The following is a 114710-nucleotide window of genomic DNA, read 5'->3' on the forward strand; positions in this document are numbered from 1 at the left end:
CCGTGACGCTCCGCGTCACCCTTCAGTTGCGACGGGACGCGGAGCGTCCTGGGAGGCGTTACCACGCAGAGCGTGGGAACGAGCAGATCAGAACTCGATGCGTACATCACCCTTCGGCACACTGCAGCACGACAGGATATAGCCTTCGGCTTCGTCCTCTTCGGTAATCCCGCCGTTGTGCTCCATCTCTACTTCGCCGCCCAGCTTCATGACCTTGCACGTACCGCAGATGCCCATGCCGCAGGCCTTGGGGATCAGCAGGCCGAGCTTGGCCGCCGCAGCATGCACCGTTTCCCCCGGCGCCACGCGAATGCTCTTGCCGGACGCGATAAATTCCACTTGATGCAGGTCTGCCAGGTCGATCTCCGGCGCATCCGCCGCTTGCTCGGCCTGCTCCACCGCATCGGCACGGGCTTCGGGCGGTGTCGCGCCAAAGGATTCTTCGTGATAACGCGTCATGTCGAAACCGGCAACTTCCAGCAAACGCTTCACCGCGTTCATGTACGGCGTAGGGCCGCAGCAGAACACTTCGCGCTCCAGGAAGTCCGGCACCATCAGCTCCAGCATCTTGTGGTTCAGATAGCCGCGATACCCGGCCCAAGGCTCGCCCAGGCCGTGTTTTTCGCAAATCAGGTGCAGGCTGAAGTTGTCGATCCGCGACGCCATGTGCTCCAGCTCGCGGTGATAGATGATGTCCTTGGGCGAGCGGGCGCTGTGGATAAAGGTCATGTCGACGTTCGCATTGGTGTCGTAGAACCAGCGCGCCATGGACATCACCGGCGTGATCCCAACGCCGCCGCTGAGGTAAAGCACTTTCGGGCTCGGGAAGTCGATGGCATTGAACAGCCCGACCGGCCCGTGCACCGCCAGCTCCTGGCCTTCGTGCAAAGTGTCGTGCAGCCAATTGGAAACCCGACCGCCCGGCACACGCTTGATGGTCACCGAAAAGCTGTAAGGCACCGACGGTGAGCTGGAAATCGTGTACGAACGCATGATCGGCTGGCCTTCGATTTCCAGCTCCAGGGTGACGAATTGCCCTGGCTTGAAAAAGAACAGGATCGGCTGATCGGCCATGAAGCAGAAGGTGCGCACATCCCAGGTTTCCTGGATGACTTTGACGCAGCGGACGATGTGCCGACCATTGGCCCAGGTCTGGGTGGTTACCGGATTCAGGAAATTATTGGACATGTTGTTCTCCACCGCCGACGTCGGCCTTATGGTGGCGATTCTGCGTAACGCGAGAACCACCCATTTACCTATCTGCGACATTCACATACTTACGGCGACCAGCCCCCAAAGACAGGGGCTTGCGCGTCGGGATCAGATTGGGCCATGTCGCCCATGGATAAGGTTCGACGTTACGCCGGGCCCACACTCGCTCCCAACAAAGACGCGTTCTTTACGCCTTGCACAGCACCAACCGTAGCCACTATTCGCCGGCCACACAGAATGGCCATGAGGACACACACGATGGACGTCACCGCAACCTTAAGCTTGGGCGATCCGCTGGAACCCGCACGCAAGGCCACCGCGCAAATGCTGCAAGAGCGCGAGCGCACTTTTTCGCTGCCGCAGCCGTTCTACTCTGATGAGCGGTTGTTTGATATCGACATGCAGGAGATCTTCCAGAAAGAGTGGTTGATCGCCGGCATGACCTGCGAAATCCCCACCAAGGGCAACTACCTGACCCTGCAAGTGGGCAAGAACCCAATCATCGTGATCCGGGGTGCCGACGGCGTGGTGCATGCGTTCCACAACGTCTGCCGCCACCGTGGCTCGCGCTTGTGCACCAGCGACAAGGGCAAGGTTGCCAAATTGGTGTGCCACTACCACCAGTGGACCTACGAGCTGGACGGCCGCCTGCTGTTCGCCGGCACCGAGATGGGCGCCGATTTCGACATGAAGCAGTACGGCCTCAAACCAGTGAACGTGAAGACCGCTGGCGGCTACATCTTTATCAGCCTGGCCGAAAACCCACCGGCCATCGATGACTTCCTGTCCACGCTCAGCCATTACATGGAGCCCTACGACATGGAGAACACCAAGGTGGCGATCCAGACCACCTTGTTCGAAAAAGCCAACTGGAAGCTGGTGCTGGAAAACAACCGCGAGTGCTACCACTGCAACGCCTCGCACCCGGAACTGCTGAAAACCCTGCTGGAATGGGACGACGTTACCGACCCGCGCGCCGACCAGGCGTTCAAGGATCACGTGGCTGCTTCTGCTGCCGCCTGGGACGCCGAGAAGATCCCTTACGCCCACGCCAGCTTCGGCCTGCGTAACCGCATCGTGCGCATGCCACTGCTCAAGGGCACTGTGTCGATGACCCTGGACGGCAAGCAGGGCTGCGCCAAACTGATGGGCCGCATCAAGAACCCGGACCTGGGCTCGATGCGCATCCTGCACCTGCCGCACTCCTGGAACCACTGCATGGGCGACCACATCATTGTGTTCACCGTGTGGCCCATCAGCGCCCAGGAAACCATGGTCACCACCAAGTGGATCGTGCACAAGGACGCGGTGGAAGGCGTGGACTACGACGTGGAGCGCATGCGCCAGGTATGGGATGCCACCAACGACCAGGATCGCCGCCTGGCCGAAGAGAACCAGCGCGGCATCAACTCCACCGCCTACCAGCCAGGCCCTTACTCCAAGACCTATGAGTTTGGCGTGGTGAATTTTGTGGATTGGTACAGCGAGCGCATGTTGAGCAACCTGGGCGCTGCTCCCGCGCCGTACCTAAAAGGTGTGGCCGCACACGAATAACTGCCCCCCATAGATCACAATGTAGGAGCGAGCTTGCTCGCGAAAAACTCACAGGCACCGCGTTCATCCAGGGAACACGCGTTATCGTTGACGTTTTTCGCGAGCAAGCTCGCTCCTACATCAGTTCTCGCGCAAGCCCCTAGCGCCCTGCCCTCCAGCCTTTACCCAACAACTTATCCACAAAACCACCCACAGCAATTGTGGGCAAGTGCGCCGTGCTCGCAAATTAAATCAAGAAAATCCGTGACTTATTCAAATTTGCGGGTTTTATCTTGAGCTGCTCATTTATTGATCAATCCTCCAAGAGCCTTGATTAGCGTGGCTTGTAGCGGTAAGCGAACACCTTATCCACAGATGCACCAACAGACTTTGGGGGCAACTTTGTTCGGGTTGTGGAAAAGCCCTTGAAACCCTCATGAATCGGGGATATCCAGCCGTTTGAACGGCGAATATGTGAGATTTGATCAATTATTGACCAACCCCTCTAAAGCCACGCTTTATAGGGCTTGTAGCGGATAGCGAACATCTTATCCACAAAAGCGCCAACAGACTTTGGGGGCAAGTCGAGGCCTCAACCCGGTGAAAACCCGAGTAAAAACCGCAAGTTAGGTTGGTTGTTTTTCGTACAGAGGGCTGCAGAGCTTGATACACCGGGCTTGTGGACACCCGCGAACAGGTTATCCACAGGCGGATCAACAGGCATTGTGGGTAAGCCCAACATAAAGCAGGGAAGTGCGGGAGCGGGCTTGCCCGCGATTGCAATACGTCAACGGATGCATGGGTTGCTGACCCACCGCTATCGCAGGCAAGCCAGCTCCCACAAGGTTTGGTGGTGGTCAGGGTTCAGCGTACGACGCCCTCTTCTACCAGAAGCTTGAGAATCGCTTGCGCGCCCTCTTCAGCGCTCACGCCCTTGAGCACCTGCCCACCGCCGCCACTGGCCTTGGCCGTTGCGGCTTTCATACGGTCGGCACCACTCTTGGCCTTGATCACCTTGAGGCGCTTTGGCCGTGGCTTGGCCGGTTGCAACAGTGCGCCTGTGAATAACTCGTCGTGCTCAATCTCAACGTCATGGGCGGCCAGTTCACCCCGTTGCGCCGGGCCGTAGGCGCTCTGACGTGGCTTGGGCGCGGCGTTATCCACAGTGGCGAGAAACGGCAGGCGCACCTTCAAGCGCCGTCGCTGGCCGCGAGGCAGCGCCTGCAGCACCAGGGCTACGCCGGCGTCGATGGACTCCACCTGGGCCAGCCCCACAATCAGCGGCCAGCCCAGTTGCTCGGCCAAGAGGAACGGCAGCATTCCCGAACCTTCGCCGGTTTCTGCCTGGCTCCCGGTCAGTACCACCTGAGCACCGGCGTCGCGCAGATACTCACTGAGCACCGGCAAGGCATCCGAGCCGGCCGGTTGTTCCAGTACCTGCAGTTGCGGCAGGCCCATGCCCAGGTAGCTGCGCAGGGTCGGCTCGCTGACATCACCAGCGTGCAGCACCTGCAACTTATCCCCAGCCAGTTGCAGCCCCAGCTCAACCGCGCGCGCATCCTGCTCGGCGCGGCGTGGACGCCCGGAGGTGGGGTGAGCACCGATGGACACCAGGCTGAATACAGTGTTCGTCATGGTCATATCCTCAGGCTGCATCGCGCTTGGCGCCGTTGCGGTAGGTCTCGACCGCCGCGATCAAGGCGTGCAGTATCGCGGCGCTTTCGCCGATCACCGACAGGTCGGCACGCTTGATCATGTCGCACCCTGGGTCGAGGTTGATCGCCACCACCTTGTCGCAGGCACCGATGCCTTGCAGGTGCTGGATCGCCCCGGAAATTCCCACCGCCACGTACACCCGCGCAGTCACCCAGGTGCCGCTGGCGCCGACCTGGCGATCACGCGCCATGAAGCCATCGTCCACTGCCACCCGCGAGGCGCCTTCAGTAGCGCCCAGGGCCGCGGCGGTCTGGTGGAACAGCGCCCAATCCTTCACGCCGTTGCCACCGGAGAAAATGAACTCTGCCTCGGCCATCGGAATCGCTGCCGGATCGACCGCCACCGCGCCGAGGTCTTCGATACGAGGCAAACTGCGCGCCAGGCTTGTGGATAACTCCACGGGCAAGACTTCGTGGCGGGTCTCGCTGACCGGGTCGGCACATTCGGCGGCAGCGAGGATCAGACGGGGCAACGGCCGCGCCAGGTCTTCCTGGCCGGCACCGGCACGGCCGATGCATTCCTCGCCCTTGATCTGCCACACCCGCGTCGCCGGGCGCTCCTTAAGGCTGGCGGCAAAGCGCCGCCCCAGCTCACCACCACCGCTGCGGCTGTCTGGCAGCAACCAGTGGCGCGGGCTGAATTGGTTATCCACAGCGCGCAGGCCCTGCACGCGTTGCTCCGGTGCATAACCCTCGAACTCATGCCCCTCCAGCACCAGCAGTCGGTCGACGCCGGCCGTGGCAAAGGCGCTTTCCTTGTGTTCACCGAACACCACCGCCAACACCGCGCCGTCATTGCCGGCCAGTTGGCGCGCCAGGCCAAGCAGGTCACGGTCGTGGCTGCTCAGGCGGCCACCGACCATGTCCGGCACCACGTTGATGTAGAACGCCGGGGTCGGCACTTGATGCAGCGGCAATTGCACTTCCACTGCCGCGGTGCGCTTGGCCGCGCCGCCCTGCTGGGCACCGCTGCGGTCGATACGCTTGATGCCGTTGGGCCCGATAAAACCGACACCATGCACGTTTTTGCGAATGATGCCGTTGGGCCCCATCCAGCTGTGTTGCACCGGCTGCATCGCCGCGTGCAACGGGTGCAGGCGGTTACGGGCGATCCATTCGGCCCGGGGGTCGCGGCGGATAATATCGCTCATTAGTGCACCTCCGCAGGTTCACGCTTGACGGGGGCTTTGGCCGGCGCGGCGTCTTCAAGCAACGCGTCGGCTACCAGTTCGGCGATGTCCTTGATCAACGGGCGCGGTTCGACCACGCCTTCAAGCATCGCCGTGCATTGCGGGCAACCCACGGCCACCAGTTCGGCGCCGGTCTCGCGGATGTCGTCCATGCGCATATCGGGGATACGTTGCTTGCCGGGGATGTCGGTGATCGGCGCACCGCCACCGCCACCGCAGCAGCGTGAACGGAAGCCCGAGCGTTGCATTTCCTTGACCTCGATACCCAACGCCTTTAGCACTTGGCGCGGCGCCTCGTATTCACCGTTGTAGCGGCCCAGGTAGCAAGGGTCATGGTAGGTCACGCTGTTGCCTTTGTGCTGGCCCAGATTCAGCGCGCCCTCGCCGATCAGCTCGGCCATGAAGGTGCTGTGGTGCTGCACGCGGTAGTTGCCGTTGAAGGCGCCGTATTCGTTTTTCAGCACATGGAAGCTGTGCGGATCGCAGGTGACGATGCGCTTGAAGCTGTACTTGGCCAGGGTCTGGATATTGCGCGTGGCCAGCAACTGGAATGTCGCTTCGTCACCGAGGCGCCGCGCCACGTCACCGCTGTCGCGTTCTTCCAGGCCGAGCACGGCGAAATCGACCTTGGCGGCCTTGAGCACTTTGACGAAAGCGCGCAGGGTACGCTGGTTACGCATGTCGAAGGCGCCATCGCCGACCCAGAACAGCACATCGCAACTGCCTTTGTCGCTGAGCAACGGCAGGTTCAGGTCTGCCGCCCAGTTCAGGCGCCCACCAGGGGCAAACCCGCCGGGGTTGTCGGTAGCGATCAGGTTTTCCAGGACTTCAGCGCCCTTGTTCGGCGTGGCGCCTTTTTCCAGGGTGAGGTGGCGGCGCATGTCGACGATAGCGTCCACATGCTCGATCATCATCGGGCACTCTTCCACGCAAGCGCGGCAGGTGGTGCACGACCACAGGGTCTCGGCGTCCACCAGGCCGTTGACGATCGGCTGGTGCGGGTTGCCGCCGTGTTCGCCCACCGGTTTGCCGGGGTACGGGCTGCCGGCGAACTTGGCATCGGTGCCACCGGCCAAACCGACCACCATGTCCTGAATGAGTTTTTTCGGGTTCAGTGGCTGGCCCGCGGCAAACGCCGGGCACGCCGCTTCGCACTTGCCGCACTGCACGCAGGCGTCGAAGCCGAGCAGTTGGTTCCAGGTGAAGTCCTTGGGTTTTTCCACGCCCAGCGGTGCGGTTTTATCGCTCAGGTCCAAGGGTTTCAAACCGGTGGAGCGGCCGCCGCCAAAGCGTTCGGCGCGACGGTGCCAGGCCAGGTGCAGGGCTCCGGCAAACGCGTGTTTCATTGGCCCGCCCCAAGTCATGCCGAAGAACATTTCGGACACGCCCCACAGCACGCCCACGCTCAGCAATGCCGCGAGCAGCCAGCCGCCGAAGTCGACGGGCAGAATCCCGGCCACCGGCAAGGTCACCAGGAAGAAGCTCACCGAGAAGGCCATCAGGCTTTTCGGCAGGCGCATCCACGGGCCTTTGGACAGGCGGGCAGGCGGATTGCGGCGGCGCAGGTACATGAAGATCGCGCCGACAAACATCAATGTCGACGCCAGCAGCAGGGCATAACCAAGAATGCGGCTCTGCAGGCCGAAACCGTGCACCACAATCGCCAGCAGCGCCGACAGCACAAAGCCCAGCGCCGTCGCTACGTGGGTGTTGGCGATGTATTTGTCACGGGCGACTACGTGGTGCAGGTCGACCATGTAGCGCTTGGGCATGGCCAAGAGGCCACCCAGCAGGTCGACTTTGGACGCACGGCCACGGCGCCACATGTTCACCCGGCGCAAGGCGCCGAGGACGGCGAGGCCCAGGGCGGCAAAAAGCAGGATGGGAAGAAGGGTATTCAGCATGGTGAAGCTCCCACTAAGATCGTTCCCACGCTCTGCGTGGGCATGCATCCTGTGACGCTCTGCGTCACGACCTTAAAAGCAGACGCGGAGCGTCCAGGGCGGCATTCCCACGCAGAGCGTGGGAACGATCAGGTGCGTCAGAAATCCTTGCACAAGCGCAGGGCGTCATAGATGGCGGCGTGGGTATTGCGCTGGGCCACACAGTCACCAATGCGGAACAGCAAGTACCCCTCGCCCGCCTCGCTCAGGCATGGCTGCGGCTTGATCGCAAACAGCGCTTCAACGTCGATCTGGCCCTTGTTGCGCGAACCTTCCTTGAGCCCGTAGTAAATGGCCTCGTCCGGACGCACGCCGTTTTCCACCACGACCTGGTCGACCACCCGCTCCTCTTTGGCGCCGGTGTATTCGTTCTCCAGCACGGCCACCAGCTTGTCGCCCTCGCGGTAGACCTTTTCCAGCATCATGTCGCCGGTCATGATCACTTCCTTGGGGTACATGCTGCGGTAGTACGTGGGGAACGACGTACCGCCGATTGCCACGCCTGGCTTGATGTCGTCGGTGACGATCTCCACCTGGCTGCCTTTGTCGGCCAGGAAGTCGGCCACCGACATCCCGGTGAATTCACAGATGGTGTCGTACACCAGCACGTTCTTGCCAGGCAGCACCTTGCCGTCGAGCACGTCCCAACTGCTCACTACCAAGCCTTCGGCAGCGCCCCAGTGTTCGTTCTGCTCGATGAACGGGTGCCCGCCCACCGCCAGCACCACCACGTCCGGACGCACGTCCAGGATGGTCTCGGCATCGGCTGCAACACCCAGGCGCAGGTCGACTTTCAAACGCGCCAGCTCCAGTTGATACCAACGGGTGATACCGGCGATCTGGTCACGTTGCGGCGCTTTCGATGCCGTGGTGATTTGCCCGCCGATAAACTCCTTTTTCTCGAACAGCGTCACGTCGTGGCCACGTTCAGCCGCCACGCGAGCGGCTTCCATCCCGGCCGGGCCGGCCCCCACCACAACCACCTTGCGCTTGGGCCCGGTGGACTTCTCGATGATGTGCGGCACGCCCATGTATTCACGGGAGGTCGCAGCGTTCTGGATGCACAGCACATCCAGGCCCTGGTACTGGCGGTCGATGCAGTAGTTGGCGCCCACGCACTGCTTGATCTGGTCGATCTGGCCCATCTTGATCTTGGCGATCAGGTGCGGGTCGGCGATGTGCGCACGGGTCATGCCGACCATGTCCACATAGCCGCCTTCCAGAATGCGCGTGGCCTGGTTCGGGTCCTTGATGTTCTGCGCGTGCAGCACCGGAACCTTGACCACTTCCTTGATGCCGGCCGCCAGGTGCAGGAACGGCTCCGGCGGGTAGCTCATGTTCGGGATGACGTTGGCCAGGGTGTTGTGGGTGTCGCAACCCGAGCCCACCACGCCGATGAAATCGAGCATGCCGGTGTCATCGTAGTACTTGGCGATTTGCTTCATGTCCTCGTGGGACAAGCCGTCCGGGTGGAACTCGTCACCGCACAGGCGCATGCCCACGCAGAAGTCGTCACCCACTTCGGCACGTACGGCCTTCAACACTTCCAGGCCGAACTTCATGCGGCCCTCGAAAGTGCCGCCCCATTCGTCGGTACGCTTGTTGACCCGCGGGCTCCAGAACTGGTCGATCATGTGCTGGTGCACGGCCGACAATTCCACCCCGTCCAGGCCACCGGCCTTGGCCCGACGCGCAGCCTGGGCGTAGTTGCCGATCACACGCCAGATTTCTTCTGGCTCGATGGTCTTGCAGGTGGCACGGTGCACCGGCTCACGCACGCCGGACGGCGACATCAGGGTCGGCCAGTTGAAGCCGTCCCAACGCGAGCGCCGGCCCATGTGGGTAATCTGGATCATGATCTTGGCGCCATGCTTGTGCATGGCATCGGCCAGATTCTGGAAGTGCGGGATGATGCGGTCGGTGGACAGGTTCACCGACGCCCACCATTCCTGCGGGCTGTCGATGGCCACCACGGAGGAACCACCGCAGATCGCCAGGCCAATACCGCCCTTGGCTTTCTCTTCGTAGTACTTCACATAGCGGTCGGTGGTCATGCCGCCGTCGGTGGCATACACCTCGGCATGCGCAGTGCTGAGCACCCGGTTGCGGATGGTCAGTTTGCCGATCTGGATCGGCTGGAACATTGCTTCGAAAGCCATGGCACGGTCCTCGGCTTACAACGGTTTGACGGTGAACAAACCATCATCGTGGCCCTCTTCGGAGCCTCCGTAGACTTGTTCGGCGACAGTGCGGATCTTGCTGCCACGCGCTTGAAGGATCTGGTCCATGGCGCCGGCAAACCAGCCGGTGAACATGTAGTCCACTTTGCGTCCGACCTTGCCGTAGACATACACAAAAGCTGAATGCTCAAGCTTGACGCTGGCGGTGCCTTTATCGAGGTCGATGTCCTGGATCTTGAACAGGCCCCAGCCGCGTTGCGACAGGCGCTTCATGTAGTGCTCGAACACCGCGACGCCTTCCAGGCCGTGGCATTCAGCTTCTTTTTCACACCAGTGCCAGGCGGATTTGTAGCCGGCCTTGTAGAGGATCTCGGCGTAGGCGTCGGCCCCCAGTACTTCTTCGATACCCATGTGGTTGTTGACGAAGAAATGACGCGGCACGTACAGCATCGGCAGGGCGTCGGAGGTCCAGACACCGGTTTCGCTGTCGACTTCAATTGGCAATTGCGGGGCGATCTTGGCCATGGAAACTCAACTCCAGAAAATTCGTTTTGATGCCCGCCGCGCGGATGGCGGCGGGTGAAGGATTAAGCGAGCAGTGGCTTATTCGCCCCAGACGTCCTTGAGCACGTTGACCCAGTTCTCGCCCATGATCTTGCGCACCACGCGCTCGCTGTGGCCGCGCTTGAGCAGGGTCTCGGTGAGGTTGGGGAACTCACCCACGGTGCGGATGCCCAGCGGGTTGATGATCTTGCCGAAGCTGGTCAGGCGGCGGGCGTAGCCCTTGTCATGGGTGAGCATTTCGAAGAAATCCTGACCATGGCCCTGGGTGAAGTCGGTGCCGATGCCGATGGCGTCTTCGCCGACGATGTTCATGGTGTATTCGATGGCTTCGGCGTAGTCGTCGATAGTCGAGTCGATGCCCTTGGCCAGGAACGGCGCGAACATGGTCACGCCGACAAAACCGCCATGGTCGGCGATGAACTTCAGCTCTTCATCGGACTTGTTGCGCGGGTGCTCTTTAAGCCCGGACGGTAGGCAGTGGGAGTAGCACACCGGCTTTTTCGATTCGAGGATGACCTCTTCGCTGGTCTTGGAGCCCACGTGGGACAGGTCGCACATAATGCCGACGCGGTTCATCTCGGCGACGATCTCACGCCCGAAACCCGACAGGCCGCCATCACGCTCATAGCAACCGGTGCCCACCAGGTTCTGGGTGTTGTAACACATCTGCACCACCCCCACGCCGAGCTGCTTGAAGATCTCGACATAGCCGAGCTGGTCCTCAAAGGCATGGGCATTCTGGAAGCCGAAGATGATGCCGGTCTTGCCCTGCTCCTTGGCGCGGCGGATGTCGGCGGTGGTTTTCACCGGGATCACCAGGTCGCTGTTCTCACGGATCAGGGTCTGGCTGGCGACAATGTTATTGATCGTGGCCTGGAAGCCTTCCCACACCGACACCGTGCAGTTGGCGGCGGTGAGGCCACCTTTGCGCATGTCTTCGAACAGGTCGCGGTTCCACTTGGCAATAATCAGACCGTCGATAACGATGCTGTCGGCGTGCAACTCGGCTGGGCTCATCAGGCGTCCCCTTATTGGCGATTCATGCGCCGAATCGTCTGCCGGCGCTTTGGGGCCAGCATATGCCCAGGGACCGACGGAGCCGGGTGCAAAAACGACAGGGGAATTGCCGAAAGCGTCAATCCGCGACAAAGCCTGTGAAGACAGGCCCCACGGTCGGCTGTTCTTTGTCTTACGCTTGAGCCAGAATTGCGCATCACGTGATATGAGACGGCGCAATGAAATCGATTTTCCTGGCTTTGGCACTCATCGCAACCACCGCCCACGCGGCCGAAGACACCGACAGCACGCCGTGCGACGGTATCGAGAACGACCAGCAAACCTTGGAATGCGCCACCTACAACAAGACCACCGCCGAGCAATTGCTCAAAGATAACTATCAGGGGTTGCTGGAGCGCATGGGTTCGACCTACGGCAGCGACAAGACCAAACTGGCGGACATTACCGCCCGTCTGAAGGACGCGCAGCAGAAGTGGGAAAAACTGCGCGACGCCGATTGTGCAGTGGACACCTTCCCGGCAGTGACCGGCACCAAGGCCTATGCGATTGCGCACAACGACTGCCTGGCGCGCATGAGTGATGAGCGGTCGGAGTTTTTGGAGTCGATTGGCCAAGAACAGTAACTATATTCCTACAATAGAAGCGTCCCACTGTCGCTTTTCGCTACCTGACGCTGATTTAAGGAATTTTCGGCATGCAATGGCTTCCATCCCCACCCACCGACAATATTTATAAGTTGCTTGCTGTATTTGGTTTATGGCTAATTGCAGGTGCGCTGACACTGGTGTCTATTTTTTCTTATCTGGACTACAGGTTCCAAAAAGAAACACGCGAGGAAAGCCACCATTCGCAAACGGAGCAAATGGTAAACGATTTCACTAAACGCATTGAAGCACTTGAGAAAGGCACACCGGAGCTGCATAAAATCGCAGATCTGCCGGAGTCATTCAACAACGACGTCACCTTCCTGAAGAACAGCCTCGCTATACAAGAAAGAAAACTTTCTACATACAAAGAACGAGAGAAAGATAACCTCGACACGTTCATGGACTATCTGCTCGTCCACGAAAAAGAGTTTTATATTTTCATCGGTCTGTACGCGACGCTCACGTCACTGTGCACGGTGATAGGTTTTAGCCGCTGGTTTCAGAAAATACAAAAGCCCGGCGAAGTACTGAATGAGCTAGATATTAAAATCAAAGAAGCAAGCTTATTGAAACTTAAGATAGAAATTTCCCAACTTCAACCAATGAGCAAGACAATAGAGCAGCTCTTTGAATTGCATTTCAATAAGCCCTTTCCTGAAGCCTCTCCCTCGCAAAGGACCCGCTCATGACCATCTGCGGCATCGAAATCAAAGGCAGCGAAGCCATCATCGCCGTCGCCTCCCTGGACAACCAGACGCTGACCCACGTCGCCCTGGCCACCAAGAAAATCGCCCTCGACGATGACGACGAAGCGGCCAACGTAAAAGCTTTCGCCGCCCAGGTGAAGGCGTTCGTTCAAGCCAACGGCATCACGCGCATTGCCATCAAGAAACGCAGTAAAAAAGGCGAGTTCGCCGGTGGCCCGACGACGTTCAAGATCGAAGGGGTGTTTCAGTTGCTGGATGGGGTGGAGGTGACGCTGCTGTCGCCGCAGACCATCAATGCGCAAAACAAGAAGCACAGCTTTGATCTGCCGACGACGTTGAACAAGTATCAGCATGAAGCTTATAAAACAGCCTGCTCAACCCTGATGAAAAAGTAATTACCCATCAGCTTTTGACGCAGTGTTCCAAGCCGTGACCACCGCCTTCGTATTCAGGCGTGTAGTAGTACTTAACGAAAGACACTTTGCCCTCCGGGGTTGACGTCATTTGTGCGACCCCCACGCCGAAGTCTTTCAAGACAGGGTCGGTGTGAGCAAAATAAACGCCCAGCGCGTCCGAAGTCCCGGCGGCCATTCCGTCATAACGGGACTTGTCTTCCAAGGTCAAGGTGAAGGTGTAGGCGGCGTACTTGCCAGTACTTTGCTTGGCGTCGAGTGCCATATCAACAACACCCTTATAGCTGCCTATATGTTTATCCTGGCCGGTACATTCATAGCGCCCGCTGTAGTCGGCTCCGGTGAAAGGTGCAGACGCCTGGGCTGCCCACGCCGGGGTGGTCGCGAACGCGATGACAGTAACTAGTTTTCTAAGCATGCCAACCTCTTCTGGTTAAGTAGTGACTTCCTGGCCTGCGTGCTTCATTTCAAAAGCATTTGGTCAAGAGCCACTTCTAAGACCCATAGGACGTTAGCAGTCCTTGGCTATAAGTCTCCGTTAGCGATGAAAAAAAGAAACTTCCTACACCTTCCATGATTCCCTTATAAACCGCGCTACATCGGGTTTCACTCGTTAGTCGGTATGCGGGTTTTGTGCAGCAGCCAATCCCCGAACGACTTGTCTTCCAGGGCATACCCTCCCCGGCTCGACTTCCATACCAATTCCTTGTCGCGCAGGGCATCGATACAGGCCTGAATGGTCTGGGTCCCGGGCACCACATCGCTGCGCATAACCTCCAATGCCTTGCTGACTGCGGTAATCGTGCTGTCGGTAAACGGCGCAAATGGCTCATTGCTTTGCGAACGCACCACCATCACCTGCAACACCGCACGCTGCGGGATGGTCAAGGCGTTCCAGGCGCTTTCGAACTCGGTCCATACACCCGCGCGCAGCAGTTCTGCGCGACTGTGCAGCAGTTGGCCAAGATTGCTCGCCTCGCCCAGCTCCAATGCGACTTCACCGATGATCGTGCGCAACATCTCGGGACGCCGACCTACCAGCTCAAACGCCTCATCAATGTCAGCCGCGTTGAATTGGTTGTTCTTGGCCAGGTGCGCGTTGAGGTGCACGGTGTAGGCCTGGGTGAACGCTTTGCCCAGCAGCGGAAACGGCGTGATGCTGGAACCGAAGAATGGCTGGCTTTTACCCAATACCAAATGGGCGAGTTTGTCGCGATTGGAGCCGGTAAACACCAGGCGCAAACCGCTGCCCTCCTCGTCACGGCCTTGGTTGAGCTGATCCCGGGCAGCCTTCAACGCGAACATCGCATTGATACCTGACTCGGTGGTTAATGCGTGCTGTGCTTCGTCAATCACCAGTACAACGGGTTTTTCTGCAGCCCTATGGAGCAATTCCAACGCTTGGGTCAGCGTCGCACCGACCGGCAATTGTGGCTTGGTAAAGTCCCAGGAAAGCGTACGCAGAAAGCTTAGTTTCTCGATGCCAATGCTCTTTGCCAGTTTGCGAATGCCCTTTTCAAACGGCACCAACGCCCCCGCAATGGCACCTGCGATCAGCTCGGCGGGGTCTTTTTCCTTGTCGGCCCACAGGTCGACATACACCGCCAGCCAGCCCCGCAGCTGACATTCCGGAATCAGGTCTTCGCGCAAAAAAGTGCTTTTGCCCGTGCGTCGGGGCGCCGCGAGAAACAGGCCGGAGGTGAAATCCTGAATACCGGCCCCCACCAGGCCATCGGCAATACTGCTTGCCAGGGTGGGGCGGCGAAACACAAAGCCGCTGTGCTTGGACATGGTTTTATACTCAATTATGGAAAGGACTATAAATTATAGTAAAGAGTATAATTGACTATAATTGTCCGTCAAACCACCTCCCGCCGCCGATCCTCCCGCGGGCATTTGGCAAACCTTGCGCGATAGCTCCTGGTGAAATACGACGGTGACTCAAACCCGCACGCAATACTCACTTCCAGTACGCTCATGTCGCTCTGGCGCAGCAGTTTGCGGGCTTTTTCCAGGCGCAGGCCCAGGTAGAAATTGCTCGGCGTATCGTTCAGGTGCAGGCGAAACAGCCGCTCCAGTTGGCGCCGGGTGACCTTGATCGTTTCGGCCAGGGCCAAGGTGCTCAGGGGCGGTTCGGTGTGCTGTTCCATTTCGCCGATCACGTGCACCAGTTTCTTGTTATTGATGCCGTAGCGCGTGGCGATCTGCATGCGCTGGTGGTCCTTGCGGGGGCGGATGCGGCCGAGTACGAATTGCTCGGAAACCTGGATCGCCAGTTCCGGGCCGTGGGCCTGGGCGATGAGATCGAGCATCAAGTCGATGGACGCGGTGCCGCCGGCGCAGGTGATGCGGCGCCGGTCGATTTCGAACAGTTCCTGGGTCACGCTTAGGTGCGGATAGGCCTCCTTGAAGGCGTCGATGGCTTCCCAGTGCAAGGTCAGGCGGTGGCCGTCAAGCAGGCCCGCCTCGGCCAGCACGCAGGCGCCGGTGTCGATGGCACCGAGGGTCACACCCTCATGGTCGAGGCGGCGCAGCCAATGCTCCAGGGCGGGCGTGGCGAACTGCAGGGGTTCGAAGCCGGCCACCACCAGTAAGGTCGCGCCTTTTTTCAACGGTTCCAGCGCGGCATCGGCGTTGACCGACATGCCGTTGCTCGCCAGTACCGCGCCGCCATCGGCACTCAAGATGTGCCAGCGGTACAGCTCGCCGCGAAAGCGATTGGCCACGCGTAACGGTTCCAGCGCGGAGATAAAACCGAGGGCCGAGAACCCCGGCATCAGCAAGAAATAGACATCCTGGGACATGGTGGCGCTCTCGTCATACGGGCAGCGTGATCACTGTGATACGCCAGTTCAACCGGCCATTCAAGAGCCCAGGTCGCTGCAGTGCAAGAGTGGGTCGCCGCCGTGCGCTTTGCGGGGCGCCAAGCTGCGTAACGTGATCCCACGGCGCACAAAGACGCCGGCACCCACAATAACGACTGCCGAGGGCTCCACCCATGAACCGACTGATCAGCCGCTGCGTACTTGCACTCAGCGCCAGCGCCATTTTGAGCACTAACGCCCTGGCAGCGGATGCCGCTTCATGCCAGAACGTACGCATGGGCGTGGTCAACTGGACCGACGTCATCGCCACCAGCGCCATGGCCCAGGTGCTGCTCGATGGCCTCGGCTACAAGACCAAACAAACCAGCGCCTCGCAGCAAATCATCTTTGCCGGCATCCGCGACCAGCGCCTGGACCTGTTTCTGGGTTACTGGAACCCGCTGATGACCCAGACCATCACGCCGTTCGTCGACGCCAAGCAAGTCAAGGTCCTCGAAAAACCCAGCCTGGAAGACGCCCGCGCCACCCTGGCGGTGCCGACTTATCTGGCCGACAAGGGCCTGAAAACCTTTGCTGACATCGCCAGGTTCGAAAAAGAGCTGGGCGGCAAGATTTATGGCATCGAGCCGGGCTCGGGGGCCAATACGCAGATCAAGGCGATGATCGCCAAAAACCAGTTCGGCCTGGGCAAGTTCCAGTTGGTGGAGTCCAGCGAAGCCGGCATGTTGGCGGCCGTAGACCGTGCCGTGCGCCGCAAGGAAGCCGTGGTGTTCTTTGGTTGGGCACCGCACCCGATGAACGTCAATGTGGCGATGACTTACCTCACCGGCAGCGAAGGCGCCCTGGGCCCGAACGAAGGCATGGCCACCGTGTGGACCGTGACCGCGCCGGCCTACGCCGAGCAGTGCCCCAACGTGCATAAGCTGCTGACCAACCTGACGTTCACCGCCGCCGACGAGAGCCGCATGATGCAACCGCTGCTGGACCACAAGGATGCCATCGAATCCGCCAAGCAGTGGCTCAAGGATCACCCGCAAGACCAGGCGCGCTGGCTGGAGGGTGTGACCACCTTCGACGGCAAACCGGCTGCCGCCAACCTGCAATTGACCACGAAATAACCCATCCAGATCACCGCTTCGCAACCCCTGAAGGTTGCGAACGGCGCCCTGCGCCTTGAAATCACCCGCCTGTAAGGAACCGCCCCATGAACCACGACGTCATCATCACCTGCGCACTCACCGGTGCTGGCGACACGACCGCCAGAAGCCCCCACGTGCCGGTCACTCCCAAGCAAATCGCCGCCGCTGCCGTGGAAGCCGCCAAGGCCGGCGCCACGGTCGTGCATTGCCACGTACGCGACCCCGAGACCGGCAAGTTCAGTCGCGACGTTGCGCTGTACCGCGAAGTGATGGAGCGCATCCGCGAGGCCGACATCGACATCATCGTCAACCTCACCGCCGGCATGGGTGGCGACCTGGAGATCGGTGGCGGCGAGAATCCCATGGAGTTCGGGCCCAATACCGACCTGGTGGGCCCGCTGACCCGCCTGGCCCACGTCGAAGAACTGCTGCCGGAAATCTGCACCCTGGACTGCGGCACGCTGAACTTCGGCGATGGCGACACCATTTACGTGTCCACCCCGGCGCAACTGCGTGCCGGCGCCAAACGTATCCAGGAATTGGGCGTAAAGGCCGAGCTGGAAATTTTCGACACCGGCCACCTGTGGTTCGCCAAGCAGATGATCAAGGAAGGGCTGCTGGATAACCCGCTGTTCCAACTGTGCCTGGGCATTCCCTGGGGGGCACCGGCCGACACCACCACCATGAAAGCCATGGTCGATAACCTGCCCGCCGACGCGGTGTGGGCCGGCTTCGGCATTGGCCGCATGCAAATGCCAATGGCCGCGCAGGCGGTGCTGCTGGGCGGCAACGTACGGGTGGGCCTGGAAGACAACCTGTGGCTGGACAAAGGCGTGCTCGCCACCAATGGGCAGTTGGTGGAGCGCGCCAGTGAAATTCTCAGCCGGTTAGGCGCAAGGGTCCTGACCCCAGCCGAAGGCCGCATCAAGATGGGCCTGACCCAACGCGGCTAACACAGACACCACCACTCCTGTGGGAGCCGGGCTTGCCCGCGATGAGGCCAGTAAATCTGCCACATCTTTGTAGCCTGCAATGCCGCCATCGCGGGCAAGCCCGGCTCCCACAAAGGATCATCGAACACTTTAGGAATATGCCATGCGCTTTATCACCGAAATCAAAACCTTCGCCGCGTTGGGCAGCGGTGTCATCGGCAGCGGTTGGGTGTCCCGTGCCCTTGCCCATGGTCTGGATGTGGTGGCCTGGGACCCCGCGCCCGGTGCCGAGGCGGCCTTGCGCAAACGCGTCGCAAACGCCTGGCCCGCCCTTGAACAACAGGGCCTGGCGGCAGGTGCCTCCCAGGACCGCCTGCGCTTTGTCACTACCATCGAAGACTGCGTAAAAGACGCCGACTTCATCCAGGAAAGCGCCCCGGAACGCCTGGAGCTGAAGCTGCAATTGCACAGCCAGATCAGCGCCGCGGCCAAGCCGAACGCATTGATCGGCTCCAGCACCTCAGGGCTATTGCCCAGCGAATTCTATGAAAGCTCTACACACCCGGAACGCTGCGTGGTCGGCCACCCCTTCAACCCGGTCTACCTGTTGCCACTGGTAGAAGTGGTGGGCGGCAAAAACACCGCGCCAGAGGCAATCCAGGCGGCGATCTCGGTGTATGAATCCCTGGGCATGCGTCCTTTGCATGTGCGCAAGGAAGTGCCGGGGTTTATTGCCGACCGCCTACTGGAAGCGCTGTGGCGTGAGGCGCTGCACCTGGTCAATGACGGGGTGGCGACCACCGGCGAAATCGACGACGCCATTCGTTTTGGTGCCGGGTTGCGCTGGTCGTTCATGGGCACTTTCCTCACTTACACACTGGCGGGCGGCGACGCCGGCATGCGCCACTTCATGGCACAGTTCGGCCCGGCGTTGCAGCTGCCGTGGACTTATCTACCGGCGCCTGAATTGACTGAAAAGCTGATTGATGATGTGGTCGATGGCACCGCTGAGCAGTTGGGTAACCACAGCATCTCGGCGCTGGAGCGCTATCGTGATGACTGCCTGCTGGCGGTGCTGGAAGCCGTAAAAACAACCAAGGCCAAGCACGGCATGAACTTCGCCGAATAACCCTGTGGGAGCTGGCTTGCCTGCGATGGCGGTGTTGGCCTCACCATTGCTATCGCAGGCCGGCCAGCACATTTGACCGCACACTGAATTGGATTCATGCCATGCCCGCACTGACCACCTACACCACGAAAATCCTGCCCGACTGGGTCGACTACAACGGCCATCTGCGTGACGCGTTCTATCTGCTGATCTTCAGCTACGCCACCGATGCGCTGATGGACGCGCTGGGGCTGGACAGCGAAAACCGCGAAGCCAGTGGCCACTCGCTGTTCACCCTGGAGCTGCACCTGAACTACCTGCATGAGGTGAAGCTCGGGGCCGAGGTTGAGGTGCATACCCAACTGATCGCCCATGACGCCAAGCGCCTGCACCTTTATCACAGCCTGCACCGGGTGGGAGACGACGAGGAACTGGCCGGCAATGAACAGATGCTGTTGCACGTCGACCTGGCCGGGCCGCAGGCCACGCTGTTCACCGAGGCCACGCTGCAACGGCTTGCCGCGATCGGCGCTGCCCAGGCCGAGCTGCCAAGGCCTGCCCTGCTTGGCCGTGTCATCGGTTTACCGGCAAAAAAAGCCCCGAGCCAGCCGTGACTGGATCGGGGCAGAGGGGCCTTGTGTGAGCTGTGCATCTGGAGGGTGACCAAACCGTCAAGCTGCGTGCCTGGGTTCAGTGTGCCTATTAACCGTATTGCCAAGTGACCCGAAAACGACCTGTTCATAGCCATCCAAGCCATCGCTCGATTCTGCTCTTGCCCACCCAGCAAGGGCCTACCAGAATCCAGGTCAATCCCTGTTCCCTACACCAGGATAAACGTCATGATGCACGCGGATTTGATTGATCAGGATGACCTGCTGAGCCAACTGCGCTCACTGGGTTTTGAAGTGTCCAGCGGCGCCAGCGCCGAGCAGGCGTGTGAATGTGCAGTGCGCGGTTTGAGCGAAGCGCGGGCCAAGGCGCTCAAGGGAATGGTGGAGCAAATGTACACCGGCAAGGCGACCATTTTGCCGGCCGTGCGCCAGGCGATCGACAAGCAGTTGTTGCCGGCGCTGATGCAATTCAAACAGAACTCCGGCGCCTGAAAATACCGCTATCGCAGGCAAGCCAGCTCCCACAGGAGAACGCATTCCAAGGTGGCAGCTGGCTTGCCTGCGATGCAGACGACTCGGTTTAGAGCCTTACACTGGCAAACGTCGACTCGTTCCTGGCCTGGCTCAACGCCGACATCGGCCCCGACAACGGTGACAACACCAGTGCCGGCGGAATCGGCATCATCGCCACTTGCTGGGTGGTGTTGGAGCCGACACGTTCATCCCGTGGCGGAATGCCGAAATATTCGCGGTAGCACTTGGAGAAGTGCGGCGTAGACACAAACCCGCACACCGAGGCGACTTCGATGATCGACATCGGCGTTTGCTTGAGCAACTGCCGCGCACGAATCAGGCGCAGCTTGAGGTAGTAGCGCGACGGCGAGCAATGCAGGTATTTCTGGAACAGCCGCTCCAACTGCCGGCGCGACACGGCGACATACACCGCCAGTTCGTCCAGGTCGATTGGCTCTTCGAGGTTGGCTTCCATCAGCGCGACGATTTCCTGCAGCTTCGGCTGGTTGGTGCCAAGCATGTGCTTGAGCGGCACACGCTGGTGATCCTGTTCGTTGCGGATGCGTTCGTACACGAACATCTCGGAGATGGCGGCCGACAATTCACGGCCGTGGTCGCGGCTGATCAGGTGCAACATCATGTCCAGGGGCGCGGTACCACCGGAGCTGGTGAAGCGGTTGCGGTCGAGGGTGAACAGGCGCGTGCTCATGGCCACCCGCGGGAAGGCTTCCTGCATCGACGCCAGGCATTCCCAGTGCACGCTGCAATCAAAGCCGTCGAGCAAGCCGGCGCAGGCCAGGGCCCAACTGCCGGTGCACACTGCGCCGAGGCGACGAGACTGGCGTGCCTGGCTTTGCAGCCACGACACATGTTCACGGGTGACGGTGCGCTGGATACCCACGCCGCCGCACACGATGACCGTGTCCAGCACGGGTGCTTTGTGCATGGAGGCATCGGGTGTGATTTGCAGGCCATCGCTGGCCCACACCTGGTTGCCGTCGACACTCAGGGTTGTCCAGCGATACAGCTCGCGGCCGGACAGCTGGTTGGCCATGCGCAGTGGCTCCACGGCTGACGCCAGGGAAATCAGCGTGAAATTGTCCAGCAGCAAAAAGCCGATGGATTGAGGCGCACGGTTCTGGGGTTGGGCCCCGGAGTTGGTCGACGTCATCGCGGTATCTCCTCACATCACACAAAGCGGGTGGCGGCCTCAGGCGAGGCTCTTGTTATTGCGCTCGTCCTGAAAAGGAGAGGCTTTGTAATTGATAGAGCAAATGCCATGCCTAAAATTGAATGGCTATTCAAGAACTCCTGAAAACGACCTGTTTATGCGTCTATATGAGCCCACGCGTGAAGTGCGGGATATGACGCATAACGGGCGGGGTTCAAGGGGGGTGAGCAGATCGGTAGCACTTGTGGGAAGGCGCTTTGCGGGCGTAGGAGGAGTCTGTCACCCAAAGCACATCAGGCGTGTGATCGTGTAGGAATTCGTTCGGAAGCTACTTATCTATTTGCGACGCGCTAAAAGGTGGCGATTTTGGCTGGGGTGTTCACTTTGTGAGCAATGATGCTCCTCTTCAGCTCGTTCCCACGCTCTGCGTGGGCATGCATCCTGTCACGCTCTGCGTCACCCATGGGCGGAGCGTCCGGGGCGGCATTCCCACGCGGAGCGTGGGAACGATCATGTCACTGACTCAACATTCAACCGCACTCACCGCCAACCCACCGCGTGATGTCTCTTTGTACTTGTCATGCATATCGGCCCCGGTATCACGCATGGTGCGGATCACCCGGTCCAACGAGATGAAGTGCTGGCCATCGCCACGCAACGCCATTTGCGCCGCGTTGATCGCCTTCACCGCCGCAATTGCATTGCGCTCGATACACGGCACTTGCACCAGGCCGCCCACCGGGTCGCAGGTCAGGCCGAGGTTGTGTTCCAAGCCGATTTCGGCAGCGTTGCACAGTTGCTCCGGCGTGGCACCAAGGATCTCCGCCAGCCCGGCTGCGGCCATGGCACACGCGGAACCGACCTCGCCCTGGCAACCGACTTCGGCACCGGAGATCGAGGCGTTCTTTTTACACAGGATGCCCACCGCCGCCGCGCCCAACAGGTAGTCAACCACGTTGGCTTCGGTGACTTCTTCACTGAACTTCATGAAGTAGTGCAACACCGCCGGGATGATTCCCGCCGCGCCGTTGGTGGGCGCCGTGACCATGCGCCCACCGGCGGCGTTTTCTTCGTTGACCGCCAGGGCGAACAGGTTGACCCATTCCATGGCGCTCAAGGTCGAGCCGATCACATTGGGCTTGTTCAGCTCCTGCAAGCTGCGGTGCAACTTGGCAGCGCGACGGCGCACGTTCAAGCCGCCGGGCAGGATGCCTTCGTGCTTGAGGCCCTGCTCCACGCAATCTTGCATGGCGCGCCAGAGCTTCATCAGGCCGCTGCGGATTTCTTCTTCGCTGCGCCAGGTTTTTTCATTCGCCAGCATCAGTTCGGCAACGCGCAGGTTGTGGGTCTTGCACAACTGCAACAGCTCCACGGCACTGGAAAAGTCATAAGGCAGCTCGGTGCGGTCCATGTCCGCCACACCGCTTTGGGCCTGGGCTTCATCCACCACAAAACCGCCGCCCACCGAGTAATAGGTGTCGCGGTGCAACTCGCCGTTTTCGCCAAACACCACCAGGGTCATGGCATTGGGATGGAACGGCAGGTTCTCATCGAGCAGGCGCATATCCCGCGCCCACACAAAGGGCACCGGCAAACGCCCATCCAGCAGCAGCGTGTCGGTTTCGCGCAGGGTGTGGATACGGGCGCCGATTTGCGTGGGGTCGATTGCGTCTGGCCACTCGCCCATCAGGCCCATGATGGTGGCGGTGTCGCTGCCGTGGCCGATGCCGGTGGCCGACAACGAGCCGTACAGTTGCACTTCGACACGCTGCACCTGTTCCAGCCACCCACGCTCACGCAACCCTTGAACGAACAACGCCGCGGCGCGCATGGGCCCCACGGTGTGGGAACTCGAAGGCCCGATGCCGATCTTGAACAGGTCGAAAACGCTGATAGCCATTAACGTGGAACTCCTCGATAAGCACGGGCCGGGCTTGAACGAGGTGCTACGCTCAGATCGCCCAGATGGCGGCATCATCAAGCTTTTATTCGTCATCACGGCGTCTCACACCGACGCACTCATGCTCACCAGCGGCGCTCGCGTGCGAACGCCAGTTTTGGCCGTTTTTTGCGGTGCAGAAGGGTAAAAACAGCAGTTTTACCTTCGGAAAAACCTGTAAGCGACGTCATCGGTACTGGATGCGACCCTCCCTGTACTGGATACGACGCCCCCTGTAGGCGTCAGATTTTCACTGGTACATGATCAGTCTCGACTCGTTTGCAAGGCACCGCGCCAGAGCTGTTGTCGCACGCTCCAACCGCAACACTTATAAAGCGCGGCGAATGCCGCCAGAAAAGACACAGGAGTCTACCCACATGAAAGGTTCACCCTCGTTGTTGTTGGCCGCCATGCTGAGTCTGCCAGTCGTGGCATACGCCGCAGAACCGGAACAGTGCAAGACCGTCAACTTCTCCGATGTCGGCTGGACCGACATCACCGTCACCACCGCGACCACCAGCGAGATCCTCAAGGGCCTGGGCTACAAGCCGCGCACCACGATGATTTCGGTACCTGTGACTTACAAGTCCCTGGCCGACGGCAAGAACATGGACATTTTCCTCGGCAACTGGATGCCGACCATGGAAAACGACATCAAGCAGTACCGTGATGCCGGCACCGTGGAAACCGTGCGCGCCAACCTGGAGAACGCCAAGTACACCCTGGCGGTCCCAGAGGCGCTGTATGAGAAGGGCCTGAAAGACTTCGCCGACATCGCCAAATTCAAGGATGAGCTGGGCGGCAAGATCTACGGCATCGAGCCGGGCAACGATGGCAACCGCACCATCCAGACGCTGATCGACAAAGATGCCTTCGGCCTGAAAACCGCCGGTTTCAAGGTGGTCGAATCCAGCGAAGCCGGCATGCTCTCCCAGGTTGAACGCGCCTCCAAGCGCAACCAGGCCATCGTGTTCCTCGGCTGGGAACCGCACCCGATGAACACTCGCTTCAAGATGAAGTACCTGACCGGTGGTGACGACTCGTTCGGCCCCAACTACGGCCAGGCCACCATCTACACCAACACCCGCAAAGGCTACACCCAGGAATGCAGCAACGTTGGTCAGTTGCTGAAAAACCTGGTGTTCACCCTCGACATGGAAAGCACCCTGATGGGTAACGTCCTGGACGACAAGATGAAGGCCGATGCTGCCGCCAAGGCCTGGCTGCAGAAGAACCCGCAAGTGCTCGACACCTGGCTCGCCGGTGTCACCACCGTTGATGGCAAACCAGGGCTCGATGCCGTTAAAGCTTACCTCGCCAAATAGCACCCGCTGACCCCAGGCCGGTGCGCTGGCCTGGGATGTTTTCCCCTTCGCATGTGGACATTCACTACCATGCTGACTGAACAGAAAATCCCACTAGGCCAGTACATCGCTGCCTTCGTCGACTGGTTGACCCAACACGGTGCCAACTACTTCGACGCAATCGCATCGACACTGGAAACGATGATCCACGGCGTGACGTTTGCGCTGACCTGGTTCAATCCACTGGCATTGATCGGTCTGATTGCGCTGCTGGCTCACTTTATTCAACGTAAATGGGGACTGACTGTTTTTGTCATCGCCTCCTTCCTGCTGATCCTCAACCTGGGGTACTGGCAGGAAACCATGGAAACCCTCGCGCAGGTGCTGTTCGCCACCCTGGTCTGCGTGGTCATCGGTGTGCCGCTGGGCATTGTTGCCGCGCATAAGCCGATGTTCTACACCATGATGCGGCCGGTACTCGATCTGATGCAGACCGTGCCGACCTTCGTCTACCTCATCCCTACCCTGACCCTCTTCGGGCTGGGTGTGGTGCCTGGGCTGATTTCCACGGTGGTGTTCGCGATTGCCGCGCCGATCCGCCTGACCTACCTGGGTATCCGCGATGTGCCGCAAGAGCTGATGGACGCCGGCAAGGCCTTTGGCTGCTCGCGCCGCCAGTTGCTCTCGCGCATTGAACTGCCCCACGCCATGCCGAGCATCGCCGCCGGCATTACCCAATGCATCATGCTGTCGTTGTCGATGGTGGTGATCGCCGCCCTGGTAGGCGCCGACGGCCTCGGCAAGCCAGTGGTCAACGCACTCAACACTGCCGATATTGCGCTGGGCTTTGAAGCGGGCCTGGCCATTGTGTTGCTCGCCATCATGCTCGACCGTATCTGCAAACAACCCGACGCTAAAGTAGGGGGTGATGCATGAGCATTATCCGATTCGACAAAGTCGACGTGATCTTTTCCAAAGACCCACGCGAAGCGCTCAAGCTGCTGGACCAGGGCATGAGCCGTAACGAAATCCTGAAGAAGACCGGGCAGATCGTCGGCGTCGAGAACGCCAGCCTGGATATCGAGAAAGGCGAGATCTGTGTGCTGATGGGCCTCTCGGGCTCAGGCAAATCCAGCTTGCTGCGCTGCATCAACGGCCTCAATACCGTCAGCCGTGGCCAGCTGTTTGTGGAGCATGAAGGGCGTCAGATCGACATCGCCTCCTGCACCCCCGCCGAGCTGAAAATGATGCGCACCAAACGCATCGCCATGGTGTTCCAGAAGTTCGCCCTGATGCCTTGGCTGACGGTGCGCGAGAACATCAGCTTCGGCCTGGAGATGCAGGGCCGCCCAGAGAAAGAACGACGCACACTGGTGGACGAGAAACTCGAACTGGTGGGCCTGAGCCAATGGCGCAACAAGAAGCCCGACGAGTTGTCCGGCGGTATGCAGCAGCGCGTCGGCCTGGCTCGCGCCCTGGCGATGGACGCCGATATCCTGCTGATGGACGAACCCTTCTCTGCCCTCGACCCGCTGATCCGCCAAGGCTTGCAAGATGAGCTGCTGGAACTGCAACGCAAATTGAGCAAGACCATCGTGTTCGTCAGCCACGACCTGGATGAAGCACTCAAACTCGGCAGCCGTATCGCGATCATGAAAGACGGCAAGATCATCCAGTACAGCGTGCCGGAAGAGATCGTGCTGAACCCGGCGGACGACTATGTGCGCACCTTCGTCGCCCATACCAACCCGTTGAACGTGCTGTGCGGGCGCAGCCTGATGCGCACCCTGGATAACTGCACGCGTGTGAATGGTTCGGTGTGCCTTGATCCGGGTGGCGACTCTTGGCTGGACCTGGCTGAAGGCAACACCATCCAGGGCGCACGCCAGAATGGCGTGACGATGAACCTGCAGAACTGGGCGCCAGGACAAGCCGTGGAAGGCTTGGGCCGCGTACCGACGTTGGTGGACTCGAACATCGGCATGCGCGATGCGTTGCAGATTCGCTACCAGACAGGCAATAAGCTGGTGCTGCATGACAACAACAAGGTGGTGGGGATACTGGGGGACAGTGAGCTCTACCATGCCCTGCTGGGCAAGAACCTGGGCTAGAACCCTGTGGATCGTTCCCACGCTCTGCGTGGGAATGCACCCTGTGACGCTCCGCGTCACGACTTCAAGAGCGGGACGCGGAGCGTCCATGGCGGTGTTCCCACGCAGAGCGTGGGAACGATCATGTCAGGGAAGACACCACCAGGCTTCAATTATCAGCTATAGACCCGGCCAAGGAGCTGCCGATGGCTTTCAAACTGATCGAGCACATCCCGGGTGATCTGCTCCTGGGTGAAGCCCATCAGGTCATACTCCTGCGGCCCGTTGTGCAGGTACACCTCGGCACGGTAGTAACGGGTGCGCTCTTCTTCAGGCAGGTCAGCCGGTGCCGCCGAGTAGCCATCCAGGCTCACTTCGTAGACAAACGGGTTGCCCTCGTCCATCTCGATCCGCACGCCGATGCAGCGCTTGGATTTGCCCAGCAGGGTCTGCACTTCCAGGCCCTGATCACGCAACGCACTCGCGGCTTCTTCCAACGCCGGCGTTACGTGCTTGTCCATAAAGCGCTGCACGGTGGCCTGGCTCGGTTGCAGGTCCAGCGCCGTCAAGCGCTCGCTGAAACCACGACGCCCGCGTTCAGCCAATTGCGCTTGCTCCTGTTCGGTGGCCACGTCCTGGCGCATGGCCTTGTGCAAACCGAACATAAAGAACACCAGCACCACAGAGAACGGCAGCCCCGCCAGCACCACCATGGTTTGCATGGCTTCGAAGTTGCCGGCAAACAGCAGGCCGATGGTCACCAGGGTGATCACCGCCGACCAGAAGATACGCAACCAGTGCGGCGCATCTTCATCCACATTGCCGCCTTTGCAGGAAAGGTTGGCCATCATCACCGCGCCGGAATCCGCAGGCGTCAGGAACAGCACGAAGCCCACGAAGATCGACACGCCGATCACCACTTTCGACGCTGGGTAATGCTCAAGCAGCTGGTAGATGGCCATGGACGGTTGCTCCAGCGCCGTCTTGCCCAACTCCACCGCCCCATGGTTCAACACCAGGTCCAGGGCCGAGTTGCCGAAGATCGACAGCCACGCCAGGGTAAAGCCCAGCGGGATCAGCAATACGCCAGCCACCAGTTCGCGCACGGTGCGACCACGGGAAATACGCGCGATGAACATGCCCACAAATGGCGCCCAGGAAATCCACCAGGCCCAGTAGAACAGAGTCCACAGGCCCATCCAGCGTTCGGTCTTGGCACCGTCGCCTTCGTACACATACAGGTCGAAGGTTTTCAGCACGATACCGTTGAGGTAATCACCGGTGTTCTGCACCAGGCCATTGAGCAGGTGCAAGGTGGGGCCGAACAACAGCACGAAGATCAGCAAACCGCTGAACAGCACGATGTTGAGGTTGGACAGACGACGAATACCGTTTTCCACACCCGACACGGCGGCAATGGTCGCCACGGTGCTCATCACGATGATCACGATCAGCAAATTGGTATTGCTGTGCTCCATGCCGAACAGGTTTTCCAGCCCCGACGACACTTGCATCGAGCCGATCCCCAGGTTGGTCACCAGGCCCAGCAGGGTCACGAACATGCCGAAACCGTCTACCGCATGGCCAGCCGCGCCCTTCACCCAACGCTCGCCCACCAGCGGGTACAGCGCCGAACGCAGGGCCAGCGGTTGGTTGTGGCGGTACGCAAAGTACGCCACGGCCAGGCCGACCAGCGCATAGATCGCCCAGCCGTGCAGGCCCCAGTGCAGGAAGGTCAGCTGCAGCGCCTGGCGTGCCGCGCCATTGCTGGCGGCAGCGCCTTCGGGCGGGTTGAAGTAATGGTCCAACGGCTCGGACGCACCGAAATACAACAGCGAGATGCCGATACCCGACGAGAACAACATGCCGGCCCAGGCGCCGTAGCTGAAGTCTGGGGTATCGTCCTTCGCACCCAGCTTAAGTTTCCCATAGGACGAAAACGCCAGGCCGACCACAAACACCAGGTAGGCAGCGATGACCACCATGTAGTACCAGCCAAAGCTTTTCGACAGCCAGGCCTGTGCGACACCGAGCAGGCGCCCGGCCTCCTGCGGGGCGACGATCAGAATGGCGGTCAACAATAAAATCAGCGCGGTGGAGGTGTAGAACACCCAACCGTTGACCCGGACCTTTTCCGGTGGGGTCTTTATAAGAGAGGCAGAACTCATGGCGCAGATGCTCCAGGCAGTGCGAGAGAGAAACACAAGGCAACGGTTATCCCGGGACATCGATTTTTCGGCAGTCGACGGACGGGTGTTATAAAGACACCCCAAAATTCTTGAGCCCGCCGAAGCGGTGATCAGGCTCTGAAAAGTGGCCTGTTTCAAGGGTTTTTGCAGGTGTCGAAGGTTGCAGCTCGCAGGTAGGAAACATCTGTAGGCAGCGACCATTTGTCGCAGATCTTATTCTTTGTTGATTGAACGTTCAATCAAAACAAAATAGACTGGCCCTCAAGCCGACGGACGTGGATCGCCCATCGGCAGGCCTAAGGAGAGGTGCTACATGCCCAAGGTCGGTATGCAACCCATACGCCGCCAGCAGTTGATCGAAGCCACGTTGACGGCCATCGATCGGGTCGGGATGGGAGATGCCAGCATTGCGCTGATCGCCCGTCTGGCCGGCGTCTCGAACGGCATCATCAGCCACTACTTTCAGGACAAGAACGGCCTGATCGCAGCGACGATGCGCTACCTGATGAATGCGCTGATCGAGAACGTGCAAGAACGCAGGCGTGCCTTGAAGGATGACAGCCCACGGGCGCACCTTCAGGTGATCATCGAAGGCAACTTCGACGCCAGCCAGGTCAACGGCCCGGCAATGAAAACCTGGCTGGCCTTCTGGGCCACCAGCATGCACCACCCGTCATTGCACAGGTTGCAGCGGATCAACGATCACCGTCTGTATTCCAACCTGTGTTGCCAGTTCCGCCGTGCGATGCCGTTACCCGAGGCACGCAGCGCAGCCCGCGGGCTGGCGGCTTTGATCGACGGTTTGTGGTTGCGCGGCGCCCTGTCGGGAGACGCTTTCGACACGGAGCAGGCGCAACGGATCGCTTACGAATACATGGATTTCCAATTGGCCAAGCAGGTGAGTTAGAGCCCTTATAAATGCTCAACCCCTGAACGTCCGCCGCTCAGTGTTGCCACACCCCCATGGCCCACTGTTCGGCGGGTAACGCCAACCACTTATGCACTTGCGAGGACTTTATGGCCCGTTTCGACCTGCAAAAACTCTACATTGACGGCGGCTACAGCGACGCTGGCAGCGATGCCACCTTCGAAGCCATCAACCCGGCTAACGGTGAAGTTCTCGCCCAAGTGCAACGCGCCACCAAAGACGACGTTGAACGTGCCGTGGCCAGCGCTGAAAAAGGCCAGAAAATCTGGGCCGCCATGACCGCCATGGAACGTTCGCGCATCCTGCGCCGTGCCGTGGACATCCTGCGCGAGCGCAACGATGAACTGGCCGCCCTGGAAACCCTGGACACCGGTAAAGCCTTCTCCGAAACCAAGTACGTCGACATCGTCACCGGCGCTGACGTGCTGGAATACTACGCCGGCCTGGTACCTGCCATCGAAGGCGAGCAGATCCCACTGCGCGACACCTCGTTTGTCTACACCCGCCGCGAGCCGCTGGGCGTGGTTGCCGGTATCGGCGCGTGGAACTACCCGATCCAGATCGCCCTGTGGAAATCCGCACCGGCCCTGGCTGCCGGTAACGCGATGATCTTCAAGCCAAGCGAAGTCACCTCGCTGACCACCCTGAAACTGGCCGAGATCTACACCGAGGCTGGCGTTCCAGCGGGCGTGTTCAACGTACTGACCGGCAGCGGCCGTGAAGTCGGCACCTGGCTGACCGAGCACCCGCGCATTGAGAAAGTCTCCTTCACCGGCGGCACCGACACCGGCAAGAAAGTCATGGCCAGCGCGTCGAGCTCCTCGCTCAAGGACGTGACCATGGAGCTGGGCGGCAAGTCCCCGCTGATCATTTTCGATGACGCCGACCTCGACCGCGCCGCCGACACCGCCATGATGGCCAACTTCTACAGCTCCGGTCAGGTCTGCACCAACGGCACCCGCGTGTTCGTGCCCAAGCACCTGCAAGCCGCGTTCGAAGCCAAGATCGTCGAGCGTGTGGCGCGTATTCGCATCGGCAACCCGGAAGACGAAAACACCAACTTCGGCCCGCTGGTCAGCTTTGCCCACATGGAAAGCGTGCTGGGCTACATCGCCAAAGGCAAAGAGCAAGGCGCCCGCCTGCTGTGCGGCGGCGACCGCCTGACCGAGGGTGACTTCGCCAAAGGCGCCTTCGTGGCCCCGACCGTGTTCACCGACTGCACCGATGACATGGTGATCGTGCGTGAAGAAATCTTCGGCCCGGTGATGAGCATCCTCACCTACGAGACCGAAGAAGAAGTGATCCGCCGTGCCAACGACACCGACTTCGGCCTGGCCGCTGGCCTGGTGACCAAGGACCTGAACCGCGCCCACCGCGTGATTCATCAGTTGGAAGCCGGTATCTGCTGGATCAACGCCTGGGGCGAGTCCGACGCGAAGATGCCGGTTGGCGGCTACAAGCAGTCGGGTGTGGGCCGTGAGAACGGGATCAGCTCGCTGAACAACTTCACGCGCATCAAATCGGTACAGGTTGAGTTGGGCGATTACGCCTCGGTGTTCTAACACCTTATGGGCCTGGAATGCTCCTCTGTGGCGAGGGAGCTTGCTCCCGCTGGGCTGCGAAGCAGCCCCATCCCAGACCCAGTAGTTCTTTCAGACAGAACTCGAGCGCTGATTTTGCGACTGCTGCGCAGTCGAACGGGAGCAAGCTCCCTCGCCACAAAAGCAGCCTGAACCCATTTTTACGAGGGTACATTCATGTCCCAAGAATACGATTACATCATTGTGGGTGCCGGCTCTGCCGGTAACACCCTGGCGACCCGTCTGACCGAAGACGAAGGCGTCACTGTTTTGCTGCTGGAGGCCGGTGGCCCGGACTACCGCCTCGACTTCCGCACCCAGATGCCAGCCGCCCTGGCTTTCCCGCTGCAAGGCCGCCGCTACAACTGGGCCTACGAAACCGATCCAGAGCCACACATGGACGGCCGCCGGATGGAATGCGGGCGCGGCAAGGGCCTGGGTGGTTCTTCCCTGATCAACGGCATGTGCTACATCCGCGGCAACGCCATGGACTACGACAACTGGTCGAAGCTGCCGGGCCTGGAAGACTGGACCTATCTGGACTGCCTGCCGTATTTCCGCAAAGCCGAAACCCGCGACATCGGCCCCAACGATTGGCACGGTGGCGACGGCCCGGTCAGCGTGACCACGCCGAAAGCGGGCAACAACCCGCTGTTCCACGCCATGGTTGAAGCGGGCGTACAGGCCGGTTACCCACGTACCGAAGATTTGAACGGCTACCAGCAAGAAGGCTTCGGCCCGATGGACCGTACCGTCACGCCGAACGGCCGTCGCGCCAGCACCGCACGCGGTTACCTGGACACGGCTAAAAAGCGTTCGACCCTGACCATCGTCACCCATGCCCTCACCGACAAAGTGCTGTTCGAAGGCAAGCGTGCAGTGGGCGTGCGTTACCTGATCGGCGCCGCCGAAGAGCGCGTTGAAGCTCGTGCGCGCAAAGAAGTGCTGGTGTGCAGTGGCGCAATCGCTTCGCCGCAACTGCTGCAACGCTCCGGTGTCGGCCCGGCCAAACTGCTGGAAAGCCTCGACATCCCGGTGGTCCACGACCTGCCTGGCGTGGGTGAAAACCTGCAGGACCACCTTGAGCTGTACCTGCAATACGCGTGCACCCAGCCAGTGTCGCTGTACCCCTCGCTGCTCTGGTACAACCAGCCGGCCATTGGTGCCGAATGGCTGTTCAACGGCACCGGCATCGGCGCCAGCAACCAGTTCGAAGCGGGCGGTTTTATCCGTACCCGTGAAGAGTTCGAGTGGCCAAACATCCAGTACCACTTCCTGCCGGTGGCGATTAACTACAACGGCAGCAACGGTGTGAAAGAGCACGGTTTCCAGGCGCACATGGGCTCCATGCGTTCGCCAAGCCGTGGCCGTATCCAGCTGAAGTCGAAGAACCCACGGGACTACCCGAGCATCCTCTTCAACTACATGGCCACCGAGCAGGACTGGCAGGAGTTCCGCGATGGCATCCGCCTGACCCGTGAAATCATGCAGCAGCCGGCACTGGACCCGTACCGTGGCCGCGAAATCAGCCCCGGCATTGAAGTGCAAACCGATGAACAGTTGGACAAGTTCATCCGCGAGCACGCCGAGACCGCGTTCCACCCGTCCTGCTCGTGCAAGATGGGCACCGACGAGATGGCCGTAGTCGATGGCGAAGGCCGCGTGCATGGCATGCAGGGCTTGCGTGTGGTCGATGCCTCGATCATGCCGATCATCACCACCGGCAACCTGAACGCGCCAACGATCATGATCGCCGAGAAAATCGCCGACAAGATCCGTGGCCGCAAGCCACTGCCGCGCAGCACCGCTGACTACTACGTAGCAGGCGATGCGCCGGTGCGTGGCAAGCCTATGCGTGAAGTAGGGCCATTGGCGCAGTAACCGAAACACCCCAGTGATTGATCGTTCCCACGCTCCGCGTGGGAACGCATCCTGTGATGCTCTGCGTCACGCCGTTCAAGAGCGGACGCAGAGCGTCCAGGGTGGCATTCCCACGCAGAGCGTGGGAACGATCACACAACAAAACCTCCCTTGATCAGCTCCCCGCCCAGGCCTACTCTGTTCGCCTGCCCGCGCCGAGCCGCCCACAAGGAAGGCCCCATGTTCGAACACCACGCCACGCTCAAGAAACACTTCGGTGCCCTGCGCACCACCGCCGAATTTTTCTCCCTGCGCTACGTGCGCGAATCCGGTCAGTACCTGTCAGTACGCAAGAACGTCGCCGAGCCGCCTCACCTGGGCCATGACGAAGGCGCCATGCTTACCGTGCGTCTCAACGGCGTGGAAGCCTACGCCGCGACCAACGATATTTCCCTTGCCGGCCTGCAAGCCGCCCTTGAGCGCGCTGAACAGCAAGCCCGGTTGATCAAGCCCCACGCCCTGCTCGACCTGCACCAGCAGCCAGTGTCCAGCGACGTCGCCGACTACCTGTCGCCCGACCTCGACCAGCCCTTCCCATCCCTGAGCGACTGCTACCAATTGCTCGGCGATGAGTCCGCCGCCGTGCCCAAGGATGAGCGCCTGGTGAGCTGGGAGGTCAGCCTGGGGACCACGCGGGTTGAACAGATCTATCTCAACAGCGCTGGCGCGCAATTGCGTCAGGCCCAGCGCTTTGTCTTTCCGGGCCTGAGTGTGACCGCCTTCGACGGCAACGACAGCCAGACCCGTACCCTGGGCGGTACCAACTTCGGCCAGCAAGGCAGTGCCGGGGTGATCCAGCGTTTTGGCCTGGTGGGCGCCGCCCGCAAGGTGGCCGACGAAGCCCTGCAATTGCTGCTCGCACCGAATACGCCCCACGGCCCGCGTGACCTGCTGCTGATGCCCGACCAAATGATCCTGCAGATCCACGAGTCGATCGGCCATCCGCTGGAACTGGATCGCATCCTTGGGGACGAGCGCAATTACGCCGGCACCAGTTTTGTGAAAGCCAGCGACTTCGGCCACCTGCAATATGGCTCACCGCTGCTCAACGTCACCTTCGACCCGGACATCCCCGAACAGCTTGCCAGTTACGCTCATGACGACGACGGCACGCCTGCCAGCAAGCAATTTCTGATTCGCGAAGGCCTGCTGCTCAAGCCCTTGGGCGGGGCCTTATCGCAATTTCGCGCCAACCTGCCAGGCGTCGCCAACAGCCGCGCTTGCGGCTGGAACCGTGCGCCCATCGACCGCATGGCCAACCTGAATATCGAGCCTGGGGATAAAAGCCTCGCGCAATTGGTGGGCGGCATTGAGAGCGGCATCCTGATGTCGACCAACCGTTCGTGGTCCATCGACGATGCGCGCAACAAGTTCCAGTTCGGCTGCGAGTGGGGCCAGTTGATCGAAAACGGCGAACTCAAGGGCGTGGTGAAGAACCCCAACTACCGGGCGATTTCCGCGCAGTTCTGGCGCAAGCTCAGCGCGGTGGGCGACGCCAGCACCTTCAAGGTCTTGGGTACGCCGAACTGCGGCAAGGGCGAACCCAACCAGGTGATCCGTGTCGGCCATGCGTCGCCGGCCTGTGTATTCAGCAATGTCGATGTATTTGGGGGAGATGCCTGATGAACCACTTCAAGGCTCTGGTGGATTGGCTCAAGCAGGCGGTCACCGCTCAAGAACACTTTCAACTCGGCTACGCGGATGAAGCGTCCGAGTTCGTGCGCTTCAACCACGCGCAGGTACGCCAGGCGGGCCAGGTACAGCAGGCCAGCCTGAACCTCAAGCTGATCAACGATGGGCGCCACGCCGACCTGGGTATCACCCTGTCCGGCGAGGCGCAGTTGGATCGCCAGCGCCTGGCGAATGGCCTGCAACAACTGCGCGAGACCTTGCCGCTGTTGCCGCCTGACCCGTACCTGCTGCTGAACCCCGACGCCTGGCACAGCCATAACGAACAGCTGCGCCCGCTGCCGGAACTGGCCCAAGTGCTGGACAACATCAGCCAGGCCGCCGATGGCGTGGACCTGGTTGGCTTCTACGCCGCCGGCCCGATCAGCCGTGGTTTCGCCAGCTCATCGGGGGCGTTCGGCTGGCACCGGGCTAACAGCTTCAATTTCGACTTCAGCCTGTTCCACGCCAATGGCGAAGCGGTAAAAGCCAGCTACGCCGGGCACACCTGGAACAGCGCCGAATTCGCCGCCCGTTTCCAACAGGCCCGTGAGCAACTGGCGTTTCTCGGTCGCCCGCTGCACAACCTGGCGCCAGGCCAGTACCGCGCCTACCTGGCGCCGGCAGCGCTGGAAGAAATCATCAGCATCATCACCTGGGGTGGTTTTTCGGCCCAGGCCATCGCGAGCAAAGGCAGTTCGTTGCAACGCCTGTACGCGGGTGATCAGTCATTGAGCCCGCTGGTGACGGTGGATGAGCAGATCAGCGGCTCCCTGAGCCAGGCGTTTTCCACTGAAGGCTACCCGCGTGAGGATGTCACCCTGATCAACGCAGGCAAAGCCGAGGGCCAGTTGGTCAACTCGCGCAGCGCCGCCGAATACGGCTTGAGCACCAACGGCGCCAGCAGCGACGAGTCGCCCAGCGCCCTGCAAATGGCGGCCGGCAGCCTGGCCCAGGCCGATATTCTCAAGCAGTTGGGCACCGGTCTGTATATCAGCAACCTCTGGTACCTGAACTACTCCGACCTGCCGGCAGCGCGCCTGACCGGCATGACGCGCTTTGCGACCTTCTGGGTGGAAAACGGCGAGATCAAGGCGCCGGTCAGCACCATGCGCTTTGATGACAGTGTCTATCAGTTGCTCGGTTCGCAATTGGAAGCGCTGACCGCTGATCGGGAGCTGCTGTTGTCGGCCAGTACCTATGACCAGCGCAACACCGCTTCCAACCTGTTGCCAGGCGCTTTGGTAAACCGTTTGACGCTGACTTTATAAACTGTAGGAGCGAGCTTGCTCGCGAAGAACGTACAGACACCGCGGGCTGGCTGTCAGCGCTGCGTTATCGTTGTCGTTTTTCGCGAGCAAGCTCGCTCCTACAGTTCAATAACCTGCGCTGCGACGAAACTTCTATCCCGCCTACTTTGGCCGTTCGGCATGTTGTCGCTCTGCTTATTCCTCGTTATAACGGTTAATGGCTTCTCGCCACCCCTGCCCACGAGAGCATAACCTTGCCCGGGAAAGGCAAGCTGGAGCGTTGACATGAACCATGGAAGTTTCGTCATAGAAAAACTGTACAAGCACTACAACGTTCACGTAGAGCAACTGGGTAACGACCCGCATAGAAAAACCGTACTGATGGTCAATGGCGCGTTGTCCACCACGCGCTCCTTTGCCCGCACCAGCAAATGCCTGGCCGAGCACTTCAATGTGCTGCTGTTCGACTTGCCCTTCTCTGGCTTGTCACGCGAGCACAACACCGAACTCGACCTGGTCACCAAGGACGACGAGGTGCAAATCCTGCGTGCCTTGGTAGCGCGCTTTGCGGTCAGCCATCTGGTTTCGGCCTCATGGGGCGGCATCTCCACGCTGTTGACCCTGGCGCACAACCCGCCCTCCATCGAAAGCTCGGTGGTGATGGCCCTGGCGCCCAACCTCAACCAGGCGATGCTGGAATATGTCGAGCACGTGCGTGTGCTGATCGAGGCCGATGACAAGTCGGCGGTCGGCCATCTGCTCAACGAAACGGTTGGCAAATACCTGTCGCCGCGCCTCAAGCGCAATAACCATCGACACCTGTCGACCATGGCCACCACCGAATACCGCCAGGCGCGCTTTCATATCCATCAGGTGCTGGGCTTGGGCGATGGCAACTACTTGCCGGCGCTGCGGCAGATTGAAACACCGGTGCACTTTCTCAACGGCGCGCTGGACGAATACACGCCGGCCGACGAAGCCCAGCTGTTCAAACACTACGTAGGCCGCAGCAGCTTTGCGGTGGCCGAACACACCGGCCATCTGCTGGACCTGGAGTCCCGCGAAGCCGCGCTGGCAGTGCATCGGGCGTTGCTGGATTTCCTGGTGGGCGAGCATGTGACATTGTCAGATATAGACGAACCGCCAGTGGGAAAAGCGGCGACGGATGGCGCATAATCGCCAACACATAGCCTGCTAATTAAAAGGGATCCCATGCCGAATCGTGCCCCTCTCGATGCCAAGACCGCCCGCTGGCTCCCCTGGGTGGTAGCGATTGCCTTCTTCATGCAGTCGCTGGACGGGACGATTCTCAACACCGCGCTACCGGCCATGGCGCAGGACCTCGCGGAAAACCCGCTGCGCATGCAAGGCGTGGTGATCGCCTACATGCTCACCGTTGCCTTGCTGATTCCGGCGTCGGGCTGGATCGCTGACCGCTTTGGCACCAAGAAGATTTTCTTTGGCGCGATCATGCTGTTCAGCATCGGGTCGCTGCTGTGTGCGCTGTCCAGTAGCTTGAGCATGCTGGTGGGCGCACGGGTGATCCAGGGCCTGGGCGGTGCGCTGATGCTGCCGGTCGGGCGCCTAGTGGTACTACGGGCTTATCCACGCTCCGAGCTTGTGCGGATCATGGGCTTCATCACTATTCCAGGCCTGCTCGGCCCCTTGCTTGGCCCGACAATGGGCGGCTGGATGGTGCAATACCTGACCTGGCACTGGATCTTCCTGATCAACCTGCCGGTGGGCATGATCGGCTGCTACGCCGTGTGGAAATTCATCCCCGACCTGCGCGGCAGCGAGCGCACGCGCTTCGACGGCCTGGGCTTTCTGCTGTTCGGCGCGGCGATGGTGCTGATCACCATCGCCATGGAAGGCCTGGGCGAACTGCACCTGCCGCATCTGCGCGTGATATTGCTGCTGTTCGGCGGGTTTGCCTGCCTGGCGGCGTACTGGCTGCGCGCCGGGCATATCGATAACCCGCTGTTCTCGCCGGTGCTGTTCAAGACGCGCACCTTTGCCGTGGGGATTCTGGGCAATCTGTTTGCGCGCCTGGGCAGCGGCGCATTGCCGTTCCTGGTACCGCTGCTGCTGCAGGTGGCGCTGGGCTATTCGCCGTCGGAAGCCGGCATGAGCATGTTGCCACTGGCGGCGGCGGCGATGTTCGCCAAGTCCATCGCACGCCCGCTTATCGAGCGCCTCGGCTACCGCATCGTCCTGACCGGCAACACCCTGGCCCTGGGCCTGATGCTGGCGAGCATGGGCCTGGTCAGCGAACAAACGCCCTACCCGCTGCTGTTGGCCATGCTGGCGGTACTGGGGGCCATCAACTCCCTGCAATTTACCGCCATGAACACTGTCACCCTGATCGACCTCGACGACGCCCAGGCCAGCAGTGGCAACAGTTTGCTGTCGGTGGTGGCGCAATTGTCCCTGAGCCTGGGCGTGGCCTGTGCCGGTGCATTGCTCGGCGGCTTTACCGCCGAAGCCGGCAATGACGGGGTCAATACCGTGCTGGGCGCCTTCCAACTGACCTTCCTCACCGTGGGCCTCATGGCGATGCTGGCGGCGGCGATCTTCCTGCAACTGTCGCCCAAGGACGGCAAACGGGTGGTCAGCCGCGAGCACGATATCGAGCACTAACGGGCGTCTCGTCGAGAACTTGCGGGGAAAATCCCACGAGGCTGGTACACTGCGCGACATTTTGTTTTGCAGAGCCAGTCCCGTGACTACCATCGCCACCGCTTTTAATACTTTGCCCCTGTCCGCCGCCATGCTGGCTAACCTCGACTCGCTGGGTTACGTCGAGATGACGCAGATCCAGGCGCAAAGCTTGCCGGTGATCCTCAAAGGGCTGGACCTCATTGCCCAGGCCAAGACCGGCAGCGGCAAGACTGCCGCATTCGGCATCGGCCTGCTGAACCCGATCAACCCGCGCTACTTCGGGTGCCAGGCGCTGGTGATGTGCCCGACCCGCGAACTGGCCGACCAGGTCGCCAAGGAAATCCGTCGCCTGGCCCGTGCCGAAGACAACATCAAGGTGCTGACCCTGTGCGGCGGCGTGTCCCTCGGCCCACAGATTGCTTCCCTGGAGCACGGCGCCCACGTCATCGTCGGTACCCCGGGCCGCATCCAGCAGCACCTGCGTAAAGGTTCGCTGGTGCTGGACGGCTTGAACACCCTGATCCTCGACGAAGCCGACCGCATGCTCGACATGGGCTTCTACGACGCCATCGAAGACATCATCAGCAAGACCCCACCGCGCCGCCAGACCCTGCTGTTCTCGGCCACTTACCCGGTGAGCATCAAGCAACTGGCCTCCAAGTTCATGCGTGCGCCTCAGCAAGTGAAAGCCGAAGCGTTCCACTCCGACGACCAGATCGAACAACGCTTCTACGAGATCTCCCCGGAAGAGCGCATGGACGCCGTGACCAAGGTGCTGGCGCACTTCCGCCCGGCCTCCTGCGTGGCGTTCTGCTTTACCAAGCAGCAAGTGCAGGAAACCGTCGACCACCTGACCTCCAAAGGCATTTCCGCCGTTGGCCTGCATGGTGACCTGGAACAGCGCGACCGTGACCAGGTACTGGCGATGTTTGCCAACCGCAGCACCTCGGTGCTGGTGGCCACCGACGTCGCCGCCCGAGGCCTGGACATCGACGCCCTGGACATGGTGATCAACGTCGAACTGGCCCGCGACTCGGAAATTCACATCCACCGTGTAGGCCGTACCGGCCGTGCCGGTGAGACCGGCATCGCCATCAGCCTGGTGGCGCCGTCCGAAGCCCACCGCGCCCAGGCCATCGAGCAACTGCAGAAGTCGCCGCTGAATTGGGACCAACTGGACAACCTCAAGCCGCAAAGCGGTGGCCCGTTGCTGCCGCAGATGAGCACCCTGTGCATCGCCGCCGGGCGTAAAGACAAGGTTCGCCCAGGCGACATCCTCGGTGCATTGACCGGTGAAGCCGGCATTCCGGGTGCCCAGGTCGGCAAGATCGCGATCTTTGACTTCCAGGCTTTCGTGGCCGTGGAACGCGGCATCGCCAAGCAGGCGTTGCAGCGTTTGAATGACGGCAAGATCAAAGGTCGTTCGCTGCGCGTGCGGATCCTGTAACAACATAGTGACTGCAAGGACCGAATCACTGTGGGAGCTGGCTTGCCTGCGATAGCGACGGTGAATCCACTACCGCCATCGCAGGCAAGCCAGCTCCCACAGTGTTGATTGCATTTCAAATCAATAGTTTTGTGAGGACATGGCTGTGCGCTCGACCGAAGTTGTGATCATTGGCGCCGGCGCCGCAGGCTTGATGTGCGCGCTGACCGCCGCCGGGCGTGGGCGCAAGGTGATGTTGATCGACCACGCCAACAAGGCCGGCAAGAAAATCCTGATGTCCGGTGGCGGCCGCTGCAACTTCACCAACATGTACACCGAGCCGGCCAACTTCCTCTCGCACAACGCGCACTTCTGCAAATCCGCCCTGGCCCGCTATACCCAGTGGGATTTCATCGGGCTGGTGGCCAAGCACGGCGTGCCGTACCACGAGAAGAAACTCGGCCAGCTGTTCTGCGACAACAAGTCCAGCGACATCCTCGGCATGCTGCTCGACGAGTGCATCCAGACCGGCGTGAGCCTGCACCTGGACACTTCCATCGAGGCAATCGCCAAGCTCGAAAGCGGCTATCAACTGCAAACCACCTTGGGTGAGCTGCGCTGTGAATCCCTGGTGATCGCCACGGGCGGTTTGTCGATCCCGACGCTGGGCGCCACCGGTTTCGGCTACCAAGTGGCCAGGCAATTCGGCCATGAACTGCTGCCGACCCGCGCCGGGCTGGTGCCGTTCACCATCACCGACCAGCTCAAGGAGTTGTGCGGCGAGTTGTCCGGCACCTCGGTCGACTGCCTGGTGAGCTGCAACGGCCAGAGCTTTCGCGAGAATATCCTGTTCACCCATCGCGGCCTGAGCGGGCCGGCGATTTTGCAGATTTCCTCGTATTGGCACTCCGGCGACACGGTAGAAATCAACCTGCTGCCCGACCACGACGCCCATGCCTGGCTGCAACAGCAACAGGCCGAACACCCCAACAGCGAATTGAAAACCCTGTTGGGTGAGATCTTCACCAAGAAGATGGCCAACCTGCTGGCCCAAAGCTGGTTCGAATCCAAGCCTATGAAGCAGTACACCCACGCTGAAATTGCCGATATCGCGCAAAAGCTGGGGAGCTGGCAACTGGTACCGGCCGGCACCGAGGGTTATCGCACCGCCGAGGTAACATTGGGCGGGGTGGATACGCGGGAAGTGTCCTCCAAGACCATGGAATCGCTGAAAAGCCCCGGCCTGTACTTTATCGGCGAAGTGCTGGACGTGACCGGCCACCTGGGCGGGTTCAACTTCCAGTGGGCGTGGGCCTCGGGCTACGCGGCCGCGCAATACGCCTGACGTGCACCTTGAGATGCAATCCCCTGTGGGAGCTGGCTTGCCTGCGATAGCGGCAGTGAATCCCACATCGTTATCGCAGGCATGCCCGCTCCCACATTGGTTTTGCAGTGATACTGAAAATTTTGCTGTCCGATGTGATCGCTACGCTTGCCGTGGCGTCATTACTGGCTCAATTTAGCGACAACGTCCCGGAAGACTCCAGACTTCATGTCATCGACCTCGTTCAAGCAGTCCATGCGGCGCCTGTGGGCGCTGGATAAATTCAGCTACAGCGTACGGGTGTTCATCGCCCTCACCGGCAGCATGGCGTTGTGTTGGTACCAGGATGAAATGACGCTGCTGATCCCGCTCTTCCTGGGGATTATCGCCAGCGCCCTGGCCGAGACGGATGACAGCTGGCAAGGCCGCCTCAACGCGCTGGCGGTGACACTGGTGTGTTTCAGCATTGCCGCGCTGTCGGTGGAGCTGCTGTTCCCTTACCCCTGGATATTTGCCATCGCCCTGGCCCTGGCCAGTTTCGGCCTGACCATGCTCGGCGCACTGGGCGAACGCTATGGCGCGATTGCTTCGGCCACCTTGATTCTGTCGGTCTACACCATGATCGGCGTGGACCAGCGCGGTGGCGCCGTCACGGATTTCTGGCATGAGCCGCTGCTGCTGGTGGCCGGTGCCGCCTGGTACGGTGTGTTGTCCGTACTATGGCAGGCGCTGTTTTCCAACCAGCCGGTGCAGCAGAGCCTGGCGCGATTGTTCCGCGAGCTGGGGCGTTACCTCAAGCTCAAGTCATCGTTGTTCGAACCGATCCGGCAGCTGGACGTGGAAGCGCGGCGCCTGGAATTGGCCCAGCAAAATGGCCGGGTAGTGGCTGCGCTGAATGCCGCGAAGGAAATCATCCTGCACCGCGTCGGCAATGGGCGACCGGGGTCGAAGGTCAGCCGCTACCTGAAACTGTACTTCCTGGCCCAGGACATCCACGAGCGCGCCAGTTCCTCCCACTACCCCTACAACGCCCTCACTGAAGCCTTCTTCCATAGCGATGTGCTGTTTCGCTGCCAGCGCTTGCTGCGCCAGCAAGGCAAGGCCTGCCAGACCCTGGCCGAGTCGATCCAACTGCGCCAACCGTTCATCTATGACGACAGTTTTGCCCAGGCCCTGGGCGACCTCAACGCGTCCCTGGAGCATCTGCGCATCCAGAGCAACCCGGCCTGGCGCGGCCTGCTGCGTTCATTGCGCGCCTTGGCGGCCAACCTGTCCACACTCGACCGCCTGCTGGGCGACGCCAGCAATCCCGATGCCCTGGCGGACGCCACCGACAGTAACCTGTTGGACCGCGCCCCGCGCAACCTCAAGGAAATGTGGACGCGCCTGCGCACCCAACTCACACCCACCTCGCTGCTGTTTCGCCACGCCCTGCGCCTGTCCCTGGCGTTGACCGTCGGCTACGCCACCCTGCACGCTATCCACGCGTCCCAGGGTTACTGGATCATCCTCACCACCCTGTTCGTCTGCCAACCGAGCTACGGCGCTACCCGGCGCAAGCTCGGCCAGCGGATTATCGGCACCGCCATCGGCCTCACCGTGGCCTGGGCGCTGTTCGATCTGTTCCCCAACCCGGTGGTGCAGTCGATGTTCGCTATCGCCGCGGGCCTGGTGTTCTTTATCAACCGCACCACCCGCTACACCCTGGCGACGGCGGCGATCACGCTGATGGTGCTGTTCTGCTTCAACCAGGTGGGTGATGGCTACGGGCTGTTCCTGCCACGCCTGTTCGATACCTTGCTCGGCAGCCTGATCGCTGGCCTGGCGGTATTCCTGTTCCTGCCGGACTGGCAAGGCCGGCGCTTGAACAAAGTGCTGGCCAACACCCTGACCTGCAACAGCATCTACCTGCGCCAGATCATGCAGCAATACGCCGCCGGCAAGAGCGACGACCTGGCTTACCGCCTGGCCCGCCGCAACGCGCACAACGCCGACGCCGCGTTGTCCACCACCCTGGCCAATATGCTGATGGAGCCGGGGCACTTTCGTAAGGAAGCCGACGTGGGTTTTCGGTTCCTGGTGCTGTCTCACACCTTGCTCAGCTATTTGTCGGGGTTGGGTGCGCACCGCGATACTCAGTTACCGGCCGACGTGCGCGAGCACTTGATCGAAGGCGCGGGCAACAGCCTGGCGGCGAGCATCGATGAGATTGCCACGGGCCTGGCCAACAAACAGTCGATTGCGATCCAGAGTGATGCCGAGGAAGGGTTGGCGGCAGAGCTGGAGCAAATGCCCGATGAGATCGATGAGGCGCAGCGGTTGGTGCAGACGCAGTTGGCGTTGATCTGCCGGCAGTTGGGGCCGTTGCGTACGTTGGCGGCGCATCTGATCAAGGATACCGGTGCGGCTTAGACCGCTATCGCAGGCAAGCCAGCTCCCACATTTGACCGAGTTCCAACATAAGAATGCGGGCAAAATGTGGGAGCCGGACTTGCCCGCTATGAGGCCCACAAGCACGCTACATCCCATGCGCCTTCATCAAGCGCGCATAACTGCCATCAGCCTTCATCCTGGCAATCTCCCGATCAAAGCTGGCGACAATCTGCGCGTGCTCGGGGTTCTTCAAACTGACCAGAATGTGCAGGCTGTTCTCGCTCAACGGCTTGCCCACAAACGCCACCGCATTGCGCACCCGCGGCGACTCCCGAGCCAGGTAATAACGCGCTACGTATTCGTCCTCCAGCGTCAACCGCACACGCCGCGCAGCGAGCATGCGCACCGCCATGGCGAAGTTGTGCACGGGTACTTTCTGTAGCTGGGAGTCTTGATCGAACGCCGCCGAGTAAGCGTAACCGCGTACCACGGCGATGGTCTCGTCGTGCAGTCGGGCCAGGCTGTGATAAACAATGTCATCGTCGCTGCGCTTGAGAAAGCGCACACGGTTAAGCAGGTACTCAGCAGAAAACTGGCCAAACTGCGTGCGGGCTTCGTCGTACCAGGCGTTGATCAGCACATCGTAGCGCCCATCGCCCACGCCCTTGAGCGCACGGGCCCAGGGCACCTGCTCAAAGTCACTGGCGTACCCCGCACGGGCCAGGGCCGTGCTGACGATATCCGTGGCCAAACCGCCATTGATCAAGGTGGCATCGGTGAAGGGCGGCCAGCCATCCGCCACCAGACGCAGACGCTGTGCCAGCACCGGCTGGGCCAGCAGCAGCACTGCGATCAAAGCAACGGCACGAGTCAATCTCGGCATGCTCAAAGTCCTTGGCGGGCAGGCGGTGGCCTGATAACAGTAGCTCATCAATGAGCCTGCATTGCAGATTACACAAAGCAGCCAGCAGCGCACGCACTCAATGATGGCAAATTGACGCCATTCACACATTTGCCAATTTTAGACAGCAGCGCCCGCCGCGCTTACTATCCAGGCACGTCTTTACAAGAGCACACATCATGACGGTTGATTGGATTTGCAAACATCACGACGACTTGGGCAAGGACCAGCTGTATGCCGTCCTGCGCTTGCGCAGCGAGGTATTCGTCGTCGAGCAGAAATGCGCGTATCAGGACATCGACGGGCAGGACCTGGCGGGTGACACCCATCACCTGATGGCCTGGCAAGATAATGAGCTATTGGCTTACCTGCGCCTGCTGGACCCGGAGTCCCAGGGCGGCGATGTGGTAATTGGTCGCGTCATCGTTTCGCCAGCGGCACGGGGCACCGGGCTGGGGCATCACATGATGGAGGAGGCGCTTGAGCGCATTGAGGATATCTGGCCGCAAACGCCGATTTTTCTCTCGGCCCAGGCGCATTTGCAGGGGTATTACGGGCGATATGGGTTTGTGGTGGCGGGTGAGGAATACCTGGAAGATGATATTCCACATATTGGTATGCGGCGCATCTGAGGGCGCCATCGCAGGCAAGCCAGCTCCCACATTGGACTGTGGGAGCCGGGCTTGCCCGCGATAGCGTCAGTCCTGCCTAAGCCGACCTTCAGGGATAGCCCAACACCTGCTTGATCGACGCCAGATTAGCCTCGATCCACCCCCGATCAATCGCCCCCCAGTCCCGAATCCGATAGCGCCCGGCATGGTGACGCGCACCGTCCTCCTGCTCGAACTCACACACAATATCCAGGTCGGCCAACGCCGCAATGGTGTCCTGGGCGGTACGCCGAGGCATACCGGTGGCCTCGGTCAGCGCCGGGACGCTGCTGGCCAGTTGGCTGTCGATCAAGTACGCCACGTACAGGCGGCGGTAGAAGCTGCTTTTGGTCTTGCTCACATCCATGGTCAGTCGCCTTGGGGTTAGGGCTTACCCTGCAAATCGCGCCAGGTGAGGTACACACGCAGGTCGAATTCCACCTGATGGTAGCCCGGCATCATGTATTGGCAGAGTTTATAGAACGCCTTGTTGTGGTCCGATTCCTTGAAGTGCGCCAGCTCGTGCACCACGATCATGCGCAGAAACTCCGGGGCCGCCTCCTTGAACAGCGAAGCGATGCGGATCTCTTTCTTGGATTTGAGATTACCGCCCTGCACCCGGGAAATCGTGGTGTGTAAACCCAAGGCACGATGGGTCAGGTCCAGGCGGTTGTCGAACAGCACTTTGTCGATAGACGGCGCGTTGCGCAGGTGCTCCTGCTTCAAGGCCAGGGCATAGGCGTACAGGGCCTTGTCGCTCTGCACCGCATGGCGTTCGGGGTAACGCTGGTCCAGGTAAGCCCCCAACTGGTCCTTGGCGATCAGTTGGCGCACTTGCTCCTGGAGCGCGGCGGGGTATGCCTGGAGGTATTTCAACGCGGTCATGGGCTCTGCAACGCAATTGGGACGGGCGCCAGTGTAGCGAATTCAAAGCGCGCGAGGGTACGACCAGCCGGCAACGTCCTCGGCCATCAACGGCAGCGCAGCCCACGGCCCCTGGATATGGGCGCAGCCATTGGCCTTGAGCCACTGGGTTTGCTCAAGGGTCTCCACGCCTTCGGCGATCACCAGCACACCAAAATGCTCACACAGTTGGATGATGCTGCGCGCCATCGCCGCATCCCGCACCGAGCCAGGCAGGCGGGCCACCAGTTGAGGGTCGAGCTTGAGGGTGTCGAACGCCAAGTCGCGCAAATGGGCCAGGGAGCACTGGCCGCAGCCAAAATCGTCCAGGGCAATCCGCACCCCTATCCGGCGCAGTAACTGGAGTTGCTTGGTGGACTCGGCGAGATTGCTCATCAAGCAGTCTTCGCCGATTTCCACCTCCAGTTGTCGCGCCTGTAACCCATGTCGCTCCAGCATCTGCTGCAGTTGGTTGGCCAGGTTGGGCATGTTGAACTGGCTGCTGCTCAGGCTCACGCTCAACACCAGTTCGGGGTCGAAGGTGGCTTGCCAGGCCTGGCGCTGGGCGGCGACTTGCTGGTAGATCCAGGCACTCAACTGGTTGATCAACCGCGCCTCTTCCAGCAGTGGCAAGAACAGGCCAGGCGGCACATCGCCGACGCTGGGATGCTGCCAGCGCAACAGCGCTTCGACGCCGCGCAAACGCCCGTCTTCCAGAGAGACCTGAGGCTGGTACACCAAGGTGAAATCCTTGTTGGCGATGGCGGTACGTACACTGTCTTCCAGCATCAACCGCGAGCGGGCGCGGCCGTTCATTTCCTGGTCGTAGTAACGATACTGCTGACGGCCGGCGCGCTTGGCTTCGTACATGGCAATGTCCGCGGCCCGTAGCAGGCCGCTCAAGTCCGAGCCGCAATCCGGGAACGTCGCGATGCCAATACTGACCCCAAGCATCACCTCCAGACCATCGACCTGCTGGCACACCGATACCCGCTCGATGAGCTTTTCCGCGATCTTCGCGGCCTGCTCGGGAAACTCCAGCTCCAGCAACGCGGTGAATTCATCCCCACCCATGCGCCCGAGAATGTCGTAGGAACGCAGGCATGCTTGCATCTGCTCCGAAACCCAACGCAGCACGCGATCCCCGGCGTCATGGCCCAACGTATCGTTGACCCGCTTGAAGCCATCCAGGTCCAGGTACAGCAATACCAGCGCCTGCTCGCTACGTTCGCTGCGCAGCAACGTATTCTCCATCGCCTGATGGAAACCGCGCCGGTTCAGCAGCCCGGTCAGCGGGTCGGTCACGGCCTGGAATTCCAGTTGCTGATGCAGGTGACGCACTTCAGACATGTCCAGCACCGTCACCACCATTGCCTTCTGCTCCGCAGGCAAAGGCGCGCAGGACAACGCTACCGGCACTTGCTGGCCCCGACCGGTGCGCAAAATGGCATCGTGTTGGCGCCACGTCTCGCCCCGGCGATACGCCTCGTACATGGGAAAGCCCAACCAGGCTGGCACATGGGGCTTTTGCAGGAAACTGAGGAAACTTTCGCCTTGCAACTCAGCCATCGTTGCATTCAACAGCCGGGAAATGGCCGGGTTGGCGTACTCGATCACACTGTTTTCGCTCACCACCAGAATGCCCTCGGCGGCGTTATCCAGCACCGAGGCATTAAAAGCGCGGGCCAATTCCAGGTCATGGCTCAGGCGCTGCAAGGCACGGCGATTGCGCTGGTGCTCGAGCAACGCCTGCACCTTGGGCTTGAGGATGTGCGGGTCAAAGGGCTTGAACAGGTAGTCGATCGCCCCACTGGCGTAGCCTTCCAGCACCGCGTCGGGCGAATGGGCGGTGGCCGTCAGAAAGATAATCGGCGTCATGCGCGTACGCTGGCTGCCACGCATCAGGCGCGCCACCTCGAAACCGTCCATGCCCGGCATGCGCACGTCCAGCAGCACCAGGTCGACGTCATGGGCCAGCAGTAACTCCAAGGCTTCCAGGCCAGACGCGGCGGTTATCACCCGCCAGTCGTCACGCTGCAACAGCGCACGCATGCTGACGAGGTTTTCCGGGTAGTCATCGACCACCAACAGAACCGAAATTGCATCGTCGTGTTGTGGAGCGCCATCCATGCTACGTCTCTTCCTTAGGGAGCTGCACCGGTCACTTTTGCTACCAAGGCCGGATAAACACTGAGGGCTCACTCTAGCCGCGCGGCCAAAAAAGCAGAAGTGACGTGGGTGCCCTCATTGTGCCAAAGGCCAGGAAGCCGACTAACGGTAAGGCCCTGTAGCCCGCGGTTCACGGGCGACATGGCTTTTTGACATTTAGCTGACGCCAATAAATTGCCAGCAATTGTTTAACAATCTCACCAGCACGGCCTATAAAGAACCTGGAAGGCCCTTTGGGCCAATGCCTACACCCTCTGTAAAAAGGCCAACACCATGATCGACCTTTCCACCTGGAACCTGAGCATTCCGGTCGGCTCCCCACCCACGACCATTGAAACGCCAAGGCTGCTGAGCGGCTTCAACGATCAATACTTCCAGGCCGAAGGCAGCGACGTGCAGTTCTGGACACCTGTGACGGGCTCGCGCACCGAAAACGCCATCTACCCACGCAGCGAACTGCGCGAAACCTACGCCGACGGCCGCCTGCGTAACTGGACCTACCCCGAGGCCGACAACTTCCTGCGCGCCACCCTCACCGTCAACCAGGTGCCCTCCTCCGGCAAGATCGTGATCGGCCAGATCCATGCCTACGACAGCCAGAAACCGCTGATCAAGCTGGAGTACCAATTCAAGGAGAAAACCCAGACCGGCAACATCGTCGCCAAAGTGCGCATGCGCCCGGACGAGGCCGAAAGCCAGGTGATCATCGTCGCCTCCAATGTGCCACTGCAGAAGAGCTTCACCTACGTGATCAACCTCAACAAAGCCGGGCTGCTGAGCGTGTATGCCGCTGACAGTGAGTGGAATGAACGGATTGGCGCGGCATGGGGCGACAAGCCGTTGTACTTCAAGGCGGGGGTGTATGTGCAGGACAATACGGGCGACACCAATGAGGGTGCGCGGGTGACGTTTGCGAAATTGGATATTGATCACGAATGAATCGTCCCGTGAGACACAGGATTTTTCCCAGATAAACCCAAAGTCTTAAACACACCGTTGCACCCTGTGGGAGCCGGGCTTGCCCGCGATGGCGGCGTATCAGCCAATATCCTCGGCGCCTGACACACTGCCATCGCGGGCAAGCCCGGCTCCCACATTGACCGTGCGTCGGCTCAAGGTCCGGTGTGGGTGCTCAGCACCGTTGCGACAAGCCAAAGAAGGCCGTGGTTTCGGCGCTTCATCTGCAAGTTGATTAAATGGTGTCCATAAAAAAGCCCGCATCGCTGCGGGCTTTTATTAACACTTGAGGCTTAGTTCACCTTAGCGTTCAACTCACCTTTCAAATACCGCTGGTACATTGCTTCCAACGAGATCGGTTTGATCTTCGAAGCATTACCCGCAGTACCAAACGCTTCATAACGTGCGATACACACATCACGCATCGCCGTCACAGTGGCGCCGAAGAATTTACGTGGGTCGAACTCGCTCGGGTTGGTAGCCATCAGGCGACGCATCGCACCGGTGGATGCCAGGCGCAGGTCGGTGTCGATGTTGACCTTGCGCACGCCGTACTTGATGCCTTCGACAATTTCTTCAACCGGTACGCCGTAGGTTTCTTTGATGTCGCCGCCGTACTGGTTGATGATCGCCAGCCACTCTTGCGGTACCGAGGAAGAACCGTGCATCACCAGGTGGGTGTTAGGGATGCGCTTGTGGATTTCCTTGATGCGGTCGATGGCCAGCACGTCGCCAGTAGGTGGCTTGGTGAACTTGTAGGCGCCGTGGCTGGTGCCAATGGCGATGGCCAGGGCGTCGACCTGGGTCTTCTTGACGAAGTCGGCGGCTTCTTCCGGGTCGGTCAGCATCTGGCTATGGTCCAGCACGCCTTCGGCGCCGATGCCGTCTTCTTCGCCGGCCATGCCAGTTTCAAGCGAACCCAGGCAGCCCAGCTCGCCTTCAACCGAAACGCCGCAGGCGTGCGCCATGGCCACGGTTTGTTGGGTGACGCGTACGTTGTACTCGTAGTCGGTTGGAGTCTTGCCGTCTTCGCCGAGAGAGCCGTCCATCATCACCGAGCTGAAGCCCAGTTGGATCGAGCGCTGGCACACGTCAGGGCTGGTGCCGTGGTCCTGGTGCATGCACACCGGGATGTGCGGGAATTCTTCGATGGCGGCGAGGATCAGGTGACGCAGGAACGGGGCGCCAGCGTATTTGCGCGCACCGGCCGAAGCCTGGACGATCACTGGGGAGTCGGTCTTGTCAGCGGCTTCCATGATGGCGCGCATCTGCTCAAGGTTGTTGACGTTAAAGGCTGGGACGCCGTAGCCGAACTCGGCTGCGTGGTCCAGCATTTGACGCATGCTGATAAGTGCCATTGTGTTGTCTCTCCCGGTCGAGGGTCGTTAATCGTGCAAGCCTGCCGTAGCGGCGGCTGCTATTCAAGTTATTGCAGATCAAGGGGTTGAGCTTGAGCTGCTGAATCGTTATTGCTGGTGCGGCTTAGCGCTAGTGCCACTGTGAAGCAGGTCAATGTGGGAGCTGGCTTGCCTGCGATGGCGGAGAACCAGTCGATATTGGCTTTGCTGACCCACCGCAATCGCAGGCAAGCCAGCTCCCACATTTTGATCTCATTGGACTTCAGATCGTATTCTCAGTTGGCTTTGCAGCCGCGCCCAATCAAATCATCCGTCGCTACCCAGTAAACCAGGCCTTCCTCACCTTTGGTGTGAAACGCTAACTGGCCGTCGCTGTACAGCACGCCCGAAGCGGCTACCTCTTGCTTGAGACGGTAAACCTGGTCCGAACCGCCGAGGCGTACATCCACTTCGGAGCGGGCCTGGTTGGCAAAGCGCCAGTTGACCTCGGCTTTGCTGTCGCAGGTCCAGGTGGTCCATTTGTCGGCTGGCTCTGCCTTGTCGAACAGGTTCATGCTGCTGCAGCCGGCCAACAGGGCCAGGGCTGCCAGGGCGAAAACGCCTTTCATTGCCAATCCTCGCAGGGCGACCTGGGGCCACCGTTGCTATCGGTTAGTGGATCAGACCCGTCATGGGCAACCCTGTTCCTGACCGTTGGGCGCGGAGTCGTATTTCTCCAGCCGTTCGTTGCCGATGCGCTTGTTGATCACCGGCATGGTCTCGGCTTGCCAGTCAGCCTGGTAACAGCTTTTTCTCAACGGTGCCTTGGCGTTATCCGCCTCCGGCGCCGCGCTGGGTGTGCTGCCGCAGCCGGCCAACAGGCCCGCTGCGATCACCAGTGCCAACGACTTGATCATGGGAACGCTCCTTTTCCTGATCACGCGAGCCTTAACCTTTGGCTCGGGTTTCCAGCACTTCCACGGCTGGCAACACCTTGCCCTCGACGAACTCAAGGAAAGCGCCGCCACCGGTAGAAATGTAGGAGATCTGATCAGCCACACCATATTTATCGATAGCCGCCAGGGTATCGCCACCGCCAGCGATGGAGAACGCCGAGCTTTCAGCGATCGCTTTAGCCAGCACTTTGGTGCCGTTGCCGAATTGGTCGAACTCGAATACGCCCACCGGGCCATTCCACAGGATAGTCTGGGATGCCTTGAGCAGCTCGGCGAAGTTGGCCGCCGTTTGTGGGCCGATGTCCAGGATCATGTCGTCGTCGGCCACGTCAGCGATAAGCTTGACGGTCGCCGCGGCGCTTTCCGCGAATTCCTTGGCAACCACCACGTCCACCGGCAACGGCACGCTGACCTTGGCGGCGATGGCGCGGGCGGTGTCGAGCAGGTCTGGCTCGTACAGGGACTTGCCCACCGGGTGGCCGGCAGCGGCCAGGAAGGTATTGGCAATGCCGCCGCCGACGATCAGTTGGTTGCAGATCTGGCTCAGGCTGTTGAGCACGTCCAGCTTGGTGGATACCTTGGAGCCGGCAACAATGGCCGCCATCGGTTGGGCCGGAGCGCCCAGGGCCTTGCCCAGCGCATCCAGCTCGGCAGCCAGCAACGGGCCCGCCGCGGCGACCTTGGCGAACTTGGCCACGCCGTGAGTCGAACCTTCGGCGCGGTGGGCGGTGCCGAACGCGTCCATCACAAACACGTCGCACAGGGCGGCGTATTGCTGGGCCAGTTCGTCGCTGTTCTTTTTCTCGCCCTTGTTGAAGCGCACGTTTTCGAACAACACGATATCGCCGGCTTTCACGTCCACGCCGCCCAGGTAGTCTGCGACCAATGGCACGTCACGGCCCAGGGCCTTGCTCAGGTACTCGGCGACCGGCTTGAGGCTGTTTTCGGCGGAGAACTCACCTTCGGTCGGGCGACCCAGGTGGGAGCAGACCATCACGGCCGCGCCTTTTTCCAGGGCCAGCTTGATGGTCGGCAGCGAGGCCAGGATTCGCGCATCGCTGGTGACAACACCGTCCTTGACGGGGACGTTGAGGTCTTCGCGGATCAGTACGCGCTTACCTTGCAGATCGAGGTCGGTCATCTTCAACACGGTCATGGGTCGCAGTTCCTGAATTACTGTTGAGGTTGTTTAGAAGCGATGTGCAGATAGTGTTCGGCAACATCCAGCATGCGGTTGGCAAAGCCCCATTCGTTGTCGAACCAGGCCAGGATGTTCACCAGCCTGGGGCCGGAAACGCGGGTCTGGCTGGCATCGACAATCGCCGAATGCGGGTCATGGTTGAAATCGCAACTGGCGTGGGGCAACTCGGTGTAGGCCAACAGACCTTTGAGCGGGCCGCTGGTGGCGGCGTCGCGCAGGATTCGGTTGACCTCGGCCGCGTCAGTGTCACTGACGGTTTGCATGGTGATATCCAGGCAAGACACATTCACCGTCGGCACCCGTACGGCTTTGGCCTGGATTCGCCCGGCAAGTTCCGGCAGCAGTCGCTCGATGCCGCGCGCCAGGCCGGTGGACACCGGAATCACTGACTGAAACGCCGAACGCGTGCGGCGCAGGTCTTCGTGGTGATAGGCGTCGATGACCGGCTGGTCGTTCATCGCCGAGTGAATCGTGGTGATCGACACGTAATCCAGGCCGATCGCCTGGTCCAGCAGGCGCAACAACGGCACGCTGCAGTTGGTGGTACACGACGCGTTGGACACCAGCAGCTCATCGCCGGTCAGGCAATCCTGGTTGATGCCGTAGACGATGGTCGCGTCGACATCCGCCTCGCTGGCCATCGGCTGGGAAAACAGCACACGCGGGGCGCCGGCGTCGAGAAAGCGCTGGCCATCGGCACGGGTGTGATAGACACCGGAGCATTCCAGCACCAGGTCGACGCCCAGTGCTTTCCAGTCGATGCCTTCGGGGGTGGCACTGCGCAACACTTGCACGCAGTTGCCATTGATATGCAGACAATCGCCTTCAACCCGCACTTCTCCAGGGAAGCGGCCGTGGGTGGAGTCAAAGCGTGTCAGGTATTCGATGCTGGCCATGTCGGCCAAATCATTGATCGCGACAATTTCAAACCCGGCCGCCGCCCCTCGCTCGAACAGAGCACGCAAGACGCAACGACCAATGCGGCCGTAGCCGTTGAGTGCAACTTTGTAGGGACGCGGTTGGGGCATGGGGTTCTCGATCAAGGTTAGTTCAGTGATGAATGTACTGGCGCCATCGCGGGCAAGCCCGCTCCCACAGTGGACCGTGATCCAAATGTGGGAGCGGGCTTGCCCGCGATGGCGCCAGTACAGACAACGCAGACTGACTTAGTCTTCCAGCAACTCTTCAGCCTGACCCAGGATGTTTTCCAGGGTGAAACCGAACTCTTCGAACAACGCTGGCGCCGGCGCCGACTCACCGTAGGTGGTCATGCCGATCACACGGCCTTCCAGGCCCACGTACTTGTACCAGTAGTCGGCGTGAGCCGCCTCGATGGCGATACGCGCACTGACCTGCAACGGCAACACCGATTGCTTGTAGCCGGCGTCCTGGGCTTCGAACACGCTGGTGCACGGCATGGACACAACGCGAACGTTGCGGCCTTGCTCGGTCAGCTTGTCGTACGCCTGAACGGTCAGGCCCACTTCGGAACCGGTGGAGATCAGGATCAGCTCCGGCTCGCCGATGCAGTCCTTGAGCACATAACCGCCACGGCTGATGTCGGCGATCTGCGCGTCGGTACGCACCTGGTGCTGCAGGTTCTGACGCGAGAAGATCAGCGCCGAAGGGCCGTCCTTGCGCTCGATAGCGTGCTTCCAGGCCACGGCGGATTCCACCGCGTCGGCTGGGCGCCAGCAATCCAGGTTCGGCGTGGTGCGCAGGCTGGTCAACTGCTCGACCGGCTGGTGCGTCGGGCCGTCTTCGCCCAGGCCGATGGAGTCGTGGGTGTAGACATGGATCACGCGCTTCTTCATCAGCGCGGCCATACGTACGGCGTTACGTGCGTATTCCATGAACATCAGGAAGGTCGCGCCGTATGGCACCAGGCCGCCGTGCAGGGACACGCCGTTCATGATGGCGCTCATGCCGAACTCGCGCACGCCGTAGTACATGTAATTGCCGCTGGCGTCTTCGGCCGAGACACCTTTGCAACCCTTCCACAGGGTCAGGTTGGAACCGGCCAGGTCAGCCGAACCGCCGAGGAACTCAGGCAGCAACGGGCCAAAGGCGTTCAGGGTGTTCTGGCTGGCTTTACGGCTGGCGATAGTCTCGCCCTTGGCCGCGACTTCAGCGATGTAGGCCGAGGCCTTTTCCGAGAAGTCGGCAGGCAGGTCACCGGCCAGGCGGCGTACCAGCTCGTTGGCCAATTCAGGGAATTCGGCGGAGTACGCAGCGAAACGCTGGTCCCACTCGGATTCAGCCGCCAGGCCTTTTTCCTTGGCATCCCATTCGGCGTAGATGTCTGCCGGGATTTCGAACGGGCCGTGGTTCCACTTCAGTGCTTCGCGGGTCAGGGCGATTTCCGCGTCACCCAGCGGGGCGCCGTGGCAATCTTCTTTACCTTGCTTGTTCGGCGAGCCGAAACCGATGGTGGTCTTGCAGCAGATCAGGGTTGGCTGCGCGCTCTTGCGAGCGGTGTCGATGGCGATCTTGATTTCTTCCGGATCGTGGCCGTCGACGTTGCGGATCACCTGCCAGTTGTAGGCTTCGAAACGCTTTGGCGTGTCGTCGGTGAACCAGCCTTCGACTTCACCGTCGATGGAGATGCCGTTGTCATCGTAGAACGCAATCAGCTTGCCCAGGCCCAGGGTACCGGCCAGGGAAGCGACTTCGTGGGAGATGCCTTCCATCATGCAGCCATCACCCAGGAATACGTAGGTGTGGTGGTCAACGATGTCGTGGCCAGGACGGTTGAACTGCGCGCCCAGGACTTTTTCCGCCAGGGCGAAACCAACCGCATTGGCCAGGCCTTGGCCCAGGGGACCGGTGGTGGTCTCGACGCCCGGGGTGTAGCCGAATTCCGGGTGGCCCGGGGTGCGGCTGTGCAGCTGACGGAAGCTCTTGAGGTCGTCGATGGTGACATCGTAGCCGGTCAGGTGCAGCAGCGAATAAATCAGCATCGAGCCGTGGCCGTTGGACAGCACGAAGCGGTCACGGTCGGCGAAAGACGGGTTGCTCGGGTTGTGTTTCAGGTAGTCACGCCAAAGTACCTCGGCGATATCCGCCATGCCCATCGGGGCACCGGGATGGCCGCTGTTGGCTTTTTGCACGGCATCCATGCTGAGGGCACGAATGGCGTTGGCACGCTCACGACGGCTGGGCATCGCTGATCTCCTGGAGTTTGCTGAAAAGAAACGGAAAAAAGGACCGGCATTTTCCCTCAGCCACCGCCTGCGGGCAATGACAGATAGTCACTTGAGGGCGTTTTTCCTGTGCTTTGGGCATCAATCCCTTGCAGAAACCTTTAACCGGTTCGTCTAAAGGTTATAGCGACAGCTTATAACCGCCACTTATCGTTCAATATCAAAACTTTTTGATATTGGCCTTGCGAGGATCTACACCCGTCACTAGACTGCTGGCCTTATGAACCTACCCGTGCCCTCCCTGCGTCCTGACGACGGCGATGAACTGGCTGCCTTGTGCAAGGCCGCTGGCGATCCGTTGCGCTTGAACGTACTGCGCGCACTGGCCAACGATTCTTTCGGGGTACTGGAGCTGGCGCAGATCTTTGCCATCGGCCAGTCCGGCATGAGCCACCATTTGAAGGTGCTGGCCCAGGCCGACCTGGTGGCCACCCGTCGCGAAGGTAATGCGATTTTCTACCGGCGTGCACTGCCCCATACCGAACTGCTTGGCGGCAAATTGCACGCTGCCCTGCTCGAAGAAGTGGATAACTTGTGCCTGCCCGGCGATGTGCAATCGCGTATCGGCCAGGTGCACGGGCAACGCGCCGCCGCCAGCCAGGATTTTTTCTCACGGGTGGCCGATAAGTTTCGCGCCCAGCAGGATCTGATCGCCGGCTTGGCCCAGTATCGCGAAAGCGTACTGGCGCTGCTGGACAAGCTGAGCTTCAGTGAAGAGGCCACGGCCTTGGAAGTCGGCCCTGGCGACGGCGGTTTCCTGCCCGAACTGGCGCGTCGCTTCGAGCAGGTCACCGCGCTGGATAACAGCCCGGCGATGCTTGAACTGGCGCGTCAACTCTGTGAGCGCGAAGCCTTGGGCAATGTGCGCCTGCAGCTGGCCGACGCCCTGAGTGACACCGGCCTGCGAGCCGATTGCGTGGTGCTGAACATGGTCTTGCACCATTTCGCCGCACCGGCAGAAGCTCTCAAGCAAATGGCCGGGTTGCTGCACCCCGGCGGTAGCCTGCTGGTTACGGATTTATGCAGCCACAACCAGAATTGGGCCAAGGAGGCCTGCGGTGATCTCTGGCTGGGTTTTGAACAGGACGATCTGGCCCGTTGGGCCACCGCTGCGGGACTCGTTCCCGGGGAAAGCCTCTATGTAGGTTTACGTAATGGTTTCCAGATTCAGGTCCGCCATTTTCAGCGACCGGCTGGCGACACTCACCATCGGTAAATATCAGGAAAACATCGAGATGAGCGAATACTCCCTTTTCACCTCCGAGTCCGTGTCTGAAGGGCATCCGGACAAAATCGCCGACCAGATTTCTGACGCGGTGCTGGACGCTATCATCGCTGAAGACAAGTTCGCCCGTGTGGCGTGCGAGACGCTGGTGAAAACGGGCGTGGCGATCATCGCCGGCGAAGTTACCACCACTGCCTGGGTCGACCTCGAGCAGATCGTGCGTGACGTGATCACCGACATTGGCTACAACAGCTCCGACGTCGGCTTTGACGGCGCAACCTGCGGTGTGATGAACATCATCGGCAAGCAGTCCCCGGACATCAACCAGGGCGTTGACCGGGCCAAGCCTGAAGACCAGGGCGCCGGCGACCAAGGCCTGATGTTCGGCTACGCCAGCAACGAAACCGACGTACTGATGCCCGCGCCGATCACCTTCTCGCACCAGCTGGTACAACGCCAGGCCGAGGCGCGTAAATCCGGCGTACTGCCATGGCTGCGCCCTGACGCCAAGTCCCAGGTGACCTGCCGCTACGAAGGCGGCAAAGTCGTGGGCATCGACGCCGTCGTACTGTCGACCCAGCACAACCCAGACGTGTCCTACGCCGACCTGCGTGAAGGCGTGATGGAACTGATCGTCAAGCACGTGTTGCCTGCCGAACTGCTGACCAAGGACACCCAGTTCCACATCAACCCGACCGGCCAGTTCATCATCGGTGGCCCCGTGGGCGACTGCGGCCTGACCGGCCGCAAGATCATCGTCGACAGCTACGGCGGCATGGCCCGTCACGGCGGTGGTGCATTCTCCGGCAAGGACCCTTCCAAGGTTGACCGTTCTGCGGCTTACGCCGGTCGTTATGTGGCCAAGAACATCGTGGCTGCCGGCCTGGCCGAGCGCTGCGAAATCCAGGTTTCCTACGCCATTGGCGTGGCCCAGCCTACGTCGATCTCGCTGAACACCTTCGGCACCGGCAAGATCAGCGATGACAAGATCGTCAAGCTGGTGCGTGAGATCTTCGACCTGCGCCCTTACGCAATCACCACCATGCTCGACCTGCTGCACCCGATGTACCAGGAAACCGCAGCCTACGGCCACTTCGGCCGCACCCCTGCGCAGAAGACTGTGGGTGATGACACCTTCAGCACCTTCACTTGGGAAAAAACCGACCGCGCCAACGACCTGCGTACCGCCGCCGGCCTGTAATCGTTCGCGGTAAATAGAGCCCCGCCAGGTCTGCCTGGCGGGGCTTTTTGTTGCCTGCAGGACCACTTCAGGCTTTTTTGGATCCAAGGCTTGCAGGCCAAATGATGGCCCACTAGAATCCGCGCCCTCTCGGGCCCTTCACCTTATTTGGATATTGCACTGCGCCCGCCCGGGATGGATAAGCGCGCAGGCAATCGAACATTGAGGTTTTCATGCGCATTTCCACGCTCGCCCCTGCCGCCCTTCTGCTCAGCCTGTTCACCCTGTCGGCCCAGGCCGCTGACCTGAACGCTCTGAGCGGCGCCCTGAGTGCCCAGCTCGGTGGCGGCAATGCCGGCGACTGCCAGCAGCAACCCAAAGACCTGCAAGCCAAGATCGACGCGGCCAATGCCAAGAACGATCTGCTGAAAGTGCGGGCGTATGAGGCTGCGCTGGAGCAGGTCAACAAAGCTTGCAACAAACTCGCCGACAGCCAGGCAAAAGTCGACGCCAAGCAGCAGAAGCAGCAGGCCAAGGCTGAAAACAATGATGCTGTGAAGGCCTTGGGCGGCCTGTTCAAGTAAACAGAAATACCCGGTAAAAAGCCCCGCTCGGTCGGGGCTTTTTTGTGGGCGCGCGGATCACTTAGGCTGGCCCCCCTTTTCGAGCAAGGATGCTCATGATGCACGTATTACTGGCTGTTCTCATAAGCGCCGTACCAGCCTGGGCCTGGGCCGAAACCTGCCCCGATGACGTTCACTCACAGCTGGAAACCCTGTCCAGGCAAATCCAGCAGTGGGACGACAGCTACCATCGACAGGGCCAAGCCCTGATCAGCGATGAGCTCTACGACCAGGCCCGCAGACGCCTGGCGCATTGGCAAGAATGCACTCGCGAGCAGACACCCAAGCCTGATAACCCGCTGGCCAGTGCGCGCGGTACCTTACCTCACCCGGTCGCACACACTGGCCTGCAAAAGCTGCCGAGCGAGCCCGCCGTCAGTGACTGGCTCAGCACTCGACGGAATGTCTGGGTTCAACCCAAGGTCGATGGCGTTGCGGTGACACTGGTGTATCGCAAGGGCCGCTTGCATCAGCTCATCAGTCGGGGCGACGGCCTGCTTGGCCACGATTGGTCAGCCTCCGCCGCCAAGATCCCCGGCATTGTCCAACAGTTGCCCGACGCCGTTGATGTGGTGCTGCAAGGCGAACTCTATTGGCGCCTCAACCACCATGTGCAATCGCTCAAGGGCGGGCTCAATGCACGCAGCAAAGTGGCTGGCCTGATGAACCGTCGTCGGTTGAGCGATGCCGAGGCTGCCGGGATCGGCCTGTTCGTCTGGGCGTGGCCAGACGGCCCGACGGATTTCACCGAACACCTGGCCACCTTGGCGCGCTGGGGCTTCACCGATAGCCAACAGTACAGCCAACCCGTCAGCACCATCAGCGAAGCTGCGCATTGGCGCACGCATTGGTACAACGCGCCATTACCCTTCGCCAGCGACGGCGTGGTGCTGCACCAGGCTGCGCGAGCGCCCGCCGAGCGCTGGCAAGCCAGTGCGCCCTACTGGTCGGTTGCCTGGAAGTACCCGGCTATCAAGGCACTGGCCCTGGTGCGCAAGGTCGAGTTCAGGGTGGGACGTACCGGGCGTATTACACCTATCCTCGAATTGGAGCCCGTACGGCTGGATGATCGGCAGATCAGCCGAGTGAGCGTCGGCTCCCTGAAACGCTGGCAAGCCCTGGATATCCGCCCCGGCGATCACGTGTCGATCAGCCTGGCGGGCCAGGTCATACCGCGACTGGACGAGGTGATCCTGCGCAACGAGACACGCGTGGACGTGCAGGTACCCAACGCTCAAGACTTCCACGCCTTGAGCTGCTGGCAACTGGACCCTGGCTGCGAAGACCAACTGCTCGCCCGCCTCACCTGGCTGAGCGGTAAACACGGCCTGGCCTTGCCCCACATGGGGCGCGAAACCTGGAACGTATTGATCCAGGCCGGTCTAATCGCAGGCTTTCTCGATTGGTTGACACTTGATGCGGCCGAGCTTGCTACCATTGAGGGCTTAGGCGAGCGTACCCGTGCGCGGGTGCTCGACAGTATTCAAAGCGCCCGGCAACGCCCTTTTTCACTATGGCTCAAGGCCTTGGGCGTGCCGCCGGCGGCGCGCAACAACCTGGAAGGAGACTGGCAGACGCTGGTCGCCAAAGACACTCAAGCCTGGCTGGCCTCAGATGGCATCGGCCCGGGACGCGCGGCGCAACTCAGCGCTTTTTTTCGCGACCCGCAGGTACAAGCCTTGGCTGAAACATTACGCGGAGCCGGGATAGATGGGTTTTGATCCCCTCCGCCACCTGATTGCGAACCTGGAGTCTTATATGAAATTTCTCGCCCCCTTTGCCTTGCTGACCTTCGCGAGCTTCATGGCCACGCCGCTGTTGGCCGCCGAAGACGCACAACCCCTCACCGGCTGCGCCGCCAAGCGCCAGGCCATCAGCAGCCAGATCGAACAAGCCAAGGCCCACGGCAACAGCGCGCAACAGGCTGGCCTGGAAAAAGCCCTGGCCGAAGTTACCGCCCACTGCACCGATGCCGGCTTGAAGAAAGAACGTGAAAACAAGGTGCTCGACGCCAAGCACGAAGTCAGCCGCCGTCAGGCCGACCTCGACAAAGCCATGAAAAAAGGCGACCCGGACAAGATCAACAAGCGTAAGGAGAAACTGGCCGACTCGCGTAAAGAGCTGCAGGACGCAGTGGAAGAACTCGACCAGTAAAACCGATCAATGATCGCGGAACTGTTTATGGCAGGCGCTACAGGCATCTTCAACTTTTTGCACCGCAGGTTGAAGGCTACTGGCTTTATAAGGTTGCACCTGGCTGGCGATCACCAATTCACCGGTGGCCGCCTCAAGTTCGCGGGCCAGTTGCTGGAACTGCGCCTGTTTTTGCCACACATCATCTTTGGCACTGGTGTGGTCTTCTTCGCGTACGCTCGGGAAATGTTTCCACGGTTCATGGGACAACGCATCCAGCTTGACCGCACCCTCGGCGAACTTGGCGCCATCAAATGGGATACGTCCGCGCAGCATGCCGCCCAGGTCTTCACCGGTCTTGAGCATCTGCTTGAAGATCGCCTTGCGCTGGCCCAGGGGGGAATTGGGATCAACACCGCCACAGGCAGACAAAGCCAGGCAGGCCAGCGATACAACGGTCAGTTTTTTTAACATCATCATGGCTTCAAGGTCACGGGAAACGGCGGCCAGTATCCTCGCACCGCCCACAAAGACCAATAGCCCTATTAATAATAAGGTTGCCCGGATGCAGTGAAGCGCGGGCAATCTTTTCAGGAATTGCTTGCATGAATGTCACCTTCAAACCCTGGGGCCGCAGCCTGGCTTGGGCTCTGCCAATGTTTGCGCTACTGGCCGGCTGCGATGCCGGTAAAGACACCGATAAAGAAGTTGCCCAGGAGCCAACCAAACCTCACGCCGTTGCCACCTATGTGAGCGCACCATGGGAAGCCCTGCCGAGCGTTTCCGACAGCGACTTGCTCGCCGGGTTTGAATCCTGGCGCAGCGCGTGCCAGCGTCTCAAGGCCGACCCGATCTGGGGCCCGACCTGCGCGACAGCGGCCAGCGTACCGGGCGATGCCGTAGCGGTTCGTAGCTTTCTCAAGGAACACCTGGATGTCTTCGGCCTGCGTTCGGCCAACAACACGCCAAACGGCTTGATCACGGGTTATTACGAGCCGGTCTACCCCGGCAGCCTGACCAAGACCGCCACCGCCCACGTGCCGGTATACGGCGTGCCGGACGACCTGATTGTCGTCAACCTCGACAGCATCTACCCGGAGCTCAAGGGCAAGCGCCTGCGCGGGCGCCTGGAAGGCCGTGTGCTCAAGCCGTATGACGACGCCAGCACCCTAAACAGCCAAGGCTCTACCGCCAAGCCGATCGCCTGGCTGACCGACCCGATGGACCTGCAGTTCCTGCAAATCCAGGGCTCGGGGCGTATTCAACTGGCCGGCGGGCGTCAACTGCGTGTGGGTTACGGCGACCAGAACGGCTACCCGTACCGCCCTATTGGCCGTTGGTTGGTGGAACAAGGCGAACTGAAAAAAGAAGACGTGACCATGGGCGCCATCAGCGCCTGGGCCAAGGCCCATCCGCAGCGCATTCCAGAACTGTTGGCGAGCAACCCCAGCTACGTATTCTTCAGCGCCCGCCCCGACAGCAACGAAGGCCCGCGCGGTTCGCTGAACGTGCCATTGACCGCTGGCTACAGTGTGGCAGTGGATCGCAAGGTGATTCCGCTGGGCAGCCTGTTGTGGTTGTCGACCACCAAACCAGACGGCACGCCACTGGCACGCCCCGTCGCCGCGCAGGATACCGGCGGCGCAATCACCGGAGAAGTGCGCGCAGATCTGTTCTGGGGCACAGGCAATGCCGCAGGCGAGTTGGCGGGGAATATGAAACAGCAAGGGCAGATCTGGATGCTGTGGCCCAAAGGCGCGGCGTTGCCCCAGGTGCCGGATGCGCCTGCCGGAACCTGACAATCACTGGCGCTTTTTTTAGGAGCGAGCTTGCTCGCGAAAAACGCACAGGCGCCGCGCTTACTCAGGAAGCACGCGTTATCGTTGACGTTCTTCGCGAGCAAGCTCGCTCCTACAACACCCCTTACATCGAAACGAAGAAGAAACTCGCAATCAACGCCATACCCACGGCCCACACCAGCGAACGCAAGATCGCCCAGTCCGCCAGGTAGCAAATGATGTACAGCAGGCGGCTGGTGATAAACAGCACTGCCAGCACGTTGATCGTCACCAGTTCGGCGTTGCCGGCCAGGTGCGCAATGATGACTGCAGCGGCAAACGCCGGGGTCACTTCGAAACTGTTGAGTTGCGCGCTATGAGCACGCTTGGCGACGCCTTCCAGGCTATCGAGGAAGGCACGCGGGTCGTGGTTATCCCGTGGCCCGAACTTGCCTGTGCTGAACTTGGCCACACCGGTGCAAATGTACGGCAGAAAGATTGCGATCAATACACACCATAAAGCGACTGTCATCACCGATTCCTTTTAGTTTTATCCGACGGTTAGAGTTTCATCACCAACATGCCAATCAACACCAACCCACAGGCTATGAGCCGTGGACGGCCAAAAGGTTCTTTCAAGTAACGCATGCCGAACAGCACCACCAGAATCACACTGACTTCGCGCAGCGCGGCGGCTTCGGCAATCGAGCCCAACTGCATGGCCCAAAGTACCAAAGCGTAGCTCAACAACACGCACAGCCCCACGCTCAAGCCCAACCGCCACTGGGTGCGCCAGAACAGGCTGAAGGCCGCACGCTTGCGCACCAGCGCCAGCAACGGAAACGGCCAGGCGCTGATCAGCGTCAGCCACACCAGATAATCCAGCGGATGCGACCAGCGCCGCAGCGCCTGCCCGTCCAGAAAGGTGTAGCAGCCGATGCACAGACCAATCAATACCACCACCGGTAGCATCGACCAGGGCAACCGGTCACCGCCGCCGCCCTGCCACAGCAGGCACACCATGCCGAACGGAATCAGCAGAATCCCCAGAATCTGCTGGGTATTCAATACTTCGCCGGCAAACACCAGGGTCAGCACCAGCACCACCAGCGGCGACAAACCGCGCATCAACGGATACACCAGGCCCAGGTCACCCACCCGATAGGCCTGGATCAACAAATAGCGATAGAGCAACTCAAACAACGCAGAAGCAATGATCCACGGCCAGATGTCCAGCGGCGGCCAGGACACGAAGCCCACCGCGAATACCACGAACAGCAGTGCCACACTGTCCATGCAGGCAATGACTAAAAGGCGCTCGCCACTGAACTTGATCAAGGTGTTCCACGTCGCATGCAACAGCGCCGCTACCAGCACCAGGGCTGTCGCTACCACCAGAACCTCCTTAATTGATACGTCATGTAACAGCACCTGTTTATACTAACTACCGATTCGACGCACCCCGTGCGCCTATATTTCCCTGCTCCAAGGACCCCGGATGCTTGAACTTGTCGCCGCCTTCATCTGCCTCACCACCCTGCTCACTTATGTGAACTTCCGCTTCATCGGCCTGCCGCCCACCATTGGCGTGATGGTCACCGCACTGTTGTTCTCGCTGATCCTGCAAGGCCTGAGCGTGCTCGGCTACCCAGGCCTGGAAGAACGTATCCAGCAGTTGATCGGCCAGATCGACTTCGGCGATTTGCTGATGAACTGGATGCTGTCGTTCCTGCTGTTCGCCGGCGCCTTGCACGTCAACTTGAACGACTTGCGCAGCTACCGCTGGCCCATCGGCCTGCTGGCAACCTTTGGCGTATTGATCGCCACCGTGGTCATCGGCAGCCTGGCGTACTACATCTTCGCCCTGTTTGGCTGGCACGTGAGTTTCCTTTACTGCCTGCTGTTCGGTGCCCTGATATCCCCTACCGATCCCATTGCGGTGCTCGGCGTGCTACGGACCGCCAATGCCTCCAAACCGCTGAAAACCACCATCGTCGGCGAATCGCTGTTCAATGACGGCACCGCCGTGGTGGTGTTTACCGTACTGCTGGGTATCGCGCAGTTGGGTGAGACGCCCACCGTGAGCGCCACGGCCATGCTGTTTGCCCACGAAGCCATTGGCGGCGTGCTGTTTGGCGGGCTGATCGGCTATCTCGTGTACCTGATGATCAAGAGCATCGAACAGCACCAGATCGAAGTCATGCTGACCCTCGCCCTGGTGATCGGCGGCTCGGCCATGGCCTCGGAGCTGCATGTGTCCGCACCGATTGCGATGGTGGTCGCGGGGCTGATCATCGGCAACCTGGGGCGCAAACTGGCGATGAACGACATGACGCGTCGCTACCTGGATGGTTTCTGGGAACTGCTCGATGACATGCTCAATGCCTTGCTGTTTGCGCTGATCGGCATGGAGCTGCTGCTATTGCCATTCAACTGGCTGCACGTGTTCGCGGCCAGCCTGCTGGCAGTGGCGATCCTGCTCTCGCGCCTGCTGACCGTGGCCCCGGCGATCCTGTTGCTGCGCCGTTGGCGCACGGTACCGCGCGGCACTATCCGTATCCTTACCTGGGGTGGCTTGCGCGGCGGGGTTTCGGTGGCACTGGCCTTGGCCCTGCCTCTGGGCCCGGAGCGTGACTTGTTGCTGAGCATCACCTACATCGTGGTGCTGTCTTCGATCCTGTTGCAGGGGTTGAGCATCGGCAAGCTGGTCAAGCACGTGACCCGGGACGAACCCCAGGCCACGCCTGAGCATCACTGATCCTTGTTGATCTGCTGCGGATGCCTCGGGTCCGCAGCCTTTTTACCTGGCAGGCTGCTTTCGCTGCGAACCTGCGCATGGCTGATCAACGCGAAGATGAAACTGCCGCCGATGATGTTGCCGGCCAGGGTCGGCCCGGCGAAGACCAGCCAGAAATCCTTCCATGGCAACTCGCCGGCAAATACCAGGTAGGACACTTCGGCTGAACCGACGACGATATGGGTGAAGTCACCCAGAGCCATGAAGTAGGTGATCAGAATGATGATCCACAGCTTGGCACTCTCCATCGACGGGATCATCCAGACCATGGTGGCGATCATCCAACCGGAGACGATGCCCTTGGCGAACATCTGCGCGGGGTCGTTCTCCATGACCTTGCGCCCGATCTCGAGGAAGGCCAGGTCGGTCTTGGTATCGAAGATCGGCAGGTGCAGCATCACGTATGCCACCAGCAAGGTGCCACACAGGTTGCCCACCAGCACCACTGACCACAGCCGCAACAGACGCCCGGCATTCGCCAGGGTTGGCTTGCTCATCACCGGTAGCACGGCGGTCAGGGTGTTTTCGGTAAACAGTTGCTGGCGTGCCAGGATCACCGCGAGGAAGCCCGCGCAGTAGCCGAAGCTGGCAATTACCTTGAAGGCTTCGCCCTCAGGCAGGCGTGAATTGAGCAGCCCCATGGCCATCAGTGACAAGCCCATGGTCAGCCCGGCTGCCAAGGCCGACCACCACAACGCGGCGACACTGCGCTCCAGCTCCTGGTCGCCCTGGGTACGAATGATTTCGTGCAATACCGCTGCGCGGGGCGGCTGGTTCTTGTCGACGTCCTGCTGCTCTTCCTGGGACAGGTTGGGGGTCTTGCCGTCTTCTTGCGTAGCCATGGTGATACCTGAACGGGGGGCGATGTTCAGGTACGACCTATGGTTGATGAAGAGCGTTCACTGGTCCTGCGCGGGATTACTCGCTGAGGCCGTCTTCCTGGAACTGATCCTTGACGTACTTGATCTCTGTACGGCCGTGAGGCGCGGGCAAACCGTCTTCGCCGAGGTTGACGAAGACCATTTTTTCTACCGTCAGGATGCTTTTGCGCGTGATCTTGTTACGCACTTCACAGGTCAGGGTAATAGAGGTACGACCAAACTCGGTGGCCGTGATCCCCAGCTCGATGATGTCGCCCTGGCGCGAGGCGCTGACAAAGTTGATTTCCGAGATGTACTTGGTGACCACGCGCTGGTTGCCGAGTTGGACAATGGCGTAGATGGCCGCTTCTTCGTCGATCCAGCGCAACAGACTGCCGCCGAACAGTGTGCCGTTGGGGTTGAGGTCTTCGGGTTTTACCCATTTGCGGGTGTGGAAGTTCATGGTCACTCCAAAGCGTCTTGCCAAATGATAGGCAACATCATGGCAGAGCAAGGACCCAAGCTCTATGAACCATTAGCTATCAAGCCCATGAACGATCTTCATGCCGCCGACAGAAAGGCTTGGGAAGTGCCGCTTACACGGCTATAATCGCCTCCGCTTCAAAACGGTCATCTTCGATTGATACCGTTCTCCCGCCACCTGTCCGAGGGGCGCTGCAGCAGGTTCAACCTGTCAGGCTCGGATGGGGCGTTGTCCGGCCTGGTTGCCCTGGCCTGATACTAAACGCACAACGGCGCCCATTCGCACACTACGAATGGAGGCTCTCTATGAGCGCTGTAATGACGCCTGCAGATTTCAACGACTACAAAGTCGCCGACATGTCCCTTGCTGCCTGGGGCCGTCGCGAAACCTTTATCGCCGAATCCGAAATGCCAGCCCTGATGGGCCTGCGCCGCAAGTACGCCGCTGAGCAGCCGCTCAAGGGCGCCAAGATTCTCGGCTGCATCCACATGACCATCCAGACTGCCGTGCTGATCGAAACCCTGGTTGCTCTGGGTGCCGAAGTGCGTTGGTCGTCCTGCAATATCTTCTCGACTCAAGACCAGGCCGCTGCCGCTATCGCTGCTGCCGGTATCCCGGTATTCGCCTGGAAAGGCGAGACCGAAGAAGAGTACGAGTGGTGCCTGGAGCAAACCATCCTCAAAGATGGCGCGCCTTGGGATGCCAACATGATCCTTGACGACGGCGGCGACCTCACCGAGTTGCTGCACAAGAAATACCCGCAGATCCTCGACCGCGTCCACGGCGTGACCGAAGAGACCACCACCGGCGTACACCGCCTGCTGGACATGCTGGCCAAGGGCGAGCTGAAAATCCCGGCCATCAACGTCAACGACTCGGTGACCAAGAGCAAGAACGACAACAAGTACGGCTGCCGTCACAGCCTGAACGATGCGATCAAGCGCGGCACCGACCACCTGCTGTCGGGCAAGCAAGCCCTGGTGATCGGCTACGGTGACGTGGGCAAGGGCTCGTCCCAGTCCCTGCGTCAGGAAGGCATGATCGTCAAGGTCTCCGAAGTCGACCCGATCTGCGCCATGCAAGCCTGCATGGACGGTTTCGAAGTGGTTTCGCCGTTCATCAACGGCCAGAACGACGGCACCGAAGCCAGCATCGACAAAGCCCTGCTGGGCAAGATCGACCTGATCGTCACCACCACCGGTAACGTGAATGTGTGCGATGCGAACATGCTCAAGGCCCTGAAGAAGCGCGCCGTTGTCTGCAACATCGGTCACTTCGACAATGAGATCGACACCGCTTTCATGCGCAAGAACTGGGCATGGGAAGAAGTGAAGCCGCAGGTACACAAGGTTCACCGTACCGGCGCTGGTGATTTCGACCCACAGAACGATGACTACCTGATCCTGCTGGCCGAAGGCCGCCTGGTGAACCTGGGCAACGCCACTGGTCACCCAAGCCGCATCATGGATGGCTCGTTCGCCAACCAGGTGCTGGCGCAGATCTTCCTGTTCGAACAGAAGTACGCCGACCTGTCGCCAGCCCAGAAAGCCGAGCGCCTGACTGTGGAAGTACTGCCGAAGAAACTCGACGAAGAAGTGGCCCTGGAAATGGTCCGCGGCTTCGGCGGCGTGGTGACTCAACTGACCAAGACCCAGGCCGACTACATCGGCGTGACGGTTGAAGGCCCGTTCAAGCCGCACGCTTACCGCTACTGATCGGCCTTGCTGGCGCCGGCTCTTCTGTGGGAGCCGGGCTTGCCCGCGATGCAGACGCCTCGGTGTTCCAGTAACACCGAGCGGATGCTATCGCAGGCAAGCCAGCTCCCACAGAAAGCCAGGCACCCGCATCGATTGTGTATGCCTTCCAGGCTTTCGAGTTTCCAAGGGTATGACCATGTCCCAAGACCGTCGCTACAGCTTCGAGTTCTTCCCGACCAAGACCGATGCTGGGCATGAAAAACTGATGGCAACTGCCAAGCAGTTGGCCAGCTTCAGCCCTGACTTCTTCTCCTGCACCTACGGCGCTGGCGGTTCGACCCGTGATCGCACGATCAACACCGTGTTGCAGCTTGAAAGTGAAGTCAAAGTTCCCGCCGCTCCGCATTTGTCCTGCGTGGGCGACAGCAAGGCCGACCTGCGTAGCCTGCTGACCCAATACAAAGCCGCCGGCATCAAGCGCATCGTTGCCCTGCGTGGCGACCTGCCATCGGGTATGGGCATGGCCAGCGGTGAGCTGCGCTACGCCAACGATCTGGTGAGCTTCATCCGCGAAGAAAGTGGCGATCACTTCCATGTCGAAGTAGCCGCTTACCCGGAGATGCACCCCCAGGCGCGCAATTTCGAAGACGATTTGCAGAACTTCGTGCGCAAGGCCAATGCCGGCGCCGACAGTGCGATCACCCAGTATTTCTTCAACGCCGACAGCTACTTCTACTTCGTCGAGCGTGTACGGGCGATGGGCGTGAACATCCCGATCGTGCCGGGCATCATGCCGATCACCAATTACAGCAAGCTGGCGCGCTTCTCCGACGCCTGCGGTGCCGAGATCCCGCGCTGGGTGCGCAAGCAACTGGAAGCCTATGGCGATGACGTCAAAAGCATCCAGGCGTTCGGCGAGCAGGTCATCACCGAGATGTGTGAGCAATTGTTGCAAGGTGGTGCACCAGGGTTGCATTTCTATACCCTGAACCAGGCTGAACCCAGCCTTGCCATCTGGAACAACCTCAAGCTGCCACGTTAACGCTTGACCGGTTGTACCAAGGCCCTCGTTCTGACGAGGGCCTTTGTCGTTTTACGTTACCCACGGAACCCCGCAGTCCATGAATACAGTGCCCTCGACGTCCCGCCCGCAACTGGTCTACCTGGTCTTCGGCGCCGACACCTACCATCAGGAAGCCGTATTCAGCATCGCCAGCGCACTGGCATTCCTGCAGGACACGCCGGACGCGAACATCGACATTCAGGTATTCAGCGACAACCCCGAACCCTATCGCTTGCTGCCGGTGCGCGTCCGCCCGCTGGACGAGGCCACCCGCAAACGCTGGAGCGAGCCCCACGGCTATCACTTTCGCACCAAACACGTGGTGCTGCGCCAGGTGCTGCAAGAATCCCCGGTAGCATTGCTCATCGACACCGACACCTTCTTCCATCATTCGCCCATGGCCCTGTTCGAACGCGTACAGCCCGGCACCCTGCTGTGCAACGCTTTCTACACCAAGTACGGCGACAATCACGAAAGCATCCTCTACACCGCCCTGCGCCAGCGCCTGCTGGACATGGGCGTGGCCGACGATGACATGATGACCCTCAACTCCGGCGTCATGGGCCTGACCCAACAGGATGCGCACATCCTCGACCACTCCATCGAGTTGATGGATGAACTGTTCCCCCACGCCCAGGGCGCCTACACCCTGGAAGAGTTCTGCCTGTCCATCGCCGCCTACCGTACCCTCAAGGTGCGCGAGTGCCCGGACCTGATCCACCACTACTGGAGCCGCAAACAGCTGTTCCGGGCCAAGGTCAAGGCGTGGATCGCCAAGCACGCCAGCGCGCCCACCAGTGTGCAAGCCCTGGCCGATACGCGCCAAGTCTCCTCGCACCTGCCGCGCCCGCCGCGTTTGCAGCGTTTGATGTACAAGCTGATCACCCTGCTGCTGCCCAAGCATCAGCAACAGTTCATCCGCGAGATTCTCTACGGCTGCTACGAACACGAAAACGAGTTCGACCAGGCGTGCGGCCCGGTTTGGTGGGACAAGGCCCGACAAAACCAGGAAGAACGCCAGAAGCGCCCGATTGATGCCCACCAGTTGGAACACTGGTTCGCCAACCCCGTGGTGCGTTTGATTCTGGGTGAGCGCCGGGCCGCGATCCACGAACACCTGCTGAACGCTCCCGCGAAGTAAGACCGCCCGCCAATGCGCGTGCCAGAGCTTCTCTTTCTTCGGGGAGCGTCGTAACCTCAGGGTATGCCCGTCCTCTTCAAGCTGTTGACCGCTGTGCTGTTTTCTTGCCTGAGCCTGGCCGCTCATGGCGAGAAACTGCGCATTGTCACCGAACCCTGGGCGCCCTATGTCTACGAAGACAACGGCACCATGGCCGGCCTGGATTATGAAACCACCCTGATCGTGTTCCAGCGCCTGGGGGTGGAGGTGCAATGGCAGTTCCTGCCCTGGAAGCGCTGCTTGGCGATGCTCGAGCAGGGCCACGCCGACGGCGCGCTGGATATCTTTCACAGCCAGGAGCGCGACGCGTTGCTGCTCTATCCCAGCGAGCCGTTGTCGGAAGTCGAATTTGTCTTGTTCTATGCCAACGAACGCCCTCACCCCGCCGCCACGCTCGACGACCTGCGCGGCCTGACCGTTGGCGTTTCCCCTGGCTACCTTTATGGCGACGCGTTCAGTAAGTCCAACACCTTCCAGCGCGAACCCGCCCCCAGCCATGAAGCCAACTTTGGCAAACTCATGCTGGGGCGCGTCGATATGGTGGTGACTGACCGGCGCGTGGGGCACCACGTGCTCAAGGCCCTGGGCCTGGAAGGTAAAGTCAGCCAGGCATCGGTGGTGGTCAGCCGCCAGCAGCAATTTCTTGCGGTACGCCGTGGCGCAGGCATGGACCTGCTGGTGCAACGCTTTGCCGCCGAGCTCAAGCGCTTCAAGCAAGAGCCCGCCTATGCCACATTGAGCGCCAAATATGGCCGGATGCACGAGCAAACGGCACCCATACCAGCCCCCGAACACGCCGTTGAGCAGCAGGAAAGCAGCGCGCAGTGATTGCTCTGTTATACTGCGGCCTTTCCGCCAGGCTTACGCCCGGCCGCTCGGGTCTTGAAAACGGCACCCAACCCAGCTACTGCGCAGCTTTGCAGCCCGCGCGAGCCGGTGGAGTGCCCGCCAGACGCAGCAGGACCGGACGGGGTTGCGCTCCCCTAAGCGCCATTCACGCCCGGCAAGATTATCCCTTTGGGCCAAGCCCTAACTAAAACAGGATTACTCATGTCCTTTGCTTCCCTCGGTCTCTCCGAGGCTTTAGTCCGCGCCATCGAGGCAGCGGGCTATACCGAGCCTACTCCGGTGCAACAGCGGGCCATTCCCGCCGTGTTGCAAGGTCGCGACCTGATGGTCGCGGCTCAGACAGGTACTGGTAAAACCGGCGGTTTCGCCCTCCCGATCCTAGAGCGGTTGTTTCCCAACGGTCACCCGGACAAATCCCAACGTCACGGCCCGCGCCAACCGCGTGTACTGGTCCTGACCCCAACCCGCGAACTCGCCGCTCAGGTGCACGACAGCTTCAAGCTGTATGCCCGCGACTTGAAGTTCGTCAGCGCCTGCATCTTCGGCGGCGTCGGCATGAACCCTCAGGTTCAGGCCATGTCCCGTGGCGTCGATGTACTGGTGGCCTGCCCGGGTCGCTTGCTCGACCTGTGCGGCCAAGGCAGCGTCGATTTGTCCCACGTGGAAATCCTCGTGCTGGACGAAGCCGACCGCATGCTCGACATGGGCTTTGTCCATGACGTGAAAAAGGTCCTCGCCCGCCTGCCGGCCAAACGTCAGAACCTGCTGTTCTCGGCAACGTTCTCCAACGACATCACCGCCCTGGCCGGCAAGCTGCTGCACAACCCGGAGCGCATCGAAGTCACGCCGCCCAACACCACGGTCGAGCGTATCGAGCAACGCGTGTTCCGCCTTGCCGCCAGCCACAAGCGCTCGCTGCTGGCGCACCTGATCACCCAGGGTGCCTGGGAACAGGTGCTGGTGTTCACCCGCACCAAGCACGGCGCCAACCGCCTGGCCGAGTACCTGGACAAGCACGGCCTCACCGCCGTCGCCATCCACGGCAACAAGAGCCAGAACGCGCGCACCAAAGCCCTGGCCGACTTCAAGGCCGGCAGCGTGCGTATCCTGGTGGCCACCGATATCGCCGCACGCGGCCTGGATATCGACCAGTTACCACACGTGGTCAACTTCGAGCTGCCAAACGTCGATGAAGACTATGTGCACCGTATCGGCCGTACGGGCCGTGCCGGTCGTTCGGGCGAGGCCATTTCGCTGGTCGCGCCGGACGAAGAAAAACTGCTGAAAAGCATCGAGCGCATGACCAAGCAGAAAATCGCCGATGGCGACCTGATGGGCTTCGATGCCAGCGCCGTGGAGGCCGAGAAGCCAGAAGCGCGCGAGCGTCCGGATGTGCGCAACCCGCGCAACCCACGTGGTCCAAAGGGCGATGGCCCGAACGGCGGCGGTGGTGGCGGTGGTCGTCGCGACAAAGGCAAGGACAAGGGCAAGGAAAAATCCGCGACCAGCAGCCGTGGCGAACGCCCGGCCCGTGAGCAGAAGCCCCGTGAAGGCACCCCGGCCCGCGAACAGCGCCAGCCGAGCCAGCCGCCACGCGCCGCGGCCGACCGCGCCCCGGACGAGTTCCTTGACGACGATATCGATAACTTCGGTAACCGCGTCGACTACGTGCCCCAGGCCAAGCCGGCCCAGGGCCGTGGCCGTCGTCCAGGGGCTCCTGCCCAGGGCGCAGGCGCTCCACGTAGCGGCCAGCCACAGGGCGGTCGCCAGAACGCCCCGCGTAACAGCAGCGGCGGCACCACCGGTACCCCGCCTGCCAAGCGCAGCGGCCCGCGCAATGGCGCACCGCGTGACGGCCAGGCCCGTCGCGAAGATTCACGCAGCAACAACCGCCGCCCTGCCCGTGACGATCAGCCTCGCTCGTCCGAGCCTGCAGTACAAAACCCACGGGGTGGCCCGGCGCCGAAGATCATCCACAAGGAGTCGAAAGCGGATCGCTTCCCGACACCTGAGCAGTTGGATCAACTGCCAGGCCGCCCTCGTGGTGAGAAACCAGCGCTGCTGACTCGCAACCGCGAAGCATAAAAAAAACCCGTATCGTGAGATACGGGTTTTTTTTGCCTGTAGGAGCTAGCTCGCGAAGGTCGTCAACGATAACGCGGGCATCCTGGTTTAACGCGGTGTCCTTGCGGCCTTCGCGAGCAAGCTCGCTCCTACATACGAAGCATTACTTCGCTTTCACACCTTCAAACGTGATGTACAACTGCACGTTGTCAGACTGTGGACCTACGTCCATGCCGTCCTTGTTGAATTCCTTGCGGCTGATGTTGGTGGTGCCTTCGAAGCCGGCACGGTAGCCGCCCCATGGATCCTTGCCTTCGCCCAGGAACGTGGCTTTGACCAGGATCGGCTTGGTCACGCCGTGGAAGGTCAGGTCCCCGGTCACATCAGCAGTCAGCTTGCCATCAGCATTTTTGCCAGTTGGCTTGACGCTGGTGGAAACGAACTTGGCATCAGGGAATTTGCCCGACTCCAGGAAGTCCTTGCTGTTGACGTGCTTGTCGCGCTCGGCGTGGTTGGAGAACACGCTGGCAGTACGCACGTTGACTTCAATCTTGGCGTCTTCGGGCTTGGCGGCGTCAAAGCTGAACTTGCCATCCAGGTCCTTGAAGGTACCGGTGATGTAGCTGTAACCCAGGTGGCTGATTTTGAAATCGACGAAGGCGTGCTGGCCTTCCTTGTCGATCACGTAGTCAGCGGCCATCGCCGAACCTGCGGACAGCAGGGCAGAACCGATTGCCAGCGCAGCGAGTGTTTTTTTCAACATGCTTTCTATTCCTTGTGAGTCGAGGTTGAACATCAGGCTTTGCGTCCCAGCATTCGCGCAAGGGTCGCATCACGATCGATAAAATGGTGTTTCAGTGCCGCCACGCCGTGCAAGCCAGCGAAGACCACCAACACCCAGGCGAGGTACAGGTGCACCCAACCGGCGGTATCTGCCTGGTCCGGTAGACCGGAAACCACGGCAGGAATTTCAAACAGGCCAAACACCGGGATACCGACACCGTCTGCGGTGGAAATCAGGTAACCGGCAATCATCACGGCAAACAGCCCAACATAAAGAAATGCGTGCCCAAATGCGGCACCGATCCGCGTCATGCGGCTATAGCTGGCCAGCGGCGGAGGCGGCGGACTGACCAGGCGCCAGACGATCCGTACCAGCATGATGGCGAACAGCGTGATGCCAATGCTCTTGTGCAAGTCGGGCGCATCTTTGCGCCAGGCGCTGTAGTAATCGAGTCCGACCATCCACAAGCCCAAGGCAAATAAACCGAACACCACCAGGGCTACACCCCAGTGCAGAACCATGCTGACCCAACCATAGCGGGCCGGCGAATTACGTAGCTGCATGTACTTAATCCCGTAAGAACTGTGCCCAAGACTAGCGCTTTACCTATCGAATTAAAGCGGAAAATTTTGCTTTGAAATATCGAAAAATACGATAACGAGGCTAGGCATCATAAATTAACAAGGGATTAAGACTATCCCTGGGAAACGTGACAGACCGTCCTGCATTTACCGCGAATTTCCCCACAATGGCTTGTGACCCAAGCCACCATTGCATAGGCTTGCGCGATTGTTTCGCCTGCGCCCGCCGCAGGACCGCTTCGAGGAGATCACCGATGGGCTTGAATAACCAGTGGATGCAACGCGACCTCGCGGTGCTGTGGCATCCCTGCACCCAGATGAAAGACCACCAGCAATTGCCCCTGGTGCCCATCAAGCGCGGTGAAGGCGTATGGCTGGAAGACTTCGAAGGCAAGCGCTACCTCGATGCCGTCAGTTCCTGGTGGGTCAACGTATTCGGCCACGCCAACCCGCGGATCAACCAGCGTATCAAGGATCAGGTCGATCAGCTGGAGCACGTGATCCTCGCCGGTTTCAGCCATCAACCGGTGATCGAGCTGTCCGAACGCCTGGTCGCGATGACGCCCGAAGGGCTGACCCGCTGCTTCTACGCCGATAACGGTTCGTCCTGCATCGAAGTGGCGCTGAAGATGAGCTTCCACTACTGGCTCAACCGCGGCCAGCCGAACAAAAAGCGCTTCGTCACCCTCACCAACAGCTACCACGGCGAAACCATCGCCGCGATGTCGGTGGGCGACGTGCCGCTGTTTACCGAGACCTACAAGGCGTTGCTGCTCGACACTATCAAGGTGCCGAGCCCGGACTGCTACCTGCGCCCCGAAGGCATGAGCTGGGAAGAACACTCGCGCAACATGTTCCTGGCGATGGAGCAGACCCTGGCCGAGCATCACGACACCGTCGCTGCCGTGATCGTCGAGCCGCTGATCCAGGGTGCCGGTGGCATGCGCATGTACCACCCCGTGTACCTCAAGCTGCTGCGCGAAGCCTGCGACCGCTATGGCGTGCACTTGATCCACGACGAGATCGCCGTGGGCTTTGGCCGCACCGGCAGCATGTTCGCCTGTGAACAGGCCGGCATCCGCCCGGACTTCCTGTGCCTGTCCAAGGCGCTCACCGGCGGTTACCTGCCACTGGCCGCCGTGGTCACCACCGAAGAGGTCTACAGCGCCTTCTACGACGACTACCCGACCCTGCGTGCCTTCCTGCACTCCCACAGCTACACAGGCAACCCGCTGGCCTGTGCGGCAGCGTTGGCGACGCTGGATATCTTTGAAGAAGACAACGTCATCGAAAACAACAAGGCCCTGGCCCAGCGCATGGCGACCGCCACCGCGCACTTGGTCGACCATCCTCACGTGTCCGAAGTGCGCCAGACCGGCATGGTGCTGGCCATCGAGATGGTGCAGGACAAAGCCACCAAGGCCGCCTACCCGTGGCAGGAGCGCCGTGGCCTGAAGGTCTTCGAGCACGCGCTGGAGCGCGGGGCGCTGTTGCGGCCACTGGGCAGCGTGGTGTATTTCCTGCCGCCGTATGTGATTACCCCGGAGCAGATCGACTTTCTGGCCGAGGTGGCCAGCGAGGGGATAGATATCGCCACCAACAGCAAGGTCAGTGTGGCGGTGCCCAAAGATTTTCACCCGGGCTTCCGTGATCCGGGTTGATTGCCGAAATCCTTGTAGGAGCGAGCTTGCTCGCGAAGGCATTCCAGGCGCACCGCTGCGTCGGATGTACATTTTTCGCGAGCAAGAACTAGGCGTCCCCCTCGCTCCTACATAAACAACCTCTTCAGAGAACAGACATGAGACTGTCCCGCTTTTTCACCGACACCCCGCTGAGTCTCGGTGACCACGAACTGCCCGAAGCCCAGGCGCATTACATCAGCCGTGTGCTGCGCATGAGTGAAGGCGATGCCGTGCAATTGTTCGACGGCTCCGGCCAGGAGTTTCGTGGCACCTTGCTGGAAGTCGGTAAAAAACGCGTCACCGTGCAACTCACGGATAGCTTTGCCGGCCAGGCCGAATCGCCCCTGCATATTCACCTCGGCCAGGGCCTGTCCCGGGGCGAGCGCATGGATTGGGCGATCCAGAAGGCCACTGAACTGGGCGTCAATGCCATCACACCGATCTTCAGCGAGCGCTGCGAAGTGCGCCTCAAAGACGAACGCGCCGACAAGCGCTTGCTGCACTGGCGCCAGGTGGCAATCAGTGCGTGTGAGCAATGTGGGCGTTCGACGGTGCCGGTGATTCACCCCCCGCTCTTGCTGGCAGACTGGCTCAAGCAAACCGAGGCGGATTTGAAGCTGGTGCTGCACCCGGTGGCAGAACCGATGATCAGCCACGCCAAGCCATCGAGCCTGGCGTTCTTGATCGGCCCCGAGGGTGGGCTCACCGACAATGAAGTCGAGACCGCCCAGGGCGCCGGCTACCACGCCGCTCGCCTCGGCCCGCGGGTGTTGCGTACCGAGACCGCGCCCGTCGTCGCACTCTCCGTCGCCCAACAACTCTGGGGCGACTTCTAACCTCACCCTGTAAACCCAATCAACTGTAGGAGCTGGCTTGCCTGCTCCCACAGTTTTATCGGGTTACCCCAGGCTTACTCCACTGGGTCACTCACCGGCTTGGCGATGATCGCTTTCAACTCGCTGGTCATCGGGAACTCCAGGTTCAAGCCCTTGGGCGGAATCGGCTGCTCGAACCAGCGCTGGTAAATCCCGTTGATCTCTCCCGAGCGGTACAGCTCGCCCAGGGTTTCGTTGACCACCGCGAGAAACTGCGGGTCATCCTTGCGCACCATGCAGCTGTAGATCTCCCGCGACTGCTCCTCGCCGACGACCACCCAGTGATGCGGGTCCTTGGCCTTGGCGCGCTCGCCGTAGAGCAACGCGTCGTCCATATAGAACGCTACGGCCCGGCCAGTCTCGAGCATCTTGAACGCTTCGCCATGGTCCTTGGCGCTGATCACGAACATATTGGCTTTGTGTTCAGCGTTATAACTTTTGAGAAAGCGCTCATTGGTGGTGCCGGCAGTGGTCACCACATTCTTGCCCGCAAGGTCGGCAAAGCCTTTGATCCCGCTGTCCTTGGCCGTGAGCAACTGGCCCTTTACGTAGATAAACCCGTAGGAGAATGCCACCTGCTTCTGGCGCTCAGCCGTCACGCCGGTGGACCCGCACTCCAGGTCGACAGTGCCGTTCTGCACCAGCGGGATGCGGGTTTGGGACGTCACCAGGTTGTACTTCACCTTGAGGTCGCCCACTGCGGTTTTCTGCTGAATACGCTCGACAATCCTGTTTGCCAGGTCCACCGAGTAGCCCATCGGTTTACCACTGTTATCCCCCACGTAGGAAAACGGCACCGACGCATCGCGGTAGCCAAGGGTGATGGACTTGGCGCTGGCGATCTTGCTCAAAGTGCCCTCCAGTGGCGCTTCGGTTGCATGGGCCTGTGCGCTCAACAAAAGCCCCAGCGCGCAGCCGGTCAACAGGATTGTTTTCATTGTTATTCTCCGTGGGTCTTTGAGGTTATTTACGGACTGCAATCACGCTGATTTCCACCAGCACACTCGGCCGCGCCAGCTCTGCTTGCAAGGTAGTGCGCGTGGGCGCCATGCCTGGCGAGAGCCATGCGGACCAGACTTCATTCATCGGCGTAAAACCGGCAGCGATGTCCTTCAGGTAGATCGTCGCGTTGAGCAAGTGGTCCTTATCGCTGCCCGCCTCGGCCAACAGCGTGTCGATTCTGGCAAGCACTTCCCGGGTCTGGGTAGCCACATCCAGGCCGTCGCCCGGCACCTGGCCCGACAGGAACACCAGTTCCTTGAACGTCACGGCACCGCTGAGTCGTTCGTTGCTGTTGATTCGGGTAATGGTCATGGCTGCATCCTCAAGCGGCGCGGGGCGTCAGGCCCTGCATATCAATGGAAGGGGTGCGCTGGTCGATCAATTCGGCCAGCAATTGGCCGCTGCCGCAGGCCAGGGTAAAGCCAAGCGCGCCGTGGCCCAGGTTCAGCCACAGGTTGCGATAGCGACTGGCGCCAATCAGCGGCACGCCCGTTGGCGTGGCCGGGCGCATGCCAGCCCATTCGAGCGCGTGTACGTAGTCAGCTGCATGGGGAAATGTCTCTACTGCCTGGCGCTTTATCAACGCCAGGCGCGAAGGCTCAAGGCCGGCATCGAATCCCACAATATCCACCATGGCCGCGACCCGTAGTTGCTCGCCGAGGCGCGCGTAGACGATCTTGCGGTCGTAGTCGGTGATGCTCACATTCGGCGCCTTGTGTTGCGGGCCAATCGGCGCGCTCAAGCTGTAGCCCTTGAGCGGGTATAAGGGCAGTGACAGCCCCGGCAGTGCCAACTCAGCGCTGCGATAACCGGCCGCCAGGACCAGTTGCTCGACTGGCATCACCTCATCACCCAGTTCGATGGCCTGCACCGCACCGCCAGCATGGCGCAGCCCGGTGACCTTGCGCCCGAGCAAGAACCTGCAACGCCCCGACGCCTCAAGCCGGGCCGCCAATTGCCGGCAAAAAGCGTGGCAATCCCCCACTTCCTCGTTCGGCGTGTAGATGCCGCCGACAAAGCCACCGGCCGCCAGTGCGGGCTCCAGGCGAGCGCACTCAACAGACGACAACACCTGTTGCTGCAGGAAATTTGTGACCTTGGCGCGGGCATGTTCAAAGGTGCTGGCGCTGCGAAACATCACCAGCTTGCCGTTGCGCCGCCAGTCGAAGCCGCCCAGGCGATCATCCTCGCGCCACTGCTGTAACGTGCTCTGGCTCAGGGTAGCCAGGCGCAGAAGATGGGCACCGTTACGCCTGTTGACCGAACCCCGGCAAGCGCCGATAAAGGCCGCCATCCAACGCCATTGCTGTGGGTCGAGGCGAGGTCGCAACTTCAAGGGCGAGTCGCCACGCAACAACCACCCGATTGCCTGCAAGGGCACGCCCGCGTCAGCCAGTGGCGCAACATAGCGATAGGACAGTTGCCCACCGTTGGCAAAACTGGTTTCGCTGCCCAAGGTGCCACGGGCATCGATCAGCGTGACCTCATGGCCAGCCCGCACCAACGCATAAGCGCTGGCCAAGCCGATAACCCCACCGCCGATGATGCAAACCTGCCTGGCCATCCCAGCCCCCAACCGTTGATTAAGAGCGCTCAGCGTAGAGCCAGGTGACAGGTCACCGACAATGAATAAAGATGGCTCACCTATAAACAAAGGTTATGGGACTCGCCATGCGCTTGCGTCATATCGAAATCTTCCAGGCCATCCGTCAGACCGGCTCCATCAGTGCCGCCGCGCAGTTGCTGCACGTCTCGCAACCGGCGGTGACCAAAGTGCTGCAGCACGCCGAGTTGCAGTTGGGCTTTGCGTTATTCCTGCGGGTACGGGGTAAATTGCAACCCACCCCGGAAGCCCTGGCGCTGGAACGCGAAGTCGAGAAAGTCAGCGCAAGCCTGCAAGGCGTGCGGCGCCTGGCGAAAAGTTTGCGCCGCGAACCGGGACAAAGCATTCGCATCGGCGCAATCCCGGCGCTGGCGCTGGCGCTGCTACCGCCGGCGGTCCTGGAATGGAAGCGCGATTACCCGGACATTGCCTGTGAACTGTCCAGTGACCATAGCCACGAGCTGGTGCAAAAGCTGTTGATGCGCGAGATCGACCTGGCGCTGACGCTCAACTTTTCCGGGCATCCGGGGCTTACCACTCAAGTATTGGCCAACGGGGTGTTGGTGGCATTGGCGTCCAAAGGCTATTGGCCCGATGCCGAACGGCATCAGCCCCTGCCGTTGGCCGAACTGGCCGGCGCGCCCTTGATCGGCCTCTCCAGCGCTGACCCGCTGGCCGCCAAGCTGGAGAGTTATCTGGAAAGCGTCGACCCGCCACCACGCGTGACGATTTCGGTGCAGACCTACTCACTGGCCCGCGCGATGGTCGAATCCGGCGCGGGCCTGACCGTGATCGATCCGTTCACAGCATTGGGTGCTTCAACGGCCACCACCCATATCCGAACGCTCACCCCGCCGCTGCCAATCACTCTCTACGCGCTGACCCGTGCCAACGAACCTCCACCGCATATGCTGGCCAAGTTGCTAGAGATTTTTGGTCGCCGCGCCCAGGTGCTACTGGAACGCCTTTAAGTGTGGGAGCCGGGCTTGCCCCCTCCCACAATCAGAGCACGTAATGCATGATCGCCACGAAATGCAGCAGGCTGCCGCCAATCACAAACAAATGCCAGATGCCGTGGGAATGGCGCAAGCGATCCTCCAGGGCAAAAAAGATAATGCCTACGGTGTACAGCACCCCACCGGACGCCAACCAGATAAACCCTGCCGTACCCAACGCCGCCATCAGCGGCTTGACCGCTACCAGTACGATCCAGCCCATCACGGCGTAGATCACGATGGACAAAATCCGCGCCTCCGAACGCGGCTTGATCTCCTGCAGGATGCCGATCACCGCCAGCCCCCACACAATCCCGAACAACGTCCAGCCCCACGGCCCGCGCAGGGTCACCAGGCAGAAGGGCGTATAACTGCCGGCTATCAACAGGTAAATGGAAAAGTGATCGACCTTCTGCATGATCTCTTTTCGCCGCCCCCGCACGCTGTGATACACCGTCGACGCGCTGTACAGCACCATCAGGGTAAAGCCATAAATCGCCACGCTGACGATCTTCCAGGGGCTGCCGTCCAGGCTCGCCACTACCAACATCCACACGGCGCCAATACAGGCCGCGACTGCACCGAGCAAATGGCTCCAGGCGTTGAATCGTTCCCCGTGGTACATCTGTCACTGACCTCCCGTAACCCTCAAGAACAGGCGGACAAGCGTCCAGCCTTGCGCATCAGAGTGCAAGCGGCACGTGACGTTCCGGCGACGACAGCCGCGTTTACGGGCACAATCGAGTGCAATCGAACAAGAGCCCAAGGCCATGCTGATCGACGAAGAATTCACCCTCAAGAAGCTGGAGATCTTCCTGGCGTTCATGCGCACCGGCAACCTGGCCCGCGCCGCCGCCGAGTTGCAAACCAGCAATGTCAGCGTGCACCGCGCCATTCACTCCCTGGAAAGTGCCCTGCGCTGCCCGCTGTTCAAACACGAGGGTCGCAACCTCACTCCGCTGGAAAGCGCCTACGTGCTCGAAGAGCGTGCGCAGAAACTGGTGGCTGATGTGGTCGACAGCGTGCGCCTGACCCGCGAAGCCGCTGGGTTCTCGGCCGAACGTTTCAAGCTCGGCTCGCTGTATTCGCTGACGGTCAAGACCGTGCCACAGTTGATCATGGGCCTGAAAATCCGGCGCAGCGAACTGAATATCGACCTGATCCTGGGCTCCAACTTCGACCTGCTCTATAAGCTCAAGAACATGGAAGTGGACGCGATTCTCATCTCCCTCGACGAACACGCCCACGACCCCGACTGCGAGCAGATCGCGCTGTTCAGCGATGACATCTTCCTCGCCACCCCGGCCGATTCGCCCCTGGACCGCGATCAGGAAATCGACCTGGCCGACGTGCGCGATGCCACCTTCATCACCCTCACGCAGGGATTCGCCACGCATCAGGACGGCAACCGGGTGTTCCATCAGGCCGGGTTCGAGCCGAAGGTGGCGATGCAGGTGAACGATATCTTCACCTTGCTGAGCATGGTCAGTTCAGGGGTGGGTTATGCGCTGCTGCCAGGACGTATCGCAGCGGTGTATGAGAACCGCGTGAAGCTGATACCGTTGCAGCCCAGGTATCGCTTGCAACAGCAGATCGGTGTGGTGTTCCTGAAAGCCAAGGAGCGCGATCCGAACTTGCTGGCGTTGTTGGCGGAGTGTCGGATGTACGCCAATCGCCAAAGCTGAGGACGATCGCTCCCACGCTCTGCGTGGGAGCGCAGCTTAGGACGCTCCGCGTCCGCTTTTTGACCGTGACGCAGAGCGTCACAAGAGGCGTTCCCACGCGGAGCGTGGGAACGATCATCCCCTATCAGCCCACCAACCCACGCATCAGCAAAAACAACAACGACGGCCCCAGCAAACACCCCAAGGCCGTATAGAACGCCGCCGTCAAACACCCATAAGGCACCAGCTTCGGATCAGTCGCCGCCAGGCCGCCCGCCACACCGCTGGAGGTGCCCATCAAGCCACCGAAGATCACCGCGCTGCGGGGGTTGTTCAGCCCGATCAGCGGCGCCACGAACGGCGTCATCACCATCACCAGAATGGCCTTGATCAACCCCGCGGCAATGGACAGCGCCATCACCTCGGAGCTGGCCCCAATCGCCGCGCCGGTCACCGGGCCGACGATATAGGTCACGGCCCCGGCGCCGATGGTGGTGAGGCTCACCGCATCGGTGTACCCGAACGCCATCGCCACCCCTACCCCGGCAACGAACGACGAGCCCACGCCGACAAACAGCGCCAGTACACCCACGTAGCCGGCGCGCTTGAGCTCATCGACACTCACGCCAAACGCCGTGGCGACAATGGCAAAGTCCCGCAACATCGCACCACCGAGCAGGCCGATGCCCGACAACAGTGGAATATCCACCACGCCCTTGGAACCACCGGTAAACGCACCGCCCACATACGACAGCGCCAACCCCAGCAGAATGGCAATGGCCGAACCATGCAGGCGGCCCTTGGTGAAGGTATCGGAGATCCAATAAGACACCCACATGGTCAGGCCGATCACGGCGAAACCACTGATCAAGCCGTAGCCGGTGATCACTTTCATCATCGATTCGTACATGGCGATCACCCGGCTTCTTTGGTGGGAACAGGAGCAACCGGCTCGCGGTTACCGATACGCACCAGCACGGGCACCAGGGCAAAGCCGAGCACCACGGCGAGGGTCCCGGCCAGAATCGCCATAGGCCCACCGCTGATGGCGCCATACACGTTTTGCTGGGCAGCCATCGCCACCACAATCGGGATATACACCGCTGCCCAGAAACTCACGCCTTGCTCAGACTTGCCGGTAAACAGGCCGCGTTTGCTCAAGTAGCTGCCCAGGCCGATCAACAGCAGCATGGCAATACCCACCCCGCCGACGTTGGCCGGAATACCCAACAGCTTGCCCAGCAGTTCACCCACAAACAGCCCTGCCAGCGTGCAGAACGCCAAAAAAGCCACACCGTAGATAATCATGGTTGTTGTCCTCAAAGTGCTCGTTCGAAATTGTTGTTTTTGTGCTTCGAAAGCCTTGGGTACTGCGTTATCGGTGGCGGCGTTCCTCCTCTTGCAGCAGGGCCTGCAAGGTGTCCAGGCGGGCGCCTTCGCAGGCGATCACCGTGCCTTGTTCGAAAACACGGCGTGACAGACCGGTGAGCACCGCGCCCGGAGGCAGTTCGATTTGCAGGCGCACACCGCGCTCGTAGGCGCTTTGCACAGTGCCGCGCCAATCGACGACGCGGCACATATTGAAGGCCAGGTCGTCACGCAGTTGTTCGGGGTTGTGGATAGGTCGCGCGCGGGTGCTGCTCAGGTAAGTAATGCGCGGCGCCTTGAGTGGGACGAAGGCTTGGAACAGTGCCTGGGCGGGTTGCTCCAGCAACGGGCAGTGAGACGGCACGCTGACGGCCAGGCGCTTGGCGACACCGTTGCCTGTGATGCGCTCGGCAACTCGCTTCATCGCCTCGTTGCTGCCGGCGATGACGGTCTGGTTGTCGGCATTGATATTGGCCAGATACACCGGCGTATGCGGGCTGTGGATATCCGCCAGCAAGGCCTCGACGCTGGAAAGATCAGGGCCGATCAGCGCCGTCATGCCATAGCCATGTGGATAAGCCTGCTGCATCAGTTCACCACGCAGGCTGACCAGTTTTATCGCATCAGCGAAGTCCAGGGCCCCGGCCATCACCGCGGCTGGGTAGGCGCCGATGGACAGGCCCGCCACATAATCCGGCGTGCACTCTAATTGCCGGGCATGGGCCACGCCGGCGATCAACAGGCACAGTTGCACAGCCCGCGTCGATTCAAGCGCCTGCGCCGAGTCGAGCCGACGAACGTCTTCACCCAGGGCATCGCTGGCCTCTTGCAGAATGTCGGCCGGCAACACCTGGAGCATGCCGCTGCGTTGGGCGCCCTGCCCCGGAAACACCAGAAGGCTGCTCATGCCACGGCCTGCCAAGGGTCGAGCACAAGGTGCGCACCGCTGACGGTCTTGAGCAGTACACGGCGTGAGGGGCCGGCCCATTCGCGCAACGCGACGGCGCCGAAAGGGGTTTGCAGTTGCAGGTCGACGGCACAAGGCGCGGTGTCCAGGATCGCCAACAGCGCTCGCGCCTCGCTACGATCCAGGGGCTTGGGCGTGCACAGGATCAAATCCAGATCACTGTTGGCATGCAGCGCTTCAATGCCACTGGCCAATTCAAACCCGGCACTGCCGCTGACGCCCCAATCTTGCGGCGCCAGCACCGGCCGCAGTTGATCGAGGGCCCGCAGCGCCGGTAAATCCCGTGGTGAGACCGCCGCTCGCAAAGCTTGCGGCGCCACCCGCCGTTGCACCGCCGCCACGGGCATCTGGGCGGCAAAACGCTGCTCACGCAAACGCCCACGCACACCGACCGCCACATGGCCCGGCTCGGCGATGGCACGCCGCACCACTACCGGATGCCCGGCACGGATCGCGTCCCGCACCCAGGCCGGGGCATCGGCAGGCAGATGCGCCACGGTCATGCCCCAGAGTAAGTCGTGGGCGTTCACCATTGCTCCCGCAACAGCTGGCGCACTCGGCTGGAGGCGGCTCGGTTGGTGGCGCCGAGGCGTGAGCTCAAGTCGGTACTGCCGATATCCTTGACTGCCTGCACCAGGCAATCGCTGACTCGCGCCACGTCATCCGTCGTAGGTTGTTCAATCCGGGTGACTGACAACGTCTCCCACAGCAATCCCAGGCTGGCATAGCTGTCGATGTCATAGGCCATCGGCGGCACGCTGGCGGCCAGGGTTTCCAATTCCTCGACGCTGCGCAAGGTCACCCGGGCGGCCGAGGCTTTGCCCATGGCATGCACCATCACGCCAGGGTCGCGCAGGGCGATCAGGCGATTGGCCTGGTAGCCGTGGGCGAGGAACGCCCCCGACATGGCCTTGCCCACCAACAGGGCGATCACCGGGTGGCCGGCGAGCCGAGCGCGAGCGTAGCTGTCAGCGGCGGCGGCCAAGGCCTGATGAATGCCAAGAACTTCTTCGCGACGGCCATAAGCTTGGCTGGGTACGTCGACGATAGCGATGATGGGGCGCTTGTCACCCCGGGCGATGGCTTCGTCCACCGCCTTGGCCAAGCCCCAGCCTTCCAGTAGGCCGACTTCGCCATTGCGGGCGCGGGGGAAGCGGTTGTGCGGGTCGGGGACCACGGCGATATAGCGCACCGCCTGTTCACCCAACACACCATCCGCCACTTTCAATGAGCCCGGCAAACCTTCGACCGGCGTTGCGTTGGCGCTCAATGCGTTGAACCACTGCAAGCCTCTCATGGGCGTTCTCCCTGATACAGCGCGCGAACAGTCGCCGGCTCGATTTGCGCGCTCGCGTCCAGTTCGGCCAGGCGCGCCAGGTAAAAATCAGCGCGCCGGCTGCGCGGTTGTGTGGGCACGCCCTGCTGCAACAGTGCGCTGACAGTCTGCTGGATCTGCGCCACATCGTCCGTCACATAACGGTCGGCCAAGCCACTGTTGAAGCGCTGCTCGCCACCGGTAAGGCTCCAGATAAACGGGCGGTCGCGGGAGTCGTATTCCTCCAGGCCAGCCTCCTGCTCGATCACTTGCGGGCCATTCAAGCCCAGACGTGCTTCGCGAGTCACCACCAGGTAGCTGCACAAGCCAGCCGCGATGGACATGCCCCCAAAGCAACCGACACTGCCGGCCACCACGCCGATCACCGGCTGGTACTGGCGCAGGTCGACAATCGCCGCGTGAATGTCGGCAATGGCAGCCAGGCCCAGGTTGGCTTCCTGCAAGCGCACGCCGCCCGTTTCCAGCAGTAGTACCGCGCAGGTGGGGACGCCGTTGCGGTTGTCTTCGGCCGCCAGCTCCAAGGCGCCCGCGATTTTCGCACCGCCAACTTCACCCAGGCTGCCGCCCTGGAAATTACCTTCGATCGCGGCAATCACCACAGGCTTGGCGCCGATGCTGCCCTTGGCGATCACCACACCATCATCGGCCTGGGGCACCACGCCCTGGCGGCTGAGCCACGGCGACATGACCCGCTGGAACGGGTCGATCAACTCGCGGAAGGTGCCTGCATCCAACAGCGCCTTGGCGCGCTGCCGGGCGCCAAGTTCGACAAAGCTGTGTTTAGCGAGTAAGTCAGTCATGGCCGATCTCCTCGAAACCTTGCTCCAGGCGCAAGCGCACCACACCGGGTGTGGCACCGAAGTCGTGGATATCAATGTTCAGGGCCGGTGGCGTCTGCTCCTGGAAGATGCGTTCGAACAGGTGCTGCCAGCGTTGCTGCGCGCCATTGACCGAGGTTTGCACCTGGATGGTCAAGGTGCCGGGCGTGCCCGGCTCCAGCAGCACTTCCAGGTCGCCCGAGCCGACGCAGCCCACCAGCGCACGGCCTTTGGGGGGCTGCCCGGCGGGGAATTCAAAGGATAAGGTTTCCATCACAACGCTCCGTCGAGGCGGTCGATAAACAGGCAGGCGGCCAACAGGTCGGCGGCGCCGCCGGGGGAGGCATTCAAGGCCAGCAGTTGCAGGTCCAGTTCATGCAGTTGGCGGCGTCCGGCCAGGGTTGCGCTGCCTCCGGCGTCGAGCACGGCCTGGGCGCCCTGTTGCATGGTAGCCAGGCCTTCGATACCGGCGCGGTAGAGCACGCAGGTGTCTGCCAGGTCCGTCATGATCGCCAGCAAAGCATCCAGCCGGGCGTTCTGCTCACCGGCGTTTTCGCGGCGGCTCTTGTGCAGTTGCGGCAGGCCGCGTTGCGTCACTGAAGGGAAGCCGAGCTGGGCTTCTTCACGGGCGCCGCGTGCGCCGTAGCGCTGGGCAACCTGGGCGCCATGGCTCATGGGCTGCGGGGCGAAGCGGTCGTTGAGCAGGGCCAGCTTGGCGGCGGTCAGGGTTATGGCGCGGGGCTCCAGGGCCGCCGCCGCAGTGAGCAAACCCAGCGCCCAGATCGCACCGCGATGGGTGTTCACGCCCTGGGTGGTGGCGAGCATGGCCTGCTCGCCTTCCCGGCCAATACGACCGAGCGCTTCGCGCAGGGGCAGGCCGACTTCGCCGATGTCGAGCGCGGCCTCGGCCATTTCCTTGAACATCGGCCACAGCGACAGCGCCGAGGCGTGCATCAGCCCCAGGTGCAAATCGCTGTGAGCGCCGTTGCCGCGCCGGTCTACCAGAGCGGGTTTAGGCGACAAATCCGCTTCGTCGATCAGCGCATCCACGGCCATATCCGCCAGGCGATCGGCCAGGCTCAGTTCATGCTGTTTGAGCGCGCGCATTTACCAGCTCCTGAATTTGGCGGGCGGGTTGTAGAGGCCACCAGACCAGTCCACCAGGTCGGCCACGCTCTTGGCGGCCAACAACTCACGGGTGGCGTCGGTGCGGCGAATACCCAAGTCTTCGGGCAAGGCAATCAAGCCTTCGCGGCGCATGCGCGCAGTGTCCTTGGGGTTGTGGCGCATACCGATGGCGGTCACCCCGGCGACGGCGGCGATCATTGCCTGACGTTCTTCCAGGGAGCGCGCCTTGTACAGGTAGGCGATGCCTTCTTCGGTGAGCAAGTGGGTGACGTCGTCGCCGTAGATCATGATGGGCGCCAGGGGCATGCCGCTTTTGCGGGCCACTTCCACCGCGTCCAGGGTGTCGACGAAAGTGGGTTTACCACCTTCCTGGAAGGTCTCGACCATCTGCACTACGAGTTTTTTGCCGCGTTCAAGCAAGGCCTCAGGCGCATCGTCGTGGCGCATATCCAGCCAGGCCGGTGTGCCATGACGGCGGCCGCGTGGGTCGTGGCCCATGTTCGGCGCGCCACCGAAACCGGCGAGGCGGCCACGGGTCACGGTGCTGGAATGCCCGTCGCCATCCACTTGCAGGGTGGCGCCGATAAACAGGTCCACGGCGTATTGGCCGGCGAGTTGGCAGAACATGCGGTTGGAGCGCATCGAGCCATCGCGGCCGGTGAAGAACACATCCGGGCGTGCGGCAATATAGTTTTCCATGCCCAGTTCGGTGCCGAAGCAATGCACGCTTTCTACCCAACCGCTTTCAATCGCCGGGATCAATGTGGGGTGCGGGTTGAGGGTCCAGTTGCGGCAGATCTTGCCTTTGAGGCCCAGGGATTCGCCGTAGGTGGGCAGGATCAATTCGATGGCGGCGGTGTTGAAGCCAATGCCATGGTTGAGCGACTGCACATTATGTTTTTCGTAGATGCCACGGATCGCCATCATCGCCATCAGCACATGCACCGGCTTGATATGGCGCGGGTCGCGGGTGAACAGCGGCTCGATGTAGAACGGCTTGTCGGCCACCACCACGAAATCGACCCAGCTTGCGGGGATGTCGACGCGGGGCAAGTCGGTGACGTCATCCACCAACTGGTTGACTTGCACGATGACGATGCCATCGCTGAAGGCGGCGGGCTCGATCAGCGCCGGGGTGTCTTCGGTGCTGGCGCCGGTGTAAATGTTACCGGCACGGTCGGCCATGAAACCGGCCGAGAGCACCACGTTGGGGATCAGATCCACCACCAGCCGCGCATAGAGCTCGATGTAGGTGTGGATCGCGCCGATCTCCAGCATGCCGTCTTCCAGCAACTGGCTGATGCGCAGGGATTGGGTGCCGGCGAAAGAGAAATCCAGCTTGCGGGCAATGCCCTTTTCAAACAGGTCCAGGTGCTCGGAACGGCCCACGCTGGGCATGATCATGTGCAAATCGTGGAGCTTGGCGGGGTCGGCCTGGGCTAGGGAGCGCGAGAGGAAGTCGGCCTGCTTCTGGTTGTTGCCCTCCAGCACTACGCGGTCGCCGGGGAGGATCAAGGCTTCAAGGGCCTCGACGATCTTGTCACTGGGCAACACCGCCCCGTCTGCGTATTTTTTGACCAGCCCGAGCCGCCGCTGCTTCTCGTCGCGCCGCCGCGTCCAGCGCGAGTCGGGGGTGATGGTTGTTGTCATGGTCGCTCCACGGGGGGTTGCTGTCGTGGGGCTTACCTTAGGAGTGAAGCGTTAAGGCATCAATCAAGCTGGAGGACGAACCGTTACGCCTGGAGTAACGAAGATCAAACTGTGGGAGCTGGCTTGCCTGCGTTGATGGTGGGTCAGTGCATAACTGATCGTTCCCACGCTCCGCGTGGGCATGCATCCTGTGACGCTCTGCGTCACCCTTATGCTGACTGGCGAGACGCGGAGCGTCCCCGGCGGCATTCCCACGCGGAGCGTGTGAATGATCAGTCAGGCCAGGCCGGACTCTACCAGCAGCGCTTCAAGCCCCATCAAGTCCGGCACCTTCGCCACCTGCTCCCCCACTTGCACCGCCGCCTCCTCGAGCGTTCGCCCGTCACGCTGGCTTCGCCGCAGGCCGCTTCAAAGCTGGTCAGCGGAATCTGCCGATCGCGCCACGTGACCTGGCGGCGCATAACTGATCGTTCCCACGCTCCGCGTGGGCATGCATCCTGTGACGCTCTGCGTCACCCTTATGCTGACTGGCGGGACGCGGAGCGTCCCCGGCGGCATTCCTACGCGGAGCGTGTGAACGATCAGTCAGGCCAGGCCGGACTCTACCAGCAGCGCTTCAAGCCCCATCAAGTCCGGCACCTTCGCCACCTGCTCGCCCACTTGCACTGCCGCCAGTTCCAGCGGGCACAGGGGCACGTCCACGTAGCTCAATTCGCTGTCGAGCTTGTACGAGCGGGGAATACCCTGGATCACCAGGGCAATGAACTTCAACGTGGGCCTGCCACCCAACGCATTCAACACCACGATCCTCGAGCGTTCGCCCGTCACGCTGGCTTCGCCGCAGGCCGCTTCAAAGCTGATCAGCGGAATCTGTCGATCGCGCCAAGTGACCTGCCGCAGGTACCACGGCGGCGCATCGCTGGCCGGTTCGCCACGCTGGAAATCGATCAGTTCGGCCACGGCAACGTTGGGCAGCACCAAGTGGCGGTCGGCCAGGGGCAGCAGCAGGCCGGTGAGTTGGCTGGTGCGGTGCTCAAGCATGGGACTTGCTCCAGTAGGCGATGCTCTCCAGCAGCACCGACTCTTGGTACGGCTTGCCGAGGTAGTCGTTGACGCCAATGGCCATGGCGCGGTCGCGGTGTTTCTGGCCGGTGCGTGAGGTGATCATGATGATCGGCAAGCGCATCAGGCGCGGGTCATTGCGTATCTGAATGGCCACTTCGAAGCCGTCCATGCGCGGCATTTCGATGTCGAGCAGCATCAGGTCCGGAGTGTGTTCTTCCAGGATGGCGAGGGCGTCGATACCGTCCTTGGCGGTGAGCACGTTCATGCCGTTGCGCTCCAGCAGGCGGCTGGTGACTTTGCGTACGGTGACCGAGTCGTCCACCACCAGCACCAGCAGCGGGCGTTTTTTCAGTGGGTCGTTGAGGATCAGCGGCGCATCCACTGCCTGGGCCGGCAAGGCCGGTTGCCGAGCGCGGATGTGCGCCAGCAGGTCGATGATCAGCACCACATGGCCGTCGCCCAGGATGGTCGCGCCGGTCACGCCCTGCACCCCGGAGAACTGCGGCCCCAGGCCCTTGACCACGATCTCGCGGGTTCCGGCCATGGCATCCACGTGTACCGCCACGCGGCGTTCATTGCAGTGCACCAGCAGCACCGGCACCGGCTGGTACTGGCCCAGCAGTTTAGGGCGGCTGGCGGTGTGCAGCAGGTCACCGAGGTAGAACAACTCGTAGCGCTGGCCGGCGTATTCATAGTGCGGCGGGTCTTGCTGGTAGTGCCCCGCCAATTCGTGGGGCAGCACGCGCACCAAGCCTTCGATGGTGTTGAGCGGGATCGCGTATTGGTCGTCCGCGCAGTGCACCATCAGCGCACGATTGACCGACACGGTAAACGGCAGGCGAATGCGAAAATGCACGCCCATGCCCGGCGTCGAGTCGATCACCATCGAGCCGCCGAGCTGGCGCACTTCCTCATGCACCACGTCCATGCCCACGCCGCGCCCGGAAATCTGGGTGATTTTTTCGGCAGTGGAAAAGCCCGGTTGCAGGATGAACTGCAACACGTCACGGTCGCTGATCTCTTGATGGGGGGCGAGCAGGCCGCGCTTGATCGCCTTGCGTCGCACCGCTTCGAGGGGCACGCCGGCGCCGTCGTCACGCATGTCGAAGACGATGTCGCCGCCTTCGTGGGTCAGGTCCAGGGTGATGCGGCCCTTCTCCGGTTTGCCCGCCGCCAGCCGCACTTCGCGCGACTCCAGGCCGTGGTCGACGGCGTTGCGCAGCATATGCTCCAAGGGTGCCGCCATGCGCTCCAGCACATTGCGGTCCATCTCGCCTTCGGCATTGCCGACGATAAACTCCACGTCCTTGCCCAACTCGCCCGCCACTTGCCGCACGATGCGCTTGAGGCGTGGCAACATGCGCTCGAAAGGCACCATGCGCGTGCGCATCAGGCCTTCCTGCAACTCGGTGTTGATACGCGCCTGTTGCTGCAGCAGGTTGTGGGCATCCTGGTTGCGGCGCTCAAGGGTGTCCTTGAGGTCGAGCAGGTCGGAGGCAGATTCGGACAGCGCACGGGCCAGCTGTTGCAGCTGCGAATGGCGGTCCATTTCCAGCGGATCGAATTCTTCGTAGCCCAGGCGTTCGGCCTCGGCTTGCTGGCGGCTCAGGAGGCGGCCCTGGGTTTCGCTGTCGAGCCGGCGCAGCTGGTCGCGCATGCGCTCGATGGTGGTTTCCATCTCACTCAAGGCAATGCGCGCATCCTTGACTTGCTGCTCGATACGCCCACGGAAGATCGAGGTTTCACCAGCCAGGTTGACCAGGTCATCGAGCAAGTCGGCAGAGATTTTCACCATGTCGGCGGCCGGATCGGCGACCGCTTCGGCCTTGCCCGCCGGCAGCGCCACCGGTGTGACCGGCTCATCACTGGGGTGCACCAGGCTCTTGATGCGCTCGATGAGTTTATCCACCGAACCCACCGGAAGACCCTCGGCCACGGCGTCGATCATCTGCGCCAGGCGGTCATGGCAGCCTTGCAGCAGTGCGAACAACTCAGGGGTCGGCGCGAGCAAACCGGCGGACAGCCCTTCGTAAAGAAATTCCAGCTCATGGGCCAGATCGCCGATTGGCCCGATCTCGACCATGCGCGCACCGCCCTTGAGGGTGTGCAGGTCCCGCAGCAGGGTTTCCACTTCTTGGCGATTGCCCGGCTCGCCCTGCCAGCGCACTAACGCGCTGCCTGAGCTGTCGAGGATATCGGCAGCTTCTTCGAGGAAGATATCCAGCAATTCCGGGTCGGCACCCGAGGCTGGCGCCACCGCAGCCGGCGCTGCCGGGCTGCTGGCCTGGCGCAATTCCCGCAGCCTTTCGACCAGTTCGGCGCCGTCACTCAGGGGTTGCTGTTGTTGCAGCTCTTCCAATTGTTGAGCCAAGCGTTCGTGGCTGGCCATCAGTGCCTGGGATAGCTCGACAGAGTAGCTATAGCGGCGGTCCACCAGCCCCTCATAAACGCATTCCAGCTCGTGGGCCAAGTCGCCCACCGGGTCGATTTCGGCCATGCGCGCGCCGCCCTTGAGGGTGTGCAGATCCCGCTGCAACGAGGACAAGGGCGCAGCGCTGTCGGGCTCCAGTAACCATCGCTTGAGCGACTGGCCGGCGCTGTCGAGGATGTCTACGGCCTCCTCAAGGAAGATCTCAACAATCTCGTCGTCCATCGCGGTGGCGTGATCCAGCTGCGCGGTGGCCGCGCCCAATTCGGAGATACTCAGGGCGCGGCTGCCGTCGCTTTTGATCAGGCCTGTGGCGGACGGGTCTAAGGCTTCGTCCAGCAACGCGCGTAACGCCTGCAGCCGTGCAGGCGCGGGGCTGATTTCCTGGCCGGCGGCCAACTGGTCGAGCATGTTGATCAGCGCGTCGTGGGCCTGTTCAGCCTCTTGGAAGAACCGGGCGCTGACCGCCAGGCTGCTTTCCTCTACCGCGCCATACAGGTCGAGCAAGGCTTCGCACAACGCGTCGATAGGATGCAGGTCGGCAAGGTGCGCACCCTCGCCCAGGGTGGTCAGTTCGTCCAGCAACGCCGTGAGTTCCAGACGGTCGCCGGGGTGTTGCTGCCAGCGACGCAGCAGGCTTTCGGCGTCGAGCAGGATGTCCATGCCCTGGGCCAGGAAGTTGGTGATCAAGTGCGGGTCACGCTTGACGCGCAGGCCGGCCGTGGGGGCGTCGAGCAAGGCGGCCAGTTGATGCTCCAGCAGGTGTTGGGTGCGGCTGATCACGCTGGCCGCGCCGTGGATCGGCGCCAGGGGATTGTTGTCCAGATCACGCACCCCGCGCTGGAACAGTCCTTGTGCCTCAAGCAACAACGCCACTTCGTCCTTGTCCAGCGGCACGCGGTGGGCCTTGTACTCACGGGTGAGGTGATCCAGCGGGCGCGCCAGTTCGGCAATGGGCAACACGCCGGCCATGTAGGCGCTGCCCTTGAGGGTGTGCAAGGCGCGTTGCAGTTCATCACTGACCTGCAGCGGCACCTGCTCGGCGGCCTGTTGCAGGAAGTGGTCGAGGCTGTCCAGATGGCCCTGGGCTTCGTTGCGAAAGATCTCCAGAAGCATTGGGTCATGGGGCTCGGTGGTCGATGTTGCAGCGCCACTGGCCAGGGCATGGGCATGGGCGGCCAAGGCGTCGACTTCATCGCGCTGGCGTTGATCGTCGCTAGCGAAATCGGCGATCAGCTCCGGCAGCAGGGCCACGGCCTCATCCAACACCTGCCGCACCTCAGGGCCAAGGACTACACTGCGTTCCAGCACGCGATTGAGCAGGTTCTCCACGGCCCAGGCCAGCTCGGCCAGCACCAGGGCGCGCACCATGCGGCCGCTGCCCTTGAGGGTATGGAAAGCCCGGCGCATTTCGCCCTGGGCGGCTTTGTCCGCGCTGTCGGGCAGGTAGCGATGCAACACGTCGAGGACTTCATCGGTTTCTTCAAGGAAGACTTCGCGCAGTTCATCGTCAATCGGTTCTTCACCGGCCGGCGGCGGCAACAGGCTACCGGGACGCTGCAAGGCTGGAGGGTTGAGACGTGATGCAGGGCTGGCCAAGGCATCGAACTGGGATTGGTTTGGCGCAGCCTCGGTGGACAGCGCCCCCTCGGGCGCAGCCAGCGCCTGCCGCCAGGGTTTTTCCACCGGCAGGTAGCCCAATGCATTCAAGCCCTGGGTGGCCAACTCCAGCACTTTTTCCCCTGCCGCGTCAGGGTCTTGAAGCATGCGCTCGAGGTAGTACTCCAGGCTGCTGACCACCTCGGCGAAATGCGCCAGTTGTGTCGCCGAAGGGGCGGCCTCGTTGATCATCAATTGCTCGTCGACGTAATCGGTGCAACCGCGCATCAGGCTCGCCGCACGCGGCAAGGGAATCATCGCCAGGGCACCACGCACCTGGCTCAGTAGCTCGGGCAAGGACTCCAGGCGCTGACGATCCCAATCAGCCTCAATGCAGTCGATCACCAGCTCCTTGGCTTGGCGCAAGCACTGGCACGACTCACGAATCACCAACTGATGGATCTGGGTCAGGTCGGTGGTGGGCAAGCGGCTGTCTTCACGGCTTTGCGGTTCGACGGTGCCGATCATCCCGGCCAACGTCGCTTCGACATACAGCAACGCGCCGGCCACATCCATCAACACCGCGTCATTGGGTTCGCGCTGCCCCTGGACTAGGCTCAACACCACAGCGAGTTGGTCGATGATCACTTTGCGCGGCTGGCCGAAACCCAACACCGCGAGGGTATCGGCTATCTGCCGCAAGGGCGCCAGCAACGGCTCGAGGTCCTGGGTGTGCTGGCGATCACTGCGCACGAACAGATCCAGGCGTTCCTTGACCCGCACCAGTTCCTCACACAACGCCCCGAGTACCGAGCCCATGGCATTGCGATCCGGCCCGGCCAGCCGTGCACGTTCAGCATCGACCACGGCGCTGTCGGGCAACGCTTCGTCCAAGCCGTAGCGCTCCTTCAGGCTCTGCATGCGCGGCGTCGGCCGGGTGACTTTGGCGACGTAGAACAACAGGCTCTTGAGCAACTCGTCCGGTGCCGGCTGGTTGATGCCATTGATGCCTTGAACCAGCAAACGCTTGAGTTGCTTGTCGCTGGCCTTGAGCAGGCTGCGCAGCGCCGGACTGTTGGCGACCACGCCGGTGAGCATGCCTTCGACCAGCGCCGAGGTGACCTGCCACAACGGCAGCAGCGGCGCACCCTGGCATAGCGCTTCAAGGCGTGCGAACACCCGCGCCATGTCTTCCAGGTTGCTGGGGCCGTGGTCTTCACGCAGCAATCCGGCGAGGGCTTGTTGCAGCAGGTGGCGCCATTGGCGCAACTGCTCATGCAGATCCGGCGTGGCCCGCTGGGCCAGGGCTTGCTCAGGCAACGGCTCGATCGATAGCAGTTGCGGGCTGAACAGGCTGGTTTCCGATAGCAGGCTTTCACCACGGGCGCTGCGCAGGTCGTTGAGCAGCGGTAGCACCACCAGCGGCAAGTCGCGGCGGGCACTGTGCACGCGGTCGAGGTACAGCGGCAGTTGGCCGAGGGCTTGTTGCAGCAGCCGGATACCTTCATCGCGTTGGCCAACGTGCCCGGCCTGTAGTGCCAGGGCCAGTTCCTCGATTTCTTCGGCCAGCAGCGCCGCGCCGTAGAACTCGACTATTTGCAGCGCGCCATGTACCTGGTGAATACCGGCCAGGCATTCGTTTAGAGCGTCGTCGTCATGGGTTTCAACGTACGCGTCCAGGGCCGACCGGGCCTGTTTCAGGGTTTCGGCAATATCGCCCTTGACCCATTCGAGGGCCACGTAGTCGTGCCGATCAACCATAACTGCTCCGCTTAGAATTCATGAGTTGCTGGTATCTCACAAACAATGGAGATCCGATGTGGGAGCTGGCTTGCCTGCGATAGCGGTGGGTCAGCACTATTTCTGTATCTGACAGACCGCTATCGCAGGCAAGCCAGCTGCCATAGTTGGACTGTGGTGTTCTTCAGGTCGTATTTCAATCATCGACCTGCTTGGGCGGCGGCAAGGTGAAACCCGATACCGACCTGCGCAACTGGCTGGCCATCTTCGCCAGGTTACCAATGCTTTCTGCGGTGGCGGTGGAACCCGACGACGTCTGGGTGGTGATCTGCTGGATCACGTTCATGGTCAGGGAAATCTGCCCCGCCGATGAGGTCTGTTGCTGCGCCGCGTTGGAAATACTCTGGATCAGCGCTGCCAGGGTTTTGGACACGCCTTCGATCTCTTCCAGCGCCACCCCGGCGTCCTGGGCCAGGCGTGCGCCGCGCACCACTTCGGTGGTGGTCTGCTCCATGGAAATCACCGCTTCGTTGGTGTCGGCCTGGATGGTGCGCACCAGGGTTTCGATCTGCCGGGTGGCTGCCGAGGAGCGTTCGGCCAACCGTTGCACTTCATCGGCCACCACCGCAAAACCGCGCCCGGCGTCACCGGCCATGCTGGCCTGGATCGCGGCGTTGAGAGCGAGGATGTTGGTCTGGTCGGCGATGTCGTCGATCAGGCTGATGATGTCGCCAATTTCCTGGGACGATTCGCCCAAACGCTTGATGCGCTTGGCGGTGTCCTGGATCTGCTCGCGAATGTTGTCCATGCCGTGGATGGTGTTGTGCACCACCTCGTTGCCTTTGTTGGCGATCTCTACCGAGCGTTCAGCTACCGCCGAGGATTCGGCCGCGTTGGCCGACACCTGGTCGATGGACTGCGCCATCTGATTGATCGCCGTGGACGCTTCGGCAATCTGCTGGGCCTGATGCTCCGACGCCTGGGCCAGGTGCATGGCGGTGGCCTGGGTGTCCTGCACCGCACCGGCGACCTGCCCGGCAGTGAGGTTGATGGTGGCGACCAGGTCGCGCAGTTGGTCCACGGAATAGTTGATGGAGTCTGCGATGGTGCCGGTGAAGTCTTCGGTGACCGAGGCGGTGACGGTGAGGTCGCCGTCAGCCAGGTCTTCGATTTCATCCAGCAGGCGCATGATCGCGTTCTGGTTGCGCTCGTTCTTCTGCGCGGTTTCATGCAGCTGGCGGTTGGTCTCGCGCACCATGACCAGGCCGATCAGGATGATCGAGGCCAGCGCCAGCAAGCCCAGCACGTAACCGCCGATGGTGTCGAAGCTGCGCCCGCTGGCGAGGTTTTCAAAACCCGTGGCCAGGTGCGAGGCTTCATCGAGCAGGGTTTGCGACAGGTTGAAAATATTGCTCGCCGAGGCGCGCACCTGGAACAACTGTGGCGAGGTCTCGAGAATTTCATCCACGGAGCCGGAGACAAATTCGAACAGCTCGGCGATGTCCGCCAGCCGCGCACGGGCGTCCGGGTCTTCGACCTGGGTGATACGCAGGCCCGGGTTGCCGTTGAGCATGCCATTGAGCACCACGCCAAAACGGTTGGCATCGCGGCCAAAGGCATCGGCGGCCTGCACGGCGGTTTCATCCCCCGCCAGCACAGTGTTGACCGCCCCCAGGATACGTTCGGCCAGCAGCGACTGGCGTTGGGCCAAGGCTACCTGGCTGGCCGGGGCGCCGCGTTGCAGCAGGATATCCACGACCTTTTCCGACTCGATCTGCAGTTGCGGCACGGTTTCGGCCAGGGTCGCCGCCACCTGGTGCAACGACAATACGGTCTGCTCGCTGGCCAGGATGGCGTCGGTGTTTTTGAGCAGCGCCTCCCAGTCGGTCTGCACCGCCCGCATTTCGGCGCGCACCGCACTGGGCGCCGCCGGCAAGCCAGTTTGCGGGTCACCTTTTTTCAGGTAACCCCAGCGCTGGGCAAAATCGTTGCGCGCATCGCCCAGCAGCTTGAACGCCGCCGCTTTCCCGGCAGCGGCCTCGGTGGCGTTCTTGGCAATGCGCTGGGACAGCACGCGCAGCTCACCGGCGTGGCCGATGTACTGTTTATCGTAGGTGGACTGGGTGTTGAGGTACGCGAAGTTGGCGAACAGCAACATGATGAACACGATCAAGGCGATAAACAGCACGATGATCTGCGAACGGCTGCGCGAAGCGGCCTGGGGTTTGGGCGCGGTAGCGGTACTCATGCGGCAACATCCATGAAGCCAGGGGCCTGGGCCAGGGCGAAGGGGCTGAGGACTTGCCATTGCGGCTCGCCGTCGAACTGGCCCTGGATAAACGGGGCGCTCGAGGCAGCGCTCGCCACCCAGGCATCCAATGGGAAATGCTGCATGCCTACCACCTCATCTACCAGCAGCCCGACAAACAGGTCGTTGAACTCCACCACCAGCACCCGTCGTTGCTTGCGCGCCCTGGACAACTCAAGGCCCAGGAAACCGCCCAGGTCCATCACCGGCAGCAAGCGCCCGCGCAGGTTGGCCACGCCCTTGACCCAGGGCTTGACCCCCGGCATCAAGGTGCAACGTGGCTCATGCAACACCTCGGCGACTTCGCCCATGGGCGCCACGTAGGCGTTTGGCCCTACGCGGAAAGCGATGCCGCTCCAGCGTTGCAGGCGCGTTTCCTGGGACGGCAGGTCCGCGGCCAGCAAGCGGCAGCGGCGGTCGATGTCCAGCAGCAGCTCGAAGGCGGTTTGCGACTCGGTCATGATCGCAAGCCTTAGCCGGCCAGCACCTTGTTCAGGGTGGCAATCAGAGTTTCTTCATCCACAGGCTTGGTCAGGTAGTCCTTGGCGCCCTGGCGTGCGCCCCAGATCTTGTCGGTTTCCTGGTCCTTGGTGGTGATGATGATGATCGGGATACCGTTGGTTTCCGGCTCCTTGGACAACTGGCGCGTGGCCTGGAAGCCGTTGAGGCCGGGCATCACGATATCCATCAGCACCGCGTCGGGCTTTTCCTGACGGGCCAGGGCCACGCCGTCCGCGCCGTTTTCGGCCTTGAGCACCTGGTGGCCATGCTTTTCCAGCATGCCGGTGAGTTTGTACATTTCGGTCGGCGAATCGTCGACGATCAGAACACGTGCCATGGTTTTCCCCGCTACATTGGTCGGCGCCGGCCCTCGTGAGGCGGCGTCAGTGTGCTTGTTCTACCGCGGCGAACCCAGGCACATAGGCCTTGATCGCCCCCAGCAGTTCTTCCTTGCTGAAAGGCTTGGTCAAAAATTGATCGACACCCACGATGCGCCCCTTGGCCTTGTCGAACAGGCCGTCCTTGGAAGACAACATGATCACCGGGATCGACTTGAACGCCGGGTTGTTCTTCACCAGGGCGCAGGTCTGGTAGCCGTCCAGGCGCGGCATCATGATGTCGACAAAGATAATGTGCGGGTGATGATCGACAATACGGGCCAGGGCGTCGAAACCGTCGATCGCCGTGATGACCTCGCACCCCATGTTCTTCAACAGCGTCTCGGCGGTGCGGCGGATCGTTTTCGAATCGTCGATCACCATCACCTTCAAGGCGTTGGAATGCTGTTCCATATCTGCTCTACCATCGCCACAGCGAATCGGTTTTCGGTGTGTACTGCCTGATGTTGCACAGGATGAACGCCGCAAGCCTTGGAATTCAAGGGCTGCTGCGCCGTGCCAGCCTTTTTAGCACAGTCTCCTGGCGCAATCTATCGAGGCACCCGCCCAGTGGTTTTTCCTTGACCCACAACAGCCGCAGCGCCACTCTGACGCCACTTTTATGCGCCCTAATTTGCTAGAGGAAATCCCCATGAGCGTTCGCGTCGGCATTGTCATGGACCCTATCGCCAGCATTTCCTATAAAAAGGACAGTTCGCTGGCCATGCTCCTGGCCGCCCAGGCCCGCGGCTGGACCTTGTTCTATATGGAGCAGCGCGACCTTTACCAGGGTGACGGCGAGGCCCGCGCACGCATGCGCCCGCTGCAGGTGTTTGCCAACCCCGAGAAGTGGTTCGAGCTTTCTGACGAAATCGACAGCCCGCTGAGCGACCTCGACGTGATCCTGATGCGCAAGGATCCGCCGTTCGACATGGAATTTGTGTACTCCACCTACCTGCTGGAGCAGGCCGAACGCGCGGGCGTGTTGATCGTCAACAAGCCGCAAAGTCTGCGCGACTGTAATGAAAAACTGTTCGCCACCCTGTTCCCGCAGTGCACGCCACCGACCGTGGTCAGCCGCCGCGCCGATGTACTGCGTGAATTCGCCGCCAAGCATGGCGACGTGATCCTCAAGCCGCTGGACGGCATGGGCGGCACCTCGATCTTCCGTCACCGCGCCGGCGACCCGAACCTGTCGGTGATCCTCGAAACCCTGACCGCCCTGGGCACCCAGCAGATCATGGGCCAGGCCTACCTGCCGGCGATCAAGGATGGCGACAAGCGTATCCTGATGATTGACGGCGAGCCGGTGGATTATTGCCTGGCGCGCATCCCGGCAGCCGGCGAGACCCGTGGCAACCTGGCCGCCGGTGGTCGCGGTGAAGCGCGGCCGTTATCAGAAAAAGACCGCTGGATTGCCGCTCAAGTCGGTCCAACCCTGCGGGAAAAAGGTCTGCTATTTGTCGGACTAGACGTAATTGGCGAGAACCTCACTGAAATCAACGTCACCAGCCCGACCTGTATTCGCGAGATCGACAACGCATTTGGCACGAACATCGGCGAAATGCTGATGGCCGCCATTGAACGCAAGCTACAAGCCAAGTGACATAGAACAGCCGGACACCTACCAACATTGCGTTATCATGCGCCACCTGTGAAACGCGCGATGTTGGTTTTCTTGTCATGACACTCCCGTCCGATCTGCCCCCCGAATTCTCCCCCAGCGGCGTGCGCCCGGCCGATCGTCTCGGTTTTACCCTGTTTCTCGCTGCCTTGATTCATCTCGCCCTGCTCCTGGGTGTGGGGTTCACCCTGGTCGAACCCAAGCAGATCACCAAGACCCTGGAAATCACCCTCGCCACGTTCAAGAGCGAAAAGAAGCCCGAAAAGGCTGACTTTCTCGCCCAGGACAACCAACAGGGCAGCGGCACCCTCGACAAGAAAGCAGTGCCCAAGACCACCGAGGTAGCGCCCTTCCATGACAACCAGGTCAAGAAGGTCACTCCGCCGCCAGCGCCCAAGCCTGAGGTCAGGCAGGCCACGCCCAAGGCTGCGGTGACCACTGTCGCGCCCAAACCGCAAAAAGCCCCGACCCAGCGCGAAAAGGCCAAGACCGAACCCAAGCCCGAGCCAGTGAAACCTGCGCCGACGTTCGACAGTTCGACGTTATCCGACGAAATTTCCAGCCTGGAAGCCGAACTGGCCCATGAGCAACAGCTTTATGCCAAGCGCCCGCGCATCTACCGTTTGAACGCCGCCTCAACCATGCGCGATAAAGGTGCCTGGTATAAGGACGAGTGGCGCAAGAAGGTCGAACGCATCGGCAACCTCAATTACCCGGACGAGGCGCGGCGCCAGCAGATTTATGGCAATTTGCGCTTGCTGGTGTCGATCAACCGTGACGGCTCGCTGTATGAGGTGCAGGTGCTGGAGTCCTCCGGCCAGCCGCTGCTGGACCAGGCTGCGCAACGCATCGTGCGCCTGGCCGCGCCCTTTGCGCCGTTCAGCGGCGACTTGAGCGACGTGGACCGCCTGGAAATCATCCGCACCTGGCGGTTCGCCAAGGGCGACCGGTTGTCCAGCAACTGATCACACAGATCGTTCCCACGCTCCGCGTGGGAATGCCGCCATGGACGCTCTGCGTCTGCTCTTGGGACGCGGAGCGCCCCGGGACGCATTCCGACGCAAAGCATGGGAACGATCAGCGACCAGGCTCGCGCCCGCACTTGTCAGTTCGCCCCTCCAACGCCACACTAGCGGACATGAAAAACGTCAGCCCGACCTACCTCAAGCACCAATTCCTGATCGCCATGCCCCATATGGCCGACCCGAACTTTGCGCAGACCTTGACCTACATCGTCGAGCACACGGCCAATGGTGCCATGGGGTTGGTGGTCAACCGCCCGCAGGAGCTGAACCTGGCCGATATCCTTGAGCAACTGCGCCCGGAAATCGACCCGCCGGCGCGTTGCCAGGGCGTACCGATCTACATCGGCGGGCCGGTTCAGACAGATCGCGGTTTTGTGCTGCACCCCACCGGGCCCAAGTTCCAGGCCACGGTAGACCTTGAGGGTGTGTCATTGTCCACATCCCAGGACGTGCTGTTCGCCATCGCCGACGGCGTCGGCCCTGAGCAAAGTGTGATCACCCTGGGCTACGCCGGTTGGGAAGCCGGGCAACTGGAGGCCGAACTGGCCAGCAATGCCTGGCTGACCTGCCCGTTCGACGCTGACATCCTGTTCAACACCGCCAGCGAACTGCGCCTGGAAGCGGCAGCAGCCAAGCTGCGGGTCAACCTCAGCCTGCTGACCAGCCAGGCGGGGCACGCCTGATGGCCTTGCGTCTGATCCTCGGTTTTGACTACGGCACCAAACAGATCGGCGTAGCGGTTGGCCAGGTCATCACCGGCCAGGCCCGCGAGCTGTGCACCCTCAAGGCCCAGAACGGCGTGCCGGACTGGAACCAGGTCGAAGCCCTGATTAAAGAGTGGAAGCCTGACGCGGTGGTGGTCGGCCTGCCCCTGAACATGGATGGCACCCCCAGTGACATGTGCCTGCGCGCCGAGAAGTTCGCGCGCCGCCTCAATGGCCGCTACAACCTGCCCTTCTATACCCACGACGAACGCCTCACCACCTTCGAAGCCAAGGGGGAGCGCCGCGACCGTGGCGGGCAAAAGGGCAGTTACCGCGACAACCCGGTAGACGCCATCGCCGCGGCCTTGCTGTTGCAGGGCTGGCTGGATGAAAACACCGCTTTATTTGAATCCTGACCCGCCGCGATCCTGTGGGAGCGGGCTTGCCCGCGAAGAACGTTAACGATACCGCGAGAAGACTGGATGAACGCGGTGCCCATGAGTTTTTCGCGAGCAAGCTCGCTCCTACACACTTGATAAGGAGCCACCATGAGCTTGCCGAACCCTGCCGAACTGATCAGCCAGATGGCGATACGCCTCAAGGCGCACCTGGAACACCGTGCCATCAGCGAACCGCGCTTTATCGGCATACGCACCGGTGGCGTGTGGGTGGCCCAGGCATTGCTGGAAGCACTGGGCAGCGATTCGCCCCTGGGCACCTTGGACGTGTCCTTCTACCGCGACGATTTCAGCCAGAACGGCCTGCATCCACAAGTGCGCCCTTCGGCCCTGCCCTTCGAGATCGAAGGCCAGCACCTGGTACTGATCGACGACGTGCTGATGAGCGGCCGCACCATCCGCGCCGCCATGAACGAACTGTTCGACTATGGCCGCCCGGCCAGCGTGACCCTGGTGTGCCTGCTGGACCTGGATGCCGGCGAACTGCCGATCAGCCCGGACGTCGTAGGCGCGACCCTGTCGCTTGCCCCCCAGCAGCGGGTAAAATTGTCCGGTCCCACGCCGCTCGAACTCGAACTGCAAGACCTTGCCCTTTAAACCGCCTTGTAAAGAGTCCCCGCGATGACGCCTCTAGATGCCAAGCGCCCGCTGCAGCTCAATGCTCAGGGCCAGTTGCAACACTTCTTGTCCCTCGACGGTTTGCCCCGCGAACTGCTCACCGAAATCCTCGACACCGCCGATTCGTTCCTGGAAGTCGGTGGCCGGGCAGTGAAGAAAGTCCCGCTGTTGCGCGGTAAAACCATCTGCAACGTGTTCTTCGAGAACTCCACCCGCACCCGCACCACCTTTGAACTGGCGGCCCAGCGGCTGTCGGCCGATGTGATCACGTTGAACGTGTCCACCTCGTCGGCGAGCAAGGGCGAAACCCTGCTCGATACCCTGCGCAACCTGGAAGCCATGGCAGCCGACATGTTCGTGGTACGCCACGGCGACTCCGGCGCTGCGCATTTCATCGCCGAGCATGTGTGCCCGAACGTGGCGATCATCAATGGCGGCGACGGCCGTCACGCGCACCCGACCCAGGGCATGCTCGACATGCTCACCATTCGTCGGCACAAGGGCAGCTTTGAAAACCTCTCGGTAGCCATCGTCGGCGACATCCTGCATTCGCGGGTTGCACGTTCGAACATGCTGGCTCTCAAGGCCCTGGGTTGCCCGGATATCCGCGTGATCGCGCCCAAGACCCTGTTGCCAATCGGCATCGAACAGTATGGCGTGAAGGTCTACACCGACATGGCCGAGGGCCTCAAGGATGTGGACGTAGTGATCATGCTGCGCCTGCAACGCGAGCGCATGGCCGGGGGCTTGTTGCCCAGCGAAGGTGAGTTCTACCGCCTGTTCGGCCTGACCACCGCACGCCTGGCCATGGCCAAGCCGGATGCAATCGTGATGCACCCGGGGCCGATCAACCGCGGCGTGGAAATTGAGTCGGCGGTGGCCGATGGCCCGCAGTCGGTGATTCTCAACCAAGTGACCTACGGCATCGCCGTGCGCATGGCCGTGCTGTCCATGGCCATGAGCGGGCAAACCGCGCAACGTCAATTCGAGCAGGAGCAGGCCCAGTGAAGCTCAGCATTCTCGGCGCCCGGGTCATCGACCCGGCCAGTGGCCTGGACCAAGTTACCGATCTACACCTGGACGCCGGCAAGATCGTCGCCATGGGCGCCGCCCCCGCAGGCTTCAACGCCGGCCAGAGCATCGATGCCAAGGGCCTGGTGGCCGCGCCTGGGCTGGTGGACCTGAATGTCGCCCTGCGTGAACCGGGCTACAGCCGCAAAGGCAATATCGCCAGCGAAACCCAGGCCGCGGCAGCCGGTGGCGTGACCAGCCTGTGTTGCCCGCCCAACACCAAGCCGGTGCTGGACACGTCGGCCGTGACCGAGCTGATCCTCGACCGCGCCCGCGAAGCCGGCAACTGCAAAGTGTTTCCCATTGGTGCCTTGAGCAAGGGCCTGGATGGCGAACAACTCGCCGAATTGATCGCTCTGCGTGACGCCGGTTGCGTGGCCTTCGGCAACGGCCTGGAAAGCTTTCGCAGCACGCGCACCTTGTGCCGCGCCCTGGAATACGCGGCCACCTTCGACTTGACGGTGATCTTCCATTCCCAGGACCGCGACCTGGCCGAAGGCGGCCTGGCCCACGAAGGCGCAGTGGCCAGCTTCCTCGGCCTGCCGGGCATTCCGGAAACAGCAGAAACCGTGGCTCTCGCTCGTGACCTGTTGCTGGTGGAACAAAGCGGCGTGCGTGCGCATTTCAGCCAGTTGACCAGCGCCCGGGGCGTGGCTCTGATCGCCCAGGCCCAGGCCCGTGGCTTGCGGGTCACCGCGGATGTCGCCCTGTACCAACTGATCCTGACGGATGAGGCGCTGATCGACTTCTCCAGCCTGTACCACGTACATCCCCCGCTGCGCACCAAGGCTGACCGTGACGGTTTGCGTGCGGCGGTGAAGTCGGGTGTGGTGTCGGCGATTTCCAGCCATCACCAACCTCACGAGCGAGACGCCAAGCTGGCACCGTTTGGCGCGACCGAGCCAGGCATCAGCAGCGTGGAGTTGTTGTTGCCACTGGCGATGACGCTGGTGGAAGACGGCTTGCTGGACCTGCCGACACTGCTGGCACGCCTGAGCGCCGGCCCGGCCGAGGCCCTGCGCTTGCCGGCGGGCCAGTTGGCGGTGGGTTCACCGGCGGACCTGGTGCTGTTCGACCTGGCAAGCTCGACGGTGGCTGGTGAGCGTTGGTTGTCCAAGGGCGAAAACTGCCCGTTCATCGGCCACAGCCTGCCGGCGACGGTGCGGTATACCTTGATGGATGGACGGATCAGCTACCAGGCTTGACGCGCAAGCTCGTTCCCACGCTCTGCGTGGGAACGCATTCTGTGACGCTCTGCGTCAGCACTCCAAAGGTGGACGCGGAGCGTCCTGGGCTGCATTCCCACGCGGAGCGTGGGAATGATCAGCGCTCAGCGCCCGCTGTTGCGCTCGGCATTGCGGATCGAGATCTGCGTGTTCAGCGTCCAGAAGTCATACAGCACCCCGATCAGGAACAAACCGCCGGTCAGCAGGTAGATCAGGCCAGTGATCCATTTGCCCTGATACATACGGTGCACACCAAACACCCCCAGGAACGCCAACAGAATCCACGCCACGCTGTATTCAATCGGCCCTGCGGTAAACCGCAGGTCGGCTTCACGGTCCATGGCCGGGATCAGGAACAAGTCGATCAACCAGCCAATGCCGAACAAGCCGAAGGTAAAAAACCAGATCGTGCCCGTCACAGGCTTGCCGTAATAAAAACGATGAGCCCCGGTAAAACCGAAAATCCACAGCAGGTAACCAATCGCCTTGCTGTGGGTGTCTTGATGCTGAGCAACCTGTTGATAGGTGTTCATGAAGGACCTCTTTTGCTTCGATAGATAAATTTTTTCATTTTCTTTGTGACTTTTTTACGGGCGCCCGACGTACGGCAAATGGTATCGTCCTGCCCTCAAAGCCTTGTAGCGCCTGACTTGTGTAGGACAATTGCGGCGAATCGTCGCGTTTTTCCTGAATTTGACCCCAAGGTTCAGTCGACAAACGGGCTGAGAACAGCACAAAAAGCTGTTATAAAGTTGCGCGCAAACCCATAAGAGCCACGCCTAATGCGACCATTTTTCAAGACATGGCTAACCATTTGCCTATTAATGCCACTGGCCGCCCACGCCACCAATCGTGAGCAACGACTTCCGAACGTTAACGGTTTCACCCCTAAAGTCCATAGCACGCCCAGCACTGCCAAATCGGCAAAGCCGACCGTCAGCCGCCCGACTCAACTGAGCAAGGCCCACGGCAAAGCGCTTTCCACCCAGCTGGCCGTGAACACCAAGCAAAGCAGCAACGTCTTGAGCCGTGCCGTCAACGTGCTCGGTACACCTTATCGTTGGGGCGGCAGCAGCCCAAGTAAAGGGTTCGACTGCAGCGGCCTGGTGAAATATGCATTTAACGATGTAAAAGCGGTGGACCTGCCACGCACTTCCAACGCCATGGCGGCCGGCCATGGGTTGAAGGTTGACCGCAAAGACCTGAAACCGGGCGACCTGTTGTTTTTCAAACTCAAGAGCCGCCAGGTCAATCACGTCGCCATCTACCTGGGCAACGACCGCTTTATCCACGCACCGCGCCGTGGCAAGTCGGTGAGCATCGACACGCTGAAAAAGCCGTTCTGGGACAAGAACTACGTGATTGCCAAGCGGGTACTGCCTAAAGAGCAGAACAGCAACCTGCGGATCGTGCAGCGCTAAGCCAGGCACCACTGAAGCTCCCCCTTTGAAATGCAATCAAATGTGGGAGCTGGCTTGCCTGCGATGACGGTGTGTCAGTTGGCAGAGAGAGTGCCTGACAGTCCGCTATCGCAGGCAAGCCAGCTCCCACATTGTGTATCTGTGCGCTTTAGATATCTGCCGGCACCCTCGCCTTCTCCCGCGCTTCTTCCCGGCTAATCACTCCTACGCCCACCAACGCCTTCAAACTCATATCCAGGGTCTTCATCCCCAACGCACCACCGGTCTGAATAGCCGAAACCATCTGCGCCACCTTGTCTTCGCGAATCAAGTTACGAATCGCCGGGGTGCCCAGCATGATTTCATGAGCGGCCACGCGCCCACCGCCCACCTTCTTCACCAGCACCTGAGACACCACCGCTTGCAACGACTCCGACAGCATCGAGCGGACCATGGCCTTCTCCCCGGCAGGGAAGACATCTACCAGCCGGTCCACTGTCTTTGCCGCCGACGAGGTGTGCAGGGTGCCGAACACCAGGTGCCCGGTCTCTGCCGCCGTCAGCGCAAGGCGGATGGTTTCCAGATCGCGCAATTCACCCACCAGGATCACATCCGGGTCTTCTCGCAGGGCTGAACGCAGGGCCACCGAGAAACTGTGGGTGTCGCGATGCACCTGGCGCTGGTTGACCAGCGCCAGTTTCGGCCGGTGGATAAACTCGATGGGGTCTTCCAGCGTAAGGATATGCTGGCGTCGATGCCGGTTGAGGTCGTCGATCATCGCCGCCAGGGTCGTGGACTTGCCCGAGCCGGTGGGCCCGGTCACCAGCACCAGGCCGCGAGGAAGGCGGGCGATACGCTGGAACACCTCGCCCAGTCCCAGGTCCTCCAGGCTTTGGACCTCAGTCGCAATAGCCCGGAACACCGCACCCACGCCGCGATCCTGGCGGAACACGTTCGCCCGGAACCGGGCGACGCCTGGCAATTCGAAGGCAAAATCCGTTTCAAGAGATGTTTCGAAATCCTTTTGTTGATGTTTATTCAGCAAAGGGCTCAATAAGTCGACCACTTGGGTAGCGTTCAGCGCTGGCCCATCCAGCGGCCAAACCTCGCCATCAATGCGCAGCATCGGTGCCAGGCCGGCTGACAGATGCAGGTCTGAGGCGCCTCGGCTTACGCTGGCCGTCAGCAATTGCGTGATATCCATAGGGCTTTCCATTTCCAGTAGAATGCCGCGGACTCCATATCCACGGGCGCATCTTGAATGTCGACGATAGCAGACAACATCGGCCTGGTTATCCAGCGCATCCGCGCCGCAGCCGCCGCCGTGCAACGTGACGCAAGCAGCATCCACCTGCTGGCCGTGAGCAAGACCAAACCCGCGCAGGCGGTACGCGACGCCTATGCCGCCGGGCTGCACGACTTTGGGGAAAACTACCTGCAGGAAGCCTTGGGCAAACAGGCGGATTTGACCGACCTGCCCTTGAGTTGGCACTTCATCGGCCCCATTCAATCGAACAAGACTCGCGCCATCGCCGAGAACTTCGCTTGGGTGCATTCCGTGGACCGCCTGAAAATCGCACAACGCCTGTCCGAACAACGCCCGACCGACCTGCCGCCGCTCAATATCTGCATTCAGGTCAATGTCAGTGGCGAAGCCAGCAAGTCCGGCTGCACACCCGCCGACCTGCCGGCCCTGGCCACGGCGATCAGCGCCCTGCCGCGCTTGAAGCTGCGGGGTTTGATGGCAATTCCCGAGCCGACTGAAGACCGGGCGGAGCAGGATGCGGCGTTTGCCACAGTGCGCGACCTGCAAGCCAGCTTGAACCTGCCGCTGGACACACTTTCCATGGGCATGAGCCATGACCTTGAGTCGGCCATTGCCCAAGGCGCCACCTGGGTGCGGATCGGTACCGCCCTGTTTGGCGCCCGCGACTACGGCCAGCCGTGAAATGGCTGACATCCCTCGAAAATAAGGACCTGTCATGAGCAACACGCGTATTGCCTTTATCGGCGCCGGTAACATGGCGGCCAGCCTGATCGGTGGCCTGCGGGCCAAGGGCCTGGACGCCGCGCAGATCCACGCCAGCGACCCGGGCGCCGAGACCCGCGAGCGCGTCAGCGCCGAACACGGTATCCAGACCTTCGCCGATAACGCCGAGGCCATCCACGGCGTCGATGTGATCGTGCTGGCGGTCAAGCCCCAGGCCATGAAGGCCGTGTGCGAGAGCCTGCGCCCGAGCCTGCAACCTCACCAACTGGTGGTGTCGATTGCCGCTGGCATCACCTGCGCCAGCATGACCAACTGGCTCGGCGCCCAGCCCATCGTGCGCTGCATGCCCAACACCCCGGCGCTGCTGCGCCAGGGCGTCAGCGGTTTGTATGCCACTGGCGAAGTCACCGCGCAGCAACGTGACCAGGCCCAGGAACTGCTGTCTGCGGTGGGCATCGTCGTGTGGCTCGAGCAGGAACAGCAACTGGACGCGGTCACCGCCGTCTCCGGCAGCGGCCCGGCCTATTTCTTCCTGTTGATCGAGGCCATGACGGCCGCCGGCGTCAAGCTGGGCCTGCCCCACGACGTGGCCGAGCAACTGGCGGAACAAACCGCCCTGGGCGCCGCGAAAATGGCGGTCGGCAGCGAGGTGGATGCCGCCGAACTGCGCCGTCGCGTCACCTCGCCAGGTGGTACCACACAAGCGGCTATCGAGTCGTTCCAGGCCGGGGGTTTTGAAGCCCTGGTGGAAACAGCACTGGGTGCCGCCGCACATCGTTCAGCCGAGATGGCTGAGCAACTGGGCAAATAGTCGTCCCTTACCAAGGTAATCAAACATGCTCGGAATCAATGACGCTGCCATTTTCATCATCCAGACCCTGGGCAGCCTGTACCTGCTGATCGTGCTGATGCGCTTTATCCTGCAACTGGTGCGTGCGAACTTCTACAACCCGCTGTGCCAATTCGTGGTGAAGGCCACCCAACCGCTGCTCAAGCCGCTGCGCCGGGTGATCCCGAGCCTGTTCGGCCTGGACATGTCGTCGCTGGTGCTGGCGCTGTTGCTGCAGATTTTGCTGTTCGTGGTGATCCTGATGCTCAATGGCTACCAGGCCTTCACCGTGCTGCTGTTGCCATGGGGCCTGATCGGTATTTTCTCGCTGTTCCTGAAGATCATTTTCTGGTCGATGATCATCAGCGTGATTCTTTCGTGGGTCGCGCCAGGCAGCCGTAGCCCGGGCGCCGAATTGGTGGCTCAGATCACCGAACCGGTGCTGGCACCCTTCCGTCGCCTGATCCCGAACCTGGGTGGCCTGGATATCTCGCCGATCTTTGCGTTTATCGTGATTCAGCTGCTGCAGAGCTGGGTGATTCCACGCCTGGCGTACTTTGCCTACATGCCAAAAGAGTTGTTTGGCCTGATCTGACCAATAGATCGTTCCCACGCTCTGCGTGGGAATGCAGCCCGTGATGCTCCGCGTCACAAGGACGGGACGCAGAGCGTCCCAAGAGGCATTCCCACGCGGAGCATGGGAACGATCAAACGCGGAGCGTGGGAACGATCACGCTAACCCCCGACCATTGCTTGCCGCTAGGGTCCCCGCTCTTTAGACTTACGCCTCATTTAAACGAGAGCAGGGTCGATGCCAGCTGCCTTCCCCCCCGATTCTGTTGGACTGGTCGTGCCACAAGTGGCGCACTTCAGCGAACCGCTGGCCCTGGCCTGCGGCCGTTCGTTGCCGGCCTACGACCTGATCTACGAAACCTATGGCCAACTGAACGCCACGGCGAGCAACGCCGTGCTGATCTGCCATGCCTTATCCGGCCATCATCACGCCGCCGGCTTCCATAGCGTTGACGACCGCAAGCCCGGCTGGTGGGACAGTTGCATCGGCCCCGGCAAGCCCATCGACACCAACAAGTTCTTTGTGGTCAGCCTGAACAACCTCGGCGGCTGCAACGGCTCCACCGGCCCCAGCAGCCTCAACCCGGAAACCGGCAAGCCGTTCGGCGCCGACTTCCCGGTGCTGACGGTAGAGGACTGGGTGCACAGCCAGGCACGCCTCGCCGACCTGTTGGGCATCAGCCAGTGGGCCGCCGTGATTGGCGGCAGCCTGGGCGGCATGCAGGCCCTGCAATGGACCATCACTTACCCGGACCGTGTGCGCCATTGCCTGGCTATCGCCTCGGCGCCCAAGTTGTCAGCGCAGAACATCGCCTTCAACGAAGTGGCGCGCCAGGCAATCCTCACCGATCCCGAGTTCCACGGCGGTTCGTTCCAGGAAGCAGGCGTGATCCCCAAGCGCGGCTTGATGCTGGCGCGGATGGTCGGCCACATTACCTACCTGTCCGACGACTCCATGGGCGAGAAATTCGGCCGGGGCCTCAAGAGCGAGAAGCTCAACTACGACTTCCACAGCGTCGAATTCCAGGTGGAAAGCTACCTGCGTTACCAGGGCGAGGAGTTCTCGGGGCGTTTCGACGCCAATACCTACCTGTTGATGACCAAGGCCCTGGACTACTTCGACCCGGCCGCCAATCACGATGACGACCTGGCGAAAACCTTCGAGCACGCCACGGCCAAGTTCTGCGTGATGTCGTTCACCACCGACTGGCGCTTTTCGCCAGCGCGCTCCCGTGAGCTGGTGGATGCCCTGATGGCCGCCAAGAAAGACGTCTGCTACCTGGAGATCGATGCACCGCAAGGCCACGACGCCTTCCTGATTCCGATCCCACGCTACCTGCAGGCGTTCAGTAACTACATGAACCGTATTTCGCTTGTGAGAACGCCATGAGAGCCGACCTGGAAATCATCCAAGACTGGATCCCCGCCGGCAGCCGCGTGCTCGACCTGGGCTGCGGCGACGGCGAACTGCTGAGCTGGCTGCGCGACCACAAGCAAGTCACCGGCTACGGCCTGGAAAACGACCCGGACAACATCGCCCAATGCGTGGCCAAGGGCATCAACGTGATCGAGCAGGACCTGGACAAGGGCTTGGGCAACTTTGCCAGCAACAGCTTCGATATCGTGGTGATGACCCAAGCCCTCCAAGCGGTGCACTACCCGGACCGCATCCTTGACGAAATGCTGCGCGTGGGCCGCCAATGCATCATCACCTTCCCCAACTTTGGCCACTGGCGCTGCCGCTGGTACCTGGCCACCAACGGGCGCATGCCGGTCTCCGACTTCCTGCCGTACACTTGGTACAACACGCCGAACATCCACTTTTGCACCTTCGAAGACTTCGAAGCCCTGTGTGGCGAACGTGAAGCCAAGGTGATCAACCGCCTTGCCGTCGATCAACAGCACCGCCACGGCTGGGCGAGTAAGCTATGGCCCAACCTGTTGGGCGAAATTGGTATCTACCGGGTCAGCAGTCCTGGTCTGACCGACCACAAAGTTGCCGTCTAATCATCTTCAAGAGGGACGTTCATGAGTCGTTTGGCTATTTTTCTATTGACCGCATGCCTGGGCGCCAGCGCCATGGCCGCCGACACTATCGACGCTAATCGCAAAAAAGACTTTGGCGATATCACCGTTCATTACAACACCTTCACCTCCAGCTTCTTGCCACCGGAGACCGCACAGAATGTTGGCGTGGTGCGCAGCAAAGAGAAGGGCCTGATCAATGTGACCGTGATCAAGGGCGTGGCCCCGGTCGCGGCCCAAGTGACGGGCACCATCAAGGACCTGGGCGGCAAGAGCGAGATCCTGACCTTCAAGCAAATCGAAGAGAAAGGCGGCATCAGCTATCTGGCGCCCTACTCGGTGACCCAGCGTGAATACAAGACGTTTACCATTAACGTTGAAACCGGTGGCAAGGCCCATGGTTTCCAATTCAAC

At 61.2% G+C, this 114710-nt stretch carries 105 protein-coding genes, 1 pseudogene and 1 riboswitch (1 of these 107 only partly in view); of the genes and pseudogenes, 54 read left to right on the top strand and 52 right to left on the bottom strand.

Annotation, left to right across the window (positions count from 1 at the left end):
* Window positions 1–87 precede the first annotated feature (87 nt).
* Window positions 88–1188: a glycine-betaine demethylase subunit GbcB gene (gene gbcB / locus BT204_RS00545; RefSeq protein ID WP_014720237.1), complete on the bottom strand. Its 1101-nt coding sequence runs from the start codon at window positions 1186–1188 to the stop codon at window positions 88–90.
* A 282-nt stretch (window positions 1189–1470) separates the two neighbouring features.
* Here gbcB and gbcA point away from each other — a divergent pair, with 282 nt between their 5' ends.
* Window positions 1471–2766: a glycine-betaine demethylase subunit GbcA gene (gene gbcA / locus BT204_RS00555; protein ID WP_032894948.1), complete on the top strand. Its 1296-nt coding sequence runs from the start codon at window positions 1471–1473 to the stop codon at window positions 2764–2766.
* A gap of 843 nt (window positions 2767–3609) precedes the next feature.
* Here the strand turns inward: gbcA and BT204_RS00565 are convergent.
* From BT204_RS00565 to BT204_RS00590, 6 genes are all read right to left on the bottom strand, one after another.
* Window positions 3610–4380, bottom strand: coding sequence for an electron transfer flavoprotein subunit beta (locus tag BT204_RS00565; RefSeq protein ID WP_072445713.1), 771 nt, complete (start codon window positions 4378–4380; stop codon window positions 3610–3612).
* 10 nt (window positions 4381–4390) lie between these two features.
* Window positions 4391–5611, bottom strand: a complete 1221-nt coding sequence (locus tag BT204_RS00570) for an electron transfer flavoprotein subunit alpha (RefSeq protein ID WP_054898202.1) — start codon at window positions 5609–5611, stop codon at window positions 4391–4393.
* The gene (gene dgcB, locus BT204_RS00575) at window positions 5611–7554 is read right to left on the bottom strand and encodes a dimethylglycine demethylation protein DgcB (RefSeq protein ID WP_057976533.1); all 1944 of its coding nucleotides are present in this window, start codon (window positions 7552–7554) and stop codon (window positions 5611–5613) included. Before dgcB ends, BT204_RS00570 begins: the two co-directional genes overlap by 1 nt.
* A gap of 137 nt (window positions 7555–7691) precedes the next feature.
* Window positions 7692–9752, bottom strand: coding sequence for a dimethylglycine demethylation protein DgcA (gene dgcA / locus BT204_RS00580; protein WP_054898200.1), 2061 nt, complete (start codon window positions 9750–9752; stop codon window positions 7692–7694).
* A 15-nt stretch (window positions 9753–9767) separates the two neighbouring features.
* Window positions 9768–10298, bottom strand: coding sequence for a DUF5943 domain-containing protein (locus BT204_RS00585; protein WP_008033249.1), 531 nt, complete (start codon window positions 10296–10298; stop codon window positions 9768–9770).
* A gap of 78 nt (window positions 10299–10376) precedes the next feature.
* Window positions 10377–11354: a dipeptidase gene (locus BT204_RS00590; RefSeq protein WP_032879065.1), complete on the bottom strand. Its 978-nt coding sequence runs from the start codon at window positions 11352–11354 to the stop codon at window positions 10377–10379.
* 218 nt (window positions 11355–11572) lie between these two features.
* Here BT204_RS00590 and BT204_RS00595 point away from each other — a divergent pair, with 218 nt between their 5' ends.
* The 3 genes from BT204_RS00595 to BT204_RS00605 all read left to right on the top strand — a co-directional run bounded on the left by BT204_RS00595 (window position 11573) and on the right by BT204_RS00605 (window position 13103).
* Window positions 11573–11977, top strand: coding sequence for a lysozyme inhibitor LprI family protein (locus BT204_RS00595; protein WP_034128881.1), 405 nt, complete (start codon window positions 11573–11575; stop codon window positions 11975–11977).
* Window positions 11978–12048: 71 nt separating this feature from the next.
* Window positions 12049–12690: a hypothetical protein gene (locus tag BT204_RS00600; protein WP_054898198.1), complete on the top strand. Its 642-nt coding sequence runs from the start codon at window positions 12049–12051 to the stop codon at window positions 12688–12690.
* Window positions 12687–13103, top strand: a complete 417-nt coding sequence (locus BT204_RS00605) for a DUF3010 family protein (RefSeq protein ID WP_054898197.1) — start codon at window positions 12687–12689, stop codon at window positions 13101–13103. The genes BT204_RS00600 and BT204_RS00605 overlap by 4 nt, the downstream gene beginning before the upstream one ends.
* A gap of 7 nt (window positions 13104–13110) precedes the next feature.
* Here the strand turns inward: BT204_RS00605 and BT204_RS00610 are convergent, their stop codons facing one another.
* The 3 genes from BT204_RS00610 to BT204_RS00620 form a co-directional block, all read right to left on the bottom strand.
* Window positions 13111–13539 carry a hypothetical protein gene (locus BT204_RS00610; RefSeq protein WP_072445575.1) on the bottom strand — a complete coding sequence of 143 codons (429 nt, stop codon included), beginning with the start codon at window positions 13537–13539 and terminating at the stop codon, window positions 13111–13113.
* Between the two features lie 188 nt (window positions 13540–13727).
* Window positions 13728–14912, bottom strand: coding sequence for an ATP-binding protein (locus BT204_RS00615; protein ID WP_034128885.1), 1185 nt, complete (start codon window positions 14910–14912; stop codon window positions 13728–13730).
* Between the two features lie 68 nt (window positions 14913–14980).
* A complete protein-coding gene (locus BT204_RS00620; protein WP_054898194.1) occupies window positions 14981–15925 on the bottom strand; it encodes a GlxA family transcriptional regulator in 945 nt (314 codons plus the stop codon).
* A gap of 194 nt (window positions 15926–16119) precedes the next feature.
* Here BT204_RS00620 and BT204_RS00625 point away from each other — a divergent pair, with 194 nt between their 5' ends.
* From BT204_RS00625 to BT204_RS00645, 5 genes are all read left to right on the top strand, one after another.
* Entirely contained in the window at window positions 16120–17064 is a 945-nt protein-coding gene (locus BT204_RS00625; RefSeq protein ID WP_057976525.1) for a choline ABC transporter substrate-binding protein, read from the top strand.
* Window positions 17065–17150: 86 nt separating this feature from the next.
* The gene (locus tag BT204_RS00630; RefSeq protein ID WP_034128888.1) at window positions 17151–18038 is read left to right on the top strand and encodes a 3-dehydrocarnitine:acetyl-CoA trimethylamine transferase CdhC; all 888 of its coding nucleotides are present in this window, start codon (window positions 17151–17153) and stop codon (window positions 18036–18038) included.
* Between the two features lie 142 nt (window positions 18039–18180).
* Complete coding sequence (locus BT204_RS00635; protein ID WP_034128889.1) at window positions 18181–19146, top strand: L-carnitine dehydrogenase; 966 nt, start codon at window positions 18181–18183, stop codon at window positions 19144–19146.
* Between the two features lie 101 nt (window positions 19147–19247).
* Window positions 19248–19739, top strand: a complete 492-nt coding sequence (locus tag BT204_RS00640; RefSeq protein WP_054922373.1) for a thioesterase family protein — start codon at window positions 19248–19250, stop codon at window positions 19737–19739.
* Between the two features lie 225 nt (window positions 19740–19964).
* Window positions 19965–20228, top strand: coding sequence for a hypothetical protein (locus BT204_RS00645; protein ID WP_034128891.1), 264 nt, complete (start codon window positions 19965–19967; stop codon window positions 20226–20228).
* An 88-nt stretch (window positions 20229–20316) separates the two neighbouring features.
* On the opposite strand, the gene BT204_RS00650 is transcribed toward BT204_RS00645, so the two are convergent.
* Both BT204_RS00650 and BT204_RS00655 read right to left on the bottom strand, forming a co-directional pair.
* Window positions 20317–21420 (bottom strand): choline metabolism transcriptional regulator GbdR, encoded by a 1104-nt coding sequence (locus BT204_RS00650; RefSeq protein ID WP_003194907.1) that lies wholly within the window; start codon window positions 21418–21420, stop codon window positions 20317–20319.
* A gap of 523 nt (window positions 21421–21943) precedes the next feature.
* Complete coding sequence (locus BT204_RS00655; RefSeq protein WP_014720257.1) at window positions 21944–23320, bottom strand: L-serine ammonia-lyase; 1377 nt, start codon at window positions 23318–23320, stop codon at window positions 21944–21946.
* Window positions 23321–23736: 416 nt separating this feature from the next.
* Between BT204_RS00655 and BT204_RS00660 the strand changes: the two genes are divergently transcribed.
* The 3 genes from BT204_RS00660 (at window position 23737) to choV (ending at window position 26774) form a co-directional block, all read left to right on the top strand.
* On the top strand, window positions 23737–24684 hold the full coding sequence (locus tag BT204_RS00660) for a choline ABC transporter substrate-binding protein (RefSeq protein WP_019817457.1): 948 nt from the start codon (window positions 23737–23739) through the stop codon (window positions 24682–24684).
* Between the two features lie 69 nt (window positions 24685–24753).
* Window positions 24754–25599, top strand: coding sequence for a choline ABC transporter permease subunit (gene choW, locus BT204_RS00665; protein ID WP_003194913.1), 846 nt, complete (start codon window positions 24754–24756; stop codon window positions 25597–25599).
* Window positions 25596–26774, top strand: coding sequence for a choline ABC transporter ATP-binding protein (gene choV / locus BT204_RS00670; protein ID WP_054922367.1), 1179 nt, complete (start codon window positions 25596–25598; stop codon window positions 26772–26774). Before choW ends, choV begins: the two co-directional genes overlap by 4 nt.
* A gap of 155 nt (window positions 26775–26929) precedes the next feature.
* Here choV and BT204_RS00675 read toward each other — a convergent pair whose 3' ends face one another.
* Entirely contained in the window at window positions 26930–28864 is a 1935-nt protein-coding gene (locus BT204_RS00675) for a BCCT family transporter (RefSeq protein ID WP_229999343.1), read from the bottom strand.
* 391 nt (window positions 28865–29255) lie between these two features.
* Between BT204_RS00675 and betI the strand changes: the two genes are divergently transcribed.
* From betI to yccS, 10 genes are all read left to right on the top strand, one after another.
* Window positions 29256–29849 (top strand): transcriptional regulator BetI, encoded by a 594-nt coding sequence (gene betI, locus BT204_RS00680; RefSeq protein ID WP_054898188.1) that lies wholly within the window; start codon window positions 29256–29258, stop codon window positions 29847–29849.
* Window positions 29850–29959: 110 nt separating this feature from the next.
* Window positions 29960–31432 carry a betaine-aldehyde dehydrogenase gene (betB, locus tag BT204_RS00685; RefSeq protein ID WP_054922365.1) on the top strand — a complete coding sequence of 491 codons (1473 nt, stop codon included), beginning with the start codon at window positions 29960–29962 and terminating at the stop codon, window positions 31430–31432.
* Window positions 31433–31627: 195 nt separating this feature from the next.
* On the top strand, window positions 31628–33331 hold the full coding sequence (betA, locus tag BT204_RS00690) for a choline dehydrogenase (protein WP_054898187.1): 1704 nt from the start codon (window positions 31628–31630) through the stop codon (window positions 33329–33331).
* 219 nt (window positions 33332–33550) lie between these two features.
* Window positions 33551–34993: a TldD/PmbA family protein gene (locus BT204_RS00695; protein WP_019817459.1), complete on the top strand. Its 1443-nt coding sequence runs from the start codon at window positions 33551–33553 to the stop codon at window positions 34991–34993.
* Window positions 34993–36309 carry a TldD/PmbA family protein gene (locus BT204_RS00700; RefSeq protein WP_072445576.1) on the top strand — a complete coding sequence of 439 codons (1317 nt, stop codon included), beginning with the start codon at window positions 34993–34995 and terminating at the stop codon, window positions 36307–36309. Before BT204_RS00695 ends, BT204_RS00700 begins: the two co-directional genes overlap by 1 nt.
* A 264-nt stretch (window positions 36310–36573) precedes the next feature.
* Window positions 36574–37464, top strand: a complete 891-nt coding sequence (locus tag BT204_RS00705; protein ID WP_072445577.1) for an alpha/beta fold hydrolase — start codon at window positions 36574–36576, stop codon at window positions 37462–37464.
* 36 nt (window positions 37465–37500) lie between these two features.
* A complete protein-coding gene (gene mdtD / locus BT204_RS00710; protein ID WP_034128900.1) occupies window positions 37501–38928 on the top strand; it encodes a multidrug transporter subunit MdtD in 1428 nt (475 codons plus the stop codon).
* Window positions 38929–39058: 130 nt separating this feature from the next.
* Window positions 39059–40396: an ATP-dependent RNA helicase DbpA gene (gene dbpA / locus BT204_RS00715; RefSeq protein WP_229999345.1), complete on the top strand. Its 1338-nt coding sequence runs from the start codon at window positions 39059–39061 to the stop codon at window positions 40394–40396.
* A gap of 145 nt (window positions 40397–40541) precedes the next feature.
* Window positions 40542–41720, top strand: coding sequence for a BaiN/RdsA family NAD(P)/FAD-dependent oxidoreductase (locus tag BT204_RS00720; protein WP_034129071.1), 1179 nt, complete (start codon window positions 40542–40544; stop codon window positions 41718–41720).
* A 207-nt stretch (window positions 41721–41927) separates the two neighbouring features.
* On the top strand, window positions 41928–44111 hold the full coding sequence (gene yccS, locus BT204_RS00725) for a YccS family putative transporter (RefSeq protein WP_034128901.1): 2184 nt from the start codon (window positions 41928–41930) through the stop codon (window positions 44109–44111).
* A 106-nt stretch (window positions 44112–44217) separates the two neighbouring features.
* On the opposite strand, the gene BT204_RS00730 is transcribed toward yccS, so the two are convergent.
* Window positions 44218–44955 (bottom strand): substrate-binding periplasmic protein, encoded by a 738-nt coding sequence (locus BT204_RS00730; RefSeq protein ID WP_034128902.1) that lies wholly within the window; start codon window positions 44953–44955, stop codon window positions 44218–44220.
* A gap of 197 nt (window positions 44956–45152) precedes the next feature.
* Here BT204_RS00730 and BT204_RS00735 point away from each other — a divergent pair, with 197 nt between their 5' ends.
* Entirely contained in the window at window positions 45153–45605 is a 453-nt protein-coding gene (locus tag BT204_RS00735; protein WP_054898182.1) for a GNAT family N-acetyltransferase, read from the top strand.
* Window positions 45606–45693: 88 nt separating this feature from the next.
* Here BT204_RS00735 and BT204_RS00740 read toward each other — a convergent pair whose 3' ends face one another.
* From BT204_RS00740 to BT204_RS00750, 3 genes are read right to left on the bottom strand one after another with little or no spacing between them, the layout of a single operon-like run.
* Window positions 45694–45990, bottom strand: coding sequence for a winged helix-turn-helix domain-containing protein (locus BT204_RS00740; RefSeq protein ID WP_014720272.1), 297 nt, complete (start codon window positions 45988–45990; stop codon window positions 45694–45696).
* A 17-nt stretch (window positions 45991–46007) separates the two neighbouring features.
* Window positions 46008–46508, bottom strand: coding sequence for a M48 metallopeptidase family protein (locus BT204_RS00745; protein WP_034128904.1), 501 nt, complete (start codon window positions 46506–46508; stop codon window positions 46008–46010).
* A 42-nt stretch (window positions 46509–46550) separates the two neighbouring features.
* Window positions 46551–48656 carry a putative bifunctional diguanylate cyclase/phosphodiesterase gene (locus BT204_RS00750; RefSeq protein ID WP_072445578.1) on the bottom strand — a complete coding sequence of 702 codons (2106 nt, stop codon included), beginning with the start codon at window positions 48654–48656 and terminating at the stop codon, window positions 46551–46553.
* A gap of 312 nt (window positions 48657–48968) precedes the next feature.
* On the opposite strand from BT204_RS00750, the gene BT204_RS00755 reads away from it, so the two are divergent.
* A complete protein-coding gene (locus tag BT204_RS00755) occupies window positions 48969–49634 on the top strand; it encodes a polysaccharide lyase family 7 protein (RefSeq protein ID WP_003194947.1) in 666 nt (221 codons plus the stop codon).
* Between the two features lie 311 nt (window positions 49635–49945).
* On the opposite strand, the gene fba is transcribed toward BT204_RS00755, so the two are convergent.
* The 6 genes from fba to tkt form a co-directional block, all read right to left on the bottom strand.
* Complete coding sequence (gene fba / locus BT204_RS00760; protein ID WP_003177554.1) at window positions 49946–51010, bottom strand: class II fructose-bisphosphate aldolase; 1065 nt, start codon at window positions 51008–51010, stop codon at window positions 49946–49948.
* 275 nt (window positions 51011–51285) lie between these two features.
* Entirely contained in the window at window positions 51286–51618 is a 333-nt protein-coding gene (locus BT204_RS00765; protein WP_054898180.1) for an MliC family protein, read from the bottom strand.
* A 60-nt stretch (window positions 51619–51678) separates the two neighbouring features.
* Complete coding sequence (locus BT204_RS00770) at window positions 51679–51906, bottom strand: hypothetical protein (protein WP_003194953.1); 228 nt, start codon at window positions 51904–51906, stop codon at window positions 51679–51681.
* 31 nt (window positions 51907–51937) lie between these two features.
* Complete coding sequence (locus tag BT204_RS00775; protein ID WP_003194956.1) at window positions 51938–53101, bottom strand: phosphoglycerate kinase; 1164 nt, start codon at window positions 53099–53101, stop codon at window positions 51938–51940.
* Between the two features lie 17 nt (window positions 53102–53118).
* Window positions 53119–54174, bottom strand: a complete 1056-nt coding sequence (epd, locus tag BT204_RS00780) for an erythrose-4-phosphate dehydrogenase (protein ID WP_003194958.1) — start codon at window positions 54172–54174, stop codon at window positions 53119–53121.
* Window positions 54175–54312: 138 nt separating this feature from the next.
* Window positions 54313–56310, bottom strand: coding sequence for a transketolase (tkt, locus tag BT204_RS00785; RefSeq protein ID WP_034128906.1), 1998 nt, complete (start codon window positions 56308–56310; stop codon window positions 54313–54315).
* Between the two features lie 259 nt (window positions 56311–56569).
* On the opposite strand from tkt, the gene BT204_RS00790 reads away from it, so the two are divergent.
* The 5 genes from BT204_RS00790 to BT204_RS00810 all read left to right on the top strand — a co-directional run bounded on the left by BT204_RS00790 (window position 56570) and on the right by BT204_RS00810 (window position 61531).
* Window positions 56570–57565 carry an ArsR/SmtB family transcription factor gene (locus BT204_RS00790; RefSeq protein WP_054899040.1) on the top strand — a complete coding sequence of 332 codons (996 nt, stop codon included), beginning with the start codon at window positions 56570–56572 and terminating at the stop codon, window positions 57563–57565.
* A gap of 19 nt (window positions 57566–57584) precedes the next feature.
* Window positions 57585–58775 (top strand): methionine adenosyltransferase, encoded by a 1191-nt coding sequence (metK, locus tag BT204_RS00795; protein ID WP_003194964.1) that lies wholly within the window; start codon window positions 57585–57587, stop codon window positions 58773–58775.
* A 212-nt stretch (window positions 58776–58987) separates the two neighbouring features.
* On the top strand, window positions 58988–59338 hold the full coding sequence (locus BT204_RS00800; RefSeq protein ID WP_014720281.1) for a DUF1090 family protein: 351 nt from the start codon (window positions 58988–58990) through the stop codon (window positions 59336–59338).
* Window positions 59339–59433: 95 nt separating this feature from the next.
* Window positions 59434–61098, top strand: a complete 1665-nt coding sequence (ligB, locus tag BT204_RS00805) for an NAD-dependent DNA ligase LigB (protein ID WP_072445579.1) — start codon at window positions 59434–59436, stop codon at window positions 61096–61098.
* Window positions 61099–61135: 37 nt separating this feature from the next.
* Window positions 61136–61531, top strand: a complete 396-nt coding sequence (locus tag BT204_RS00810) for a DUF1090 domain-containing protein (protein WP_034129072.1) — start codon at window positions 61136–61138, stop codon at window positions 61529–61531.
* A 6-nt stretch (window positions 61532–61537) separates the two neighbouring features.
* On the opposite strand, the gene BT204_RS00815 is transcribed toward BT204_RS00810, so the two are convergent.
* The gene (locus tag BT204_RS00815; RefSeq protein ID WP_072445580.1) at window positions 61538–61987 is read right to left on the bottom strand and encodes a c-type cytochrome; all 450 of its coding nucleotides are present in this window, start codon (window positions 61985–61987) and stop codon (window positions 61538–61540) included.
* 128 nt (window positions 61988–62115) lie between these two features.
* Between BT204_RS00815 and BT204_RS00820 the strand changes: the two genes are divergently transcribed.
* Window positions 62116–63309 carry a murein transglycosylase A gene (locus BT204_RS00820; protein ID WP_072445581.1) on the top strand — a complete coding sequence of 398 codons (1194 nt, stop codon included), beginning with the start codon at window positions 62116–62118 and terminating at the stop codon, window positions 63307–63309.
* 124 nt (window positions 63310–63433) lie between these two features.
* Here the strand turns inward: BT204_RS00820 and BT204_RS00825 are convergent, their stop codons facing one another.
* Together BT204_RS00825 and BT204_RS00830 are read right to left on the bottom strand one after the other, a co-directional pair.
* On the bottom strand, window positions 63434–63820 hold the full coding sequence (locus BT204_RS00825) for an MAPEG family protein (RefSeq protein WP_034128911.1): 387 nt from the start codon (window positions 63818–63820) through the stop codon (window positions 63434–63436).
* 29 nt (window positions 63821–63849) lie between these two features.
* Window positions 63850–64683: an EamA family transporter gene (locus BT204_RS00830; protein WP_054899037.1), complete on the bottom strand. Its 834-nt coding sequence runs from the start codon at window positions 64681–64683 to the stop codon at window positions 63850–63852.
* Window positions 64684–64786: 103 nt separating this feature from the next.
* Here BT204_RS00830 and BT204_RS00835 point away from each other — a divergent pair, with 103 nt between their 5' ends.
* Complete coding sequence (locus tag BT204_RS00835; protein ID WP_034128913.1) at window positions 64787–66046, top strand: cation:proton antiporter; 1260 nt, start codon at window positions 64787–64789, stop codon at window positions 66044–66046.
* On the opposite strand, the gene BT204_RS00840 is transcribed toward BT204_RS00835, so the two are convergent.
* Together BT204_RS00840 and BT204_RS00845 are read right to left on the bottom strand one after the other, a co-directional pair.
* On the bottom strand, window positions 66040–66927 hold the full coding sequence (locus BT204_RS00840) for a formate/nitrite transporter family protein (RefSeq protein ID WP_034128914.1): 888 nt from the start codon (window positions 66925–66927) through the stop codon (window positions 66040–66042). The genes BT204_RS00835 and BT204_RS00840 overlap by 7 nt on opposite strands.
* Before the next feature lie 76 nt (window positions 66928–67003).
* The gene (locus BT204_RS00845) at window positions 67004–67408 is read right to left on the bottom strand and encodes an acyl-CoA thioesterase (RefSeq protein ID WP_034128915.1); all 405 of its coding nucleotides are present in this window, start codon (window positions 67406–67408) and stop codon (window positions 67004–67006) included.
* Window positions 67409–67606: 198 nt separating this feature from the next.
* A riboswitch (S-adenosyl-L-homocysteine riboswitch) is annotated at window positions 67607–67713 on the top strand.
* Window positions 67714–67734: 21 nt separating this feature from the next.
* Between BT204_RS00845 and ahcY the strand changes: the two genes are divergently transcribed.
* From ahcY to BT204_RS00870, 5 genes are all read left to right on the top strand, one after another.
* The gene (ahcY, locus tag BT204_RS00850; RefSeq protein WP_034128916.1) at window positions 67735–69144 is read left to right on the top strand and encodes an adenosylhomocysteinase; all 1410 of its coding nucleotides are present in this window, start codon (window positions 67735–67737) and stop codon (window positions 69142–69144) included.
* 178 nt (window positions 69145–69322) lie between these two features.
* Entirely contained in the window at window positions 69323–70168 is an 846-nt protein-coding gene (metF, locus tag BT204_RS00855; protein ID WP_034129073.1) for a methylenetetrahydrofolate reductase [NAD(P)H], read from the top strand.
* 79 nt (window positions 70169–70247) lie between these two features.
* Window positions 70248–71330, top strand: a complete 1083-nt coding sequence (locus BT204_RS00860) for a hypothetical protein (RefSeq protein ID WP_034128917.1) — start codon at window positions 70248–70250, stop codon at window positions 71328–71330.
* A 63-nt stretch (window positions 71331–71393) separates the two neighbouring features.
* The gene (locus tag BT204_RS00865; RefSeq protein ID WP_034128918.1) at window positions 71394–72197 is read left to right on the top strand and encodes a substrate-binding periplasmic protein; all 804 of its coding nucleotides are present in this window, start codon (window positions 71394–71396) and stop codon (window positions 72195–72197) included.
* Between the two features lie 222 nt (window positions 72198–72419).
* Window positions 72420–74303: an RNA helicase RhlE2 gene (locus BT204_RS00870; RefSeq protein ID WP_054897559.1), complete on the top strand. Its 1884-nt coding sequence runs from the start codon at window positions 72420–72422 to the stop codon at window positions 74301–74303.
* Window positions 74304–74445: 142 nt separating this feature from the next.
* Here BT204_RS00870 and BT204_RS00875 read toward each other — a convergent pair whose 3' ends face one another.
* Both BT204_RS00875 and BT204_RS00880 read right to left on the bottom strand, forming a co-directional pair.
* A complete protein-coding gene (locus BT204_RS00875; protein WP_014720298.1) occupies window positions 74446–75045 on the bottom strand; it encodes a YceI family protein in 600 nt (199 codons plus the stop codon).
* Between the two features lie 32 nt (window positions 75046–75077).
* Window positions 75078–75629: a cytochrome b gene (locus BT204_RS00880; RefSeq protein WP_014720299.1), complete on the bottom strand. Its 552-nt coding sequence runs from the start codon at window positions 75627–75629 to the stop codon at window positions 75078–75080.
* 272 nt (window positions 75630–75901) lie between these two features.
* Here BT204_RS00880 and BT204_RS00885 point away from each other — a divergent pair, with 272 nt between their 5' ends.
* Window positions 75902–77308 carry an adenosylmethionine--8-amino-7-oxononanoate transaminase gene (locus tag BT204_RS00885; RefSeq protein ID WP_034128920.1) on the top strand — a complete coding sequence of 469 codons (1407 nt, stop codon included), beginning with the start codon at window positions 75902–75904 and terminating at the stop codon, window positions 77306–77308.
* A gap of 137 nt (window positions 77309–77445) precedes the next feature.
* Window positions 77446–78165: a 16S rRNA (uracil(1498)-N(3))-methyltransferase gene (locus BT204_RS00890; RefSeq protein ID WP_054897560.1), complete on the top strand. Its 720-nt coding sequence runs from the start codon at window positions 77446–77448 to the stop codon at window positions 78163–78165.
* Between the two features lie 74 nt (window positions 78166–78239).
* Here the strand turns inward: BT204_RS00890 and BT204_RS00895 are convergent, their stop codons facing one another.
* From BT204_RS00895 to BT204_RS00905, 3 genes are read right to left on the bottom strand one after another with little or no spacing between them, the layout of a single operon-like run.
* The gene (locus BT204_RS00895; protein ID WP_054897561.1) at window positions 78240–79142 is read right to left on the bottom strand and encodes a transporter substrate-binding domain-containing protein; all 903 of its coding nucleotides are present in this window, start codon (window positions 79140–79142) and stop codon (window positions 78240–78242) included.
* Window positions 79143–79167: 25 nt separating this feature from the next.
* Window positions 79168–79518, bottom strand: coding sequence for a RidA family protein (locus tag BT204_RS00900; protein WP_034128923.1), 351 nt, complete (start codon window positions 79516–79518; stop codon window positions 79168–79170).
* Window positions 79519–79528: 10 nt separating this feature from the next.
* Window positions 79529–80770, bottom strand: a complete 1242-nt coding sequence (locus tag BT204_RS00905; protein WP_054897562.1) for a D-amino acid dehydrogenase — start codon at window positions 80768–80770, stop codon at window positions 79529–79531.
* A gap of 107 nt (window positions 80771–80877) precedes the next feature.
* Here BT204_RS00905 and BT204_RS00910 point away from each other — a divergent pair, with 107 nt between their 5' ends.
* A complete protein-coding gene (locus BT204_RS00910) occupies window positions 80878–81780 on the top strand; it encodes a LysR family transcriptional regulator (protein WP_034128925.1) in 903 nt (300 codons plus the stop codon).
* 31 nt (window positions 81781–81811) lie between these two features.
* Here the strand turns inward: BT204_RS00910 and BT204_RS00915 are convergent, their stop codons facing one another.
* The gene (locus BT204_RS00915) at window positions 81812–82429 is read right to left on the bottom strand and encodes a PAQR family membrane homeostasis protein TrhA (RefSeq protein WP_072445582.1); all 618 of its coding nucleotides are present in this window, start codon (window positions 82427–82429) and stop codon (window positions 81812–81814) included.
* Between the two features lie 145 nt (window positions 82430–82574).
* On the opposite strand from BT204_RS00915, the gene BT204_RS00920 reads away from it, so the two are divergent.
* Entirely contained in the window at window positions 82575–83489 is a 915-nt protein-coding gene (locus BT204_RS00920; protein ID WP_014720307.1) for a LysR family transcriptional regulator, read from the top strand.
* A gap of 124 nt (window positions 83490–83613) precedes the next feature.
* Here BT204_RS00920 and madM read toward each other — a convergent pair whose 3' ends face one another.
* The 16 genes and pseudogenes from madM to pilG all read right to left on the bottom strand — a co-directional run bounded on the left by madM (window position 83614) and on the right by pilG (window position 101167).
* Complete coding sequence (gene madM / locus BT204_RS00925; RefSeq protein ID WP_003195023.1) at window positions 83614–84378, bottom strand: malonate transporter subunit MadM; 765 nt, start codon at window positions 84376–84378, stop codon at window positions 83614–83616.
* A 5-nt stretch (window positions 84379–84383) separates the two neighbouring features.
* Window positions 84384–84776, bottom strand: coding sequence for a malonate transporter subunit MadL (gene madL / locus BT204_RS00930; RefSeq protein WP_032894763.1), 393 nt, complete (start codon window positions 84774–84776; stop codon window positions 84384–84386).
* Window positions 84777–84843: 67 nt separating this feature from the next.
* Complete coding sequence (mdcH, locus tag BT204_RS00935) at window positions 84844–85743, bottom strand: malonate decarboxylase subunit epsilon (protein ID WP_072445583.1); 900 nt, start codon at window positions 85741–85743, stop codon at window positions 84844–84846.
* Window positions 85740–86336 carry a malonate decarboxylase holo-ACP synthase gene (locus BT204_RS00940; protein ID WP_054916895.1) on the bottom strand — a complete coding sequence of 199 codons (597 nt, stop codon included), beginning with the start codon at window positions 86334–86336 and terminating at the stop codon, window positions 85740–85742. Before BT204_RS00940 ends, mdcH begins: the two co-directional genes overlap by 4 nt.
* A complete protein-coding gene (gene mdcE / locus BT204_RS00945; RefSeq protein WP_072445584.1) occupies window positions 86330–87100 on the bottom strand; it encodes a biotin-independent malonate decarboxylase subunit gamma in 771 nt (256 codons plus the stop codon). Before mdcE ends, BT204_RS00940 begins: the two co-directional genes overlap by 7 nt.
* The gene (locus tag BT204_RS00950) at window positions 87097–87939 is read right to left on the bottom strand and encodes a biotin-independent malonate decarboxylase subunit beta (RefSeq protein ID WP_072445585.1); all 843 of its coding nucleotides are present in this window, start codon (window positions 87937–87939) and stop codon (window positions 87097–87099) included. Before BT204_RS00950 ends, mdcE begins: the two co-directional genes overlap by 4 nt.
* Window positions 87932–88231: a malonate decarboxylase subunit delta gene (locus BT204_RS00955; protein WP_014720312.1), complete on the bottom strand. Its 300-nt coding sequence runs from the start codon at window positions 88229–88231 to the stop codon at window positions 87932–87934. The genes BT204_RS00950 and BT204_RS00955 overlap by 8 nt, the downstream gene beginning before the upstream one ends.
* The gene (locus BT204_RS00960) at window positions 88231–89064 is read right to left on the bottom strand and encodes a triphosphoribosyl-dephospho-CoA synthase (protein ID WP_072445586.1); all 834 of its coding nucleotides are present in this window, start codon (window positions 89062–89064) and stop codon (window positions 88231–88233) included. The genes BT204_RS00955 and BT204_RS00960 overlap by 1 nt, the downstream gene beginning before the upstream one ends.
* Window positions 89065–90735: a malonate decarboxylase subunit alpha gene (mdcA, locus tag BT204_RS00965; protein ID WP_034128931.1), complete on the bottom strand. Its 1671-nt coding sequence runs from the start codon at window positions 90733–90735 to the stop codon at window positions 89065–89067.
* Between the two features lie 276 nt (window positions 90736–91011).
* Window positions 91012–91190 (bottom strand): annotated as a pseudogene (locus tag BT204_RS26870) (chemotaxis protein CheW); the annotation flags it as partial.
* A gap of 130 nt (window positions 91191–91320) precedes the next feature.
* On the bottom strand, window positions 91321–91776 hold the full coding sequence (locus tag BT204_RS00970) for a chemotaxis protein CheW (RefSeq protein ID WP_034128932.1): 456 nt from the start codon (window positions 91774–91776) through the stop codon (window positions 91321–91323).
* Window positions 91769–97588 (bottom strand): Hpt domain-containing protein, encoded by a 5820-nt coding sequence (locus BT204_RS00975; protein ID WP_072445587.1) that lies wholly within the window; start codon window positions 97586–97588, stop codon window positions 91769–91771. The genes BT204_RS00970 and BT204_RS00975 overlap by 8 nt, the downstream gene beginning before the upstream one ends.
* Before the next feature lie 175 nt (window positions 97589–97763).
* Complete coding sequence (locus BT204_RS00980) at window positions 97764–99815, bottom strand: methyl-accepting chemotaxis protein (RefSeq protein ID WP_020301916.1); 2052 nt, start codon at window positions 99813–99815, stop codon at window positions 97764–97766.
* Window positions 99812–100336, bottom strand: a complete 525-nt coding sequence (locus BT204_RS00985; RefSeq protein WP_072445588.1) for a chemotaxis protein CheW — start codon at window positions 100334–100336, stop codon at window positions 99812–99814. Before BT204_RS00985 ends, BT204_RS00980 begins: the two co-directional genes overlap by 4 nt.
* Window positions 100337–100347: 11 nt before the next feature.
* On the bottom strand, window positions 100348–100713 hold the full coding sequence (gene pilH, locus BT204_RS00990) for a twitching motility response regulator PilH (RefSeq protein ID WP_014720320.1): 366 nt from the start codon (window positions 100711–100713) through the stop codon (window positions 100348–100350).
* Between the two features lie 46 nt (window positions 100714–100759).
* A complete protein-coding gene (gene pilG, locus BT204_RS00995; RefSeq protein WP_014720321.1) occupies window positions 100760–101167 on the bottom strand; it encodes a twitching motility response regulator PilG in 408 nt (135 codons plus the stop codon).
* A 238-nt stretch (window positions 101168–101405) separates the two neighbouring features.
* Between pilG and gshB the strand changes: the two genes are divergently transcribed.
* The 7 genes from gshB (at window position 101406) to BT204_RS01030 (ending at window position 107458) form a co-directional block, all read left to right on the top strand.
* Entirely contained in the window at window positions 101406–102359 is a 954-nt protein-coding gene (gshB, locus tag BT204_RS01000) for a glutathione synthase (protein ID WP_034128936.1), read from the top strand.
* Between the two features lie 77 nt (window positions 102360–102436).
* Window positions 102437–103342, top strand: coding sequence for an energy transducer TonB (locus BT204_RS01005; protein WP_034128937.1), 906 nt, complete (start codon window positions 102437–102439; stop codon window positions 103340–103342).
* Window positions 103343–103515: 173 nt separating this feature from the next.
* Complete coding sequence (locus tag BT204_RS01010; protein WP_017139445.1) at window positions 103516–104085, top strand: YqgE/AlgH family protein; 570 nt, start codon at window positions 103516–103518, stop codon at window positions 104083–104085.
* Window positions 104085–104522 carry a Holliday junction resolvase RuvX gene (ruvX, locus tag BT204_RS01015; protein ID WP_003195067.1) on the top strand — a complete coding sequence of 146 codons (438 nt, stop codon included), beginning with the start codon at window positions 104085–104087 and terminating at the stop codon, window positions 104520–104522. The genes BT204_RS01010 and ruvX overlap by 1 nt, the downstream gene beginning before the upstream one ends.
* Before the next feature lie 132 nt (window positions 104523–104654).
* Complete coding sequence (pyrR, locus tag BT204_RS01020) at window positions 104655–105161, top strand: bifunctional pyr operon transcriptional regulator/uracil phosphoribosyltransferase PyrR (protein ID WP_019817751.1); 507 nt, start codon at window positions 104655–104657, stop codon at window positions 105159–105161.
* Between the two features lie 24 nt (window positions 105162–105185).
* Complete coding sequence (locus BT204_RS01025) at window positions 105186–106190, top strand: aspartate carbamoyltransferase catalytic subunit (protein WP_034128938.1); 1005 nt, start codon at window positions 105186–105188, stop codon at window positions 106188–106190.
* Complete coding sequence (locus tag BT204_RS01030; RefSeq protein WP_072445589.1) at window positions 106187–107458, top strand: dihydroorotase; 1272 nt, start codon at window positions 106187–106189, stop codon at window positions 107456–107458. The genes BT204_RS01025 and BT204_RS01030 overlap by 4 nt, the downstream gene beginning before the upstream one ends.
* A gap of 125 nt (window positions 107459–107583) precedes the next feature.
* On the opposite strand, the gene BT204_RS01035 is transcribed toward BT204_RS01030, so the two are convergent.
* A complete protein-coding gene (locus tag BT204_RS01035; RefSeq protein ID WP_034128940.1) occupies window positions 107584–108012 on the bottom strand; it encodes an NINE protein in 429 nt (142 codons plus the stop codon).
* Window positions 108013–108261: 249 nt separating this feature from the next.
* Between BT204_RS01035 and BT204_RS01040 the strand changes: the two genes are divergently transcribed.
* The gene (locus BT204_RS01040) at window positions 108262–108900 is read left to right on the top strand and encodes a C40 family peptidase (RefSeq protein ID WP_060763954.1); all 639 of its coding nucleotides are present in this window, start codon (window positions 108262–108264) and stop codon (window positions 108898–108900) included.
* 148 nt (window positions 108901–109048) lie between these two features.
* Here BT204_RS01040 and BT204_RS01045 read toward each other — a convergent pair whose 3' ends face one another.
* A complete protein-coding gene (locus tag BT204_RS01045) occupies window positions 109049–110083 on the bottom strand; it encodes a type IV pilus twitching motility protein PilT (protein WP_060763953.1) in 1035 nt (344 codons plus the stop codon).
* A gap of 57 nt (window positions 110084–110140) precedes the next feature.
* Between BT204_RS01045 and BT204_RS01050 the strand changes: the two genes are divergently transcribed.
* From BT204_RS01050 to BT204_RS01075, 6 genes are all read left to right on the top strand, one after another.
* On the top strand, window positions 110141–110827 hold the full coding sequence (locus BT204_RS01050) for a YggS family pyridoxal phosphate-dependent enzyme (RefSeq protein ID WP_054916915.1): 687 nt from the start codon (window positions 110141–110143) through the stop codon (window positions 110825–110827).
* Between the two features lie 34 nt (window positions 110828–110861).
* Window positions 110862–111680, top strand: coding sequence for a pyrroline-5-carboxylate reductase (gene proC, locus BT204_RS01055; RefSeq protein ID WP_072445590.1), 819 nt, complete (start codon window positions 110862–110864; stop codon window positions 111678–111680).
* 25 nt (window positions 111681–111705) lie between these two features.
* Window positions 111706–112293 (top strand): YggT family protein, encoded by a 588-nt coding sequence (locus tag BT204_RS01060; protein WP_003195087.1) that lies wholly within the window; start codon window positions 111706–111708, stop codon window positions 112291–112293.
* Between the two features lie 216 nt (window positions 112294–112509).
* A complete protein-coding gene (locus BT204_RS01065; protein WP_034128945.1) occupies window positions 112510–113661 on the top strand; it encodes a homoserine O-succinyltransferase MetX in 1152 nt (383 codons plus the stop codon).
* Complete coding sequence (gene metW, locus BT204_RS01070) at window positions 113658–114278, top strand: methionine biosynthesis protein MetW (protein ID WP_072445591.1); 621 nt, start codon at window positions 113658–113660, stop codon at window positions 114276–114278. Before BT204_RS01065 ends, metW begins: the two co-directional genes overlap by 4 nt.
* A 21-nt stretch (window positions 114279–114299) precedes the next feature.
* Window positions 114300–114710, top strand: partial view of a DUF4426 domain-containing protein gene (locus BT204_RS01075; protein ID WP_005792275.1) — the 5' portion only. It continues 24 nt past the right edge of the window; the window shows 411 of its 435 coding nt (coding positions 1–411); its start codon is at window positions 114300–114302; the stop codon falls past the right edge of the window.

The organism is Pseudomonas sp. NFPP02, from assembly GCF_900119355.1.
Lineage (GTDB): Bacteria > Pseudomonadota > Gammaproteobacteria > Pseudomonadales > Pseudomonadaceae > Aquipseudomonas > Aquipseudomonas paracarnis.

Excerpts from the sequence above, each read along its gene's own strand:
- gbcB (WP_014720237.1), bottom strand. The coding sequence starts at position 1,188 with ATGTCCAATAATTTCCTGAATCCGGTAACCACCCAGACCTGGGCCAAT.
- gbcA (WP_032894948.1), top strand. The coding sequence starts at position 1,471 with ATGGACGTCACCGCAACCTTAAGCTTGGGCGATCCGCTGGAACCCGCA.
- BT204_RS00565 (WP_072445713.1), bottom strand. The coding sequence starts at position 4,380 with ATGACGAACACTGTATTCAGCCTGGTGTCCATCGGTGCTCACCCCACC.
- BT204_RS00570 (WP_054898202.1), bottom strand. The coding sequence starts at position 5,611 with ATGAGCGATATTATCCGCCGCGACCCCCGGGCCGAATGGATCGCCCGT.
- dgcB (WP_057976533.1), bottom strand. The coding sequence starts at position 7,554 with ATGCTGAATACCCTTCTTCCCATCCTGCTTTTTGCCGCCCTGGGCCTC.
- dgcA (WP_054898200.1), bottom strand. The coding sequence starts at position 9,752 with ATGGCTTTCGAAGCAATGTTCCAGCCGATCCAGATCGGCAAACTGACC.
- BT204_RS00585 (WP_008033249.1), bottom strand. The coding sequence starts at position 10,298 with ATGGCCAAGATCGCCCCGCAATTGCCAATTGAAGTCGACAGCGAAACC.
- BT204_RS00590 (WP_032879065.1), bottom strand. The coding sequence starts at position 11,354 with ATGAGCCCAGCCGAGTTGCACGCCGACAGCATCGTTATCGACGGTCTG.
- BT204_RS00595 (WP_034128881.1), top strand. The coding sequence starts at position 11,573 with ATGAAATCGATTTTCCTGGCTTTGGCACTCATCGCAACCACCGCCCAC.
- BT204_RS00600 (WP_054898198.1), top strand. The coding sequence starts at position 12,049 with ATGCAATGGCTTCCATCCCCACCCACCGACAATATTTATAAGTTGCTT.
- BT204_RS00605 (WP_054898197.1), top strand. The coding sequence starts at position 12,687 with ATGACCATCTGCGGCATCGAAATCAAAGGCAGCGAAGCCATCATCGCC.
- BT204_RS00610 (WP_072445575.1), bottom strand. The coding sequence starts at position 13,539 with ATGCTTAGAAAACTAGTTACTGTCATCGCGTTCGCGACCACCCCGGCG.
- BT204_RS00615 (WP_034128885.1), bottom strand. The coding sequence starts at position 14,912 with ATGTCCAAGCACAGCGGCTTTGTGTTTCGCCGCCCCACCCTGGCAAGC.
- BT204_RS00620 (WP_054898194.1), bottom strand. The coding sequence starts at position 15,925 with ATGTCCCAGGATGTCTATTTCTTGCTGATGCCGGGGTTCTCGGCCCTC.
- BT204_RS00625 (WP_057976525.1), top strand. The coding sequence starts at position 16,120 with ATGAACCGACTGATCAGCCGCTGCGTACTTGCACTCAGCGCCAGCGCC.
- BT204_RS00630 (WP_034128888.1), top strand. The coding sequence starts at position 17,151 with ATGAACCACGACGTCATCATCACCTGCGCACTCACCGGTGCTGGCGAC.
- BT204_RS00635 (WP_034128889.1), top strand. The coding sequence starts at position 18,181 with ATGCGCTTTATCACCGAAATCAAAACCTTCGCCGCGTTGGGCAGCGGT.
- BT204_RS00640 (WP_054922373.1), top strand. The coding sequence starts at position 19,248 with ATGCCCGCACTGACCACCTACACCACGAAAATCCTGCCCGACTGGGTC.
- BT204_RS00645 (WP_034128891.1), top strand. The coding sequence starts at position 19,965 with ATGATGCACGCGGATTTGATTGATCAGGATGACCTGCTGAGCCAACTG.
- BT204_RS00650 (WP_003194907.1), bottom strand. The coding sequence starts at position 21,420 with ATGACGTCGACCAACTCCGGGGCCCAACCCCAGAACCGTGCGCCTCAA.
- BT204_RS00655 (WP_014720257.1), bottom strand. The coding sequence starts at position 23,320 with ATGGCTATCAGCGTTTTCGACCTGTTCAAGATCGGCATCGGGCCTTCG.
- BT204_RS00660 (WP_019817457.1), top strand. The coding sequence starts at position 23,737 with ATGAAAGGTTCACCCTCGTTGTTGTTGGCCGCCATGCTGAGTCTGCCA.
- choW (WP_003194913.1), top strand. The coding sequence starts at position 24,754 with ATGCTGACTGAACAGAAAATCCCACTAGGCCAGTACATCGCTGCCTTC.
- choV (WP_054922367.1), top strand. The coding sequence starts at position 25,596 with ATGAGCATTATCCGATTCGACAAAGTCGACGTGATCTTTTCCAAAGAC.
- betI (WP_054898188.1), top strand. The coding sequence starts at position 29,256 with ATGCCCAAGGTCGGTATGCAACCCATACGCCGCCAGCAGTTGATCGAA.
- betB (WP_054922365.1), top strand. The coding sequence starts at position 29,960 with ATGGCCCGTTTCGACCTGCAAAAACTCTACATTGACGGCGGCTACAGC.
- betA (WP_054898187.1), top strand. The coding sequence starts at position 31,628 with ATGTCCCAAGAATACGATTACATCATTGTGGGTGCCGGCTCTGCCGGT.
- BT204_RS00695 (WP_019817459.1), top strand. The coding sequence starts at position 33,551 with ATGTTCGAACACCACGCCACGCTCAAGAAACACTTCGGTGCCCTGCGC.
- BT204_RS00700 (WP_072445576.1), top strand. The coding sequence starts at position 34,993 with ATGAACCACTTCAAGGCTCTGGTGGATTGGCTCAAGCAGGCGGTCACC.
- BT204_RS00705 (WP_072445577.1), top strand. The coding sequence starts at position 36,574 with ATGAACCATGGAAGTTTCGTCATAGAAAAACTGTACAAGCACTACAAC.
- mdtD (WP_034128900.1), top strand. The coding sequence starts at position 37,501 with ATGCCGAATCGTGCCCCTCTCGATGCCAAGACCGCCCGCTGGCTCCCC.
- dbpA (WP_229999345.1), top strand. The coding sequence starts at position 39,059 with ATGCTGGCTAACCTCGACTCGCTGGGTTACGTCGAGATGACGCAGATC.
- yccS (WP_034128901.1), top strand. The coding sequence starts at position 41,928 with ATGTCATCGACCTCGTTCAAGCAGTCCATGCGGCGCCTGTGGGCGCTG.
- BT204_RS00730 (WP_034128902.1), bottom strand. The coding sequence starts at position 44,955 with ATGCCGAGATTGACTCGTGCCGTTGCTTTGATCGCAGTGCTGCTGCTG.
- BT204_RS00735 (WP_054898182.1), top strand. The coding sequence starts at position 45,153 with ATGACGGTTGATTGGATTTGCAAACATCACGACGACTTGGGCAAGGAC.
- BT204_RS00740 (WP_014720272.1), bottom strand. The coding sequence starts at position 45,990 with ATGGATGTGAGCAAGACCAAAAGCAGCTTCTACCGCCGCCTGTACGTG.
- BT204_RS00745 (WP_034128904.1), bottom strand. The coding sequence starts at position 46,508 with ATGACCGCGTTGAAATACCTCCAGGCATACCCCGCCGCGCTCCAGGAG.
- BT204_RS00750 (WP_072445578.1), bottom strand. The coding sequence starts at position 48,656 with ATGGATGGCGCTCCACAACACGACGATGCAATTTCGGTTCTGTTGGTG.
- BT204_RS00755 (WP_003194947.1), top strand. The coding sequence starts at position 48,969 with ATGATCGACCTTTCCACCTGGAACCTGAGCATTCCGGTCGGCTCCCCA.
- fba (WP_003177554.1), bottom strand. The coding sequence starts at position 51,010 with ATGGCACTTATCAGCATGCGTCAAATGCTGGACCACGCAGCCGAGTTC.
- BT204_RS00765 (WP_054898180.1), bottom strand. The coding sequence starts at position 51,618 with ATGAAAGGCGTTTTCGCCCTGGCAGCCCTGGCCCTGTTGGCCGGCTGC.
- BT204_RS00770 (WP_003194953.1), bottom strand. The coding sequence starts at position 51,906 with ATGATCAAGTCGTTGGCACTGGTGATCGCAGCGGGCCTGTTGGCCGGC.
- BT204_RS00775 (WP_003194956.1), bottom strand. The coding sequence starts at position 53,101 with ATGACCGTGTTGAAGATGACCGACCTCGATCTGCAAGGTAAGCGCGTA.
- epd (WP_003194958.1), bottom strand. The coding sequence starts at position 54,174 with ATGCCCCAACCGCGTCCCTACAAAGTTGCACTCAACGGCTACGGCCGC.
- tkt (WP_034128906.1), bottom strand. The coding sequence starts at position 56,310 with ATGCCCAGCCGTCGTGAGCGTGCCAACGCCATTCGTGCCCTCAGCATG.
- BT204_RS00790 (WP_054899040.1), top strand. The coding sequence starts at position 56,570 with ATGAACCTACCCGTGCCCTCCCTGCGTCCTGACGACGGCGATGAACTG.
- metK (WP_003194964.1), top strand. The coding sequence starts at position 57,585 with ATGAGCGAATACTCCCTTTTCACCTCCGAGTCCGTGTCTGAAGGGCAT.
- BT204_RS00800 (WP_014720281.1), top strand. The coding sequence starts at position 58,988 with ATGCGCATTTCCACGCTCGCCCCTGCCGCCCTTCTGCTCAGCCTGTTC.
- ligB (WP_072445579.1), top strand. The coding sequence starts at position 59,434 with ATGATGCACGTATTACTGGCTGTTCTCATAAGCGCCGTACCAGCCTGG.
- BT204_RS00810 (WP_034129072.1), top strand. The coding sequence starts at position 61,136 with ATGAAATTTCTCGCCCCCTTTGCCTTGCTGACCTTCGCGAGCTTCATG.
- BT204_RS00815 (WP_072445580.1), bottom strand. The coding sequence starts at position 61,987 with ATGATGTTAAAAAAACTGACCGTTGTATCGCTGGCCTGCCTGGCTTTG.
- BT204_RS00820 (WP_072445581.1), top strand. The coding sequence starts at position 62,116 with ATGAATGTCACCTTCAAACCCTGGGGCCGCAGCCTGGCTTGGGCTCTG.
- BT204_RS00825 (WP_034128911.1), bottom strand. The coding sequence starts at position 63,820 with ATGACAGTCGCTTTATGGTGTGTATTGATCGCAATCTTTCTGCCGTAC.
- BT204_RS00835 (WP_034128913.1), top strand. The coding sequence starts at position 64,787 with ATGCTTGAACTTGTCGCCGCCTTCATCTGCCTCACCACCCTGCTCACT.
- BT204_RS00840 (WP_034128914.1), bottom strand. The coding sequence starts at position 66,927 with ATGGCTACGCAAGAAGACGGCAAGACCCCCAACCTGTCCCAGGAAGAG.
- BT204_RS00845 (WP_034128915.1), bottom strand. The coding sequence starts at position 67,408 with ATGAACTTCCACACCCGCAAATGGGTAAAACCCGAAGACCTCAACCCC.
- ahcY (WP_034128916.1), top strand. The coding sequence starts at position 67,735 with ATGAGCGCTGTAATGACGCCTGCAGATTTCAACGACTACAAAGTCGCC.
- metF (WP_034129073.1), top strand. The coding sequence starts at position 69,323 with ATGTCCCAAGACCGTCGCTACAGCTTCGAGTTCTTCCCGACCAAGACC.
- BT204_RS00860 (WP_034128917.1), top strand. The coding sequence starts at position 70,248 with ATGAATACAGTGCCCTCGACGTCCCGCCCGCAACTGGTCTACCTGGTC.
- BT204_RS00865 (WP_034128918.1), top strand. The coding sequence starts at position 71,394 with ATGCCCGTCCTCTTCAAGCTGTTGACCGCTGTGCTGTTTTCTTGCCTG.
- BT204_RS00870 (WP_054897559.1), top strand. The coding sequence starts at position 72,420 with ATGTCCTTTGCTTCCCTCGGTCTCTCCGAGGCTTTAGTCCGCGCCATC.
- BT204_RS00875 (WP_014720298.1), bottom strand. The coding sequence starts at position 75,045 with ATGTTGAAAAAAACACTCGCTGCGCTGGCAATCGGTTCTGCCCTGCTG.
- BT204_RS00880 (WP_014720299.1), bottom strand. The coding sequence starts at position 75,629 with ATGCAGCTACGTAATTCGCCGGCCCGCTATGGTTGGGTCAGCATGGTT.
- BT204_RS00885 (WP_034128920.1), top strand. The coding sequence starts at position 75,902 with ATGGGCTTGAATAACCAGTGGATGCAACGCGACCTCGCGGTGCTGTGG.
- BT204_RS00890 (WP_054897560.1), top strand. The coding sequence starts at position 77,446 with ATGAGACTGTCCCGCTTTTTCACCGACACCCCGCTGAGTCTCGGTGAC.
- BT204_RS00895 (WP_054897561.1), bottom strand. The coding sequence starts at position 79,142 with ATGAAAACAATCCTGTTGACCGGCTGCGCGCTGGGGCTTTTGTTGAGC.
- BT204_RS00900 (WP_034128923.1), bottom strand. The coding sequence starts at position 79,518 with ATGACCATTACCCGAATCAACAGCAACGAACGACTCAGCGGTGCCGTG.
- BT204_RS00905 (WP_054897562.1), bottom strand. The coding sequence starts at position 80,770 with ATGGCCAGGCAGGTTTGCATCATCGGCGGTGGGGTTATCGGCTTGGCC.
- BT204_RS00910 (WP_034128925.1), top strand. The coding sequence starts at position 80,878 with ATGCGCTTGCGTCATATCGAAATCTTCCAGGCCATCCGTCAGACCGGC.
- BT204_RS00915 (WP_072445582.1), bottom strand. The coding sequence starts at position 82,429 with ATGTACCACGGGGAACGATTCAACGCCTGGAGCCATTTGCTCGGTGCA.
- BT204_RS00920 (WP_014720307.1), top strand. The coding sequence starts at position 82,575 with ATGCTGATCGACGAAGAATTCACCCTCAAGAAGCTGGAGATCTTCCTG.
- madM (WP_003195023.1), bottom strand. The coding sequence starts at position 84,378 with ATGTACGAATCGATGATGAAAGTGATCACCGGCTACGGCTTGATCAGT.
- madL (WP_032894763.1), bottom strand. The coding sequence starts at position 84,776 with ATGATTATCTACGGTGTGGCTTTTTTGGCGTTCTGCACGCTGGCAGGG.
- mdcH (WP_072445583.1), bottom strand. The coding sequence starts at position 85,743 with ATGAGCAGCCTTCTGGTGTTTCCGGGGCAGGGCGCCCAACGCAGCGGC.
- BT204_RS00940 (WP_054916895.1), bottom strand. The coding sequence starts at position 86,336 with ATGGTGAACGCCCACGACTTACTCTGGGGCATGACCGTGGCGCATCTG.
- mdcE (WP_072445584.1), bottom strand. The coding sequence starts at position 87,100 with ATGAGAGGCTTGCAGTGGTTCAACGCATTGAGCGCCAACGCAACGCCG.
- BT204_RS00950 (WP_072445585.1), bottom strand. The coding sequence starts at position 87,939 with ATGACTGACTTACTCGCTAAACACAGCTTTGTCGAACTTGGCGCCCGG.
- BT204_RS00955 (WP_014720312.1), bottom strand. The coding sequence starts at position 88,231 with ATGGAAACCTTATCCTTTGAATTCCCCGCCGGGCAGCCCCCCAAAGGC.
- BT204_RS00960 (WP_072445586.1), bottom strand. The coding sequence starts at position 89,064 with ATGCGCGCGCTCAAACAGCATGAACTGAGCCTGGCCGATCGCCTGGCG.
- mdcA (WP_034128931.1), bottom strand. The coding sequence starts at position 90,735 with ATGACAACAACCATCACCCCCGACTCGCGCTGGACGCGGCGGCGCGAC.
- BT204_RS00970 (WP_034128932.1), bottom strand. The coding sequence starts at position 91,776 with ATGCTTGAGCACCGCACCAGCCAACTCACCGGCCTGCTGCTGCCCCTG.
- BT204_RS00975 (WP_072445587.1), bottom strand. The coding sequence starts at position 97,588 with ATGGTTGATCGGCACGACTACGTGGCCCTCGAATGGGTCAAGGGCGAT.
- BT204_RS00980 (WP_020301916.1), bottom strand. The coding sequence starts at position 99,815 with ATGAGTACCGCTACCGCGCCCAAACCCCAGGCCGCTTCGCGCAGCCGT.
- BT204_RS00985 (WP_072445588.1), bottom strand. The coding sequence starts at position 100,336 with ATGACCGAGTCGCAAACCGCCTTCGAGCTGCTGCTGGACATCGACCGC.
- pilH (WP_014720320.1), bottom strand. The coding sequence starts at position 100,713 with ATGGCACGTGTTCTGATCGTCGACGATTCGCCGACCGAAATGTACAAA.
- pilG (WP_014720321.1), bottom strand. The coding sequence starts at position 101,167 with ATGGAACAGCATTCCAACGCCTTGAAGGTGATGGTGATCGACGATTCG.
- gshB (WP_034128936.1), top strand. The coding sequence starts at position 101,406 with ATGAGCGTTCGCGTCGGCATTGTCATGGACCCTATCGCCAGCATTTCC.
- BT204_RS01005 (WP_034128937.1), top strand. The coding sequence starts at position 102,437 with ATGACACTCCCGTCCGATCTGCCCCCCGAATTCTCCCCCAGCGGCGTG.
- BT204_RS01010 (WP_017139445.1), top strand. The coding sequence starts at position 103,516 with ATGAAAAACGTCAGCCCGACCTACCTCAAGCACCAATTCCTGATCGCC.
- ruvX (WP_003195067.1), top strand. The coding sequence starts at position 104,085 with ATGGCCTTGCGTCTGATCCTCGGTTTTGACTACGGCACCAAACAGATC.
- pyrR (WP_019817751.1), top strand. The coding sequence starts at position 104,655 with ATGAGCTTGCCGAACCCTGCCGAACTGATCAGCCAGATGGCGATACGC.
- BT204_RS01025 (WP_034128938.1), top strand. The coding sequence starts at position 105,186 with ATGACGCCTCTAGATGCCAAGCGCCCGCTGCAGCTCAATGCTCAGGGC.
- BT204_RS01035 (WP_034128940.1), bottom strand. The coding sequence starts at position 108,012 with ATGAACACCTATCAACAGGTTGCTCAGCATCAAGACACCCACAGCAAG.
- BT204_RS01040 (WP_060763954.1), top strand. The coding sequence starts at position 108,262 with ATGCGACCATTTTTCAAGACATGGCTAACCATTTGCCTATTAATGCCA.
- BT204_RS01045 (WP_060763953.1), bottom strand. The coding sequence starts at position 110,083 with ATGGATATCACGCAATTGCTGACGGCCAGCGTAAGCCGAGGCGCCTCA.
- BT204_RS01050 (WP_054916915.1), top strand. The coding sequence starts at position 110,141 with ATGTCGACGATAGCAGACAACATCGGCCTGGTTATCCAGCGCATCCGC.
- proC (WP_072445590.1), top strand. The coding sequence starts at position 110,862 with ATGAGCAACACGCGTATTGCCTTTATCGGCGCCGGTAACATGGCGGCC.
- BT204_RS01060 (WP_003195087.1), top strand. The coding sequence starts at position 111,706 with ATGCTCGGAATCAATGACGCTGCCATTTTCATCATCCAGACCCTGGGC.
- BT204_RS01065 (WP_034128945.1), top strand. The coding sequence starts at position 112,510 with ATGCCAGCTGCCTTCCCCCCCGATTCTGTTGGACTGGTCGTGCCACAA.
- metW (WP_072445591.1), top strand. The coding sequence starts at position 113,658 with ATGAGAGCCGACCTGGAAATCATCCAAGACTGGATCCCCGCCGGCAGC.